The 115,343-nt window shown below is 70.4% G+C and carries 89 protein-coding genes, 2 tRNA genes and 1 pseudogene (2 of these 92 only partly in view); 39 read left to right on the top strand and 53 right to left on the bottom strand.

Translation table 11 applies throughout. The features are described 5' to 3' along the window. From dnaE to IT371_02175, 4 genes are all read right to left on the bottom strand, one after another. Positions 1-1,172, bottom strand: partial view of a DNA polymerase III subunit alpha gene (gene dnaE / locus IT371_02190; GenBank protein ID MCC6746436.1) — the start only. It extends 2,329 nt beyond the left edge of the window; 1,172 of the gene's 3,501 nt are visible here — the first part of the coding sequence; its start codon is at positions 1,170-1,172; its stop codon lies beyond the left edge, outside the window. Between the two features lie 91 nt (positions 1,173-1,263). Next, a complete protein-coding gene (locus IT371_02185; GenBank protein ID MCC6746435.1) occupies positions 1,264-2,763 on the bottom strand; it encodes a PEGA domain-containing protein in 1,500 nt (499 codons plus the stop codon). Positions 2,764-2,840: 77 nt separating this feature from the next. Further along, complete coding sequence (locus tag IT371_02180; protein ID MCC6746434.1) at positions 2,841-4,838, bottom strand: FecR domain-containing protein; 1,998 nt, start codon at positions 4,836-4,838, stop codon at positions 2,841-2,843. Positions 4,839-4,943: 105 nt separating this feature from the next. Then, entirely contained in the window at positions 4,944-6,605 is a 1,662-nt protein-coding gene (locus tag IT371_02175) for a 2,3-bisphosphoglycerate-independent phosphoglycerate mutase (protein ID MCC6746433.1), read from the bottom strand. 202 nt (positions 6,606-6,807) lie between these two features. On the opposite strand from IT371_02175, the gene IT371_02170 reads away from it, so the two are divergent. The 6 genes from IT371_02170 (at position 6,808) to IT371_02145 (ending at position 14,407) form a co-directional block, all read left to right on the top strand. Beyond that, positions 6,808-7,326: a DUF3347 domain-containing protein gene (locus IT371_02170; protein ID MCC6746432.1), complete on the top strand. Its 519-nt coding sequence runs from the start codon at positions 6,808-6,810 to the stop codon at positions 7,324-7,326. Between the two features lie 51 nt (positions 7,327-7,377). Continuing rightward, positions 7,378-7,722 (top strand): winged helix-turn-helix transcriptional regulator, encoded by a 345-nt coding sequence (locus IT371_02165; protein ID MCC6746431.1) that lies wholly within the window; start codon positions 7,378-7,380, stop codon positions 7,720-7,722. 106 nt (positions 7,723-7,828) lie between these two features. Then, positions 7,829-8,665, top strand: coding sequence for an arsenite methyltransferase (locus IT371_02160; GenBank protein MCC6746430.1), 837 nt, complete (start codon positions 7,829-7,831; stop codon positions 8,663-8,665). A 337-nt stretch (positions 8,666-9,002) separates the two neighbouring features. Further along, positions 9,003-11,771: a DNRLRE domain-containing protein gene (locus tag IT371_02155; GenBank protein MCC6746429.1), complete on the top strand. Its 2,769-nt coding sequence runs from the start codon at positions 9,003-9,005 to the stop codon at positions 11,769-11,771. 129 nt (positions 11,772-11,900) lie between these two features. Continuing rightward, a complete protein-coding gene (locus IT371_02150; GenBank protein ID MCC6746428.1) occupies positions 11,901-13,460 on the top strand; it encodes a hypothetical protein in 1,560 nt (519 codons plus the stop codon). Beyond that, positions 13,457-14,407, top strand: coding sequence for a hypothetical protein (locus tag IT371_02145; protein MCC6746427.1), 951 nt, complete (start codon positions 13,457-13,459; stop codon positions 14,405-14,407). Before IT371_02150 ends, IT371_02145 begins: the two co-directional genes overlap by 4 nt. Here IT371_02145 and IT371_02140 read toward each other — a convergent pair. Further along, on the bottom strand, positions 14,404-16,029 hold the full coding sequence (locus IT371_02140; protein MCC6746426.1) for an ABC-F family ATP-binding cassette domain-containing protein: 1,626 nt from the start codon (positions 16,027-16,029) through the stop codon (positions 14,404-14,406). The two genes, IT371_02145 and IT371_02140, sit on opposite strands and share 4 nt — an antisense overlap. Positions 16,030-16,633: 604 nt before the next feature. On the opposite strand from IT371_02140, the gene IT371_02135 reads away from it, so the two are divergent. Both IT371_02135 and IT371_02130 read left to right on the top strand, forming a co-directional pair. Then, on the top strand, positions 16,634-17,581 hold the full coding sequence (locus IT371_02135) for a class I SAM-dependent methyltransferase (protein ID MCC6746425.1): 948 nt from the start codon (positions 16,634-16,636) through the stop codon (positions 17,579-17,581). Between the two features lie 212 nt (positions 17,582-17,793). Beyond that, entirely contained in the window at positions 17,794-18,645 is an 852-nt protein-coding gene (locus IT371_02130; GenBank protein ID MCC6746424.1) for an IS3 family transposase, read from the top strand. A 315-nt stretch (positions 18,646-18,960) separates the two neighbouring features. Here the strand turns inward: IT371_02130 and IT371_02125 are convergent. Beyond that, positions 18,961-19,034: transfer RNA gene (locus IT371_02125), tRNA-Met, on the bottom strand. Positions 19,035-19,234: 200 nt separating this feature from the next. Between IT371_02125 and IT371_02120 the strand changes: the two genes are divergently transcribed. The 4 genes from IT371_02120 (at position 19,235) to IT371_02105 (ending at position 23,488) form a co-directional block, all read left to right on the top strand. Then, positions 19,235-20,092 (top strand): 3-keto-5-aminohexanoate cleavage protein, encoded by an 858-nt coding sequence (locus IT371_02120; GenBank protein MCC6746423.1) that lies wholly within the window; start codon positions 19,235-19,237, stop codon positions 20,090-20,092. 9 nt (positions 20,093-20,101) lie between these two features. Beyond that, positions 20,102-20,929, top strand: coding sequence for a 3'(2'),5'-bisphosphate nucleotidase CysQ (locus tag IT371_02115; protein ID MCC6746422.1), 828 nt, complete (start codon positions 20,102-20,104; stop codon positions 20,927-20,929). Between the two features lie 173 nt (positions 20,930-21,102). Continuing rightward, positions 21,103-22,578, top strand: a complete 1,476-nt coding sequence (locus IT371_02110) for a hypothetical protein (protein MCC6746421.1) — start codon at positions 21,103-21,105, stop codon at positions 22,576-22,578. An 85-nt stretch (positions 22,579-22,663) separates the two neighbouring features. After that, on the top strand, positions 22,664-23,488 hold the full coding sequence (locus tag IT371_02105) for an SDR family oxidoreductase (protein ID MCC6746420.1): 825 nt from the start codon (positions 22,664-22,666) through the stop codon (positions 23,486-23,488). 46 nt (positions 23,489-23,534) lie between these two features. Here IT371_02105 and IT371_02100 read toward each other — a convergent pair whose 3' ends face one another. The 5 genes from IT371_02100 to IT371_02080 all read right to left on the bottom strand — a co-directional run bounded on the left by IT371_02100 (position 23,535) and on the right by IT371_02080 (position 30,904). Further along, positions 23,535-26,237, bottom strand: a complete 2,703-nt coding sequence (locus tag IT371_02100) for a serine/threonine protein kinase (GenBank protein ID MCC6746419.1) — start codon at positions 26,235-26,237, stop codon at positions 23,535-23,537. Positions 26,238-26,317: 80 nt separating this feature from the next. Then, on the bottom strand, positions 26,318-27,706 hold the full coding sequence (locus IT371_02095; GenBank protein ID MCC6746418.1) for an FtsX-like permease family protein: 1,389 nt from the start codon (positions 27,704-27,706) through the stop codon (positions 26,318-26,320). Then, entirely contained in the window at positions 27,703-28,425 is a 723-nt protein-coding gene (locus IT371_02090) for an ABC transporter ATP-binding protein (protein ID MCC6746417.1), read from the bottom strand. The genes IT371_02095 and IT371_02090 overlap by 4 nt, the downstream gene beginning before the upstream one ends. Positions 28,426-28,433: 8 nt before the next feature. After that, positions 28,434-29,288 (bottom strand): EI24 domain-containing protein, encoded by an 855-nt coding sequence (locus IT371_02085; GenBank protein MCC6746416.1) that lies wholly within the window; start codon positions 29,286-29,288, stop codon positions 28,434-28,436. Continuing rightward, a complete protein-coding gene (locus tag IT371_02080) occupies positions 29,285-30,904 on the bottom strand; it encodes a hypothetical protein (protein ID MCC6746415.1) in 1,620 nt (539 codons plus the stop codon). The genes IT371_02085 and IT371_02080 overlap by 4 nt, the downstream gene beginning before the upstream one ends. A 191-nt stretch (positions 30,905-31,095) precedes the next feature. Here IT371_02080 and IT371_02075 point away from each other — a divergent pair, with 191 nt between their 5' ends. The 3 genes from IT371_02075 to IT371_02065 all read left to right on the top strand — a co-directional run bounded on the left by IT371_02075 (position 31,096) and on the right by IT371_02065 (position 33,173). Beyond that, a complete protein-coding gene (locus tag IT371_02075) occupies positions 31,096-31,503 on the top strand; it encodes a hypothetical protein (GenBank protein MCC6746414.1) in 408 nt (135 codons plus the stop codon). A gap of 66 nt (positions 31,504-31,569) precedes the next feature. Next, positions 31,570-31,920: a hypothetical protein gene (locus IT371_02070; GenBank protein MCC6746413.1), complete on the top strand. Its 351-nt coding sequence runs from the start codon at positions 31,570-31,572 to the stop codon at positions 31,918-31,920. 2 nt (positions 31,921-31,922) lie between these two features. After that, positions 31,923-33,173, top strand: a complete 1,251-nt coding sequence (locus IT371_02065) for a PEGA domain-containing protein (GenBank protein ID MCC6746412.1) — start codon at positions 31,923-31,925, stop codon at positions 33,171-33,173. Here IT371_02065 and IT371_02060 read toward each other — a convergent pair. The 11 genes from IT371_02060 to hrcA all read right to left on the bottom strand — a co-directional run bounded on the left by IT371_02060 (position 33,170) and on the right by hrcA (position 46,411). Then, positions 33,170-33,547, bottom strand: a complete 378-nt coding sequence (locus IT371_02060) for a hypothetical protein (GenBank protein ID MCC6746411.1) — start codon at positions 33,545-33,547, stop codon at positions 33,170-33,172. The genes IT371_02065 and IT371_02060 overlap by 4 nt on opposite strands. A 33-nt stretch (positions 33,548-33,580) precedes the next feature. Then, positions 33,581-35,515, bottom strand: a complete 1,935-nt coding sequence (locus IT371_02055) for a PAS domain S-box protein (GenBank protein MCC6746410.1) — start codon at positions 35,513-35,515, stop codon at positions 33,581-33,583. Beyond that, a complete protein-coding gene (gene larC / locus IT371_02050) occupies positions 35,512-36,870 on the bottom strand; it encodes a nickel pincer cofactor biosynthesis protein LarC (GenBank protein ID MCC6746409.1) in 1,359 nt (452 codons plus the stop codon). Before larC ends, IT371_02055 begins: the two co-directional genes overlap by 4 nt. A gap of 18 nt (positions 36,871-36,888) precedes the next feature. Next, the gene (locus tag IT371_02045) at positions 36,889-38,139 is read right to left on the bottom strand and encodes an HlyC/CorC family transporter (protein ID MCC6746408.1); all 1,251 of its coding nucleotides are present in this window, start codon (positions 38,137-38,139) and stop codon (positions 36,889-36,891) included. Next, a complete protein-coding gene (locus IT371_02040; protein ID MCC6746407.1) occupies positions 38,136-39,191 on the bottom strand; it encodes an HlyC/CorC family transporter in 1,056 nt (351 codons plus the stop codon). Before IT371_02040 ends, IT371_02045 begins: the two co-directional genes overlap by 4 nt. 37 nt (positions 39,192-39,228) lie before the next feature. Beyond that, positions 39,229-40,665, bottom strand: coding sequence for a PocR ligand-binding domain-containing protein (locus tag IT371_02035; protein MCC6746406.1), 1,437 nt, complete (start codon positions 40,663-40,665; stop codon positions 39,229-39,231). Between the two features lie 92 nt (positions 40,666-40,757). Then, the gene (locus IT371_02030; protein ID MCC6746405.1) at positions 40,758-41,723 is read right to left on the bottom strand and encodes a site-2 protease family protein; all 966 of its coding nucleotides are present in this window, start codon (positions 41,721-41,723) and stop codon (positions 40,758-40,760) included. After that, positions 41,713-42,762 carry a DnaJ domain-containing protein gene (locus IT371_02025; protein ID MCC6746404.1) on the bottom strand — a complete coding sequence of 350 codons (1,050 nt, stop codon included), beginning with the start codon at positions 42,760-42,762 and terminating at the stop codon, positions 41,713-41,715. Before IT371_02025 ends, IT371_02030 begins: the two co-directional genes overlap by 11 nt. Positions 42,763-42,772: 10 nt before the next feature. After that, positions 42,773-44,608, bottom strand: a complete 1,836-nt coding sequence (gene dnaK / locus IT371_02020) for a molecular chaperone DnaK (protein ID MCC6746403.1) — start codon at positions 44,606-44,608, stop codon at positions 42,773-42,775. Further along, on the bottom strand, positions 44,605-45,288 hold the full coding sequence (gene grpE, locus IT371_02015; protein ID MCC6746402.1) for a nucleotide exchange factor GrpE: 684 nt from the start codon (positions 45,286-45,288) through the stop codon (positions 44,605-44,607). Before grpE ends, dnaK begins: the two co-directional genes overlap by 4 nt. A gap of 97 nt (positions 45,289-45,385) precedes the next feature. After that, complete coding sequence (gene hrcA / locus IT371_02010) at positions 45,386-46,411, bottom strand: heat-inducible transcription repressor HrcA (GenBank protein ID MCC6746401.1); 1,026 nt, start codon at positions 46,409-46,411, stop codon at positions 45,386-45,388. Positions 46,412-46,580: 169 nt separating this feature from the next. Here hrcA and IT371_02005 point away from each other — a divergent pair, with 169 nt between their 5' ends. Beyond that, the gene (locus IT371_02005) at positions 46,581-47,315 is read left to right on the top strand and encodes a TVP38/TMEM64 family protein (protein ID MCC6746400.1); all 735 of its coding nucleotides are present in this window, start codon (positions 46,581-46,583) and stop codon (positions 47,313-47,315) included. On the opposite strand, the gene IT371_02000 is transcribed toward IT371_02005, so the two are convergent. Continuing rightward, entirely contained in the window at positions 47,211-48,428 is a 1,218-nt protein-coding gene (locus IT371_02000; protein MCC6746399.1) for a coproporphyrinogen III oxidase family protein, read from the bottom strand. The two genes, IT371_02005 and IT371_02000, sit on opposite strands and share 105 nt — an antisense overlap. A gap of 27 nt (positions 48,429-48,455) precedes the next feature. Between IT371_02000 and IT371_01995 the strand changes: the two genes are divergently transcribed. From IT371_01995 to IT371_01985, 3 genes are all read left to right on the top strand, one after another. Beyond that, positions 48,456-49,589 (top strand): cysteine desulfurase, encoded by a 1,134-nt coding sequence (locus IT371_01995; GenBank protein ID MCC6746398.1) that lies wholly within the window; start codon positions 48,456-48,458, stop codon positions 49,587-49,589. Then, positions 49,586-50,782, top strand: coding sequence for a tRNA 4-thiouridine(8) synthase ThiI (gene thiI / locus IT371_01990; GenBank protein MCC6746397.1), 1,197 nt, complete (start codon positions 49,586-49,588; stop codon positions 50,780-50,782). Before IT371_01995 ends, thiI begins: the two co-directional genes overlap by 4 nt. 200 nt (positions 50,783-50,982) lie before the next feature. After that, the gene (locus IT371_01985; protein ID MCC6746396.1) at positions 50,983-52,302 is read left to right on the top strand and encodes an alpha/beta hydrolase; all 1,320 of its coding nucleotides are present in this window, start codon (positions 50,983-50,985) and stop codon (positions 52,300-52,302) included. A 16-nt stretch (positions 52,303-52,318) separates the two neighbouring features. Here the strand turns inward: IT371_01985 and IT371_01980 are convergent, their stop codons facing one another. The 6 genes from IT371_01980 to IT371_01955 all read right to left on the bottom strand — a co-directional run bounded on the left by IT371_01980 (position 52,319) and on the right by IT371_01955 (position 59,712). Next, on the bottom strand, positions 52,319-53,029 hold the full coding sequence (locus IT371_01980; GenBank protein MCC6746395.1) for a hypothetical protein: 711 nt from the start codon (positions 53,027-53,029) through the stop codon (positions 52,319-52,321). A 163-nt stretch (positions 53,030-53,192) separates the two neighbouring features. Next, positions 53,193-54,851 carry a zinc-ribbon domain-containing protein gene (locus IT371_01975; GenBank protein MCC6746394.1) on the bottom strand — a complete coding sequence of 553 codons (1,659 nt, stop codon included), beginning with the start codon at positions 54,849-54,851 and terminating at the stop codon, positions 53,193-53,195. Positions 54,852-54,905: 54 nt separating this feature from the next. Further along, positions 54,906-56,459, bottom strand: a complete 1,554-nt coding sequence (locus tag IT371_01970) for a response regulator (GenBank protein ID MCC6746393.1) — start codon at positions 56,457-56,459, stop codon at positions 54,906-54,908. A 22-nt stretch (positions 56,460-56,481) separates the two neighbouring features. Next, positions 56,482-57,153: a hypothetical protein gene (locus IT371_01965; GenBank protein MCC6746392.1), complete on the bottom strand. Its 672-nt coding sequence runs from the start codon at positions 57,151-57,153 to the stop codon at positions 56,482-56,484. A gap of 103 nt (positions 57,154-57,256) precedes the next feature. Continuing rightward, positions 57,257-58,753, bottom strand: a complete 1,497-nt coding sequence (locus IT371_01960) for a serine/threonine protein kinase (protein MCC6746391.1) — start codon at positions 58,751-58,753, stop codon at positions 57,257-57,259. Beyond that, complete coding sequence (locus IT371_01955; GenBank protein ID MCC6746390.1) at positions 58,750-59,712, bottom strand: histone deacetylase; 963 nt, start codon at positions 59,710-59,712, stop codon at positions 58,750-58,752. Before IT371_01955 ends, IT371_01960 begins: the two co-directional genes overlap by 4 nt. Before the next feature lie 47 nt (positions 59,713-59,759). On the opposite strand from IT371_01955, the gene IT371_01950 reads away from it, so the two are divergent. Continuing rightward, positions 59,760-61,289: a glycosyltransferase family 39 protein gene (locus IT371_01950; protein ID MCC6746389.1), complete on the top strand. Its 1,530-nt coding sequence runs from the start codon at positions 59,760-59,762 to the stop codon at positions 61,287-61,289. Here the strand turns inward: IT371_01950 and IT371_01945 are convergent. From IT371_01945 to IT371_01925, 5 genes are read right to left on the bottom strand one after another with little or no spacing between them, the layout of a single operon-like run. Then, on the bottom strand, positions 61,225-62,031 hold the full coding sequence (locus IT371_01945) for a PEGA domain-containing protein (GenBank protein ID MCC6746388.1): 807 nt from the start codon (positions 62,029-62,031) through the stop codon (positions 61,225-61,227). The two genes, IT371_01950 and IT371_01945, sit on opposite strands and share 65 nt — an antisense overlap. 8 nt (positions 62,032-62,039) lie before the next feature. Further along, positions 62,040-63,062: an NAD(P)-dependent glycerol-3-phosphate dehydrogenase gene (locus IT371_01940; GenBank protein MCC6746387.1), complete on the bottom strand. Its 1,023-nt coding sequence runs from the start codon at positions 63,060-63,062 to the stop codon at positions 62,040-62,042. Continuing rightward, the gene (locus tag IT371_01935) at positions 63,062-64,135 is read right to left on the bottom strand and encodes a diguanylate cyclase (protein ID MCC6746386.1); all 1,074 of its coding nucleotides are present in this window, start codon (positions 64,133-64,135) and stop codon (positions 63,062-63,064) included. Before IT371_01935 ends, IT371_01940 begins: the two co-directional genes overlap by 1 nt. Before the next feature lie 10 nt (positions 64,136-64,145). Then, positions 64,146-66,845: a HAMP domain-containing protein gene (locus IT371_01930; GenBank protein MCC6746385.1), complete on the bottom strand. Its 2,700-nt coding sequence runs from the start codon at positions 66,843-66,845 to the stop codon at positions 64,146-64,148. Next, on the bottom strand, positions 66,845-68,422 hold the full coding sequence (locus IT371_01925; protein MCC6746384.1) for an ABC transporter substrate-binding protein: 1,578 nt from the start codon (positions 68,420-68,422) through the stop codon (positions 66,845-66,847). Before IT371_01925 ends, IT371_01930 begins: the two co-directional genes overlap by 1 nt. Positions 68,423-68,645: 223 nt before the next feature. Between IT371_01925 and dctP the strand changes: the two genes are divergently transcribed. Together dctP and IT371_01915 are read left to right on the top strand one after the other, a co-directional pair. After that, positions 68,646-69,542 carry a TRAP transporter substrate-binding protein DctP gene (gene dctP, locus IT371_01920; protein MCC6746383.1) on the top strand — a complete coding sequence of 299 codons (897 nt, stop codon included), beginning with the start codon at positions 68,646-68,648 and terminating at the stop codon, positions 69,540-69,542. 33 nt (positions 69,543-69,575) lie between these two features. Continuing rightward, positions 69,576-70,460 (top strand): decaprenyl-phosphate phosphoribosyltransferase, encoded by an 885-nt coding sequence (locus tag IT371_01915; GenBank protein MCC6746382.1) that lies wholly within the window; start codon positions 69,576-69,578, stop codon positions 70,458-70,460. 24 nt (positions 70,461-70,484) lie between these two features. On the opposite strand, the gene IT371_01910 is transcribed toward IT371_01915, so the two are convergent. Genes IT371_01910 through IT371_01900 form a run of 3 tightly spaced genes read right to left on the bottom strand, consistent with a single transcriptional unit; the run spans position 70,485 to position 74,368 of the window. After that, positions 70,485-71,816 carry a replication-associated recombination protein A gene (locus tag IT371_01910; protein ID MCC6746381.1) on the bottom strand — a complete coding sequence of 444 codons (1,332 nt, stop codon included), beginning with the start codon at positions 71,814-71,816 and terminating at the stop codon, positions 70,485-70,487. A 43-nt stretch (positions 71,817-71,859) separates the two neighbouring features. Further along, positions 71,860-73,305, bottom strand: a complete 1,446-nt coding sequence (gene dacB / locus IT371_01905; protein MCC6746380.1) for a D-alanyl-D-alanine carboxypeptidase/D-alanyl-D-alanine-endopeptidase — start codon at positions 73,303-73,305, stop codon at positions 71,860-71,862. Between the two features lie 40 nt (positions 73,306-73,345). Next, positions 73,346-74,368, bottom strand: coding sequence for a hypothetical protein (locus IT371_01900; protein MCC6746379.1), 1,023 nt, complete (start codon positions 74,366-74,368; stop codon positions 73,346-73,348). A 136-nt stretch (positions 74,369-74,504) separates the two neighbouring features. Between IT371_01900 and gcvT the strand changes: the two genes are divergently transcribed. From gcvT to gcvPB, 4 genes are read left to right on the top strand one after another with little or no spacing between them, the layout of a single operon-like run. Then, the gene (gene gcvT, locus IT371_01895) at positions 74,505-75,623 is read left to right on the top strand and encodes a glycine cleavage system aminomethyltransferase GcvT (protein ID MCC6746378.1); all 1,119 of its coding nucleotides are present in this window, start codon (positions 74,505-74,507) and stop codon (positions 75,621-75,623) included. 46 nt (positions 75,624-75,669) lie between these two features. Next, positions 75,670-76,056: a glycine cleavage system protein GcvH gene (gcvH, locus tag IT371_01890; protein ID MCC6746377.1), complete on the top strand. Its 387-nt coding sequence runs from the start codon at positions 75,670-75,672 to the stop codon at positions 76,054-76,056. 9 nt (positions 76,057-76,065) lie between these two features. Next, a complete protein-coding gene (gcvPA, locus tag IT371_01885; protein MCC6746376.1) occupies positions 76,066-77,439 on the top strand; it encodes an aminomethyl-transferring glycine dehydrogenase subunit GcvPA in 1,374 nt (457 codons plus the stop codon). 17 nt (positions 77,440-77,456) lie between these two features. Beyond that, entirely contained in the window at positions 77,457-78,917 is a 1,461-nt protein-coding gene (gene gcvPB / locus IT371_01880) for an aminomethyl-transferring glycine dehydrogenase subunit GcvPB (protein MCC6746375.1), read from the top strand. Positions 78,918-78,921: 4 nt separating this feature from the next. On the opposite strand, the gene IT371_01875 is transcribed toward gcvPB, so the two are convergent. Together IT371_01875 and IT371_01870 are read right to left on the bottom strand one after the other, a co-directional pair. Further along, positions 78,922-80,028: a TonB family protein gene (locus tag IT371_01875; protein ID MCC6746374.1), complete on the bottom strand. Its 1,107-nt coding sequence runs from the start codon at positions 80,026-80,028 to the stop codon at positions 78,922-78,924. An 84-nt stretch (positions 80,029-80,112) separates the two neighbouring features. Continuing rightward, on the bottom strand, positions 80,113-81,387 hold the full coding sequence (locus tag IT371_01870; protein MCC6746373.1) for a TonB family protein: 1,275 nt from the start codon (positions 81,385-81,387) through the stop codon (positions 80,113-80,115). 155 nt (positions 81,388-81,542) lie between these two features. On the opposite strand from IT371_01870, the gene IT371_01865 reads away from it, so the two are divergent. After that, positions 81,543-83,960: a HEAT repeat domain-containing protein gene (locus tag IT371_01865; GenBank protein MCC6746372.1), complete on the top strand. Its 2,418-nt coding sequence runs from the start codon at positions 81,543-81,545 to the stop codon at positions 83,958-83,960. Positions 83,961-84,013: 53 nt separating this feature from the next. After that, positions 84,014-84,544 (top strand): redoxin domain-containing protein, encoded by a 531-nt coding sequence (locus tag IT371_01860; protein MCC6746371.1) that lies wholly within the window; start codon positions 84,014-84,016, stop codon positions 84,542-84,544. A gap of 65 nt (positions 84,545-84,609) precedes the next feature. On the opposite strand, the gene grxC is transcribed toward IT371_01860, so the two are convergent. After that, a complete protein-coding gene (gene grxC, locus IT371_01855; GenBank protein ID MCC6746370.1) occupies positions 84,610-84,867 on the bottom strand; it encodes a glutaredoxin 3 in 258 nt (85 codons plus the stop codon). 33 nt (positions 84,868-84,900) lie between these two features. After that, on the bottom strand, positions 84,901-86,592 hold the full coding sequence (gene sppA / locus IT371_01850) for a signal peptide peptidase SppA (protein MCC6746369.1): 1,692 nt from the start codon (positions 86,590-86,592) through the stop codon (positions 84,901-84,903). Positions 86,593-86,735: 143 nt separating this feature from the next. On the opposite strand from sppA, the gene IT371_01845 reads away from it, so the two are divergent. Together IT371_01845 and IT371_01840 are read left to right on the top strand one after the other, a co-directional pair. Then, positions 86,736-87,935, top strand: coding sequence for a hypothetical protein (locus IT371_01845; GenBank protein ID MCC6746368.1), 1,200 nt, complete (start codon positions 86,736-86,738; stop codon positions 87,933-87,935). A 45-nt stretch (positions 87,936-87,980) separates the two neighbouring features. Further along, the gene (locus tag IT371_01840) at positions 87,981-88,205 is read left to right on the top strand and encodes a zinc ribbon domain-containing protein (GenBank protein ID MCC6746367.1); all 225 of its coding nucleotides are present in this window, start codon (positions 87,981-87,983) and stop codon (positions 88,203-88,205) included. Positions 88,206-88,669: 464 nt separating this feature from the next. Here IT371_01840 and IT371_01835 read toward each other — a convergent pair. Further along, a pseudogene (locus tag IT371_01835) lies at positions 88,670-88,768 on the bottom strand (Kazal domain-containing protein). Positions 88,769-89,529: 761 nt separating this feature from the next. On the opposite strand from IT371_01835, the gene IT371_01830 reads away from it, so the two are divergent. Continuing rightward, positions 89,530-89,907 carry a hypothetical protein gene (locus IT371_01830; GenBank protein ID MCC6746366.1) on the top strand — a complete coding sequence of 126 codons (378 nt, stop codon included), beginning with the start codon at positions 89,530-89,532 and terminating at the stop codon, positions 89,905-89,907. 33 nt (positions 89,908-89,940) lie between these two features. On the opposite strand, the gene IT371_01825 is transcribed toward IT371_01830, so the two are convergent. The 4 genes from IT371_01825 to IT371_01810 form a co-directional block, all read right to left on the bottom strand. Beyond that, positions 89,941-90,038 (bottom strand) — tRNA-Sec (locus IT371_01825). A gap of 131 nt (positions 90,039-90,169) precedes the next feature. After that, on the bottom strand, positions 90,170-92,419 hold the full coding sequence (locus tag IT371_01820) for a hypothetical protein (protein MCC6746365.1): 2,250 nt from the start codon (positions 92,417-92,419) through the stop codon (positions 90,170-90,172). Between the two features lie 67 nt (positions 92,420-92,486). Next, positions 92,487-93,227: a hypothetical protein gene (locus tag IT371_01815; GenBank protein ID MCC6746364.1), complete on the bottom strand. Its 741-nt coding sequence runs from the start codon at positions 93,225-93,227 to the stop codon at positions 92,487-92,489. Further along, positions 93,224-93,430 carry a hypothetical protein gene (locus IT371_01810; protein ID MCC6746363.1) on the bottom strand — a complete coding sequence of 69 codons (207 nt, stop codon included), beginning with the start codon at positions 93,428-93,430 and terminating at the stop codon, positions 93,224-93,226. Before IT371_01810 ends, IT371_01815 begins: the two co-directional genes overlap by 4 nt. Positions 93,431-93,658: 228 nt before the next feature. Here IT371_01810 and IT371_01805 point away from each other — a divergent pair, with 228 nt between their 5' ends. The 3 genes from IT371_01805 to IT371_01795 are packed head-to-tail and all read left to right on the top strand — an operon-like array spanning position 93,659 to position 100,923. Then, on the top strand, positions 93,659-95,773 hold the full coding sequence (locus IT371_01805; GenBank protein ID MCC6746362.1) for a protein kinase: 2,115 nt from the start codon (positions 93,659-93,661) through the stop codon (positions 95,771-95,773). A gap of 2 nt (positions 95,774-95,775) precedes the next feature. Further along, a complete protein-coding gene (locus IT371_01800) occupies positions 95,776-99,342 on the top strand; it encodes a HEAT repeat domain-containing protein (GenBank protein ID MCC6746361.1) in 3,567 nt (1,188 codons plus the stop codon). 24 nt (positions 99,343-99,366) lie between these two features. After that, positions 99,367-100,923 carry a PEGA domain-containing protein gene (locus IT371_01795; GenBank protein ID MCC6746360.1) on the top strand — a complete coding sequence of 519 codons (1,557 nt, stop codon included), beginning with the start codon at positions 99,367-99,369 and terminating at the stop codon, positions 100,921-100,923. Between the two features lie 26 nt (positions 100,924-100,949). On the opposite strand, the gene IT371_01790 is transcribed toward IT371_01795, so the two are convergent. Next, a complete protein-coding gene (locus tag IT371_01790) occupies positions 100,950-102,476 on the bottom strand; it encodes a protein kinase (GenBank protein ID MCC6746359.1) in 1,527 nt (508 codons plus the stop codon). A 120-nt stretch (positions 102,477-102,596) separates the two neighbouring features. Here IT371_01790 and IT371_01785 point away from each other — a divergent pair, with 120 nt between their 5' ends. The 5 genes from IT371_01785 (at position 102,597) to aceE (ending at position 108,938) form a co-directional block, all read left to right on the top strand. Beyond that, the gene (locus IT371_01785) at positions 102,597-103,700 is read left to right on the top strand and encodes an MlaE family lipid ABC transporter permease subunit (GenBank protein ID MCC6746358.1); all 1,104 of its coding nucleotides are present in this window, start codon (positions 102,597-102,599) and stop codon (positions 103,698-103,700) included. Further along, on the top strand, positions 103,700-104,533 hold the full coding sequence (locus tag IT371_01780; protein MCC6746357.1) for an ATP-binding cassette domain-containing protein: 834 nt from the start codon (positions 103,700-103,702) through the stop codon (positions 104,531-104,533). Before IT371_01785 ends, IT371_01780 begins: the two co-directional genes overlap by 1 nt. Continuing rightward, positions 104,530-105,549 (top strand): MCE family protein, encoded by a 1,020-nt coding sequence (locus IT371_01775; GenBank protein MCC6746356.1) that lies wholly within the window; start codon positions 104,530-104,532, stop codon positions 105,547-105,549. Before IT371_01780 ends, IT371_01775 begins: the two co-directional genes overlap by 4 nt. Beyond that, positions 105,546-106,139 carry a membrane integrity-associated transporter subunit PqiC gene (locus tag IT371_01770; protein MCC6746355.1) on the top strand — a complete coding sequence of 198 codons (594 nt, stop codon included), beginning with the start codon at positions 105,546-105,548 and terminating at the stop codon, positions 106,137-106,139. The genes IT371_01775 and IT371_01770 overlap by 4 nt, the downstream gene beginning before the upstream one ends. 126 nt (positions 106,140-106,265) lie before the next feature. Next, on the top strand, positions 106,266-108,938 hold the full coding sequence (gene aceE / locus IT371_01765) for a pyruvate dehydrogenase (acetyl-transferring), homodimeric type (GenBank protein ID MCC6746354.1): 2,673 nt from the start codon (positions 106,266-106,268) through the stop codon (positions 108,936-108,938). A gap of 53 nt (positions 108,939-108,991) precedes the next feature. Here aceE and IT371_01760 read toward each other — a convergent pair whose 3' ends face one another. The 6 genes from IT371_01760 to IT371_01735 all read right to left on the bottom strand — a co-directional run. Next, the gene (locus IT371_01760) at positions 108,992-109,282 is read right to left on the bottom strand and encodes a 4Fe-4S binding protein (protein ID MCC6746353.1); all 291 of its coding nucleotides are present in this window, start codon (positions 109,280-109,282) and stop codon (positions 108,992-108,994) included. Between the two features lie 89 nt (positions 109,283-109,371). Then, positions 109,372-110,406, bottom strand: a complete 1,035-nt coding sequence (locus IT371_01755) for a 2-oxoacid:ferredoxin oxidoreductase subunit beta (GenBank protein MCC6746352.1) — start codon at positions 110,404-110,406, stop codon at positions 109,372-109,374. Positions 110,407-110,416: 10 nt separating this feature from the next. Then, positions 110,417-112,276 carry a 2-oxoacid:acceptor oxidoreductase subunit alpha gene (locus IT371_01750; protein ID MCC6746351.1) on the bottom strand — a complete coding sequence of 620 codons (1,860 nt, stop codon included), beginning with the start codon at positions 112,274-112,276 and terminating at the stop codon, positions 110,417-110,419. Between the two features lie 54 nt (positions 112,277-112,330). Beyond that, on the bottom strand, positions 112,331-113,005 hold the full coding sequence (locus IT371_01745; protein MCC6746350.1) for a hypothetical protein: 675 nt from the start codon (positions 113,003-113,005) through the stop codon (positions 112,331-112,333). A 6-nt stretch (positions 113,006-113,011) separates the two neighbouring features. Further along, on the bottom strand, positions 113,012-114,427 hold the full coding sequence (lpdA, locus tag IT371_01740) for a dihydrolipoyl dehydrogenase (protein MCC6746349.1): 1,416 nt from the start codon (positions 114,425-114,427) through the stop codon (positions 113,012-113,014). A gap of 54 nt (positions 114,428-114,481) precedes the next feature. Continuing rightward, positions 114,482-115,343, bottom strand: the 3' portion of a protein-coding gene (locus IT371_01735) for a 2-oxo acid dehydrogenase subunit E2 (protein ID MCC6746348.1). It continues 560 nt past the right edge of the window; only the last 862 of its 1,422 coding nucleotides appear in the window; the start codon falls outside the window, past its right edge; its stop codon occupies positions 114,482-114,484.

Here is a 115,343-nt window from a genome sequence, read left to right as displayed (position 1 = left end):
CGCTCGAAGAGGAGGTTATAGGGGAGCGGGTCGAGGTCCGTGATGCGGAGCGAGTAGGCGGCGAGGGAGCCCGCGCCGCTGCCCCGGCCCGGCCCCACCGGGACCCCCTTCTCCTTGGCGAAGCGGATGAAGTCCCAGACGATGAGGAAGTAGCTGGAGAAGCCCATCCGCTGGATCACGTCCAGCTCGAGCTCGAGCCGTTCCCGGTAGGTCTGCTCGTCGGGGGTCTGCCCCCGGTCCCGCATCTCTGCGAATCGTCGGGCGAGCCCTTCGAAGGCCAGCGTTCGCAGATAGCCCTCGGGGTCGCCTCCTCCCGGCGGCTGAAAGCGCGGCAGATAGGTCTTGCCGAGCTCGAGCTTCACGTTGCACAGCTCCGCGATCGCCGCCGCGCACTCGAGGGCCTCGGGGATCCGGCTGAACGCGCGTTCCATCTCCTCGGGGGGCTTGAGGTAGTACTCGTCCACGTCGTGCTTCAGCCGGTTCTCGTCGGAGACCAGCTTGCCGGTCTGGATGCACATCAGGCAGTCGTGCGCCCGGGCGTCCTTGCGGTCCACGTAGTGGCAGTCGTTCGTGGCCACCAAGCGAACGTTCATCCGGTGCGCGAGCTTGATCAGGTCCTCGTTGACCTGCTCCTGCTCCGCGAGGCCGTTCGGCTGCACCTCGAGGAAGAAGCTCTCCGGCTCGAAGATCGACTGGTACTCGCGGATGGTCTCCGCCGCCGCGTCGCTCCCGCGGTTGAGCAGGGTCTGCGCCACCTCTCCCCCGAGGCAGGCCGAGAGCCCGACGAGCCCCGCCGCGTGCTTGCGCAAGAGCGCCTTGTCGATGCGCGGGTTGTAGTAGAAGCCCTCGAGGTACCCCATACTGACCAGGTGGGTCAGGTTCCGGTACCCCTCCTCGTTCTTCGCGAGGAGCACGAAGTGATAGCTCCGCCGGCTGGTCTTCTCCTTCATCTCCCCGTCGGCGATGTAGACCTCGCAGCCGAAGATCGGTTTGACCCCCTGCTTCTTCGCCTCCTTGTAGAAGTCCACGGCGCCGAACATGTTGCCGTGGTCGGTGAGCGCGACCGCGTTCATGCCGTACTCTTTCACCCGCGGAAAGAGGTCCTTCAGCCGGATCGCTCCGTCCAGCAGGCTGTACTGGCTGTGCAGATGCAGGTGGGCGAAGGAAGACATGTTGGCTCTCCAGCGGAACGAGGGTCGTGGATCATCCCCGAGGCCGCCCCGGTTGGCCAGCCCCGCCGTTTCTCTTCGCAGTGCCGCCGCGTTAGAGCTTGAAGGTCACGCCGAGGCGTAGATAGGTGCCCGGATCGCTCTCGGGCATCGGGCCGGCGAAGGCATCGGTGAAGGCGCGACGCCCCGGCTGGAAGGGCGGCCCCTCGAAGAGCAGGAAGAGGCTCAGCCAGCGGCTCACCGCCACCTCGACCGCAGCGGAGAGCATGAAACGCAGCCCGACGAAGCGGCGCCGCATCTCGGCGGCGGAGAGTCCGGTCGGCGGCGCCACACAGATGCCGAGCTCGCCGGTCGTGGCCGTTCCGGGGCAGTGCCGGTCGCTGTAGATGTCGAAGTAGGCGCGCGCGGTGAAGGCGAGAATGCGACGGAAGGCGAGCGTGGCCACCCCTCCCAGGTCGAGATAGAAGTTATTCCGACCGCTCGGGCCCCCGCCCCCGCCGACCTCGAAGAGCACTCCCAGCGCGAGGGGCTCGAGCGACAGGAGTCGGAGCTTGGAGTGCACGCCGAACTCCGTCACGGCGCCGTAGCTCCGAAGCCCGATGCCCCCGTCCATCCCGACGTGCTTCCGGCCGAAGAAACCGGTCGTCGCGCGCAGGCCGACGAAGTAGGGGAAACCCGCGAAGAGGTCCGTCGCGAGGTGGCGCGGCGGCACGAGCTGCGCCCCGAAGGACGAGAGCCCTCGGCGCACCTCGTCGCGCGAGAGCGCCGGGGCCGGCGGCGCGGGTCCCGGCCCCGGTCCCGGTCCGGGTCCGGGCCCGAGCGGCGTCGCGACGGGGGCCGCCTTGAGCGCGACCCGATGGTCGACCGTCAGACCACGTCGCACCTCGACCGTGTAGCTCTGCTCCGCGTACCCGGGCGCGGCCACGCGCACGATGTGGGGCCCCGGATCGAGCCCTTGGCGGAGGAGCGGGGTCTTGCCGCGGTACGTGCCGTCCACGAAGACGTAGGCGCCGAGGGGCTGGCTCGTCACCCGCAGGGCCCCATTCTGCGCGGAGGGGCGGCTCGCCTCCTTGCGGCGCAGCGTGACCTGGACCTTGACGGTCTGCCCCGCCACGACCGTCGCCTCGAGCCGCAGGGTCTCATGCCCCGCCGCGCGCACCTCCACCTGGTGCCGTCCGGCGGCGAGCTCGGCGACCAGCGCGGGAGAGGTATCGGCACGTCGGCCGTCGACCCACACCTCTGCCCCCGCCACGTTCGCCGCCACCAGCAGCGCCCCGGTGGCCGCCGGCGGCTGGGTGGGCTCGAGGATCACGGTCAGCTCGCGCACCTCGCCCGCGCGAAGATCCACCCAGGACTGCCAGGGGCCCTGGCCCGCACGACCGGCCTCCACCAGATAGCGTCCCGGGCGCAAGGAGACGGTCAGGGGAACCCGTCCCATCTCCTTGCCGTTGATCCGGACCTGGCCGATGGACGCCTTCGCCTCGGCCGAGGCGAGGACCTTCAGCGTCGCGAGAGACTCGCTCCGTGCGGCGGCAGGAGCGGCGCCGCCCACCGCGGCCGTCAGGAGGACCCACAGACCGATTGTGCGCGTCACGCGTCCCCTCCGCAGAACAGGGCCAGCACGCCACGGCCGCCGCGCGACCTCGGCCTGCCGACCGCGCGCGCTCAACGCTACCGACGGAGCACGCGCCTCTGGTAGTAGCTCGATCCTCGGCGGGAGTCCACCACGCGAAAGACGATCACGTTCACGCCGGGCTTGAGCGCCACCGGGTGGCGAAACCGCGAGCTCTCGTCGAGCTCGGCGGGCGCGCCGTTCACGAACAATCGGCTGCCGCGAAGCGCGACGCCGCGCACCTCGAGCGTCTCCTCGCTCACGCTGGCACCGTGCCCGGGGTAGATGATCTGGAGGTCCGGGGCCGCGTTGTCATAGGCGATGCCGATGCGGTGCGAGGTCGTGGTGCGAATCAGCTCGCCCCGCGCATCGCGCCCCGCGACGTACCAGAAGTAGGCCCCTTCACCGAGCTGTCCGGGCTTGAGCGCCAGACTCGCGGCCGAGGTCTGGGTCGAGATCGAGGGCTCCCGGAGGTTCTGCTCGCGGAAGATCTTCACCTGATAGCTGCGAGCCTCCGCCATCGGGTTCCAGCGAAACGTGAAGCGCGGGAGCGTGTTCTGGTAGTAGACCGTCGTGTTGCCGTCGCTCTCGTGAATCGTGTTGCTCGGCGAGCGTCGGCTCTTGAGCAGCTGGTGCGAGGTGTCGGGGACGATTACCAGCCGGCCGCGCACCGCGTCGCCCATCGTCTCGCCGGCGTGCCCCACGGGCTGCACCTGCCAGTGCAGCGTGCCGCGCCGGACCTCGGGGATGGTCAGCGCGTCGCGGCGGATCACGTCCTCGAAGAGCGGCGCCCCGAAGCTCGGCGAAGGGCCGACTTGCACCAGCGCGCCGCGCGCGGCCTGCGGGGTGTTCCACCGGAAGGTCACCCCGGTGGACGGTCCGCTCACGAAGACTCTGACCGTTCCCCCCTGACGCACCTGCAGCGGCGTGGCCTGCGGCGCGTGCGGGCCCTGAACGCGCCCCTTGCCGAGGACAGCCTGCTGCCCCGCCTCGAGCGCCACCGCGGGCGCTGGCCCGGCCTTCAAGACGGCCCGCCCGAAGAGGGACGAGAGCGTCGCGCGCCCTCGCTCGCGTCGCAGCCGGAGGTCCATGCGTCGGTGCGTGATCTCCGGCTGCACGGTCACCCCCTCCACGAGGAGCGGCGCGCCGAGAAGGCCGGGCTTGCCGGACCCCACGATTCGCAGGTCGCCCGCCGTCGGCTCGAGCGACGGGGCGGCCTCCGGATCCCCCTCCTTTGCCCCGCGGACCGTGACGAGCCCGGGCCCGCTCAACGTGACGCCCTCGCCGGGAGCCGAACCCACGAGCGCGCGTGCAGCCCGACGGAGGGTCAGCACCGTGCCCACCGGGACCTTGACCTGCTGGCCGGAGCGCACAGCGTGCGCCCGAGCGGCTCCCGGGGTCTTGACGAGAAGCCCAGGCCCTCCGGTCGAGCGCACGTAGAAGATCGCCTCGCGCGCCACCACGACCGGCCCCGCGCGCGCGTCGGTTCGCGGAACTCCCGCGTCGCGCCGCCTCACGGAGAGTTCGAGCGCGCGCCCCGCGATCACCCGCTCCTGCGCCCCGCTCGGTCCCTCCACCGTCGCCGTGCCGAACACGACCTCTACGTTGGGATCTCGGCCGTCGCCCCCCGCCTGCACGCGCGCACGCGCCGCGCCGGCCAGCCGGATGCTGCGTTGCCCCACGCCGATCACCAGATCCGCGGCCGCGATCGCCGAGGCGGTGCCCTCGACGGCCCCTCGCTCGAGAGCCAGCGCAGCCGCTACGCCCGGCCGGCGGTCGCGAAAGAGCACGCGAGAGTCCGGGTCCACCCGGAGCTGGCCCCCGCTCCGGAGCTCGAGGAGCGCGTGCGAGGCCTGCCCTGTCTCGAGCTCGCTCCCCAGCCGCAGGATCTCGCCCTTGCGTGCCCGCGCGAGCGAACCACCGGGCGGCGCTGCGCGAACCTCGCCAGAGAGCTCCGTCAGCCGGGCCAGCCAGTCGGGTGGCGGCTCCTTCTCGCGACACCCCGCTAACCCAGCGAGGGCGACGACGGCCGCGAGGAAAGGCAGACGGGAGGGCATGGAAGCGCTTGAGAGATCAACTTTCTCACAGCTTGGCCCACGCGGCAAACGGCAGTGGGCGCCACGCCACGCCCCCGCCCCGCGCCTGGCCCACGCGCAACCTCCTCAGCGAGCCAGGACCAGGGGGGAGTCGTACCCCTCGAGCGGCTCGTAGCCGAGGAGCCACAGCGCCGTCGCCGCAACGTGACTCAGCCCCGCCCGCGTGTCCGGGGCCTTCACCGCGTATTCGCCGGCGAAGAGCGGGTCGTACACGGTGAAGGGCACCGGGTTCAGCGTGTGACTCGTGCGCGGCACAGGATGCCCGTGCGCGTCCCGCTTCGGAGCGCCCGTCTTCCGGTCGAGCTGTAGCATCTCGTCGGCGTTGCCGTGATCCGCGGTCACGAGCGCGATCCCCCCGAGCTCCTTGATGCCGTGCAGGAGCCGCCCGAGACAGAGGTCCACGGCCTCCACGGCCATCGTCGCCGCGCGAAGACTCCCCGTGTGGCCGACCATGTCGCCATTCGGGTAGTTCAGCCGGGCGAACGCGTACCGGCCGGTGCGGAGCGCCTGGAGCGTGACGTCGGTGATCTCCGCCGCCTTCATCCACGGCCGCTCGTCGAACCCCACCCGGTCGGAGGGCACCTCGAGGTACTCCTCGGTCGCGTCGTCGAACTTCCCGCTCCGGTTTCCGTTCCAGAAGTAGGTCACGTGACCGAACTTTTGCGTCTCCGAACAGGCGAGCTGGGTGATGCCGTTCGTCGCGAGGCACTCACCGAGCGTCGCCTCCATGACCGGGGGCGAGACCAGGTACTTCGCGGGCACGTTCAGGTCGCCGTCGTACTGCATCATCCCGGCATAGAACACCTTGGGCACCCGCCCGCGGTCGAACGCCGAGAAGTGCTCCTCCTCGAACGCATTCGAGATCTGGATCGCCCGATCCCCACGGAAGTTGAAGAGGACGACGCCGTGCCCGTCCTCGATGGGGCCCACCGGCCGCCCCTCTCGCGTGACGACGAACTCCCCGAGGAACTGATCCGACGTCTCGGGCTCCTCGGCCCGAAAGGACGCCAGCGCCGCCCGCGCGTCCGGGAAGGCCCGTCCCTCCCCGAGCACGTGCGCACGCCAGCCGCGCTCGACGATGCGCCAATCGGCCCCGTAGCGGTCCATCGTCACGCGCATCCTGCCGCCGCCCGACGCGATGCAGTAGTCCGCCCCCGGCGTCTGGTTCAGCTCGGCGAGGACTCCCTCGAGCTGCTCGAGGTACTGCTCGGCCGACTGCGGCGGGACGTCACGGCCGTCGAGCAACGCGTGCACGCGGACCCGGCGGAGCCCCTCCGCGCGACACTGCCGGAGCAGCGCGATGAGCTGCGCGATATGGCTGTGGACGTTGCCGTCGCTGAGCAGCCCGATGAAATGGAGCGGCGTCTCGCGCGCGCGGCAGTGACCCACGAGCTCCTTCCACACATGCCCCTGGAACAGACGGCCACTGGCCAGCGCGGCGTCCACGAGCTTCGCGCCCTGGTCGAAAACCCGTCCGGCCCCGAGCGCGTTGTGCCCCACCTCCGAATTCCCCATGTCTTCGTCGGAGGGGAGGCCGACGGCGGTGCCGTGGGCTCGCAGGGGAATGGTCGGATGCTGGGACCAGAGCCACTCGAGAGTAGGCTTGCGCGCCACGTGCACGGCGTTCCCCTCCCCGGCGGGGCCCCAGCCGATGCCATCGAGCACCACCACCACCACCGGACCGGGCCGCTTCGGGAAGGGTCCTCTGCGTAACCTGAGGTCGTGCATCCTCCACCTCCGATTCGTTGCCTGCCGCGCGACGTTCTCGGGCGCCATCGTAGTGCGCCGGTCGGGCGCGCGTCCACCGCCCTCGAGGGCCACGCGCGAAGGGAGCGTGCTATAGATCTTCCTCGCCCGAGCAGGCCGCGCCACCGCGCCGGTGTCGATAGTGCCTGGGCGCATGAAACGCCGAGGGATGGGAGTCGACACCATGATGCGAGGAGCCATCGCCGCGATCCTGCTCTTGCCCGGAGTCGGCTGGGGCGCGACCCCGTCGGGCTTCGACGCGCGCCTCCACGAGGTGGTGGAGGAGTACCTGAAGATCCAGGAGGCCCTCGCCAACGACCGCGTCGACGGCGTCCCCGCGGCCGCGCGGCGCATCCAGAAGCTCGTGGCCGGTCTCGACAAGCTCAAGCCCACCGCGAGCACGGCGAAGCACGCCGGCCAGATTCGCGCCAAGCTGGTCCCCGCCGCAGAGCGCCTGGCGAAGGCCGCGGACCTGGCGCGGCTGCGCGAGGCCTTCAAGGATGTGAGCCGGCCCCTCGCACTCTGGGTCACGGTGGCCCGGCCCCCCGCGCTGAGCGTCGTCTACTGTTCGATGGCCAAGGCGAGCTGGCTTCAGCGAAACCTGCCGATCCGGAATCCATACTACGGGCCGAAGATGCTCACCTGCGGCGAGGTGGTCGGCGGAAAGAACAAAGGCCATGCGAACGGGCACATGGGGAAGTGAAGCCAACACCGGATTGACAATCTTCGATACAGCACTATCTTCTCTCCTACGATGGCTCTGAAGCTCTCCCGCCTCTTGACCAACGCCTGCTGCACGCCACCGGCCAAGCGTGCCGATGGCGGAGGCGCGCGGATCGCTGGGCTGTGCAAGGCCCTCGCCGACCCAACCCGCGTGGAGATCCTGGAGCTCCTGGCGCACAGCGGCGAGCCGCTCTGCGCCTGCCACCTCGAAAGCCACTTCTCCCTCTCGCAGCCCACCGTGTCGCACCACCTCCGGCTGCTCCGCGAGGCGGGGCTCATTCGGGGCGAGCGCGCGGGGACGTGGGTCTACTACCAGCTCGAGCGCGCAGCTCTGGCGCCGCTCCTCGGGTTCCTGCAGCGGCTAGCAGGGCCGTAGAGGGGTGGATGGCGCAGGACGACGCAGGTCTTTTGTATTGACGATTGTCTATTAACATTCGGGGCCACTGAAAGCCCCGGGCCAAAACACCCGAAGGAGGAGCTCAATGTCACACGACGAAATCCGCGAACAGGTGAAGGACCGCTACGCCGCGCTGGCTCGCAAGGTGGGTGTCGCCCCGCGGCAGGGATGCTGCGGCGGAGCGGGCGGCTGCGGAGGCGGCGCCGAGGACCCCATCACGCGCGACCTCTACTCCGCCTCCGAGGCGGGGCAGGTGCCGGGCCACGCGCTCGAGGCCTCACTCGGCTGCGGGAACCCCACGGCGCTCGCGGAGCTGGTCCCCGGCGAGACCGTGCTCGACCTGGGCTCCGGGGGAGGCATCGACGTCCTGCTCTCCGCCCGCCGCGTCGGTCCGACAGGAAAGGCCTACGGTCTGGACATGACCCCCGAGATGCTCGAGCTCGCCCGCAGGAACGCGGCGCAGGCGGGCGTCACGAACGTGGAGTTCCTGCAGGGCACTATCGAGCACATTCCGCTTCCCGACGCCTCGGTGGACGTGATCATCAGCAACTGCGTGATCAATCTCTCGGCCGACAAGGACCAGGTGCTGCGCGAGGCGTACCGCGTGCTCAAGCCCGGCGGACGCTTCGCCGTCTCCGACATCGTGCTCCGCCGCCCGCTGCCGCCCGCCCTCGCCGCCTCGGTGGCGGCCTGGACCGGCTGCGTGGCCGGCGCTCTCCTCGAAACGGAGTACACGAACAAGCTCGCCGCCACCGGGTTCGCCGAGATCGGCGTGGAGCCCACTCGCGTCTACACCGAGGAGGACGCAGGCCCGCTGCTCGCGGCCTATGCGCCAGACGTCCCCCTCGGCGCCGCGGAGATCGCAGCCCTCGACGGCGCCGTGATCAGCGCCTTCGTGCGCGCGAAGAAGCCCACGCGCTGATCCCCAGAGTTCGCGGCTCTGGCGAGCCGGATCCTCCGCGCCACAGGCCCACTTTCACCAGCAAGGCCCCGCACGGGCCGCGGGCGTAGCGTCGGAGCCACGCGGGGGGAAGCCCCCCACTCAAAACCACCATCCCCGCGAGCCTAGCCGCGGCGAAGTCGCGCGCTTTCCGGGAGTTATCCCTGCCTTGCCGGAACTGACCCTTGGCGCAGGCCTTGCTTCGCTAAGCCACCAAACAATCCCGCAAACCAGGGAGCCAATGCATCACGACAAACGTAGGCAGGCGCTTCGCAGGTCCCTTCTTCAGCGCATCGCGACGCTTCTGCCCGTAGCAGGGATGCTGGCAGCCGGCTGTACCCGCGGCGAGACCGCCACCGACGACGTGGATGCCCCCGACGACGGCGTGACATCGTACGAGCTCGCCGTGGGTCTCTCCCCGGAGGCCGATACCTACGTTCGCTCGGGTCGCCACGCGGATCGAAACTACGGTGCGACGCCGACCGTCCAGGCCGACCAGGATGATTCGGATACCGAGAAGCAGGGCTACCTCCGCTTTCGGATCGGCAACGTGGGAGCCATCACCAAGGCAACTCTCGTGATGTACGTGCGCAATCCGTCCGGCAACAGCGCGGACATCCGACGGATGTCGTCGGCCACGTGGAGCGAGGCCGACACGACGTGGAACAACAGGCCGGCTGTCGACGGCCCGGTGGTCGGAAGCCTGGGGAAGACGAGCGTCGGAACCGCGGTGAAGGTCGACGTCCTTTCCGCCGTGGCACCCAACACCGCCGTCTCCTTCGCCATCGTGCCGCGCTCGCGGGACGGGTTCTCCTTCAGCTCGGCCGAGGCGGCGCGCAACGGCGTCATGCTGCAGCTGGAAACCGCGAATGGGGCGGCAAACCAGGCGCCGACGGCGAGGGCGGGCGCGGACCAGTCGGTTAGCTCGGGGGCCACCGTCACCCTGGACGGCTCCGCGTCGAGCGACCCCGAAGGCGCTTCTTTGACCTATGCGTGGTCGCAGACCTCCGGGCCCGAGGTCGTGCCCGCCGGGTCGTCCACAGCGAAGGTCACCTGCGCCGTCCCGGCCGTCACGGCGGTCACGACGCTGGTCTTCAAGCTCACGGTCTCCGATGCCTCTTTCTCGGCCTCGGACTCAGTCTCGATAACGGTGGTTCCGCCCACGCTGAACCAGCCGCCCACGGTGAGCGCCGGCCCCGACCAGACGGTGAAGGCGGGCGACGTCGTCACCCTATCCGGCACCGCCGCGGATCCCGAAGGCGCCCCGCTCAGCACGAACTGGAGCCAGACCGCCGGCCCCAGCGCCGCACTCGCCAGCGCGAACGCGCTCAAAACGACCTTCTCCGCCCCCCCGGTCACGGCGGTCACCACGCTGGTCTTCAAGCTGCTCGTCTCGGATGGCTCGCTCTCGACCTCGGATACGATGTCGGTCACGGTGAATCCACCGGCGCTCGCCAACAACCCACCGCTGGCCTCGGCCACCGGTCCGGCTTCCGCTCAGCCCGGCTCGACCGTCACGCTCGACGCGTCGGCATCCTCTGACCCCGACGGTGACTCGCTCTCCTTCAGCTGGACGCAGACCGCTGGCCCGACGGTGACCCTGTCTGGCGCCACTGCCGCGAAGCCAGCGTTCGCCGCGCCGACGGTGACAGCAGATACGACCTTGAGCTTCAAGGTCACCGTCTCGGACGGCCGCGGCGGCACGGCGACAGCCTCGGTCTCGGTCCTCGCCAAGCCCGCCAGCGCGAACGGGGCGCCCACCGCCAACGCCGGCGCCGATCAGGCAGTGACGGCCGGCAGCGTCGTCACGCTCTCGGGCACGGCCTCGGACCCCGACGGTGACGCGCTGACGTACAAATGGACGCAGACCGGCGGCGCCGGCGTAGCGCTGTCGAGCGCCTCCGCGCTGAAGCCCACGTTCGCCGCGCCCTCGGTGACAGCGACCGCGTCCTTCACCTTCTCGCTCGTGGCCATCGACTCCAAGGGGCTCTCCTCCGCCGCCGACTCGGTGACCATCACCGTGAATCCCGCGGGTGGCGGCACCGTGAACTTCACCAAGGTCGTGTCTCTTCACGCCGTCACGCGTAACAGCATAGCGGTCTTCTTCATGACCGACGTAGCGACGAAAGCCACCGTTGCGTACGGCAAGGCGTCGACCGCGGAGGCCAGCGTCACCGAATCCGCGGCCGTCACGCGGCACGTCATCGCGCTCACCGGCCTCTCGGCCGACACCGCCTACCAGTACAAGGTGACGGTCGGTTCCGCGACGGCCACCGGGTCCTTCCAGACCGCCATCGACTATCAAGCCGCTCCCAAGGCCTACTCCTTCGCGGTGGTGGGAGACGCCCGGGGCTTCAGTACCTGGACGACCGTCTCCAGGGCGATTCTGGCCAAGGGTCCCCGCTTCATCGTGCAGACCGGCGACAACAACAACTCCTCCGGCTCCGCCACGGGCTGGCAGGACTACTACCGTGCGGGGAAAGAGCTCTTCGCCAACGTGCCCGTGTTTGCGGCCCAAGGGAATCACGACACCGGAAGCAACTACACCGCCTACAACCTAGCGCCTCAGTCCGGATCGGGCTCCGAGTACTACTATGCGTTTATTTACGGCAATGCGGCCTTCGTGGCCATGGACTCCAACTCCACCACGGGCGACACCTGGGTGAAGAGCTCCCTCCCCAAGCTCTCCGGCGGCCCCCTCTTCGTCTTCCAGCATCACCCCCTCTACTCCTGCGGCAGCCACGGGAGCTCCAGCTCGCTCCAGACCAAGTGGCGGACCGCCTTCGAGTCCTCCAAGGTCACCGTGAACTTCACGGGTCACGACCACGACCTCATCGTATGGAGCACCATCAACGGCGTTCGCTACGTCGTGTCGGGTGGGGGTGGCGCGGGGACCTATGCTCTCTCGGGATGCTCGGGTCCCTTCGCCCAGCAGACCTATGGCTTCGTCTGGGTTGACGTGAACGGTTCGTCCATCACCCAGACGGTCTACGACGCCACCGGCAAGCCGCTCTATTCGACCGGGGCCTTCGCCGCGAGCGGTCCCTCGGTCACCTTCGGCAACCTGGGCGGCCTGGTCGTCTACTAGCGGAGAGCTCCCAACTCGGAGGTGAAGGGATCGACGCCCTGTTCTGCATGGCCATCGCGAGCGACGGACGAGAGGCGCGCCGCCCGCACAGATGCGCGGCGTCGCGCGAAGGACGATGATGTTCCGCGAATGAACGAGCGCCTCGCGCACCTGAGGGACGGCGGACTGGTAGCCGCCGCCGCCATCGCCTCGCACCTCTTCGCGCTCCGGAACGGGTTCGTGTGGCTGGATCACGGCGACCTGGAGGCAGGCGCCGCGCTGGCCCCGCCGGCCGCGTGGCTCGACCTCTTCGCCCGGGGCTATGCCCGCACAGGCTTCTACCGGCCGCTCACGGCCCTGACGCTCTCGCTCGATTCGCTCTGGGGAAGCCCGGTTGCCTATCACGCTACCAGCCTGGCCCTGCACGCTCTCTGCGCGGTGGCCGTGGTCGCGGCCGCCCGTTCCCTTGGCGCCGCGCGGAGCGGCGCGCTCGCGGCGGGGCTGCTCTTCGCCGTCCACCCCGTCACCTCGCTCGTCGCAAACCAGATCGTCTATCGAGGCGACTCGCTCGCCACCGCCGCGCTCCTCGGGGTCGTCTGGGCCCACCGCACACGTCGCCCACTCCTCGCGGGGGTGGCGATGCTCGCGGGAGGGCTCTCCAAGGAAACGGCCCTCGTGCTCGGCCCCCTCGTGATCGCCGCTCTCGAGTGGACGCAGCGCACCGTCAAAGGGAGGTGGGCCCTGTGGCTGAGCGAAGGGGCGGCTCTGGCCGCAGCGCTCGCCCTTCGCTGGGTCTTCGCCCCCGCATGGCGCGCCTTCGCCCCGCCCCTCTCGCCAGGCGACGCCGTGGGGACGCGCCTGGCGGCGCTCTGGAAGAGTGCCCTGGCCCTCGCCGCCCCGGTGGACTTCCGGTTCTGCGATGCGTTCCCGGTCACGGGGCTGGCGTCTGCTCCCGCGCTCCTGGGCCTCGCCGTCGCCCTGGGCCTGCTCGGCGTCGGATGCTGGAAGCGGGGCCCGGCGCTGCTCTTCGCCCTGGCCTTGCTTCCATCGCTGCAGCTCGTGCCCGCCCCCCGCTTCTGGTCGCCGCACTACCTGTACCTGCCCCTCGCCTTCGGAGCGATGGTCCTGGGGCGCGTCGCGGAGCGCCATCGCCGCCCCGCCTCGGTGATACTTGCCGTCGCCCTGACGGTGCTGGGGGGCGCGTCGCTGGTGGAGTCCAGGCGCTACCGGAGCGACGAGACGCTCTTCGCCCCGGAGCTGGCCGGCCGCCCCGAGTGCCGCGAGGCCGCGCTCTACGTCGGAGATGCTCGAAGGTCAGCCGGCGACCTCGCGGGCGCGGCCAAGGCCTACGAGGCCGCCGCGGCCAAGACGCCGGGTATACTCTCGTACTCCGATGAGGCCGCCGCGCTGCAGAACCTCGGACTCGTGAGACTGGCGCAAAACCGCCCGGTGGAGGCCGAGCTCGCCTTCGTGGAGGCCCTGGAGCGACGCCCGCCCGAGGCGTCCCGCCGCGAGCTCGTGCACAACCTCGCCGCGGTCGCCGTCACCCGGGGCGACCCCGATGGGGCCATCCGTCTTCTGACCCCCGAGGTGGCCCGAGCGGACGTCGCGCACGAGACCGTCCTGTTGCTCGCGCGGGCCTTGCGGGCAACAGGCCGTAACGACGCCGCGAGCGCCCTCCTGGCCGCTCATCCCTTCAGGAAACCATGACGCAGAACCCACCACACAGAGCCGCCACGTCTGCCGCCCTCGGCCTCGCCCTCGGCCTCGCCCTCGCCGCCTCGGGCTGCCGGCGCACCCACCCCGTTTCGGACGCCCACCAGCCTGTGGCCGAGACGCCTCCCACGTGGCCAACGGACCTGACCAGGGACCTGGTAGAGATAGACATCCGCCGCACCGTCGCCGGCGAACCCGAGCACCGAGCGGTCGTTCGCCGCCGCGGCCAGGGCCTCTGGATCATGCAATCACCGCATCGCGGGGAAGCGGACCCCGACGCGGTGGACCGCCTGCTACAGGCTCTGGCCGCTCCGCAGCTCCTCTCGGCGCGACCAAGCGACGCGCCTCGTGCTGGCACCTTCGCCTTCGAGATCCACCTCACCACCGCCAAAGGGGTGCGGCGCCGTCTCTCGACCTGGCCCGCCCCCCTGGGACAACCGATCCCGGTGACCGTCGACGGAGTCGGCGAGTTCCTGGTCTCGCCGGTGGAGCTGTCGACCAAGATCCCCGACCCCGGCGAGTTCCGTCCGCCGGGGCTCTGGGTGAGCGGCCACGACCAGGAGGCGTCCGTGACCGTCAGAGGCACGGCGTCCTATCGACTGGTCCGTGCGGGCGCTGAATGGAAGAGCGCCGATGGGCGCGCCGCGGCGGACCTGGACGACATCCCGGGCGTCATCACGGCCCGAACCAGCTTCGGCTTTCCGGCCCCGACCAACCTGAAGGCTCTGGGCCTCGATCCGCCGGTCGCCTTCGCCACCCTCTGTCTCAAGGACGGGCGCTGCCGGGACTTCCGCTTCGGACGCACCAAGACGGCCGCGGGGGAGCGCTACTTCGCCGTGGGGAGCAACGCCGATCCGATCGAGATGCGGGACCTCGAGTGGCGCGCCCTCGTGGAGGGGCCCTTCGAAAAGGGCCGCTTGACGCGGGGACGTCCTCACTAGGCCGTCGCCACCCCGGGGGCCTCGTGACCCGACCGTGCCACGTACTCGAGGTAGCCGCCACCGTACTGGCGGACCTCGCCACCGTCGATCTCGAGCACACGGTTCGACAGCCCGGCCAGAAACGCCCGGTCGTGTGAAACGAACAGCATGGTGCCCTCGTAGCTCGAGAGCGAGGCGAGCAGCATCTCCTTGGACGCCATGTCCAGGTGGTTGGTGGGCTCGTCGAGGACCAGGAAGTTGGGCGGATCGTACAGGATCAACGCCAGCACCAGCCGGGCCTTCTCGCCGCCCGAGAGCACGCGGCAGGTCCGCTCCACCTCGTCGCCGGAGAAGCCGAACGCGCCGGCCAGCGAGAGCATGCTTCCGAGGCCGGCACTGGGGAAGGCCCTTCGCAGCGTCTCGACGACGGTCAACTCCGGGTCGAGCCGCTCCATGGCGTGCTGGGCGAAGTAGCCGAGCTTCACGCTGGGTCCCAGGGTGACCCGCCCGGCATCCGCCTGCGCGGCGCCGGCGACCAGCTTGAGCAGAGTGGACTTGCCGGCGCCGTTCACCCCCATCACACACCACCGCTCGCCTCTTCGTAGCAGCAGGTTGAGGCCGCGGTAGACCGGTCGGCCGCCATAGCCCTTGTCGACCGCCTCGAGGCTGACCACGTCCTCTCCGGAGCGGGGCGGGGGACGGAAGTCGAAGCGCGGCAGCTTGCGACGACGCCGTGGCTCTACGAGCTCGATCTTGTCGATCTTCTTCTGCCGCGATTGCACCTGCGCGGCGTGGCTGGCGCGCGCCTTGAACCGCTCGATGAAGGCGTGCTCCTTGGCCAGCATCGCCTGCTGGCGCGCGAACTGGGCCTCGGCCTGGGTCTCCAGCAGCTCCCGCTGGGCCTCGTAGAAGTCGTAGTTGCCGGAGAAGCTACGCAGCTCGCCGGCGTCGATCTCCACGATCCGCGTGACCACCCGGTTCAGGAAGGCCCGGTCGTGCGAGGTAATGAGGAGCGCGCCCCGGAAGTCGCGGAGGAACTGCTCGAGCCAGATGATGGACTCGATGTCCAGGTGGTTGGTCGGCTCGTCGAGGAGGAGCGCGTCTGGCCGCATGAGCAGGATGCGGGCCAGAGCCACGCGCATCTTCCAGCCACCGGAGAGCTCCGCCGTATCCGCCTCGACCGCCTCCGGCCGAAAGCCGAGCCCGGCCAGGATGGAGCGCGCGCGCGCCTCGAGCGAGTAGCCGCCCAGCGTCTCGAAGCGTCCCTGCGCCTCGCCGTAGCGCTCGATCAACGCCTCGAGATCGTCGGCCCGCTCCGGGTCGGCCATGGCGCGCTCCAGCTCGTGGAGCTGTTCCCCGACCCGGGCGACCTCCCCTGCCCCGGCCACCGTCTCGGCGAGGACGGTACGCCCCTGGAGCTCGCCCACGTCCTGGCCGAAGTAGCCGATGCTCACCTGGCGATCGTTGGAGACCTGCCCACCGTCGGGCTTCTCCTCGCCGACGATCATCCGGAAGATGGTGGACTTGCCGGAGCCGTTGGGGCCCACCAGGCCTACCCGTTCACCGGCGAAGACCGCGAGGGATGCGTCGAGGAGCAGGATCTGTCGCCCGTGGCGGGCGGAGACGTTGTCGAGACGGATCATCGTGCCGAGTCTAGCATCGCACCGCGGCGGAACTCGAGTGGTCGGCTCAGGACGAGGCCGCCCGCCGTCGGGTCTTCGGCGAATACGAGCGCCGAACGCTCCGCGCGTGTCCCGGAGGTCAGGAGAAAGGTGTCCTTCGGGACCCTGGTCCGCGTGAAGCCCCCCAGGGACGCCGCGGTACGCGCCAGGCAGGCGTGGAGATCGTGACTCCTGACGGCGAAGGCGATGAGGAATTGCACCGGATGTCGCTCCGGCTTAGCGAGCTCGCCGGCGGGAGCACAGGCTACGGTGAGCACCGATCGACCAAAGAAGGAGGTCGCGGCTCTCCGTCGGCCGGAACTCCTGGGCATGGTTCTGCCGTCTGGTGGGGAGCTCCTGGTGTGGACCAGGCGCCATGCTCGCGCGGCGCTGGGCAGTCCCTGGCTACCGCACTGGCCAGCGTCGCGTACCCCGTTGGGCAAGCCGGCGAGCGGACGTCGAGAAAAGGCCGTCTTTGGTCTGAGGGGCCTGGCACGCACTGTGCAATTCGGCCGGGCTCCATCAGAGGTGAGGAGAACATGCTTGGTGAGCAGATCCCGCTGAGCACCGGCGGGGTGGCCGCGAGATGAGAGCTCGATTCCCGGCCAGCCTGCTGGTGGCGTACGGGCTCCTGCTCGGCACGGCCGGGGCAGGCGGTTCGAGCCAGGCGGCGCGGGATCCCGGGGTCAGCTGCGCCCAGACCCGCCCCGCCAACGTCACGGCGCGCGCGCTGGTCCGCGTCTGGGCGGATCCCGTTCAGCGGTCGCAGGCCATCAAGGTCATCACCCCCATTGTCGGGGCCGAAGCCTGGGTCCCCCGCCTCGACGAGCTGATGAAGTCCCCTCTGCAGAGCCTCGAGCTTCTGCACATGCTCCAGCTGACGATCCCCCGCGGCGGCCAAGATCTCGCCGCGGCGCGACAGCGCTACCGCGACGAGCGGGCCGCCGCGCAAGCGGACCACGCGGCCAACCTGATCCCCGGCCGACCACGGCGCTTCCTGGACATCGGCAGTGGCGACGGCGCGATCGCCGAGGAGCTGGCGCGACGTTGGCGCCTCGATCCCCAGCATGCCTGGGCGCTCGACCTCAGCCCTCCGCCGGCCTCGCCCCACGTCACCTCGATCACGTACAACGGCCGAGGACAGATCCCGCTGCCGCCCGAGTCGATCGATGCGGCCACGCTGGTCATGGTGCTTCACCACACAAAGAATCCAGCATCGGTGCTCCGCAAGGCTTACCAGGTGCTCCGGCCCGGCGGGTGCTTGCTGATTCGCGATCACGACGCAGGCCGCGCAGCGGATGTTCGCTTCTTGCAGGCCCTGCACCAGCTGCTGATAGCAGCCTACGGCGATTCGCCGGACTATCCGCCACCGCGTCAACTGCGTTCCCGTGCCCAATGGGAATCGCTGGCCACTGCGGAGGGCTTCACCGTGGTCAAGGCCGTACCGCCGAACCCCGACAATCCGTTTGTGTCGTTCACCCTGGTCTTGCAGAAGTCGCCCCGCAGCGGCGCTGCCAGCAGCTCAGCAGAGTGACCCGAGCCGCTCGCGGCGCCGCGCTGGTGCCGCGGGCGCGTCAACGAGGCTGAGAGGCCGTCCTCTTTGATCAGCAGAAGCCCGTCGTCGTGCACGCGCGGCTCACACTGGGCTGGACCCGATCTCGTAGACGCCACGCGAAAGGTGGATACGAGGGCGAGGATGGATCAGGGGACGAAGGGACTTTCTGGGACGAGTTCAGGGCGGGGGCCGTGCGGCTGGTCCCAGACGAGGGCAAGAGCATCGCCCAGGTAGCCCGAGATCTGGACCTGCCGGCGAGCTCGTTGTCCCTCTGGGTCAGGCACGCACGAGCCGACCGCAGCAAGGGAAAGACGGGGCCTTGGCGTCTCGCGCTCGGGGTATCACGCCTGGAGGGCGTGCCCGCGGTCGGAGCGTGCGCGGCGCGACGATCAGCTCCGCGTCCAGGTTCGTGCCGCACACGCGGGGTTGGGCAACGGGACTACGGGAGCCCACGCATGCACCGCGAGCTGCGCGACAGCGGGACCCGCGTCAGCCGCGAGCGTGTCAGCCGTCCGATGCAGGAGGAGGGCCTCGTCGCCCGGATTCGCCGACGGTACGAGTGCACCACGGTGAGCGATCCTACCCAACCCATCGCGCCGAATCTGCTAAAGCAGGACTTCGAGGCGGCCGCGCCCAACCCGCGCTGGGTCGGTGACACGACCGAGCTGCTCATCGGGCCAAGTCGCTCAAAGCTCTTTCTCGCGACGATCGTGGACCTGTACTCGCGGTTCGTCGTGGGATGGGCGCTCAGCGCGAGAAACGACCGCCACCTCGTTATCCGAGCGCTCGACACGGCCCTGCGCCGTCGGCGCCCAGGTGGTGGTCTGGTCTACCACTCCGATCAAGGAGGCCCGTATGCCGGCGAGGATCAGCAGAAGATCCTCGCCGCGCACGGCATCAGCCGTGGCCTGAGCCCACGCGGCAACTGCTACGACAACGCCGCGATGGAGTGCTTCTACAACCCGACGCGCCGGCACTCGGCGCTCGACTACCTCAGCCCGGCTCAGTATGAGCGAGCTGCACGGTGCAGGTTGGCGGCGTAGGACAACTGTCCACGGGATCGGATCGAGCCCAAGGCGCTGACCCGGCGCTACCGGCGCGTCTGGTTCGGCCCCCTCGAGATCGCGGTATTCGCCGCCCAGACCTTCACGCGCATCGCCACCAAGCCGGTCTGCGAGGGCAAGCATCCGCGGGAGGAGACAGCGGAGCGGCCAGAACCTGTACCCGAGCCCGGTTCGCGGCGAGTGTTGCCCTCGCCCGGTTCGTTCCCATCGAAAACGCATCAGGTGTGCAACGACCTCCTGACGCAAGAAAGCCCGCCGGGGGGGTCCGCGACGGGCTTTCTCATTCTTCTTCAGTAGCGGGGCCTGGATTTGAACCAGGGACCTTCGGGTTATGAGCCCGACGAGCTACCAGGCTGCTCCACCCCGCACCAACGACGGGCCAGTACTTATGCCAGACGGATCGGGATGTCAAGTCGCCAGCGCAGAAAGCCTGGGCGCCCGTGGGGGGAAGGAGTGGGCGAGCGCCGGCTCGTTTCGCCTTGACCGGTACGCGCGCGCCATTGTGTGATGCCCCGACGACGCCGTCGTCGATCGATCCAGCAAGGAATCCTGCACGAGGCGAGCTGCTATGCGCGACAAGGTGATCCTCACCAACGCCATCTCCGGGGTGCTGGCGAACCGCCAGCAGTGCCCTGCCATCCCCTACACCCCGGCCGAGTACGCCGCCGAGGCGAAACGCTGCTACGAGGCCGGAGCCGCCGTCGTGCACATCCACGCGCGCGAGGACGACGGCTCTCCCTCGTTTCGCCCCGAGCGCTACGCAGAGATCGCGGACGCCATCCGGGCCGCTTGCCCCCTGCTGCTGAACTTCTCCACCGGGGCGATCGGCATTCCGATGGAACAGCGGGTGGGACACATCACCGGCTACCGCCCCGAGATCGGCGCGCTGAACGCCGGCTCGCTGACCTACGCGAAGTACAGCGCGCGGCGGAAGACCTTCGTCTTCGACATGGTCTTCGCCAACCCCTACAAGGACATCCTGTTCCTGCTCGAGAAGATGAACGCCTCGGGGGTGAAGCCCGAGCTCGAATGCTTCGACTCGGGCCACGTGGCCGGAAGCGAGGTACTGCTGGAGATGGGCGCCCTGAAGCCCCCGCTCGACTTCAGCTTCATCCTCGGCGTCGTGGGCGGGATGAAGGCCACCGCGCAGCATCTGGCGTTTCAGGCCCAAAACGTCCCCGCCGGCTCCACCTGGAAGGTCATCGGCCTGAGCCAGGAGCAGTGGCTCATGGTGGCCGCCGCGCTCTCCCTCGGCGGCGACGTGCGCGTGGGTCTCGAGGACAACTTCTACCTCCCGAACGGCGAGATGGCCCGCTCGAACGGAGACCTCGTCGCCAAGGCGGCGCAGATGGCGCGCGACGTGGGCCGCGAACCCGCCACGCCCGAGGAGGCGCGTCGCCTGCTCGGCCTCGAGAGCGCGGCGTAGAGACCGAGCGTGACGCTGGACCTGGACCGCGAGCTGCGTCTGGCAGTCGAGCTGGCAGAGCGAGCCGGCGCGGTGCTGCGCGGCTTCTTCGGTCAACCGCTCGCCGTGGAGCGGAAGGCCGGCAACGAGCCGGTGACCGAGGCCGACCGCGCCGCCGAGGAGGTCGTCCTCGCGGGCCTGCGGGCGCACTTCCCGGACGACGGGATCCTGGCCGAGGAGCACGCCGACAAGACCAGCTGGGCCACCTACCGGCGGGTGTGGCTCGTCGACCCGCTGGATGGGACGCGGGACTTCGTGGCCGGGCGCGAGGGGTACTCGGTGATGATCGGCCTTCTCATCGACGGTGAACCCGTGCTGGGCGTGGTCTACCAGCCGGCGACGGGGCTGAGCTACGAGGCCGCCGTGGGCCAGGGCAGCTTCCGTCGCCACGGCACGGAGCGGGCGCCCCTCGTGCCCACCGCCATCGCGGATCCGGCGCAGGCGCGCCTCGTCGCCAGCCGGTCGCATCGAAGCCCTCGCATCGACGCAGTGAAGGACAAGCTGCAGATCTCCGACGAGCTGAACGTCGGGAGCGTCGGGCTCAAGGTGGGCCTCGTCGCAGCGGGAGTTCGCGAGCTCTACATCAATCCCGACAGCCACTGTCGCCTCTGGGACATCTGCGCGCCGGAGGCCGTGCTCACCCTCGCCGGGGGGCGCATGACCGACCTCTTCGGGGATCCGCTCCGCTACGACGATCCGAATCAGCTCCGAGTCCTCCGCGGCATCCTGGCCACGAACGGCGCCTGTCACGCCGCCGTGCTGGAGCAGATCGCCCCGATTTTTCCCAGGCCCTCCTGAGCGGCCCCAGGCCGCGCCCCTGACCGGCCTGCCCACGTCGGTGCGCACGCGCTGGCGCCAGCGGCCACGTCTGGCAGTGCGAGGGGCCAGCCCGGCCACACCAAGACGCGAGGGATTCCGCGCAAGGACCCTGGCTCGAAGGTTGCTATCCGACGCCACGGAGGCTGCACGCCATGGGTACCCGTCTGACGCGACGCCTGCTCCCCGCCATCCTGGTGCTCTGGGCGGTCCTGCCCGCCTACGCGGCCCCGGCCCAACTCGCCGGCGCCTCCCCCTCTCCGCTCGACGGCCTCCGCGCCGGGGCCGTGGTTCGGCCGCAGCAGCTCTACCGGCATCGCGCGCAGAACGTCGTCGACGCGCACTACGACCCGCAGCACGCCATCCTCCGCCGCGGCGTTCAGGAAACGCCCTTCGATGGCCTCAAGCTCTTCCCGATCCGCGAGCTCTTCGCCGGCCCGAACGAAGTGTTCCTCGGCTTCGGCAAGCCGAACGTCTACCTCACCATCCCGTCGGAGGACCGGCAGGGCTACGTCAAGTTCGCGGCCTTCATGTTCCGGCGACAGGCGGCCTACGTCGCCGACACCAAGGGGCGCGTGCAGTCGGGGGTCCTGGTCCGTTTTCGCGGCCTGCCGGAGCACGCGGTCACCGCCCTGCGCACCGCGATGACCGAGCACGCCGGCGACCGGCACTGGAGCTGCGCGAACGCCAACGGCCGCGTCCTAGCCACGGCGGGCTTCACTTCCGGCGGGAAAGGGCTCGGCCGCTACTACCGACCGACGTCGCTCTTCCGGCGCATCCTGGATGCAGGGCTCGAGTTCGAAGGCCGCCCCGTCCAGCTCGATTTCATCCGCACCACCGCCGAGCCGCTCGAGGACTACATCGCATCGGTCGCCGGCAAGGAGCTGTCGAGCCCATTCCGCCTGGTGCAGAAGCTCGTCCAGGGCCTCACCTCGCGCGGCAAGAAGGAGCACGCCCCCGCGCCGATCCTGGCCCCCCGGGAGCTCGAGCCGGCGCCGGTGGACGCCGCCGCCACCATGAACTCCACCACGCGCCTCCGGCTCTCGCACCCGAGCCGCCTCGGAGCGGTATTGCGCCGCGTCTGGGGTCAGCACGTCCTCTGGGAGGCGGTCCCCGACCGCGCCCAGGTCGCCATCGACGCCTATCTGCCGGACCGGCTCGTCGCCTTCCCCAAGCGGGAAGCGAACCTCTTCACGCGGCTCAAGCGGGATGTGCTCTTCTCGCGCAGGACGGTCCGGGCGATCCGAGACCACCTGGCGCGTCGCTACGACGACGTCGGCACCTTCACGCCGCAGGCGCTCGCAGCCATGATGCTGCCGCACACGGAGGCGCGCCCGCGCAAGTACAACCTGGTCATCACCGGCGACCGCATCGTCGTCACGCTGCTCGACGTGAAGAAGAAGGCGGTGGACTGGGTACTCTCCAAGCACGTCCTCCTCTCCGGCTACAGCGACGACGTGCGCTTCGCGGGCGAGGCCTGGATCGAGCACCAGGAGAGCGGCTACGTCCTCCACCTGAACAATAACTCGGGTTCGTACCAGCCCACGCCCGAGCAGCTCGTGCGCACCGGCCAGATGCTCGAGGCGGCCTGCCCCGGGCTGAAGGTGCTCACCCATCCCGTCGGGGGCTGACACCACGCATGCCTCGCTGTACCGTCCTCCTCCGCACCGAGCCTCGGTCGCACCGCCCGGAAACGCGTCTCGCGGAGGAGTCAGGATGCAGGAGCTGAAGGGCCGCTGGGCCGTGGTGACGGGCGCGTCGAGCGGGATCGGTGAGGCCCTCGCTCGCGCCCTCGCCCGCCGAGGGATGCATCTGCTCGTCACCGCGCGCCGGGCCGACCGGCTAGAGCGCCTCGCCGCAGAGCTGACCGCGGCCCACGGCGTCCAGGTGGAGCCCTTGCCCCTCGATCTCTCCGAGGGCAGTGCGGCCACCGTCGTCACGGAGCGCGCGTTTTCCGAAGCGCGCGACGTGGCCGTGCTGGTCAACAACGCCGGCTTCGCCGACTACCAGGCTTTCCTTCACACCCCGTGGGAACGGCACAGGGGCATGCTCGAGCTCAACGTGCGCGCCCTCACGGAGCTCACCTATCGCTTCCTAGAGCGCCGGATCGCCGCCGCGCACGCGAGCTACGTGCTGAACGTCGCGTCGATCGGCGCCTTCATGCCCGTGCCCTATTTCGCGAACTACGCCGCGGGCAAGGCCTACGTGCTCTCCTTCAGCGAGGCCCTCGCGGCGGAGCTCGTCGGATCGAACGTCCACGTCACCTGCCTCTGTCCGGGGGGGACCGCCACGGAGTTCTCCGACGTGGCGCAGCAACGCCTGTCGCCGACCGTGCGCCGCACCCTCATGTCCTCCGCCCGCGTCGCCGAGGTCGGGCTGCGCGGGCTCTTCCGCGGACGCCGCGTAGTCATCCCCGGCTGGACGAACCGCGTCATCTGCTTTCTGACCCGACTCGTCCCACGTCGGCTGATCGGCTTCTTTTCGGTCCGAACGATCGGCCGGCCCGAGCCTCCGGCCTCGCTACCGCGCGACGGCGCGTAGGGCCCGGCACGGAATAGGCCGATCGTGTTGCCGTGAACGGGGCGTGCTACGGAGCGCTGCCGCTCTGGAAGGTCTTCACCAGCTTGGTCGGCTGGTCGGGCTTGATCACCACCGTGAAGCTCTCATCGATGTTGAACTTGGGGTTCTTGAGCTGAATCTTGTGCTTCCCCGCGGCGAGCGGGATCTTCCCCTGCGGCGTCGTGAGGCCCGTGTCCTTGCCGTCGATCACGATCTGCGTCCACGGATTCGAGTTGACCTTCAGCGTCCCCATGCCCGCCGGCTCGGGGTTCGTCGGCGGCGGCGTGGGCGTCGAAGCCACCTTGGTCGGGGTGGAAGGCTTGACGGTCCTCGAAGATCCAGGCTTCCGGCCCGGACTGCGGAGCTTGGTCGTTCCTTCGCGCGAGGGCTTCACCGCCACGTGCGGCTCCGGCTTCGGCTTGGGCGGTTGTTTCGGGGTGGAGGCCACCGGCCGCGGAGGTGGCTCCTCCTTCGCCGTCGCCGTCGCTCCTTCCTTCTCCAGCTTCGCGAGGAGCTTCACCGGCGCATCCCCGTCGAACTCCACCGCCCCGGCCCACTCCTTGTAGCCCTCCCGCTTGACCACCGCGCGATACGCATACTTCGGACTGAGGTTGATCTGCACCGGGGTGCGACCCAGCCGCTCCCGCTGCCCGTCTCGTTCGAGGAACGCCTCGCCCTTCGGCTCGCTGTCCAGCTTGACCGCCACCTTCGGGGGCAAGAGCTTCACGCTCAGCCGGAGCTGCTCCTCGGGCTTCACGTCGAACTCGTGGATCCACGGCAGGTACTCGCCCCCCTTCTTGACCTCCAGGCGGTGGCGGCCGGGTGTCACCTGGCTGATCCGCATCGGCGTCAAGCCCGTCAGGCGTCGTCCGTCGAGGAAGGCCTCGCCCCCGACGGGCCGCGTGCGGAGCTCGATCGAGGCCGTCGCGAGCGCCTCGAGCTGGGGCGTGACGCGCGTCTCCTCACCCGCCTTGACCTCGATCGTCTTCTCCCAGGATTCGTAGCCGGACTTCCGAACCGACACGATGTAGAAGCCTGGCTTCAGCTCCTTGATAGCCGTCGGAGTTCCCGTCCCGGCCTGGCGTTCGCCGTCGAGAAAGACCTGAACGTCGCTGGGAATGGCCGAGACCGAGATGCCCCCCGGCCGCTTGCCGTGCACGACGAAGTAATAGATGGCAGCCGCGCAGCAGAGCACCACCACCCCCGCGATGACCCCGTACACCGCCGTCCTCGCGCGCCGCTCCCGGCGTCGCACGGCCGCCGCCGTCGCGAGCGGTGCGAGAGGGCCGGTCATCATCACCGGACCCGTGCTCGCGCGGAGCAGCGGCGCCGTCGCGGTCGGCATAGGCCCCGTGATCGCCTGGACGGGTCCGGTGCGCACGATGGAGGACGCCGGAGCCAGAGTAGGTCCGTCCTCGTCGGGCTCGAGCGCGTCCTCGGAGAGCGCCACCGCCCCAGAGTCCTCGCTCCCGCCCTGTTTGTCGTAGATCTGGGTCTCGACCTCGTCGTCGTCCCACGTGAGCGGCGCCGGCGCCCCTTCCACGGGGCGCGTCTCCCCGGAGGAGAGCGCCTCCAGCGGGGCCGGCGGGGCACCACCCGGGCTCGGGAAGTCCACCGTCGCCACCGCGCGCGGCAGCTCCATCGGGGAAGCGCTCGCCAGCGGGTGACCGTTTCCTCCCCCGGGAACGGGGGGCGGCCGCGGCACGGAAGGAACGCTCACCGACGGCGGGGGAAGCGTGGGCGCCGGTTTCAGCTCGGGCGCCGGCATCTGCCGGTAGGCCTCGAGCTTCCGCGCCTCCTCCTCGATCTCGCGCGCGAAGGTGCGCTTCATCCACGCCGCTAGGTCCTTGCGGGCGTAGAACTCGCCCGAGGTGTAGACGTACGCTTGCAGGTCGTCGTGCAGGTCGATCGCGTTCTGGTAGCGATCCTCGACGTCCTTGGCCAGCGCCTTGAGGACGATCTGCTCGAGCTCCTCGCCAATCTTCCGGTTGTAGGTGCTGGGCGGCAGGATCTCGACGTTGCGCACCTTCTCCAGGGTGGAGAAGTCGCTCTCGCCGTAAAAGAGGCGCTCGCCTGTGAGCATCTCGTAGAGCACGACGCCGACGGAGAAGATGTCGGAGCGCCGATCGAGCGGCAGGCCCCGGACCTGCTCCGGAGACATATAGCCGAACTTGCCCTTCAGGATCCCAGCCTGCGTCTTGGACGCCTTCCCGGCGGCCTTCGCGATCCCGAAGTCTACGAGCTTCACCTCGCCCTCGTAGGACACGAGCACGTTCTGCGGGCTCACGTCCCGGTGCACGAGGTGCATCTCGCGGCCCTGGTCGTCGCGCTTGTTGTGCGCGTAATCCAGGCCCTCGCAGACCTTCATCACGATGAAACAGGCCTGGGAGACCGGCATCGTCTCCGAGAGCCCGCGGCAGCGGTCGTAGATCGCGCGCAGGTCCCTGCCGTGCACGTACTCGAGGGCAATGAAGTGGCTGTCGTCTACCTTCCCGAGGTCGAAGATCTGCGCGATGTTCGCGTGGTTGAGCTGCACCGCGATCTTCGCCTCATCGATGAACATATCGATGAATTCGGCGTCCTCGGCGATGTTCGGGAGAATGCGCTTGACGGCGAGGAGCCGTTCGAACCCCTCCACGCCGTAGGCCTTGGCGCGGAACACCTCCGCCATGCCTCCGACGTTGATCCGTTCGAGGAGGTAGTACTTGCCGAAGGGAATAGGCCGCTTCACGTCGTGGCCTCGAGGGGCTAGATAGTGGCCTTTTGTAGTATAGCAGCCGGGGCCTTACGTCAATACGGCCCTCTCGAGGGTCAGCGCGTGGCCAGGGCCTCCGCCGGCTGCAGGCGCGCGGCCTGCTGCGCCGGAACCAGCGCGCCGAGCACGCAGCATAGCACCGCGAAGCCAAGCGCCCCGAGGACCAGCGCCGGCGAGAAGACGAAGTAGGTGTCCGGCTTGAACGGAAAGTCGGGCACCCGATGCGCCGAGTACCAGTCGCAGGTCCAGGCGGCAGCGCGCGCGATCAGCAGCCCGAGGCCCCCGGCCAGAAACCCGATCACCGCGGCCTCCCCGAGGACCACGCTCCGGATGTGTCCCCGCGTGGCGCCCACGGCCCGCAGCACGCCGATCTCGCGCCGCCGGTCGGCGATGAGCATCATGAAGGTGTGGGCGATGTTGATCGCCGAAATCCCGACGATGATGACGCTAATCAGCGTGAAGAGGATCGTCGCCAGGGTGATGAAGAGCCCGACCCGCTCCCCCTGACTCTCGGCCAGGTCGAAGCCGAGGCTCTTCACGTGGGCCGCGAGCGCGGTGATGTCCCGCTTCGACTCGACGACCATCACGACGCTCGAATAGGTCGTGGCCTCGAGCTCCCCGGCGTAGCGCCGGTTCCAGGCTTTCACGTACCCGATCGGCACCGTGAGCCCGAGGGGGATCGCCTTGTCGCTCACCCCCACGAGCTGGAACTGGCGGTGGACCGGCTGGCCACCCTGGCGCGCCTGACTCCCGAGGTACGAGCGGCCGAGCTCGACGGTGAAGGACTTCCCGCGAAAGAGGCTGGCGGCGAAGTCGGGGATCTTGGGCAGACCCGGGTGGGTCGCGGCGATGGACCCGTTGTAGAGCTCGATCATGTGGCGCGAGATCACCGCCGGGATCAGCGGATGGCACTCGTAGACGTCCCACGCGCAGAAGAAGCCCTCCGGGCAGCTGTTCCCCGCGCCGCACCGGCTGGGCTTGCGCCGGCTGAGCGCGTCCTCGAAGACGAACGGGGGCTGGACCTCCCCCTCGAGAATCGCCTCGTCCACGCCGTCGCAGAAGCCGCTCACCTCGAAGTAGAAGTCGCGATCCCGCTTGAGGAAGCTGCGCCCTCCCCACCCGCGCGCGGGGAACGCGAGCTTCATCTTGGCGAAGACCGCCTTCGGCCGGGCCCCCACCTCCGGCGGAGGGTTGCGCAGGCGTGACACCAGCGCGTCGTCCAGCCGAACGCCGCTGCCGAAGAGCGTGGCCTTGGGAGGGATCACCTCCAGGCGGTCCACGGGGAAGATCTCCCCGAGGACGACCTTGCGCACGCCGGCGTCGAGCGAGAGGAAGAAGGCGAAGGCTGCGATGCCGACCACGATCCCGATCGACGAGAGGATATTGTGCTTGCGGTTGCGCCGCAGATTCTGCCGCACGAGCCGCAGGAGCTTCCGCGCACTCATGGCCCGTCTCCGTGGTTGGCTTCGACCCCCACGGCCCCCACCTCGGTCGCCAGCCGTCCGTCCTCGAGCCGCACCACCCGATGCGCGGTGCGCGACACGCGCGCCTCGTGCGTCACGATGACGAGCGTGATCCCGTCCTCCCCGTTCAGACGCTGAAACAGCTCGATGATCTGTTTGCCCGTCTCGCTGTCCAGGTTCCCCGTCGGCTCGTCGCAGAGCAGAATCGGAGGCCGCTGGAAGAGGGCCCGCGCGATGGCCACGCGCTGCTTCTGTCCGCCGCTCAGGTTGGCCGCCAGGTCCCCCGCGCGCGCCCCGAGCCCAACGCGGTCCAGCGCCTCCCGGGCCCGGCCGAGCGGATCCGCAACCTCGGTGCGGCTGAAGAGGGCCGGCATCGCCACGTTCTCCGCACACGACAGGTGTTCGAGCAGGTTGAACTGCTGAAAGATGAAGCCGATGGTCTGATTGCGAAAGGCGCTGAGCTGCCGATCGCTCAGCCGCGAGAGGTCCAGGCCGTCCACCAGGACGTGGCCCTGGTAGTCCGCATCCAGCCCACCCATCACGTTCAGCAGCGTCGACTTCCCGCTGCCGCTCGTCCCCACGATGGCCAGGTACTCCCCCTTGCTCACCTGCAGAGAGACCTCGTGAAGCACCGCCACCGGAGCCTTCGCGCCCCGGAAGCTCTTGCTCACCTGACGAACGTCGATCAGTACATCGGGCATGGTCAGCGTCAGCCGCGCAGCCCTGGCGACGCGGCCAGGGGATCGGCCCCGTGGGCCTGGTCGAAGGCTCCCACGCGTTCGAGGTCGCAGAAGAGCAGGGTCCCGCCGACGGCCGCCATCGGCACGCAGAGCAGCCCGACCACGGGGACGAGCAGCGCGACCGCCAGCGCCGACCCGAACCCGAGCGTCAACGCCCGATGCGCCTTCAGCGCCGCCCACTTCCGCCCGAACCGCCACGCCCGACGCCCCATGCAGTAGTCCATGAAGTCGTAGGCGAAGAAGAGCGCGGTGACGTAGAAGCCGACGCAGAGAAAGACGACCGGTCCGAGGACGGGCACGAACAGGTTGAGCAGGAAGAGGGGCAGCATGACCGAGACGTAGATGCCGAGCTTGCCGAGCTCGTGGAGGACGGTCCTTCCGAGACCGGCCAGCAGGCGGCCTACGGAGAAGGGGGGCGGCGGTCGATCGTAGGCGAGCTCCTCCACGCGCTCCGAGAGCAGGTCGTTGAAGGGGGCCGAGAGGACCGCCTGCACCACGAAGAAGCCCAGGTAGGCGAGCAGCATCACGGCGAGGAAGATGAAGACGTAGAGCAGGTACCAGAAGATGACCCGCCAGCTCGACGGCCTGGCCCAGATGAGGGCCACCAGGTCGTCATAGTAATAGTAGAGCCCCACGGCCGCGCCGCCGAAGGCGAGCAGATTGATGACCAGGGGCGCCAGGCAGTAGGCGACGAGGCCCGGATGCTTGCCGAAGACAAAGCCCCAGGCCTCGAAGAGATAGCCGAAGCCGCGAAAGAAGCGCACTGCCGCCCCGCCCTGTCGCGGATCCCGGCCCGCTCCGGCAGCGACCGCGGAGGGGCTCATCGGAGCTGGTAACCGAGCCGCAGCACGACGTCCTGGCCACGGACCTCGCCGTCGAGCTGGACGCGCGCGTAGCTCGAGGCCCAGTTCGCGAGCTGGTCGAGCGACCACCGCCCGCCCGAGCTGCTTCGCCCGCCCCACGGGGTGGGGGCCGAGCCCCCGCTCTCGAGGAGCCGCGCGGGGGCACGCAGGTCGGCGATGCGCCCCGGCTCGAGGCCGAGCGACAGGAAGCGATTCCCAGCGACGGGTGCGTCGGCCAGGAGTCTCTGCATCACGCCCTCGCCCGCGGCCAGTCGCAGCCGGTCGTCGGCGAGCGTGAGCCACACGGACTCGACCATGGTCACCGACGGCGAGACCGCGTGCAGCTTCCGCCCCCCGAGCTGGGTCTGCTTCTCGGCGTCTACCGTGAGCTCCTTGAGCAGGAACGCGCGGTCCTCTTCGCGCTTCGCCGCGGCCACCGCCGCGCCCTGCAGCGAGAGAGTCCCCTGCCCCTTCTCGTCGGCGCTGAGCAGGACGGCCTCGAAGGAGCCGCCGAGATGCTGGAGCACCGCCTCGTAGCTGCGAAGCGGCTGCAGGAGCGGCCCCGACAGCTCGCGAATGGCCCCGTGGACCGGGCCGCAGCGGGCCTCTCCGTAGCGCGCCGCGAGCTCGGTCACGTAGCGAGGGTCCAGATGCCACGCGAGCCGCGCGGGGGCCTTCTCCCAGAGGGAGGCCGGCAAGGCGGGGCCGCGCGCAACGTGGGCCGCGAGGCTCTTTTCCCCCTCCGCGGTCAGCGAGATGGTGGCCGTGGCCGCGAGCGAACGGGCGCCGAGGCGCACGGCGACCGCGACGCGGCGAACGCCATCGAGCTTACGGTCGGGAGCCGCGCAGGTCGCGGGCAACGGGCCGAGCCAGGGCGTGGCGCCGGCCTGCACCGCGGCCGGGTCGAGGTACGCCACGACATCGGCGGTCTCGCCCCCCGCCTTCATCACCCAGCGGTAGGCCTCGCCGTGCAGCACGGACTGTCCGGCGCGCGCGGCGAGGATCTCGTCGAGCCAGGTCAAGCTCGGCTTCCAGTCCGCCGGCGAGCCGGGCGGCACGTAGTCCACGTGCAGCACCAGATACCTTGCGACGCGCACCATCGCACCACGCACCGCCTCGCCCACCTTCCACGCGGTCACGGTGTGCCCCTTGTACGACCGCACGAAGGTGGTCGTGAGGCGCGTCCGCCCCTCGACGAACTTCCGCAGCCGTTCCTCATCGCCCACGGGCAGCACCCAGGTGGGGGCCGCCGTGGTGGAGAAGAGGACCGCGCTCCCCTTCAGATCGAGCCCGGCATCGTCCAGATCGTTCGCCGACAGCGGGCTCCCGCCCACGTCCTTCTGCCACTCCTTGTCGAGCGTGTCGGGGGTCAGGCCCGTGTCGAGGGCACGAAGCGGCTCGACGAAGGCTCGCAACCCCTCGGCCGCGCGGCTCAGGCGCCCGAGCACGACGAAGTAAGTGGGCTTCGCGGGCACCAGGCCGAGCACGGGGAACTTCTGATCTTCTACCGGCTTCTTGGGCGGCCCGACGACCGGGCGCGGGGTCGGACAGCCCGCCGCCAGAAGCACCGAGCTCAGAAGGAGCGGGATCGCACGCATGAGGTCCTCTGTAACGGTTGCCTCCGAGGGGCACAGTTCCCTCGAAGAGTTATGGGACGTTATCACGCCATCGGGTCAGCGAGAACCCAGCACCTGCGCGGCGCGCGGCGAACCGCGCAACCTTCTCAGACCGAGCCCCGATAACCACCGGCGAGCAACAAAACCGACGAGCTCAACGACAGGAGAACGCCATGAGCCTCCCCCGCATCGGTCGTAACGCCAGCCAGATCGACATCGAGACCATCCGTCCCCGCGAGACGCCGCCGCCCTCCACGGGGTTCAAGGACGTGCTGCGCCAAGGCGCCCAGGTGCTCCTGTCGGGAGCGCAGGTTGCCACCGGGATGATCGGCCTTCCGGCGCTCTCGGCCGCCATCTCCAACGCGCGTCCCGGGTCGGACGTCAGCGGCCCCGTGGCGTCGAGCTCGGACCCGGCTGACCCGCTCCGTGCCGCCTCGTCGCAGAAGTACGGCGAAGATCTGAAACTGCTCGAGCTCCAGGACCAAATCCAGCGCCAGAATCGCCAGATCTCCCTCGTGTCGAACGTCATGAAGGCCCGGCACGAGACCTCCAAGTCGGCCATCGGCAACATCCGCGCGTAGGAGGGCCCTTCCTGGCGGCCGGGAACGAAAGATGATAGAAGGAAAAACGGGAAGGAGCTGATTCCCATGAAGATCGGCGGCCCCAAAGGCCCTGGCCCCATCGAACCCCCACCCCTGGCCAAGACCGAGGGGCCGCAGGGGCAGGCCAAGGTCCAGTTCAGCGAGACGCTCAAACCGTCCGAGACGCGTCCAGCGGCCGCGCCCACGAACGACGCGCTGACCGAGATCGTGGCCCGGCTACGTAGCGGCGAGGTCAACGCGGCGCAGGCGGTGGAACTCCTCATCGGGCAGGTGGTGGAGAAGCGAGGCGGTGCCCTCACCCCAGCGGCCAACGAGAAGCTGCGAGCGGCGCTGCAGAGCCTCGTCGCGGAGGACCCGCTGCTCTCGGCCAGCCTGCGACGCATGGACGAGGGTTGAGGGTGCCTCGCACGGCCGCCTTCCTCGTCGCAGTCGTCGCTTTCGCCCAGCCTCAGTCGGCGCGCAGCGCATCCCGGACGCGCGTGACGGTCTTCATCATCCCCGCAAAGGGCGCGTCGCCCAAGACCGTCGCGCGGGCCTCGAACGCTCTGCTCACCGGGTTGCGGCGCAACCCTCGACTCGACGTGAAGGACTCGGACAAGCTGCTGGCGGAGTTCGCGGGAGAGGAGCCCACGGCCCAGATCCGGCAGGCCGAAGAGCTCAAGGAGCGAGGTCTCGAGCTGCTCCGCGGCGGAAAACCGGGGCCGGCGCTCGCCAAGCTGCAGGAAGCCGCGCAGGGCTTCGAGAAGGTCCTGGCCTCCACCAAGAAGCAGTCCCTGGCGGAGACGCAGGTCGCGATCGGCGTCGCCCTCGCGGAAGCTGGGCGCGCCTCGCAGGCGCAGGCCGCCTTTCTCCGGCTGCTCGCCTGGCGACCGACGCACCGCTTCGACGCCGACGCCTTCGGGCCGCAGCATCTGCCGCTCTTCGAGCGCGCGGTCGCGCTCTCCAAACGCCTACGCCGAGGATCCGTCGAACTCGTGACCACACCGCCCGGCGCAAAGGCGTACGTGGACGGGCGCTACGTGGGCGTGACCCCGGCGCTCGCTTTCGGGCTGACCGTCGGAGAGCACTATGCCACCTTCAAGATGCCGAGCTACGGCAAGGCCGCCGTGAAGGTCACCGTTCACCCGCAACGCCAGGAGAGCTACAGCGTCGAGCTCCGCCAGAGCGAGAAGTACCTCCTGCTGAAGCAGACCCTGGACCGCGCCACGGCGGGACTCGGTCAGCCGCGGGCGAGCGCCGCGATGGTGGACCTGCGGAGCGTGCTATTCGTGGATCAGGTGGTCTTCGCCACCATCAGCCCCGCGGCCACCGAGCAGATCGGGGTGCAGGCCTACCTCTACGACCTGCGCTCGCAGCTCCGCCTGAACGCGACGGGCCTCGTTCTCCCCGAACCGCGACTCAAAGAGCTCGAGCGTCTGGCGCAGCTCCTCTACGTGAACGTCCCGTACGACGGCGCCATCGCCACGCCTCCCGACCCACCGCCCCCTCCACCCCAGCGCCGACGCCGCTTCTACGCCACGTGGTGGTTCTGGACCGCCGTCGGGGCCGGGGCGGCAGCCGCGATCGTGACCCTGGCCGCGTGGCCGAGCGACAAGAGCTGTCAGGGGAACGCGGGAGACGGCAACCGCTGCGTGCGGATCCCGAACTAAGGGTCCCGATCCTCGGGGGCGACGGCGGGCGGCACGACCTCTTCCTCCCCGGCGACGGCAGGCGACGCGACCTCTTCCTCCGCGACGACGTCCGCCTCCGCCTCGACAGCGGCCCCGGCGAGGCTCCGGACGAGCTTTCGAACCTCGGGAGAGATCTCGTACGGCCCGAGGTCGAAGCGCCCCAGGCTGCGAGCCAGGAGCGAAACGCGTTCCCCGGCCGAGCTGCGCCGCTCCATGATCACCTTCCAGCGACCGCGCACCTTGCACATTCCACCCGCGCCAAATCCGTCCCCCGTGAAGTGGTCGTAGACCACGTCCACCTCCAGCTTCCCGGCGAGCGCCTCGAGCTCGGCCAGGATTGCGTTCTTGTCCATCTAGATACCCTCGAAGGGCTCTGAAAGAGCCCGTCAGCGCGATGACTTGTCCAGGTCGAGGATCTGCGTGCTGCCGACGTAGTCCTTGGTTTCGTATCTCGTGATCTTGCCGATCTTCCGCACGATCTCCGCCATCCGCTCCGCCTCCTTCAGGATGATGTCGATCGCTCGCCGATTCGAGTCGTCCTCGGCCACGCGCTTCTTGAGCAGCTCGGCGTAGCCCATGACGGAGGTGAGCGGCTGGTTCAGCTCGTGGGCCGTGGTTCCAGCGAGCTCAGCAATCAGCGCCTGCTTCTCGGACTCGAGCAGCTTCTCCTGCGCCTGAACGAGGCGCCTCTCGATGCGCAAGCGCTCGCGGAGGTCGCTGATGATTCCCACGACGCCAACCTCCTCGCCCCCTTCGTAGATCAGGCTGGCGCTCACGCTCACGGGGACGAGCTCCTTGTCCACGTTCAGGATCTCGCGGCGGCTCCCCTCCATGCGGCCTACCTCTCCCCCCTCGGCGCTCCGGAGCTCTTCGAGGACGTACTCCGCGGTCCCCTCCGGGAAGAGGTCCCGAAAGGCGAACTTGCCCACGACCTCCTCCGGCTGCAGTCCGAAGATGCGCTCCGCCCCCGCGTTGAAGAGCACGACGCGCCCATCCACGTCCGTGGCGATGATCGCGTCCACGGTGCTGTCGATCAGCCGCTCGAGGAACTCCTTGGTCGTGCGAAGCTCCTCCGACAGCGCCCGAGCCTCCGTGACGTCGCGAAAGCTCAGCACGAGCACTTCGTCCTCCGTCAGGAGCGCACTCAACGAAACGGACACCCGGATGGGATCGCCGCTCGTCGTCACGAGCCCCAGGTCGAAGGTCTGGCCCCCGCGGCTCTCGCGCGCCCCCGACAGCACGTCCGCCAGGACGATCCGATCGTCGGGGACGAGGACGTCGCAGAAGGAGCGCGACACCAGGCCGTCCCGCGCGTACCCGGTGATCTGCTCACCCGCCGGGTTCACGTAGAGCACCTTCATCTCGCCGTCCAGCACGACGATGCCATCGAAGGCGCGCTGGAAGAACTCCTCGTACTTGTGCAGCACGGTCGGACGGCTCGGCGGCTCCGACGAGACCACCGCCACGCGTCGCGTGCGCTCGTGCAGGGACCGATAGAGATCCGACGCGCGCAGCCGCGGTGCCAGGACGGCGCCCGTCCCGCGCAAGAGCTCCTGCACGGGCTCCCCGGGCGACATCCCGTCTACCCACTCGCAGCGCAGCGCGCCGAAGCAGGATCCATCGTCGACGAGCGGTACGGCCGCAACGACTGCGCCCGAGGCCGAGGGGGTCCCCACCCCCGCCTCTCGCGCATCGATGCCGCCGCGCAGGAGGGCGGCCGCCTCCGGCGCACGGGCGGCCGGCACCGGGAGCTTCGCCACGGTCGCATCGTCACTGCTGCCGAGCAGGAAGAGGACTCCGGGGTCCTCTCCGCCGACGAACACCTCCGCCAGGCTCGCACCCGTAACCTCGACCAGCCGCAGGAGCGCCTCGTGCAACACCTCCTCGAATTCCACGGTGGTGTCGAGCATCGAGGCCAGCGCGAGTAGCACCTGGGCGTGGACCCGTCGACGAGCCCCTTCCGCCTCGATCTCGCCGCGCTCCGCCAGCGCCGCGATGCGATCCGACACGAGGTCGCGACCGGCGGGCCAGGGGAGCGCGTCGTCCGCCCCCGCCCGCAGGGCTTGTAGCAGCTCCTCCGCGCCGCCACCCGGGCAAAGCGCGAGAACCGGCGGCGGCGGTTCCACCTGCGATCGGCCGGCGAGGCTGCGAGAGACCTCGCCCATCTGCCGACCGCTGACCACGCACACCGAGGGAAAGCCCCCCTGGAAGTCGGCGATCGCGTCCACGCGGACGACCCCCAGCCCCAGCTCGCAGAGGTGAGCGCGCACATCGTCGAGCTCCGGCTCGAGCCCGACGAGCAGCACCGAGACCTTTCTCACCGTCCGGCCCCCCGCGGTGGAGGGTAGACCCCGCGGTAGGCGGCCAGGGCGGCCGCGTAGACCTCCTTGAGCGGCACTCCGTGCGCCGCGGCGGCCTGGCGACACACCTCGAACTCCGGCGCAGCGTTGACGACGCGGTCCCCCTCCAGCGCCTCCTTCACCTCGATCACGCCGTAGGCCGTCGAGACGGTACGAGAGCGACGGGCCAGAGTCTGCCGCGAGACCGGATATCGACGGAGCCCGATGGTGGTGGACTCGGTGAGCAGCGTTTGCTCCACCGCGGCCAGCTGCCCCCCCGCGCAGAGGGCGGAAAGGGTGAGACCGGGCCGCCCCTTCTTCATCATGATGGACGTGTACCACACGTCCACGGCCCCCGCAGCAAAGAGCCGCTCCGCCACATAGGCCGACCACTCCGGGGTCATGTCGTCCAGGTTGGCCTCCACGACCAGCATCTCCGTCTCCGCCGCCTCCCTCACCTGGTCGTCTATCAGCAGCAGTCGGAGGTGATTCGGACGATCCGGGAGCGACGCATCCCCCGCGCCGTAGCCCACGCCCGCGAGCCGTCCGCTCGGAATGCCACCGAAGCTTTCGGCCAACGTCGCCACAATGGCCGCTCCCGTGGGCGTGCAGAGCTCGAGCTCCGCCCCTCCGTCCGCGATGGGAAGCCCTCGCAAGATCTCGAGGGCCGCGGGCGAGGGGACCGGGAGTCGCCCGTGCGCACAGCGCGTGAACCCCCTGCCCACCGGCACCGCGCGGGAGCTGACGCGCGAGGGCCGGAGGTAGTCCACGGCCAGCGCCGCGCCCACGATATCCACGATCGAATCGATGGCCCCGACCTCGTGAAAGGTCACCTCGTCGAGGGGAAGCTCGTGCATCTTCGCCTCGGCCCGCCCCACTCGCTCGAAGATCCTCTCGGCGAGGGCCTTCACCGGGGAGCTCAGGCTCGAGGCAGCCAGCAGCGTCCTGATCTCCCTATAGCTGCGATGCGCGTGCCCTCCCCCTCCGGGCTGGAGTTCGTGCGGATGTTCGTGCGGATGTTCGTGCGGATGTTCGTGCGGATGTTCGTGCGGATGTTCGTGCGGATGTTCGTGCGGATGTTCGTGCGGGTGTTCATCGTGACGCCGATGCTCGTGCCTCCCGCCCCCCACGCGCACTTGCACGTCGCACCCGGAGATCCCGAGATGCTGCCTCCGCCCGACGACGAGCTCGTAGCCGGAGAGAGGCAGACCCGCCAACCCTCCCCGGATCACCTCCTCGGGCACCCCGAGGTCGAGCGCCGCCCCGAGGAACATGTCCCCCGCAATCCCGGCAAAGCAGTCCAGATACAGATGCCGTCCTTGCTCGAGCGACCGCATGGCTTCGCCTCTCCGCCGCTACTTCGCCGGCTTCTTGCGCAGGGGTTGCACCCGGACCTCCTCCACCGCACGCTCGGTCACGCTGAGCACCGTGATCTGCGTCGTCCCCACGGTGAGCTGCTCTCCTGCGCTCGGAATGCGCTTCAACCGATCGAGCACGAGCCCGGCCACCGTCTCGTAGTCCTCGTCCGTCGGAAGCTGGAGCTTCGCCGCATCGTTCAGGCGCTGCACGGGCGCGCGGCCGAGCACGCGGAAAGCCCCGCCGGGCTCCTTGCGGATCAGCTGCGCGCCCTCGTCGTCGTACTCGTCCTGGATGTCGCCGACGATCTCCTCGATGATGTCCTCGATGGTCACCACCCCCGTCGCACCGCCGTACTCGTCCACCACGATGGCCATCCCCTGCCCCTCGCGCTGCAAGCGCACGAGCGTGTCCACCACGGGCTGGTTCTCCGGGATGAAGATCGCCGCCCGACAGAGCTCGGGCAGGGACGCCGTGGTCGCGGCGCGCAGGATGTCGAAACCGTGGACGATCCCCTCGATCTGGTCGACGCGCTCCCGATAGACCGGCAGCCGTGTGTGTCCCTTGTCGGCGATCTCCCGCGCCACGTCGGAGATCGACGCGCCGAGCGACACGGCCGTGACCTCGCTCAGCGGGAGCATCACGTCGCGCGCCCGGGTATCCGAGAACTCGAAGATGTTGGCGATGAGCTGGCGTTCCTCGGGCGTGATGGGATCCGCCCCCTGCCGGTTCGGCAGCTGGATCAAAAGGCGCAACTCCTCGCGGCTCATCAGCGAGCGCTGCGGGTCGAGCTTCATACGCCGCATCAGGAAGCGGCTGAAGGCGCTCCCCGCCACCACCGCCGGTAGGAAGAGCAGTCGGAAGCCAGAGAAGACGTAGATGAGTGGAGGCGCCAGCACGTCGGCGTAGTGGTGGCAGATGCTCTTCGGCACGATCTCGCCGAAGACCAGCACGAGGGGCATCATGACCCCGAGAGAGAGCAGCTCGGCCTGCCCGGGATAGCGCGGCAGGAGCTCCACCGTGGCCATCGCCGTGCTCAGGACGACGCAAATGTTGGTTCCGACGAGCGAGGTGGAGATGAGCTGCCCCGGGTCGTTCAGGAAGCGGAGGATCATGGCCCCGCGACGCCCGCGTCCCTCCGCGTGGTGGCGGAGCTTCACCCGGTCGGCGGAGATGAGCGCGAGCTCTCCACCCGAGAAGAAGGCCTCGAGGAGCAGGCAGACCGCCAGGACGACGATGGTGACCGTCATGGCGGGACGATCCGCACCTCCCCCGTCGGAGGGGGAAGATCCTTCTCGTCCTTGATCTCGCCGAAGAGCTCCTCGAGCAGGTCCTCCATCGTGACCAGCCCCGCGAATCGGCCGTACTCGTCCACCACGAGCGCCTGGTGGGTGCGGCGCTTGCGGAACTCGCGAAAGAGCTGCTCGCACTTCGTGGCCTTCGGGATGAAGTAGCCGGGGTGCAGCAGATCCTGGAGGCGCCGATGGCTCTCGCGCTCGATACCGTGCGCCACGGCGACGAGGTCCTTGGCGTAGAGGACCCCCACGATGCGGTCTCGGTTGCCCTGGTAGATGGGGATCCGGCTGTAGCGCCCGCGACGAACCTCCTCGAGCATCCGGTTAAGGGGCAGGTTGTAGCTGAGCATGAAGACGCGCGCGGCCGGCGTCATCACGTCCTTCACGCGGCGGTCCCCGAACTCGAAGACGTTGTGGATGAGCTTCCGCTCGCTCTCGCGGATCTCGCCCCCACGCACCACCTCGTCGACCATGGTGCGGAACTCCTCCTCGCCGACGCCCCGGGGCTCGGGCGGCCGGGCCTCTCCGACGAGGCGCACCACCGCATCGGCGATGCGCTCGATGATCCACCGCAGGGGCGCCATCACGAGCGCGAGGAGCCAGATCGGGCGCGCGGCCACCACCGCCCACCGCTGACCGAGGCGCGCGGCGACGTTCTTGGGGGTGATCTCTCCGAGCATGAGGATCAGCACCACCGCGACGCTGGTAGAGACCACGGTGACGACCACGTGACCCCGCGCGTGGAGGTACCTGTCGGTCACCGCGGCCATGAGCGCCGAGGCGGCGATATTCACGAACTCGTTACCGATGAAGATTGTTGCGATGAGCCGCCGCGGCTGACCCAGGAGCTGCGCGAGTAACGCGGCGCGGGGGTGCCCCTCCTCGCGCAGGCGCATGAGCTGGACCGGTCCCATCGAGAAGAGCGCCGTCTCGGAGCCCGAGAAGAAGGCGGAGAGCGTGATGAGCACGAAGAAGAGCAGCAGTCGGAGGATGATCTCGGCGTCCATGCGCTCAGCTATCCCGACGCTAGAAGGTCGGCCGGGGTCACCCGACGAGTTGCCCGCGCCGGAGGCCCTTCTCGGCCGGCGTGCCCTTTGGCGGCCTGAGCGGCAGCTGGACGACGAAGATCGACCCCTTCCCCTCTGGCTGCTCGACCCACACCTTCCCCCCGTGCGCCTCGACGAAGTGCTTCACGATGGAGAGACCGAGCCCGGTCCCGCCGAACTCGCGCGTGGAGGAGCTGTCGAGCTGATAGAAGGCCTCGAAGATGCGCTCCCGCGCCTCGGGCGGAACGCCGACGCCCGTGTCGCGAACGCGGATCTCGACGGCGGGCAGGCCTCCAGCCGCGATCTGGTCGAGCTTCAACTCCCCCGTCGCCGCCGAGACCCGGATCTCTCCCCCCTCGGTGGTGAACTTGACGGCGTTGCTCACCAGATTGAGGAGCACCTGACGCGTCTTGGCGCGGTCGGCCAGGATCATCGGGAGCGCCGGCGCGGCCTCGTACTGCAGGAGAAGCCCCTTGCGTCGGGCCTGGGGCATCATCGCGTCGCTGACCTGGCGCAGCAGGTCCGCGACGTCCACCCGCTCGCAGGCCAGCTGCACGTTGCCGGTCTCGATCTTGGAGATGTCGAGGATCTCGCTGATGATCTGAAGGAGCTGGTCCCCCTTCTCCATGATCGTCTGCACGTAGTCGCGTTGCTCGGGCGCGAGCGGCCCGGCGAGCCCCTCGAGGAGCATCTCGCTGTACCCGATAACCGATGTCAGGGGCGTGCGAAGCTCGTGGCTGACGGTGGCGAGGAAGTTGCTCTTGAGCTTGTCGAGCTCCTTCAGCTTCTCGACAGAATCGGCCAGGCGTCGGTTCTTTTCCGTGAGTTCGTTGTACGCGTCCTGGATCGCCGCGATGTGGATCTGCGACGTCAGGTGCCGCGCGTACCCGTTCTGCACGATTACCGAGAGGACCTCTCCGACCGCGCCCAGATTCCGCTCGACCTGCGACCGCGGGTGAGTCGGCAGACGCCCCAGCTCCGCGACCAGCGCCGGCCGGGACCCCTCGTCGGAGGCCGTGCCGTCGGGTCGGAGCAGCTCCTCGACCTCGCTCGGCAGCTCCGCCAGCCCCTCCGGGCGATACGGCCCGTAGATCAGCCGGCCGAGGAGCACGCCCTGGTGCGTGATCGGCAGGAGCGCGTAGTTCAGGCCGCAGATGCACCGTTCGTCGGGAGTCCCTCGCGGGCCGGAGGGGTCCGACGGGTGCGCCAGCCGGTCGAACGAGCAGCAGACCTTCGCACCGGCCGGAAGCGCCGCGATGCGGCGGCAGTAGCCGTACTCGGCGGGCACGTCCACCAGCACCTGCCCGCGACCATCGGCCACGGCGAGTCCGGTGCCGAAGAGGCGCGAAAAGGTCATGCAGACCCTTTGCAGGGAATCCTGGTCCAGGATCTCGGCGAGTGTGACCGGTTGTTCGAGGAGGGAGGGGCCTTCCATCGGGGCCTTGGGCGGTCGATGTAAGGCTATCCTGCCATCAGTGGCCGACGCGTGGCAAGCAGCGCAGCGGGAGCGTAGGCTCCGCCGCGCCGTCAGAGGGTCCGACGGAGGGGGATCGGCGTGAGGATGAGCAGGAAGACCAGCCCGATGAGCAGGCACACCCGGCGACGCCCCGGCGTGAGCGCGTCCTCCCCCACCGGGGGATGGTAGACCCCGCCCGAGAAGCGCCGCATGAGCGTGAGCAAGACCCACCACACGAACCACGGCAGCCCCGCCGCTACCCCGAGGAGCAGAGCGGTCCGCAGAATGGCCTTGCGGGAGAGTTCGTAGATGGCGAAGGCGCTGGCCCCCACGGCGAGCGGCAAGAGTCCGAGGTGCAGCCAGCGCGAGGCGCGGTCGTGACGCGCTCCGAAATAGGCGAAGGCCACGTGACCCCCATCGAGCTGGCCGATGGGGAGGAGATTGATCATCGTGACGAGCAGCCCCACCCAGCCGGCCCAGGCCACCGGGTGCAGCGCCACGTCGAGACCGCCGCCGGGGAGCACCTGCCCCTTGATGAGCAGCTTCAGCGCCAGATAGAGAATCGAGTTGCCCTCCAGAAAGCCCGGACCGACGGGCTTCACGGGCGAGAGGTGGATGCCATAGGCCAGGATCGGAAGGGCCACCACGAGGCCCGCGAGCGGACCCGCCGCGCCCACGTCGACGAGCGCGTTGCGGGAGGCGATCGCCCCGCGCATGCGGATCACGGCTCCCATGGTGCCGATCATGCCGAAGGGCAGCGGAATGAAGTAGGGCAGGCTCACGTCCACCCGGTGGTAGCGCGCGAGCACGTAGTGGCCCATCTCGTGGGTCATGAGGATGGCGAGCAGCGAGAGGGAGAACGGCCAGCCGTCCCAGAGGAGCGGCAACACCTGGCGCGCCGGGAGCGCGAGCGCCTCGGGGTGGACGTAGAGGGCGCCGGCCCAGGTAGTGGTGACGCAGGTGGCCGCGAAGAGGAGCAGGTGCAGCGCGTAGCGATGCCGGCGAGGATCGTCAGCGGGATGCGAGTCACCGTCCATCGGCACGCTCGCGAAGCTTCTGCACGTAGGCCTGCCGCCGAGGCGTCGCTTCGGCGCCGCTGAGCGCGTCGACGCGCAGGAGGAGCTCTCGCTGCTCGTCGGTCAGCTCGTGCGGAATCTCCACCACCACCTTCACGATCTGATCGCCCCGGCGCGCGCCGTCGAGCAGCCCCTTGCCGCGCAGTCGGAGCAGCCGCCCAGGCTGCGTTCCGGGGGGAACTCGCAGGCGCACGGGGCCATCGAGCGTCGGGACCTCTTCGGTTCCTCCGACGGCCGCGGTGCTCACACTCACGGGCAGCTCGAGCACCACGTCGGCCCCCTGGGCCTGCAAGAAGGGGTGCGGAGCGTGTCGCATCGTCACGAACAGGTCCCCGGCCCGCCCGCCGAAGGCGCCCGGCTCCCCCTCCCCCGGCACGCGCCGGATCTCTCCCGCGCGGGTACCAGGGGCAAGCTCCACCACGAAGTCCTTCTCCCGCTCGACGCGCCCCACGCCGTCGCACGACCTGCAGGCCCGCGTGACGCGGATCCCTTGCCCGCCGCAGCGGGGACAGGGTTTCGGCAGCGAGAGGAAGCCGGAGCGCAGGTCCCCTCGGCCCTGACAGCTCGGGCAGGCTTCCGCACCACCCGGCGCTGCCCCGCGGCCGACGCATGCGCCGCAAACCTCCGTCACGGGAAACGAGATGCGCTTGCGCGCCCCGTGCGCCACCTCCTCGAGAGTCAGCTCCAGCTCGTAGCGCAGGTCGCGTCCGTTTCGCCGCCTGCGGAGCGGCCCGAGGAGCTCGTTCAGCAGGTCCGAGACGCTCTCCGGAACGTGGTCGAACTGCGTCCGCGCGTCGTAGGCTGCCCGCTTGGTCGCATCCGCGAGCACCGAGTAGGCTTCGCTGCAGCGCTTGAAGCGCTCCTCCGCCTCGGGCGAGGCGTTCTTGTCGGGGTGGAGCCGCAGCGCCTTGCGGCGATACGCGGCCTTGATCTGTTCGAGCGTCGCCCCCCGCGGGACGCCCAGCACCTGGTAGTGGTCGGGAAGGGAGTCCGGGATCACCGCGCGCCGTTCAGGCCCCTTCCGAGGCACCGCCCCCCTTCTCGTCGTACATCACCGCCGCGAAGCGGTACGAGGAATCCTGGAGCTGTTCGATGGCTTTGCGGAGCTCCTCCGTCGAGCCGCGGGCGAGCATCTCCTTGCATCGGACGAGGTCCTGCTGGATGTCCGAGAGGTCGGTCGCGCTGAGCATGTCGCTGTACTCGCGCACCGCTCCCTCGGTGGTATAGATCAGCGTCTCGGCGGCGTTGCGGAGGTCGGCCACCTCCTTCTTGCGCACGTCCTCCTCCTTGTGGCTCTCGGCCTCGCCAATGATGCGCTGGATCTCCGCCTCGGTGAGGCCGCTCGTGGGGACCACCCGCACGCTCTGCTCCTTGCCCGACCCGAGGTCCTTCGCCCCCACGTTCACGATGCCGTTCGCGTCCAGATCGAAGGTGACCTGGATCTGCGGCACCCCGCGCGGCGCGGGCGGGATCCCGAGGAGCTGGAAGTGGGCCAGGCTCTTGTTGTCCGAGGCCATCTCCCGCTCCCCCTGCAGGACGTGCACGTTGACGAGCGGCTGGTTGTCTACGGCGGTCGAGAAGATTTCCGACTTGCGCGTCGGGATGGTGGTGTTCTTGGGAATGAGTCGCGTGAAGACTCCCCCGGCCGTCTCCACGCCGAGGCTCAGCGGGGTGACGTCGAGGAGCAGCACCTCCTGCACCTCGCCCCGGATGACGCCGCTCTGGATCGCCGCCCCGATCGCCACGACCTCGTCGGGGTCGACGCGCTTGTTGGGCTTGCGGCCGAAGAATTCTGCCGCCCGCTCCTGGACGCGGGGCATGCGCGTCTGCCCTCCGACCAGGATCACCTCCTGAACGTCCTTCACCGTCACGCCCGCGTCCTTGAGCGCGACGCGGCAGGGCTCGAGGGTCCGTTCCACCAGGTCGTCGGTGAGGGACTCGAGCTTCGCGCGGGTCAACGAGGTCGTGAGGTGCAACGGCGTCCCCGTACCGCTGGCGGCGATGAAGGGCAGGTTGACGTCCGTCTCCAGGGCCGCCGAGAGCTCGTGCTTGGCTTTCTCCGCCGCCTCTCGCAGCCGCTGCAGCGCCATCTTGTCGCGCCGCAGGTCGAGCCCCTCGTTCACCTTGGAGAAGACCTCCGCCAGGTGGTCGATGATGCGCGCGTCGAAGTCCTCGCCGCCGAGGAAGGTGTCGCCGCTCGTGGCCTTGACCTCGAAGACGCCGCTCTTGAGCTCCAGGATCGAGATATCGAAGGTTCCGCCCCCGAGGTCGTAGACGGCCACCCGCTCCGCCTTCCCCTCCTGGAAGCCGTAGGCCAGGGCCGCGGCGGTCGGCTCGTTGATGATCCGCAGCACGTTGAGGCCCGCGATGCGGCCAGCGTCCTTCGTGGCCTGTCGCTGCGCATCGTCGAAGTACGCAGGCACCGTGATCACCGCGTCGGTCACCGTCTCCCCGAGGTAGGCCTCCGCGATCTCCTTCATCTTGGTCAGCACGATGGCCGAGATCTCGGGAGGCGAGTAGTCGCGGCCGCGGACGCGCACCCTGGCGTCCCCGTTGTCGGCCCCGACGATGCTGTAGGCGGCGGATTCGCGCATCCGCTGCACCTCGGCGTCGGAGAACTTGCGCCCGATCAGCCGCTTGACCGCACTGATGGTGTTCTCCGGGTTCGTCACCGCCTGACGCTTGGCGATCTGCCCCACCAGCCGGTCACCTGCCTCCGTGAAGGCCACGATGGAAGGAGTGGTGCGGCTCCCCTCCGCGTTGGGGATCACCACCGGGTCGTCGCTGACGAGCACCGCCACGCACGAGTTCGTCGTTCCGAGATCGATGCCAACCGCGCGGCTCATGGATCGGTCGCCTCCCCCTTCGCGTCGTCAGATGGCCCCGGGTCCGCGCCCGCCTCGGTCGGCGGCGGCGAGACGGGCCCCTGGGAGACGACGACCATCGCCGGCCGCACGAGCTTGCCCTCGCGGCTGTAGCCTCGCTGCAGCTCGCGCAGCACCGTCCCCTTGGGCTCGTCCGAGGCCTGTTGCTGGATCGCCTCGTGCTTCTCCGGGTCGAAGGGCGTGGCCAGCGCTTCGACGGCCTGGATCCCGTAGCGTCCGAGGAGTCCGACAAACTGCTTGTGGACCATTCGCATCCCGTCCACGAGCGACTTCACCGCCGGGTCGGTCGCCTCGACCTCCACGTGCGCGAGGGCCCGCTCGATGTTGTCCAGGACGGGCAAGAAGTCGCAGACCACCTTGTCCTCGGCGCGGCGAACGGAGTCCGTGAGCTCCGTTCGGCTCCGCCGCTTGAAGTTCTCGAAGTCCGCCGCGGTGCGAAGCAGCCGGTCGTGGGTGCGCTTCTGTTCCTCCTCGAGCTCGGCGGCCCGCTTCGCCAGGGCGCTCTCGGTCGCCGGCGCGCCAGGTTGGGCTGGAGCTTCATCCTCCGGCCGGACCGCGCCCTGCTCGGCGGAGGCCGGCGCAGAGCCGTCGGGTCCGGCGGCCGGATCCACCTTGTGGCTGTTCGTTTCACTCGAGGTCATTGCGTTCACCTGAAGCCGTGCGCCCTCTGCGCGCCTGGGATTCTATCACGTTGTCGCGAGCATAGGAAGGGTCTGGAGTCGGTGCGAGGTGCCGGGGCTAGCTCTCGCGAAGGAAGTCGGTGAGGAGACCGGCAGCGAAGTCCACGATCGAGATGACGCGAGGATAGTCCATGTTCGAGGGACCGATGACGCCGAGCGTGCCGAGCGGGCGCTGCCCGCCGTAGGCCTTGAGGACCACCGAGCAGCTTCGCATCTCCGCCTCGCGCGTCTCGGCGCCGATGAAGACCTGCACCCCCTCGGCCCCCACCGTCTCGTCGAGGAGGCGCAGCACGAGGCGCTTCTCCTCCACGGCGCGCAGGAGCGCCTTCAGCTCCTCCGGGTCGGTGAGCTCGGGGTGGTCGAGGAGGTTCGACTGCCCCTCGATCATGACCTCCGCCTCCGAGGGGCCGCCGAGCGCCTCGGCCCCGAGAGCCAGCGCCCGCGTCACGAGGCTGTCGTACCGGTTCTGCTCCTTGTCGAGCTCTTCCTGGACCACCCGCCTCACGTCGTGCAGCTCGCGCCCCTCGCAGAGTTGATTCAGGTACCGGTGTACCGCCTCGAGTTCCTCGGGGGAAAGGGGGGCGGTGACCTCCACGAGGCGATTCTGCACCACCCCCGAGCCCATCACGAGCACCGCGATCATCCGTCCCTGGCTCAGCGGAACGAACTCGATCCGCATCAGGCGGGAGAGCTCGCGCCTCGGCGTGAGCACCAGGGCGCACTGCCGCGAGATGTCCGAGAGGAGCCGGCTCACCTCGCGCAGCAAGGTCTGCAGCTCGGGGTTCGAGAGCTGGTAGCGCGCGCGGATGTCCTGCTCCTCGGCGTCGCTCAGCTGTCGCGCCTGCATCAGCCGGTCCACGAAGAAGCGCAGTCCGATGTCGGTGGGCACGCGGCCCGCGGACATGTGCGGCTGGCGGAGCAGACCTTGCTCCTCGAGGTCCGCCATCACGTTGCGGACGGTAGCCGCGCTCTGCTGGATCCCGTGGCGCCGCACCAGCGTGCGCGAGCCCACAGCCTCCCCCGTCAGGATGTACTCCCTGACGAGTGCGGCGAGGATCTCCTGCGCGCGCGGACCGAGTTCCATGTTTGGGTATTCTTTGAAGCCCCGAGGCGCCTGTCAAGCGCCGCTCCTCGGCAAACGCACCTTATCCCTTGCCCCGGCGCGCGACCTCGCCCAACGTCAGGAGATGTCGGACGCGCCCTCGCCCCCGGTGACGCAGCCCGGAGCTCCAGCAGCGGCAAGGCGCCGCGCGTTGGTCCTCGGACTGCTCGTGCTCGCCACGCTGGTCCTGTGCGGCCTCGCGCTGGCCGGCGGGTGGGCCGCTCCAGACCGGCTGCGCCGCCTCGCCACCGACGGAGGCGCGCGCGCCGCCGCCACCTTCGCTGCCGGGATGCTGGTGGCCGAGCTGCTCTGGCTTCCGCGCGTATGGGGCCTGCTCGCCGCGGGGGCCCTCTTCGGCCCGTGGCGAGGGGCCCTCCTCGCCGCCACCGCGGACCTCCTCTGCGCCACGACCTGTTACTTCGCCGCGCGCACCGCCGGGCGCCCTTTCGCCGCCGCGATGCTGGCCCGCCGTCCGCGCCTCGCGCGCTGGGTCACCGTCCTCGCCGAGGAGCGCGGGCACTGGACGATGCTGGCCCTGCGCGTGGGACCCGTGCACTTCACGGCGCTGAGCTACGCGGCAGGCGTGAGCGGCGTGCGGCCCGCACCGTACTTCCTCGGCACCGCGCTCGGGATGCTCCCCGGTGGCGCGCTCTACCCCTGGCTCGGCCACGCGGCGCGGCAACCGAGCCGCTGGATGCTCCTCGGCCTGGCAGCCTTGGCGATCGCCCTCGGCGGGGTCGCGTTCTGGATCGCGCGCCGGCTCGTTGCCCGACGCCCCGATTCACAGCCGGAGCGCCACCTCGTCGGCCAGCCAGAGACCTCGCCGAGTAGGACGGACGCGGTCCGGCTCGACGCACAGGAGCCCGACCTCGGCCAGCTTGGCTAGCGCTTCCCCGTAGTGAGCCGTCACGTCGGCGCCAAAACGGGTCCTATAGAGCGGACGACTCAACCCATCGGTCGTCCGGAGCGCGACGAAGAGCATCTCGTAGCGGGCCGAGCCCGCCTCGACGACTTCGGTGCGACTTCCGGCGAGCGCCGGCAGCCGTCCGTCGCGCACGGGCACGTCCAGATAGCGCGAAAAGGGGGGATTGATGCTCCGGACGGTCTCGAGGCCCTCGGCCCCTTCGGCGTCGCTCGGCCCCGTCCACAGGGAGTGCGCCGACGCCCCGAGTCCGAGGTACGGCTGTCCGCTCCAGACCAGGCCGTGATGCCGCGACCGGAAAGGCGCCGGCGCGTAGTTCGACACCTCGTACTGCGGATACCCGAGCTCCTCGAGGCGCGCGCAGCCGGCCTCGAGCAGCTCTCCCATCGCGTCGGGCTCGAGCGGGGTGACTCCGGCGCGCCGGAGGGCCGCTCCCGACGAGAGCGTCAGCCCGTAGAGCGAGACGTGGTCTGGCCCGAGCGAGACCAGCCGATCGAGCTGGTCGAGGTGGTGCTCCACCGTTTGGCCCGCGTGGCCGAAGATCGCGTCGCAGGTCAGGTTGGCGAGCCCGAGGCGCCGCGCGCGCGTCACCGTCTCCTCCACCATCCGCGCGGTGTGGCTCCGCGTGAGCAGGCGCAGCACCGCGTCGTCGAGCGACTGCACGCCGAGGCTCAGTCGGTTCACGCCCGCTTCGAGCAGCGCGGCGAGCTGCGCCTCGGGCAGCTGCCCCGGGTTGGCCTCGAGGGTGACCTCCCAGCCCTCTGCCCCCGCAAAGGCCCCGCGCAGGGCCGCGAGCACCCGGGCGACCTCATGCCCCGGCCAGAGCGAGGGGGTCCCTCCGCCGAAGTAGACCGCGCGCACGCCTCGCCCGGCGTAGGCCGGCGCCCGCCCCTCAAGCTCGCGCAGCACCTGATCCGCATAGCGCGCGTGCGGGAAGTCCGCGAGCGCCACCGTCGGAAAGTCGCAATATCCGCACCGCACGTCGCACTGCGGATAGTGCACGTAGACCACCATCGGGGAGGCCGCGCAGCCTCCTTCGTCGACGTCTCCTCGGAGCGCTTCGCCTTGACGGGGCATGACCCTCTGCTATACGAGCATGGGCCGATGAGCGCTGACAAGCTACCGACGGCCTACCTGGACCATGCGGCGACGAGCCCCGTGGACGAGCGGGTCGCCGCGGCCATGCTCGAAGCGCTGCAGCGCACCTTCGGCAATCCCTCGTCGCGCCACCCGGTTGGACTCGCCGCCGAGCGACTCGTGCGCACGGCTCGCCAGCGCGTCGCTGCGAGGTGCGGCGTGGAATCGAGCCAGGTGATCTTCACCAGCGGCGGGACCGAGGCCCTCGCCCTCGGGCTCCTCGGCGGGCTGAGGCGCGGAGGCTCGCCGGCGCACCTCCTGATCAGCGCCGTCGAGCACGCTGCGGTCCGCGAGACGGCTAAGCTCGCCCAGGCGGCGGGGCACCTCGTGGAGACGGTCCCCGTGGGGCCCAGCGGGTGGGTCGCCCCCGAGGACCTCGGTCAGCGCGTGCGCCCCGACACGGCCCTCGTGGCGCTGATGCACGTGAACAACGAGACGGGGGTCGTGCAGCCCGTCGCGGAGTGCGCGCGCCAGGTCAAGGCGCGCCAACCCCGATGCCGCCTCCTCGTCGACGCGGTGCAGTCGTTTACCTGGCTGCCGACGCACCTGTCGCACCTCGGCGCGGATCTGCTGGCGCTCTCGGGCCACAAGATCCACGGACCGAAGGGGGTCGGGGCGCTCGTCCTCGCTCCCGGTGTGCACGTCGCGCCGCTCTGGGGCGGAGGAGATCAGGAAGGAGGCCGCCGCCCCGGCACCGAGAACGTCCCCGGCATCGTCGGGCTCGGGCTCGCCGCGGAGCTCGCCACGGGCCCCACCGAGGGCGTGAGCGAGCTCGCGGACCGCCTCGCGCGCGCCGTGCAAACCATCGCCCCGTCGGCCTACCTGCTCGGGGACCGCGCGCGGCTGGCCCCGCAGATCCGCAGCGTCGCCCTCCCGGGTCGCCGCGCGGAGGTGCTCGTCAACGCTCTCGCCGAGGCGGGGGTCTTCGTCTCGAGCGGCTCGGCGTGCCACGCACGCCAGGGGCTCCGCAGCCACGTCACCGAGGCCATGGGCGTGCCCGAGTCCCACGCAGTCCTGCGCTTCTCCCTCAGTCGGTCCACCACGCCGGCAGAGATCGAAACGGCCTGTCTCGTCCTCGAGCGGGTGCTGAGGTCGACATGAGCCACGTCGCCACTCCTCTCATCGCCCTGCGGTACGGGGAGCTCTTCCTCAAGGGCCAGAACCGCCACACCTTCGAGCGGCAGCTCGAACAGAACCTGCGCCGCGCACTCTCCGGACTCCCGTCGGTGAAACTCGAGCGGGGGCAAGGTCGGATCTTCCTCTCGGGCGACGCGCAGGAACTCCGGTCCGCCGAGGATCGCGCCCGACGCGTCTTCGGGTTCTCGTCGCTCAGTCGCGCGCTGGCGGTGCCGTCCGACCTGGACGCCCTGGCGGCCGGCGCGCTCTCGCTCGTCGAACGCGAGGGGCCGGCAAGCGCGCCGCGCTCCTTCAAGGTGGAGACGCAGCGCAGCGACAAGCGCTTCCCCTTCCCCTCCCCGGAGATCAGCCGCATCGTGGGAGCGGCCATCCACACCACGCTGGGCTGGCCCGTGGACCTGCACCACCCGGAGCTGGTGGTCGGCGTCGAGGTGGGCGCGGTCCAGAGCTTCGTCTTCGTCGGCAAGATCCCCGGCGCGGGAGGTCTGCCCGTCGGGACCGGCGGACGCGCCCTGCTCCTGCTCTCGGGCGGGATCGACTCGCCGGTGGCGGGGCACCTGATGCAGAAACGCGGGTGCACGCTGGAGGCGCTCTACTTCCACTCGCCGCCGCACACCAGCTCGCGCGCGCGGGACAAGGTCCTGCAGCTGGCCGAGCGCCTGGCCTGGGCGCAGGGGCAGCTCACACTGCACGTCGTCCCCTTCACCGCCGTGCAGGAGCAGATCCGCGACCGGGCGCCAGCGGAGCTGTCGGTCGTGCTCTACCGGCGGATGATGATGCGCATCGCATCCCGGCTCGCGCGAACTCGCCGCTGCCTCGCGCTCGCTACCGGAGAGAGCCTGGGTCAGGTGGCGAGCCAGACCCTGGGCAACCTCGCGTGCATCGAGGCGGCCGCCGAGCTCCCCGTCCTTCGCCCCTTGCTCAGCTTCGACAAGACGGAAACGATCGCGCTCGCGCGCCAGCTCGGCAGCTACGAGATCTCGATCCTGCCGTACGACGACTGCTGCTCGCTCTTCGTCCCCCGCCATCCGTCCACGCGGGTCGCCCCCGCCGACGCGGAGGCCGCGGAGGCCGCGCTCCCCGTCGAGGCGCTCCTGGCCTCGGCGGTCGAGGGGACGGAACGGCTCGTCCTGCCCCAGTCGGCCGGCGCGGGGTGACGCTGTCGCCGAGCCACCTGCCAACGGCGGACCGCACGCGAGCGACCCGACTGGCCAGGCAGTCTTTCGATTCTCGCACGGCGCGACAGCCGCCTCCACCGAGGCAACCTACGGAAAGACATGCACTTGGCAGGGTCTGCGGCCCTGGTATCCCTCCTGCTAAGGGGAGTCCGGCCCCTTAGCCCAGGAGAGGGCAGCGCATGCGTCGACGATCATCTCTGGCGGTCCTGCTCGGCGCGATCCTGCTCGCGTCCCTGACCGCGCCCGCCCCCGCCGCGCGGCGCCGAACGCGGCAACCGCCGCTCCCGACCAACGAGAACACCCCGGCCCGCCTCTACCCGGCCGGCGGGATCCCGCTCGGGCAGCCGGCGGGCGAGCCACGGCGCGAGCGCAGGATCGAGGAAAATCCAGAGCCCGTGCGGTGGACCGTCGGAGCGGGCGACCCTCGCGGCACGATCCTGATGTTCCACGGGCTGGGCAGCCGTCCGAACAACCGTCTGTTCGCGGACCTCGTGGCGCGGCTGGATGAGGAGTGTCGCGCCCGCGGCGTCTGCTTCCGGGTCGAATCGCACTGGATGCGCGCCGTGGAGCTCGACGACGACGGAAACGCGCAACGCGAGGGCTGGGGCCTCGGCGGCGACTCGCTGCGACGGGCGCGGCGCGCCGTGGAGCAGGCCCTGGGACCGGTGCTCGTGCTCGGGCACAGCATGGGCGCGCAGGCGGCGGTCGAGGTGGCGCAGGCGCTTCCCGATCGCGTGCGAGGTGTCATCGGACTGGCCCCCGCGGTGGGAAGCTTCGGGCACGAACCGGTGGACCGACTGCGCCGGGCCTGGCGGTCGCTCTTTCACCAGAACGAGCTCGCGCCCATCGATCACATGGCGGCGCGGCTGAACGAGCGGCGCGATCGTCTCGAGGAAACCCTCGCTCCGTACGAGGCACGGGTGGAGCGCGCCCGAGAGGAGCGCCGCCGCGCTCGCGTCGAACAGGCGCCCGCGGGGAACGCAACCGGCCGCCGCCTTCGAGGTGGGTTCTTCGGCGCCGAGGGCGCGCTGGACGGAGTCGAGGACGAGGGCGGAGCCTACGACGTCGGCGGCGCCCACGCGGCGGAGACCAGGCCGCGCCTCCCCTTCGACGGCGCGGAGCTAGAGCGTTATCGGGACCTCAAGGCCGAGCTCTCCGATGTGAAACGGGCGCAGGACGACCTCAGGGCCTACGAACGGCTGGGAGGCCGCATCCCTCCGGTCAAGCCCACGCTGGTCTTCCACGGCACGGAGGACGAGGTCATCCCCTACCGCCGCGTACGAGACCTGTCGGCCGAGCACCCCGAGGCGGTCCGCTTCCGGACGGTTCAAGGGGGCGACCACCGACTCCTCAAGCTGCGAGAGCAGCCGCAGCGCGGGGAGCTCGGCTTCATTGGGCGCCGAGACCGCTACAACGCGCTGATCGACGACGCGGCCACCGCCGCGGCGCGCATCGACATGGCGCGCGAGGTGATCCAGTTCCTCGGGGACGTGATGTAGGGGAGCTCGCGGGGCCTCAGATGAGGCCGTCCCAGCCGAGGCTTCCGGGGAGCCAGAGCGTCATCTCCACACTCCCCGGCCCGACGCCGCCAGCCCCCAGGTCTCCCTCCAGCACCACCTCGTCGCAGGCCTCGCTCGGACGACTCAGGTCGAGCAACACCTTGGCGAAGAGGACGCTGCCGAAGTCGGAGCCTGCACAGCGGACCGTGTCGCGCCGCCGCCAATCCTCCTCCTCGGGACCCACGGCGTTCTCGCTGTTCGTGAGCGAGAAGCGCGGCAAGGTCCACTGCGTATCCCGCTCTCCGCCGAGCGGATGTCGCTGCGCCTCCTCCGGTCGATAGCAGTATTGGTACGGGCGCTGCTCGTAGCCCCTCACGAGGGCCCACGCCTCGTCTCCCTGCCGGTAGTCCAGCACGAGCTGCTTGACCTCCGAGTCCGGGTGCGCGAGGTGGAGGCGCACCGTCTCCGGGCGTGGGTGGAAGACCTTCGCCAGCACCAGCTGCGCGAGCTGCGCGTAGGTCCGCTTGTGCCCTTGCAGGTGGAGCATATCCAGGCGACTGACCGTGTAGCACTGGTAGTCGTGGAGCCCCTTCTTGATGAGCAGGCGGTCCGTGCGGAGCTCCGCGGGGGGCTCGGCCAGCGTTCCGGCCGAGAAGACGATATCGGTCTCGAGCTCGTCGATCTTGTCGGTGAGGGCTCCGTAGAGCCTCTCCAGGTCACAGGACATGCTCCCGCTCCTCGCGTAGTGCGTTGCACGCCGGGCCTGCGCACGCGCCGGTACCCGCCCACCGCCTCGCCGCACCAGTCGGCAGCGGCGGCGACCGTCCCTATGCTACGGGGGGAACGGCCTCCGGCGTCCACCTTTTTTTCGCGAGGAAGGCTTGGAGCCGTCAGCTCCCGCGGAAGTTGATCGAGAAGACGAACTCCTGCCGACCGACCGAGGGGAAGGCCCACCGCCGGATGCTCCGCGAGAGGCAGGTGTCGAGCTCCGGGCTGTTGACGCCCGTGATCTTGACCGAGCGGACGGTCCCCGTGTCGCCAATGCTCACCTCCACGTCGGCCTTCACCTCGGCGAGGGTGTTGTCGCGCTTGAGCGCCCGCTCGTAGCACGCCTTGAGCGACGAGCGGTTGTTCTTCTGGACGTTCGCCACTTCCGTCGGGGTGATGCGGCGAGCGGGCACGTGTCCCCGCGCCACACCTCCCGCGCTCCCCGCCGACGGGACGCCCGGGTCGTCGCCGCCGGTACCGTAGAGCGCGGCCAAACGCTTCTGCTCGTCGGTCATCTTCGGCCCACCGGGCGTCGCCCCCTTGGCGGGTCGCCGAGCGGGAGTGGGTGCGGCCTTGCCTCGCACGGAGCGCTCGCCGCTCGACCGCTCCACCTCGACGGGTGGAAAGTCGATCGCCACGTCGCCTGAATCTCCCTCGCCCGCCCCTCCCCCCGCGGGGGTCGTGGACCGAACCGCTGCGACCGTCCCCGCGCCGAGAGGCTTGCCCACGGGTTGCTTCGGCGGCCGGTCGAAGACGAGGAAGTAGACGAGAATAGCCACGCCGGTCAGCGCGCTGATGATCCCGCCCACCGCCGCGATCTTGATGCTCGCCGGCGTGCGGGACGGCGCAGCCGCGGGCATGAGCGCGGGGGGCGGCACGACCATCGGCCCCTCGGCGAAGGACTGGGGCAGAGCGCGCAGTCCCGACTCCATCGCCGGGGGAAGCTCGAGGAACGACGCCTCCGCCGCCCGAGAGGCCGCGGCCGTTCCGACAGAGCCCATCGACGGCGGCGCGGAAGCGAGGGCCGGAGCCGCCGGGGCGAGCGGCCCGGCCCGCGGCGGCATCGGCGTCCGCGCGGGCACGCCGAGAGCGCCCGAACCGTCCGTTCGCGACCCGGCCGCGGCCGGTACGGCAGGCGGCGGGATCGCCCCCACCGAGCTCATCGAGGAACCGAGCCGGAAGAGCCCCGAGCGCGTCCGCGGAGGCGGAGGCGGCACGTAGGGACGCAGCTCGGGAAGGCGAGAGATCTCGACCCAGTCGTCGAAACCGTCGCGCCAGACGTGCGCCTCGTCGCCGGTGGCGCCGCGCGCCTCGCCGCGCTTCACGCGCGAGCAGAGCTCCGCGAAGTTCATCGGGCCGAACTGGCTCCCGTCGACGGCCAAATACCAGTCCTCGTCTGCCACCGCCGCTTCGCGGAAGCCGGGCGGCGACAGGTTCGTCTTCTCGGGCTCGAACTCCTCCTCTAGCTGCTCCACGAGGACCGGAGCAGGAGGTGAGACCTTCAAGGCCGCAACGGCCGGTTTGGCGGCCCGCGGCGCGGCGGCACGTCCGGAGAAGGCGCCTTCGAACGCGCGGTCCAGCGCGCCTCCCCCACCCGCCGGCGGTCTCGAGGGTCCGGTGGCGTCGGGGCGCACGGACGGACTCGACTCGTCGACCCGGCTCGGGTCCTGCACGACGATGATGTTCGCGCAGTTCTTGCAGCGGATCTTGAGGACCTTTCGCCGCACCTTGTCGTCGGCGATCGAGTACTTGGTCCTGCATTTTTCGCAGACGAACTTCATGTCCCTCGGAGCCTACGCGATGGGGCGAAGGAACACCCTAGCCATCCCGACGGGCTAGAGCAACGTTAGCAGATGACGCCTGATCTGCTCGCCGGTTTCTTCGTCCGGACTATGATGCAGGGCTCGTTCCCACATGTCGATGGCGTTGTTCTTGAACCCTCGCCGCTGATAGAGCACGGCCAGACTGCGCAGGGCCGAGAACATCGTCGGGTCCAGAGTCACGGCCTCCTCGAAGGCGTGCATGGCCTGATACACCATGCGCTTCTTCAAATAGAGGACACCGAGTTGAAGGTGCAGCTTGGGAGAAAACGGGTCGATGCGGATCCCCTCCCGCAGGCTAGCGATGGCGCCATCCAGGTCCCCGTCGCGGTGGCGGGCGAGCCCCTCTCGATAGGCCCGCTCCGCGCTCTGCGTCATCCCCGCGTCGGCCACCGGCCGCCGGCTGCGGCTGCTGAGCACGCGCTCCACGGCCGTCCAGAGCGCGTTGATCTTGAACGGCTTCTCTAGAAAGACCTCCACCCCGTAGCTGTCCTTGAGGTCCTGCGCGATGCGCCACCCTCGGTAGACGGACGACACCATGATGATGGGGATCTGGCCGTACCGCTCGCTGGATTTCAGCTTCCGGCAGATGTCGAACCCGTGCAGCTCCGGAAGCATGGCGTCGAGCACGATCAGGTCGGGCGGGTTGGCCTTCACCGCCGCGAGCGCCTCGAGCCCGCGTCGCGTCTCCTCCACCTGGAGGCCGCGGCCGCGTAGCAGCCGGGCCATGAGCCGCAGGAGCTCCTCGTCGTCGTCGACGAGCAACACTCGCAGTGCGCGCCGAGGGGGCGTTTCCCCTTCGGGGAGTTCGCTCTCGTCGGGCACCACCTCCGGCGTCCTGGCCGCCGGCTCGTCGGGCTGAGTCGGCCGCAGCGACAGCGCGGGCCCGGTGGGTGGCAGCTCGAACATACCGCTCTGCACCTCGATGTCGCCGCTCTCATCCATCCCGTCCAGGTCGACGAGGATCGCCTCGTGGTCCTCGTCCAGGTCACCGGCGAGGTCGAAGAAGGGCGGCGAGATGAGTGCCGGCGGGATGTGCGACGCGCCGTCGGGGTAGACGAACGGGAGCGGCGCCGAAGCCGAGTCCGCGTCGGTAGCCAGAGGCCCACGGTACTCGAGCTCTCCCCGCCGCTTGGCCCCGTAGGCCACGTCGATGGTCTGCCGGAGCGGGCCACGCAGCGCCACGGCCGGCATGACCTGCCGCCCGTTGAGAAACGCGATCTCCGCGAGGACTCCTTCATCCTCCGGATCGGCCACCGCCACGAAGACCCGATCCGCATCCATGCGCAGCGGCAAGATGCAGCGCTCGGTAGCCAGCGCCGGCGCCACGGCATCGAGTGCCGCGAGCGGGATGACCACTCGCGCGAGCGCCACACCCGGCACCCCCTTCTGTTCCGAGAGCGGACCGAGCAGCGCGTCCTCCGAGGCCAGACCGCGCGCCAGGCAGAGGCTGGCCAGCCGCTGGTCGCTACGCCCCTGGACCTCGAGCACCTGGCCGAGTTGCTGGGGCGTGAGGACTCCACGCTGCACGAGGAGCTGGCCCATCACGCGGCGCCGAGTCGTCTGCATCGCCTTGACCCCCCCGACGCACCTATTCGAGATACTGCTGCAGGTAGGGCGCGTACTCCGCGTCGCTCGGAAGGTTGGCTTCCACGGCCACGCGACTCCCGTTGTCGGTCAGGCGGACCGCAGCGCCCGAACGCTGCCATGGGGGCACGTGCGTATACTCGATGTCGTTCTGGCGCAGGACCTCCTCTTTCTCGCGTGGTCCCAGGCCCTCGAGGAGCTTCGCCACCTTCTCGGGTGGCGTGTGGTCGCGCGACAGCACGAAGCTGCAGTAGCTGTCGAGCGCGCGCAGATTCGCCTCCTGCTGTCGCCAGAGGAAGTACGCCACGACGAGGTCGGGGGTGGGGAAGGCGTAGAGGCGGCAACCGAAGATCGCCTCTCCTTCCACCTGGAGGCTCATCTTGGTCGAGGCGAGCGCCACGAGAAAACACTGGAGCTCGGAGGCCTCGCGCCAACGCGCAGCCACCACGCGGCGTTCGAGCAGCACCGAGATCTCCGAGTGCTCCGTGAAGGCGTACTTCCCGCAGGCGTCCCCACCGAGCAGGTGAGACGCCGTGCGCACCATCATCTTCGCGAAGCGCGCGTCGAACGGCCGGTGGAAGTCGAAGTCCGGCGAGCGAAAGAGCCCTTCGAAGTCGACGCCCTCGAGCCGCGCCACGAGGAAGTGCCCGGGCGCGACGGGCGTCTCGCTCGGCACCCTATATCCACGTAAGCGGTCTAAGAGGGCAGAATTCACAGGGAAATGATGCTACCAATCCCGGCCGCGCGCGTCAACGCCGCAGGCGCGTCCAGCGGGGGTCTCAACTGGAGCCCCGCCGACCGGGCTGCGGGGGCGGACCAGGGGGGCGCGAGGCCGCCGTCGCCTCCTCGCTCCGCGCCCGGCGAGCGGCCTCACCGTCGGCCTCCGAGCCCGCTGCGTCCGACCGGGCGTCGTGCCGCAGCGCCGCCAGGTCCGCCAGGGCCGCGCGCAGCTCGGCGCCCTCCTCGGCCTCCTCGAGCTCGTCCACCTCCTCGAGTTCCTCCAGGCTCTGGTGCCCGAGCGGCTCTCCGAGCGCCTCCGCGAGACCTCCCCCGAGGAAGTCCCCGCCGTCCAGCTCGAGCTCCTCCTCGACCTGTTCCTCGCTGACGAGCTGCGTCTGGTCGACGCGCAAGGGCCCCGGCGGTTCGTCCGCCTCCAGCGCGTCGCGGGCCTGAAGCTCGACCGTCTCGGCCTCTTCCTCTTCTCGAACGACGGGCGCGCGACGCGCCCCGGTAGGCTCCTCGCCGGGAGAGGCCGCCTCGTCGCCGGTACCGTCCCAGTCGAAGACCAGCTCGTCGCTCCCGCGGCCCGCGCGTTCCTCTTGCTCCTCGGTGTCCACGACCTGAAGGATCTCGCCTTCGGCCACCCCCATGAGCTGCCGGAGGAAGCGTCCGAGCCGCAGCGGCGACCGACGGAGTCCCGCTTCGTCGGCGAAGCGCTCGAGGGCCTCCTCCATCGCCTCGGCGTGGTGGTAGCGCTCCTCCGGCAGGCGCTCGAGGGCCCGCATCAGGATCTGCTCGAGGTCGGCCGGGAACCCCGCGCGAGCGTAGGTCGGCGGCGGCGCGGAGCGACGAACGGCGCGACGAAGCTCCTCGAGACTCGCGGCGCGAAAGGCCGGCTGTCCCACGGCCAGCTCGTAAAGGATGGCGCCGACGCTGAAGAGGTCAGACGACGGCTCGAGGAGACGCCCCTCGGCCAGCTCCGGAGAAAGGTAGGGGGCGCGCCGGTCCGGCACGGTCGCCGCGTCGTCGAGGAGCACCTGGGCCTGCGCCAGGCCGAAGTCGGTCACCTTCACCGCCCCCTCGTAGCTGACGAGCACGTTGGTCGGTGCCAGGCCGCCGTGCACCATCCCCGAGTCGGCCCCCTCCTCCGCCGGCAGATGATGGGCGTGCCTGAGCGCCTCGAGCAGGGCTAGCCCCACCGTCACGCAATGCTCGAAAGGGAGCGTTCGCCCCGCTCCGTGAAGCGCCTGACCGACGAGGCCCAGGTCCACGCCGCGCACGTGCTCGGAGACGATCACGTAGCCCTCGGGCTCCTCGAGCAGGTCGTAGATCGCAGCCACGTTGGGATGCGTGAGTCGCACGGCCAGCGCCATCTGTTCGAGGAACGCCGGCCCACCTCGGGGATCGCCGCTCAGGGCGGAGCTGACGCGCTTGAGCGTGACCTCCCGACCAAGGCCCGAAGCGCCGACCTGGCGGGCGAGTTGCACCTCGCCGTAGGGGCCGGTCGCGACGAGTCGGAGGGGCTGGTAGCGCTGGTGCAGCAGGCTGACGTTCACGGGGAGGTTCCTTCCAGCGACGACGCCTCGGAGAGCATCGTCTCGACGAGCCGCGAAACGCCCGTGGCGAGCGCTTCCAGGTGGTAGCCCCCCTCGAGAACAGCGACCCAGCGCCGGCCACAGAGCGCATTCGCCAGCCGATCGAGCCGCTGGCAGACGGCGGCCAGACCATCGTCGTCCAGGCACAGGCCACCGAGGGGATCCCGCACGTGTCCGTCGAAGCCTGCGGAGACGAGGAGGAGATCGGGCCGAAAGGCTTCGACCGCGGGAACCACCTGGCCGTCCACGAGGGCGAGGTAGTCGGCCGCCTCGATCCCCGCGGGGAGCGGGACGTTGAGCGTGGCGCCGAGGCCCGCCCCCTCGCCGCGCTCCGCAGCGCCGCCGCTCCCGGGGTAGAAGCCGGGGCCGTACTCGTGCAGCGAGACGAAGAGCACTCGCCCGTCGCGATAGAACGCCGACTGGGTGCCGTTGCCGTGGTGCACGTCGAAGTCCACCACCGCCACCCGATCTCCGGCCTCGCGCGCGGCTGCCGCGGCGATGGCCACGTTGCCAAGCACGCAGAATCCGCCCGCCCGGGCGCGTTCCGCGTGGTGGCCGGGGGGACGCACCAGCGCCACCCCACGCCCCAGTCGCCCAGCGCGTACGGCTTGCACGAGCTCGACCACCGATCCCGCCGCGTGCCACGCCGCCTCGACCGTGCCAGCGCTGAAGTACGTGTCGGCGTCCAGATACCCTCGCTGCCCGCGCAACGCCTCCAGCTCGTCGAGGTACGCCGCATCGTGTACCCGGAGCGCCTCCTCGCGCGTCGCGGACCGGCTCGGCACGTGGACCACGCGGTCCCACAGCCCACGCTCCTTGAGCGCGCGAACGCAGACCTCCAGACGTGCAGGCCGCTCCGGGTGCCCCGGCGGCGCCACGTGCCCGAGGAAGCGTTCGTCGTAGACCAGGCCCACCGACATGGCGGGGGATTCTACGGTCGGCCGTGGGAGTCGTCCACCGTAGTAGAATGCGCACCGGGCTCACCGTGACGACCCCCACAGCTCGCCGCGCGCGCGCCGCGCTTCCCGCCCTCGCCCTCCTCGCCCTCCTCGGGCTCTGGTACCGGCTGCTCGCGCCGGCGACGGTCAACGGGGACGGCATCGGCTACCTGAAGCAGGTCACCTCCTCGGGACTCTCCCCGGGCCACCCGCTCTACGTGCCATTGCTCCGGCTCGCCGCGAAGCCGTGGGCGGGCCGTCCCCCCCTCGGGCTCGCGGGCCCGCTCCAAGGGTTGTCGGTGGTGGCCGCCCTCCTCGCCCTCGGCCTCTTCTTCGACCTGGCGCGACGCCGCGTCGGCTCCGGGCGCGCCCTCTTCGCCACGTTCCTGCTCGGAGGCACGCACGCCTTCTCCCGGGCCGCGCAGGAACTCGAGGTCTACGCCCCCGCCACGCTCTGCTGCGTCGCCACGCTCTGGGCTCTCGCGCGCGCGAGCGACGACCGTCGTCCGCGGCTCTTCGCCGCCCTCGCAGCCCTCTTCGCTGCGCTGGCCGCGCTCCTCCACCTGACGCTCGTGCTCCTCGCACCAGCGGTCCTGCTGACCCTCGTCCGCGCGGCCCCCCCCGGTCGCCGCCTCGCCCGCGCGCTCTTCGTCGTCGGCATCGGAACCCTCGCCTTCCTCGCCCCGCTCGCCTGGCTGCTCCACCGCCACGGCGTCGCCGACCTCCCGGGGGCGGCAGCCTGGCTCCGCGGAGCCGACCACGGCATCCCGTACCCGTTGACCCTCGCTGCGCCGCTCATCGCCGGCTGGGGGCTCGCGAAGTCCCTTCTCTTCGTCCCCTATGTGTACGAGGCGTCCCTGCTCCGCGTCGGCCTGCTGACCGCCGCGGCGGTCGCGGCCTGGGGGGTGTTGCTCTGGCGCGCGAGCCGCTCACCGCGGCCCGAGGCCCCACCCCTGGATCGCGTGCTCTCCCTCGCCTGGGTCGTCCCGCTCGCCGCGTTTGGCACGCTCTTCTACCCGTCGGACACGGAGCGCTGGCTCTTCCTCTTGCCCGTGCTGATCCTCTGGCTCGCGCGCGCCGCGTCGCCGGTGGCCTGGGGCGTGGCGGTCGCCGTGACGGTCGCGAACCTCGTCCTCGGCTGGCCCGCGGCCTTCGACCGGCGGGACCTGGACCGCGCCGCGCGCGTCGATGCGGCCGTGCGCACCGGCGATCTCGTGGTCTCTCCGGGGCACGGCTGGGACGAGCTCATCGGGCTCAGTCGGCGCGCGCCCCCGACCCGCGTCGCCCTCATCCATCTGGTCGGAGACGCTCGCCGCCTCGCCCCCGCGCTGGTCACGCTCCGCGCGCGCATCACGGACGTCGCGCGATCCGGGGGCGCGATCTACGTCGCGCGCCTGGACGACCGATCCGACCCGCGCGGGTTCAAGGAGCTCTCCTGGGCCGGTCTCCCCCCCGACGGCTTCGCGCGCTTCTTCGCGGCCTGGCGCCCTCGTCCTACGGGGATCCCGGGGCTATCCCAGCTGGACCCGACCCGTCTCCCTTCCCCCCACGCGCCTTGAAGTCCACCACCACCTCCTCGTGCTCCGACGCCCGGATCACGAGCGCGCGCTCGTCCCGCCCACCACCGTCGTCCTCCTGGCTCACCACCGTCAGCCGGTAGGACCGCGGCGTGAGCCGCAGCCGCTCGACGGGCGTGGCGCCCACGCGCCTTCCATCCAGGCGAACCTCCGCGCGTCCGTCGCTCCGCACGCTCAGCCACCCCGGAGGCGGAACGCGCGGACGCACGGGAACCAGATCGGCCTCCACGGTCGGGCTGGACCCCGCCCGCACGGCCAGCCGCTGCCGAAAGGGGTGGTAGCCGTCCTTGCGCACCTCGAGGCGACGATCTCCGATCGGGACGCTAAGACGGTCGGGGGTCGTGCCCCGCGCCTCCCCGTCGACAAGAATTCGCGCCCCGCGAAAGACCCCCGAGGTGACGATCACCGGGATCTCCTCGATGCGCAGCCCCACGTGCACCTCGCGTCGCGTCCCCGCCTCCACGAGCTCCGAGCGCCGCACCACCTGGTAGCCGTCCTTGACGAAGGTGAGCGCCAGGCGGGTCCCGTCGGGTCGGGTCAAGGTCAACGGCGTGGTGCCGAGGCGCGTGCGTCCGTCGGCCAGCACTGCCGCCCCCGAAGGCGCCGAGCTGAGCACGAGCGCCCCCTCGCGCGCGCCGCGATCGGGAGCCACCGGAGCCTTCGTGCCGCAGCCGGCGAGCCACCAGAGCAGCGCCGCACCCACGAAAGAACCGCGGCAGCGCATCGATCCGCTCACGCCGCGCCGTCGCGACGGGGGCCATCCAGCTCGGAGCGCAGCTGCCTCCCCATCAGGCGTTCCGCCGCCGCCACCGCCGACAAGCCCTCGTAGAGGACCGCGTACACCGTCTCCGTCACGGGCATCTCCACTCCGAGACGCGTCGCCAGGGCCCGCGTCGAGCGCGCGCTCCGCACGCCTTCTGCGACGCCCACCATCGTGCGCTCGATCTGAGCGATCGTCTCGCCCTTGCCGAGCCGCAACCCCACCGTCCGATTCCTCGAGAGGTCGCCGGTGCAGGTCAGCACGAGGTCGCCGAGCCCCGCCAGGCCGGCGAGCGTGAGCGGGTTGCCGCCGCGGGCCATCGCGAGCCGCGCGATCTCCGCCAGACCGCGCGTGATGAGGGCGGCACGCGTGTTGTGTCCGAAGCCCAGCCCGTCGGCGATCCCCGCCGCGATGGCCACCACGTTCTTCACCGCCCCGCCGATCTCGACGCCGACCTCGTCCCCGCTCGTATAGATGCGGAAGCGGTCGGTGGAGAGCGCGGCTTGCACCGCCTCGGCCACCGCCAGCTCCCGCGCCGCCACGACCACCGCCGTCGGGAACCGACGAGCCACCTCCCCTGCGAAGCTCGGGCCCGAGAGACACGCCATCCGACCGTGCAGCGACGGAGGCGCGAGCTCGCGAAGGACCTCGAGCATCGTCAGGAGGCTTCCGTCCTCGATCCCCTTCGTCGCGCTCACGACGCACGGGTCCCCCGTCACGGCCGGCATGACGCGCGCCCAGACGCCGCGCACGAGGTGGGAAGGGACCGCGGAGATCAACAGCTCGCGGCCCACCACCACTTCTGCGGGGTCGGACGACGCGAGGAGCGGCGGCAGCGCGACTCCCGGCAGATAGGTGGAGTTGAGGTGCCGCTCGGTAACCTCGGCCACCACCTCGGGCTCGTGGGCCCAGATCGCCACCTCGTGCCCCGACTCCGCCGCCAGCTTGGCCAGAGCGGTGCCCCAGGCCCCCGCGCCCACGACTCCCACGCGCATCAGTGCTGCGCTCCGGCGGGGCTGTCGCTCGCGTTTCCTCCGGCCGCCTCGACGCGGTTTCGGCCCGCCCGTTTGGCCGCGTAGAGCGCGGCATCCGCGGCGAGAAGCAGCTCGCCGGGGTCCGTCGCGTCGTCGGGGCAGGCCGCCACGCCCACGCTGATGGTGATCTTCCCGGGCCCGAGGCTCAGGTCGCCGAAGCGACGCTTGCCGACGCGCTCGCGCAGTTGCTCCGCCACCGCCATCGCCGAGCGTCGCGGCGTGTCGATGAGCAGGATCGCAAACTCCTCCCCGCCGTAGCGCGCCACGACGTCGTTCACGCGCCGCCCCTCGGCGATCATGTCCGCCACCTGCCGCAGCACCTGATCTCCCGCCGGGTGCCCGTGGAGGTCGTTGTACTGCTTGAAGTGGTCCACATCGACCATCAGCAACGAAAGGGGCAGCCCGGTGCGCCCGCTGCGCTCGACCTCCATGCCGAGCCGCTCGTGGAAATAGCGGTGGTTGTAGCGCCCCGTGAGGCCATCCGTGATCGCCAGCTGCGAGAGCCGCTGATTGGCCTCCGCGAGCTCGGAGGTGCGCTCCTCGACGCGCCGCTCGAGCAGTCGGTTGAGCTCGGTCAGCTCGGCGTTCTTTTCCTGCAGGTCCGCCACCAGCCGGTGGTTCTCCTGCACCAGGGCGTACTTCGTCAGCAGGCTCCCCACCGTGAGGCGCAGGTCCGGCTCGTCCCACGGCTTCGTGATGTAGCGGTCGAGCCCCGCCAGGTTGATGGCCTGGACCACCGCGTCGAGCCCTGCCTGCCCGGTCAGGAGGATCTTGATCGTGTCCGGGTTCCGGCGATGCACCTCCTTCAGGAGCTCGACGCCCATCATCTCCGGCATGATCTGGTCGGCGATGACCATCGCCACCGCCTCGCGGTCGCGGTCCAGCTCGTCGATCAGCTCGAGGGCCTGCGACCCGCTCGCCGCGAGGTCGATCTCGTAGCGGCCGGCGAACGGGGCGAGCTGCTGGCGCAGGGCGTTGAGGATTCCCTCCTCATCGTCGACGCACACGATGTGGTCGCGCGGCGCAGCTCCCATGGTCCCTCGCCTAGGCCGACCCGCGCGCGGCGTCTCGCTGGAGTACCGCGAGCGCCGTCGGTCCCCGAATCGGCAGGAGCACCGTGAACGTGGTCAGGCCGGGACGCGATTGCACCGCGATCTGCCCGCCGTGCTTCTCGATGATCTTCCGCGCGATGCCGAGGCCGAGGCCCGTGCCCTCACCACGCGGCTTCGTCGAGAAGAAGGGCTCGAAGATCCGCGGCAGGATCTCGGCCGGAATGCCGGGACCCGAATCACTGATGCGAACCCCGACCTCATCGCCGTCTCGGAAGGTCTCGATGGTGATGCGCCCGTGCCCCTGCATGGCCTGCACCGCGTTGTGAATCAGGTTCGTCCAGACCTGATTCAGTTCGTCTGCGAACACCGCAACCTTCGGCAGCGGTGCGAATTTTCGCTCGACGCTTATACCATAGCGAAGCTCGTTGTGGAGGATCGTGAGGGTCGTCTCGAGCCCCTCGGTCAGGTCCGCTTCCTGGATCGCCCCCTGATCCGTATGCGCGTACGAGCGGAGCGCTCGCACGATACGCACCACCGCCCGGTTGGCGGTCTGGATCGAGGCCGCGCTGCGCTCGAGAAAAGTCAGGTCCTCCAGAAACCCGACCACCACGTCCGGGTCGACGCGTCGAGCGATGGTCGCCACGAACGGTACCATGCCGCCTGCATCCGCTTCGACGAGTCGCCGCGACAGTCGCGCCGCATCGGGGACGCCGTGTCCCTCGAGCGTGCCCGTCAGCTCCCGCGCGCGTCTGCGGACCTCCGCAGGGGGAAGGAGCCCGATGCTCCCCGACGAACCGTGGTGCGAGGACCGGTCGTGAACGAGGCGCTGGAGCTCGTCGGCGGGCAGGTCGGAGGCGAGCAGGGTCCCAAGCCGCCGCAACGCGCGCGTCAGGGTCTCCGAGAGCACCTGGGCCGAACCGTGAATCGCCCCCGCCGGGGTGTTGATCTCGTGCGCCAGGCCCGCCACGAGCGTCCCGAGTCCTGCCATCCGCTCGGAATGGATGAGCTGCGACTGGGTGTCCTTCAGCTCGGTCACCGTCCGCGCCAGCTCTTCGTTCGCGGCCTGCAGCTCGGCCGTGCGGCGCGCGACCAGCCACTCGAGCTGCTCCGAGAACGCCGTCAGCTCGGCGTAGAGCCGAGCGTTCTCGATGGCCGTCGCCGCCTGCCCGCCGAAGGTCACGACCAGGCTCACGTCGGCCTCGGCGAAGGCCGGCGCGCCGACCGCCCGGCTCAGGATCAAGACCCCCGCCACGCGCTCCTTCGCCTCGAGCGGGATGGCCAGCCGGCGCGGCTCCACCTCCGGTCGGCGCGTCCTCGACACCTCGCGCACCAGCTCGATCCAGCCCTCGGGGGGCACCGCGGTGCCGCTCACGCGTGCCTCACCGGGGGCGGGAGGGCCTTCGGCGTCCGGATCGTCGAGGCCTACCGCCGCCCGAAGCTCCAGGGCCGCCGCCTCCCCCACCAGCCACAGCCCTCCGCGGTCGGCCTGCAGCACCACCGCTGCCTCGCGCACCACCTGCCGCAGGACGTGGTCCAGACTCAGCTCGGAGGTGACGGCGCGGCTGATCTGGTGCAGCGTGGAGAGCTCGCGGATGCGCGCGGCCAGACGCTCCTGGTTCTCGCGCAACGCATCCGTCATGCTCTGGAACGCGCGGGCCAGCTGACCGATCTCGTCGTCGGTCTCGACCGCCAGGTCGCGCGTCAAATCGCCCGCCGCGACCGCACGCGTCCTACGCTGCAGGCGGGAGAGCGGCGTGGTGATGCGCCGCCCGAGCACGAAGGCCAGCACGAGCGCGAAGGCGAGCGAGAACGCGCCGCCAAAGGCCAGGGAGCGCACCGCCGAGCTCTGAGCCCGCTCGAGCTCCGTCCGGTCGAGTCCCACCACGAGGAGCCCCACCCGGTCGCCGTGCACCGTCTGCAGCGCCGCGACGCCGAGCGAGTACTCGCGCCCACCGAGCTCGTGCACCAGCGCGGCCGACTGGGCCTCTCCCGCCGGCCCGACGCTGCCCGGGAGAGGCGCGAGGCCAGCCAGCCGCCGCCCGAGAGGGTCGAAGAAGGTCGACGCGACGGGGCGCCCTCCATCCACGAAACCGACGTCCGCCCGAACCACGCCCTTCAGGTAGTCGGCCAGCTTCTCGTCGAGCGGAGCCGTGATGACCACCACGCCGCGCAGAATGAACTCCTCGTCCACGATCGGCGCGGCGGTCTGGATGACGAGGTGCCCACCCACCCGGTCGAGCGTCGCGTAGCGTTCGTACTCGAGGGCATGCGCCACCGCGGGGCTCCGCGCGTGCGAGTGCAGGGTCCGGTCGGCGCCGGCCGAAGGATCGATGCGTCCGAGAACCTCGCCGCGCGCCCCAACCACCTCGACGAGCTGGGAGGGCAGGGACGCCGCGTGCCGCTCGAGATAGCTCGGCACGAGGGCGGGCTGCAGAGCCAGGAGCTCGTGCAGCTCCGGGTACGCAGCGAGCGAAGCGGCATCCGTGCTCATGCGCTGCACCTGGCGCAGGAGCAGGTTCAGCGCGATGCCCGCGGTCTGGCGAGCCTGGCCCGACAGCTCTCGCTCGAGACGTCCCATGGCCACGCCTCGGGCAAGCAGCCCGACGAACACGAGGGGCAGCACCGACGCTCCGGCCATGACCAGCGCGAGCTTGCTCCGCAGCGACCACCGGCGGCTCACCCGGCCGATCATCAGAAGCGCACCTTGCCGTAGAGCACCGCGTATGTTGGGTGGACGAGGAGGTTCTGCACCGCCCGGCGCGCCGCGACCACTACGTCGGAGTGCGCGAGCGGCACCCACGGGGCGTCCTCGGCCACCAGCTCCTGGACCTTCTCGTAGTAGCGTTGCCGGACTCCGCGACGGCGCTCGCTCTGCGCCTTGACCAGCAGGTCGTGCACGGTGTCGTTGGCGTAGAAGGCCAGGTTCTGCGCGGTCCCGCGCCGGGCGTTGTCTCGATCGAGGAGGACGTAGAGGAAATTGTCGGGGTCGCCGTTGTCTCCGAGCCACCCCATCAAGCAGAGGTCGTGCTCTCCGTTGCGCAGGGCGCGCACGTGGTCGGAATAGGGCTGCACCACCAGATCCACCTTCAGCCCCACGTCGACCAGGTTGCGGGAGATGATGCGTGCCGCCAGGAGCGGTGACGGCATGTAGGGACGCGGCGTGTCCATCGTGTAGAGCTTGAGGCGGCGGCTCGGCTCCCACCCCACCGCGCGCAACAGCAGCCGCGCGCGCTCCGGGTCGTACGGATAGGCCCGCGCCCCCGCGTTGTGGCCCCAGAGGCCGGGCGGCAGCGGGCCGCGAGCGGGAACGGCCAGCCCCTGGTAGACGAGCTTCACGATGGCGCGCTTGTTCACCGCGTAGTTCACCGCCTGACGCACGCGCGGATCGTCGAAGGGCGCCCGCTGGGTGTTCATCGCCAGGTAGGCCACGTTGTTCCCCGTAGAGCGGTAGAGCCGCAGGTCTGAGTGCAGCAGGACGATCTGGCGGTCCTCGGGCGCGAGAGAATGCGCCACGTCGAGCGTCCCGCTCTGCAGCCCCGCCAAGGCCTGCCTCGCATCGGGCACCACCCGATAGACCAGTTTCTCGACCGCCGGAGGACTGCCCCAGTACCGCGGATTGCGCGCGAGCTCGATGCGGTCGCCGCGTTGCCAGCGCCCGAAGCGATAGGGTCCCGTTCCGACGGGGGCCCTGGCGAAGGCCGCGCCAGCTCGTCGCATCGCCGTCGGACTCACCACGCTCACCGGGAACATGGCCAGGTTGGCCAGGAAGGGGGCGTACGACTGACGGATGCGCAGCTCCACGGTGTAGCGGCCCAGGCGGCGCGTGCCGAGGATGTTGCGGAAGGTGTTCTCCCAGTAGGGGAAGCTCTGGAAGTGCTGCGGGTGGAGCGGATCCCGCTGTCTCTCGAACGAGAAGACGACCGCGTCGGCATCGAACGGCGTACCGTCGTGGAAGGTGACGTCGCGCCGCAGGAAGAAGCGCCAGGTCGTGCCGCCGTCGCGCTCCTCCCAGTGGGTCGCGAGACCGGGCTCGACCTCCGTCGACCGCTCGCGATACCGCACGAGCGTCTCGAAGATCTGCGTCGCCACCTGCATCGATTCGAGGTCGGTGATCGCCGCCGGGTCGAGCGTGAGCGCATCCCCCGGGCGCGCGATGAGGAGCGTGGTGCGCGCGGGGTGGTCGCCGTCGGCGCAGCCGCCGGTACCGGGGCACAAGAGGCACAGGAGCAGGCCGCACCCGAGGAGGCGTCGGCGGGCCGCGTTCACCATGGCCCAAGCCTACACTACCCCCTCGGAGGAAGCACCCGCCGCGCCGACGAGGTATAATGCGAACCGACCGATGCCCGCACGCCCGCGCTCCTCTCGCGCTCCGCGCGTCACGCTCTCGCTGTTAGCGTGCCTGGCTGCGACCACGCTGGCGGAGAGCCGCCCGCTCGCACACGGGCGGCAGGTCCTCCGCCTCGCTACGCTCCTGCCCCGTGGAACCTCCTGGATGATCGAGCTCGCACGTGTGGCCCGGAACGTGGAACGCCTGAGCAAGGGAGAGCTCAAGCTCCAGTTCTACCCGGGGGCCGTGATGGGCGACGAGAGGGACGCCATCCACCGCACACGCGCCGGCCAGCTCAGTGGAGGCGTCTTCACCGGCAGCGGAGTGGGCCAGGTCCTGCCCGCCGTGCGCGTCCTCGAGCTCCCGGGTCTGTTCCGCACGGTGCAGGAGCTGGATCGCGTGCGCGAGGCGCTGACCCCCGACTTCGCCGCCGACCTCGAGCGTCGCGGGTGGATCCTCATCGCCTGGGGGGACGTGGGATGGGTCAGGTTCTTCTCGCGCCAGCCCATCTCCTCCCCGGCCGAGCTCCGTCGGGCGAGGGTCTGGGTCTGGACCGACGACCCGCTCGCCCGCGCGCTGGTCGGCTCCTTCGGTCTGCGGGCCGTCGCGCTCTCCCCGCAGGACGTCCTCCCCGCCCTGCAGACCGGCCTCCTCGACATGGTCTACAGCTCCGCGTACACCGCCCTCGCGCTCCAGTGGCACACCCACGTGCGCTACATCTCCACGGTCCAGCTGAGCTACGCCATTGGCGCCCTCATCGTCTCGCGGGCGGCGTTCGCGGCCTTGAGCCCGCGAGCCCAACTCCTCCTCAGGGAACAGGGGCGCTGGCTGCAGGCCCGATTGATCCAGCGCTCGCGCAGCGACAACGACCAGGCGCTCCGGCAGCTCCGAACCCTCGGAGTGAAGGAGATCGGAGTCAACGCTGCGCTCGATGCGGAGGTCCAGAAGAACTCGAAAGCGGTCTGGGAGCGCCTCGCAGGCTCTCTCTACCCGCGACAGCTCCTCGACCGCGTCCTCAAATTGCGGGCCGAGCTCCGCGCGGGCGGCCCTCGCGGGAATTGACATCCCCCCGTCGAAGCGGTCTAAAAGTCTCCGATGCTCCGCGCCCTATTCTGGTCCCTGCGCCCCCACCAGTGGTTCAAGAACCTCTTCGTCGGGGCACCGCTCCTCTTCGCCAAGCAGCTCATGCACGGGCCTTCCCTCCTGCTCGCGGCAGTGGCGGTGGCGCTCTTCAGCCTGCTCTCGGGCGCCGTCTACCTGATCAATGACCTCTTCGACATCGAGAAGGACCGCGCCCACCCCAAGAAGTGCTTCCGCCCCATCCCCGCCGGCCGACTGCCGCTCGGCCTCGCGCGCAGCGCCGCGGCCCTGCTGATCCTCGTCTCTCTCGGGCTCTCGCTCCGGCTAGGGCTCCCCTTCTTCGCCTGCGCCGCGAGCTACCTCGTGCTGAACCTCGCCTACTCGCTCGCGCTCAAGCACATCCCCTTCGTAGACGTTCTGAGCATCGCGAGCGGGTTCCTGCTGCGCGTCGTGGCCGGCGCCGCGGCGATCGGCGTCGTCGCCTCACCCTGGCTACTGCTTTGCACCTTCTTGCTGGCCTGCTACCTGGGCTTTGGCAAGCGAGCCCACGAGCTGGCCACCGCCCCCGAGACCCGCGCCGCCGAGCAGCGCCCCGTCCTCTCGCGCTACCGGCAGGAGCACCTGCGCCCGATTCTCTGGATCCTCGCGCTCGCCACCTGCGCGGCCTACGGGCTCTACACCCTCTCGCCGCACACCCGCGCGTTCTTCGGCACCACGCGCCTGGTCTACACCACCCCGTTCGCCGCACTGGGCCTGGTCCGCTTTCTTCAGCTGATCAGTCGACGAGGCGTCGCGGACAGCCCGACCGACGCCATGCTGCGAGATCCCCTGTTCATGGCGAACCTCGGGCTATGGGCCGCCGTGGTGGCGACGATCATCTACTGGCGCAATTCGTTCTAGATTGCTGCTTCTAGAATACTGAGACTAGCCGCTACGCTCCGGCCCATTCCGCCCCGCGGTCTCCCGCCATCGCTCCAGGCGCCGGCCGAGCTCCGACTCCAGTCCTTCCGCCGAGGGCTCGTAGTACCGCCGACCGGCAAGGGGGGCCGGGAGGTGCTCCTGCGCGACGAAGTGCCCCGGGTGGTCATGCGCGTAGCGATAGCCCGCCCCGTACCCCTGTTCTTCCATCAGTCGGGTGGGCGCGTTGCGAAGGTGCATCGGCACGGGCAGCGCCCCGTGCTGGCGCACGTCGGCTCGCGCCCGGTCGTAGGCCACGAGCGCGCTGTTCGACTTCGGGGCGCAGGCCAGGTAGGTCGCGGCCTGCGTCAGCGGCAGCACCCCCTCGGGCAGCCCCACGAGCTGCACCGCGCTCAGGGCCGCGGTGGCCAGCACCAGCGCCTGCGGGTCGGCGTTGCCGATGTCCTCCGCGGCGAAGATGACCATGCGCCGCACGACGAAGATCGGGTCCTCTCCCGCTTCGAGCATGCGGGCCATCCAGTACACCGCGGCGTCCGGGTCCGAGCCCCGCAGGCTCTTGATGAAGGCCGAGGCCACGTTGAAGTGCTCCTCCGCGGCCTGGTCGTAGAGCAAGGTCTGGCTACCGAGGGCTTGCTGGACGAGCTCGGGGGTCAGCGTCTCGCCCGGTCCCACGAGGGAGAGCGCCACCTCCAGCACGGTCAGGGCCCGTCGAGCGTCCCCTCCGGCGGCCTGCGCGATCCCCCGCAAGAGCTCGTCCGGGACCACCGCCTGCTGGCGCCGCAGCTCGGCGTCCTCGGCCACGGCACGGCCCAGGATCCCGACGAGGTCGTCCTCGGCGAGCGGCTCGAGCCGCAAGACGCGCGACCGCGACAGGAGCGCCGGGATCACCTCGAAGGAGGGGTTCTCCGTCGTGGCCCCGACGAGGATCACGGTCCCCTGCTCGACGTGCGGCAGGAGCGCGTCCTGCTGGGCCTTGTTGAAGCGGTGGATCTCGTCGATGAACAGGACCGTGCGACGCCCCATCTGGTCGCGCTGTCGGGCGGCCTCCTCCACCGCGGCCCGCAGCTCCCGGACCCCGGACCCCACCGCGGGGAGGTCGACGAAGATCGCCCCCGTACTGCGAGCGATGATCTGCGCCAGCGTCGTCTTCCCGCTGCCCGGGGGTCCCCAGAGGATCATCGACGGGATCCGGTCGTCGGCGATCACGCGCGCCAGCAGGCGGCCGGGGCCCACCAGGTGCTGCTGACCGAAGAGCTCCTCGAGGCGGTTCGGACGTACCCGCTGAGCCAGGGGCTGACCGCGCCGCTCCCTCTGCGCCTGTCGCTGGAAAAGGTCCATCGCGTCTCCTCGACCTGCGGGTTCGCTATAGCACGCCCCCGGGTCAACGCTCGAGGTAGGCGACCATGGCCCGCGCCATCTCGTCCGCGCGGTGTCGGGCCGCGAGGAGGCGACTCGAGGGGAGCTCGCTGGCCAGGATGGCGAAGGCCAGGAGCCCCTTGCCGCTCGCGGTGCCGGCATAGCCCGCCAGGCTGATCACGTTCGCCAGGGTGCCGGTCTTGGCGCGGATGAGGCGCTTGGCCCCCGTGCGGGCCAGCCGGTGACCGAGCGTGCCGTCCACGCCCGCCACGGCCAGCGATGAGGCGAGCTCTTGTCCGTAGCGGAAATCGAGGTGCGCAGCCCGCAGTAGCCGCACGAGCTGCGCCGCGGTGAAGCGGTTGCTCTTGTAGAGACCGGACCCGTTCAGCATCAGGTAGCTGCCCGGCGGAACTCCCGCCCCCGCGAGGTGCTGCGCCACCGCCTTCAGCCCCTTCGCAGCGCTCCCCGGAGGACCGCTCACCTCCGCGCCGATGACCTTCAGAAGCTGCTCGGCGACGAAGTTGCTGCTCACCTTGTTCATGTGGCGCACGAGGACCGCGAGCGGCGGCGAGTACCGCGTGGCCACCGGGCGCACGCCAGCCGGCGTCGCCCCCCGGCGCACCCGCTCCTGCGCCACCTTGATCCCCCGCTCGGCCAGGAGGTCGAGGAGCGTGTAGCCCGCGAGCAGGCTCGGGTGCTCGATGCGGCGCCGCACCCACTTGCTCGCGTAGCCGGTCCGCACGCGCCCCGAGACGATCACCAGGGTCGCGTCTCCCGCGCCCTTGGTCTTCACGTCGATGAAGCTGCGCCGCCGTGGGCCGACGGTGCGCACGCGGTTCACGAGCTTCAGATAGCGGCTCCGGGGCTGGAGGATCACCGACGCGGGCTGCCCGGGGGCAGGACCGGGCACCACCCGTACCGACACGCCGTTTTCGTTGATCGACACGGCGCCGATCGGCGCGCGGTAGTGTCGGTCGGTACGGTTGCTGCGAAAGAGCGGCGCCAGGAGGTGACGGTCGAAGTGCGTGTCGTCCACCACCACGCCGCCGCGCACCTCGCGAACCCCGAGGTCGTAGAGGTCCTGAACCATGCGCCAGAGGTGCCCCTCGCGAAGGGTCGGATCGCCGAAACCCTTGAGGTGCAGGTCCCCCTCGACGACGCCCCCGTCGCGGCGCGCCGCGTAGAGCACGGTCTTGATGCGGAACTCCGGCCCGAGCAGCGCGAGCGCCGTGCTCGAGGTGACGAGCTTCACGCAGGAGGCGACGGGGGCCGGACGGTCCTCGGCGTGCGCTGCCAGGAGCGCTCCCGTCTTCAGATCCATCACGGCGTAGCTGAGCCGGCCACCGAGGCGCTGCCCCGCGAGCTGGGCGAGCCGTTGCTTGAGCCGTAGCGTCGCCTCGTCGGGACCCTCGGCGGCGGCGGTGGCGCTCACGAGGAGGAGCGCCGCGAGGGTCACGGCCCGATGGGGCATCCGCCCATCTTACGCGACGGGGCTCCGCGACCGAAAAAAGTCAGCGAATGGTCTGGTGCTGCCGCTCGACGCGTCCGTCGGGGGTCCGGGCCACGTATTCGAAGTGACCCGTGCCGCGCGCGGTGAGGCGGCAGAGCTGCCGGAAGCGCGAGAAGACCGACCGCCGCGTCCAGAGCGTGACCTGCGCGTCAGCCACCTCCGTGTTGTGGCAGAAGGCCTCCTGCCCGTCGGGGTCCACGTACGTGGCGCGGACCAGATCCTCCGGGCGCGAGCGGAACTCGCCCTCGACCTTGGCCAGCGGCCCGAGGGCCGAGAAGCGATAGAGGCCCGTCTCCCAGCTGGCCCGCGCGAGGGGGACCGACCAGAGCTCCCGGAACGCGTAGACCTCGCTCCCCAGGTAGAGGCTCATCCAGGTCAAGGTCGGGGAGACGAAGCCGCCGCGCCGGATCTTCGCCGAGAGCACCTCGAGCCCGGCAGTGGCGTCCTCGCGAAAGGCGTTGCAGTGGGCCCAGGCGTGGGCGTGGGCGTGCTTGCGCCCCCAGAGGTGGCTCTGGCCTCCGGGCTCGTCCACCAGCGTGTAGGTGCGGTCGTCGACCACGATCTGGCCGGAGAGGGCGACCATCAGGTTGGGCGACACGGCCTTCGTGTCGGCGAAGGATCGATCGTAGATCAGGTCGGGGAAGAAGCGGTGGGTGAACGAGGCCGGGCTGAAGGAGAGGTCCCAGGAGATCTCGTGGGACCCGCTCTGGAGCCGCCCCGTGAGCGCTCCGTGCCGCAGCACCGCGTCGCCCAGCCGGAGCTCGAAGGGCGAAGCCTGCGCGCCGAACTCCGCGATGGGCAGCTTGCGGTTCAGGGCCAGGTTGCGACGGGGATGCTGCGCGTCGAAGCGCGCGAACCAGAGCTGGGCGTAGGGCTCCCCATGCCCCGGAAGCGGCGACTCGAGGGTGTAGCGGATCCAGAAGCCCGTGCCGCTCGCGCGATGGTTGAAGGTCAGGTACCAGACCTCGTAGTGACCGGGCGATCGCCCGTCCCAGACCATCTGATTGTCGCGTTCGGTGCTCATCGTCGTTGCACCCTTTCTGCGGATGGCCTACGGATAGCACAGTCCGGCCTGCCGAGGGCACCGCGCGACGCGCTTGACCCTGCAGGCGCATGTTCTATGCTTCCGGCCGCTCGCGCCGCCGCGTCCGAGGAGAAAGATGACCGGCCAACCCCAGAACACCCCGCTTCTCGCCGCCCACCAGTCCGCCTCGGCCCGTATCGTGGACTTCGCCGGCTTCCGCATGCCCCTGCAGTACACGGGGATCATCGACGAGCACCAGGCCGTCCGCACCGCCTGCGGGCTCTTCGACGTGAGCCACATGGGCGAGGTGGAATTCACCGGGCCGGGCGCCCTCGCGGCGGTAGACCGGCTGATGACGAACGCCGTCTGCAAGCTCTCTGACGGCCAGATCCTCTACACGCCGATCTGCTACCCCGACGGCGGGATCGTCGACGACTGCCTGGTCTACCGTCACTCGGCAGACAAGGTGCTCGTGGTGGTGAACGCCTCAAACGTGGACAAGGACTACGCCTGGTTCGCCGAGCAGACGGGGAAGGCCTGCACGGTCACCAACCGCAGCGCCGAGTGGGCGCTCGTCGCGCTCCAGGGGCCGAGGGCCGCGGCACTCTGGAGCCGTCTCGCCGGCCAACAGGTGGCGGAGCTCCCCTCCTTTCACTTCGCGGCGAGCACCGCGGCGGGCATCGCTTGCGTCAGCTCGCGCACCGGCTACACCGGCGAGGACGGCTACGAGATCTTCTGCCGCCCGGACGACGCCCCCGCTCTCTGGGGCGCGATCGTCGAGGCCGGCGGCGCCTTCGGCCTCAAGCTCTGCGGCCTCGGCGCCCGCGACACGCTGCGCCTCGAAGCCCGGCTGATGCTCTACGGCAACGACATCGACCAGACCACGAGCCCGCTCGAGGCGGGACTCGGCTGGACGGTGAAGCTCAAGGGGCGCACCTTCATCGGCTCAGACGTCCTCTCGCGGCAGAAGGCGGAGGGGCTCTCGCGGCGCCTGGTCTGCCTGGAGATGCGCGGGCGGGGGATCGCCCGGCACGGGCACCCGGTCTGCCGGGCGCAGTCCGACGGCCTTCCGCAGGACCCCGTGGGCCACGTCACGAGCGGCACCATGTCCCCGACTCTCGGCCGCGCCATCGCGCTGGCCTACGTCCCGACGGCGCTCGCCGAGCTCGGCACCCGCCTCCACGTGGATGTGCGCGGCAAGGCCGTCGAGGCCGAGGTCGTGCGGGGACCCTTCTACCAGCGCCCGAATCCCTGACAACCGGCCGCGCGCCGAACCCTTCCCGCCAGCAAGGAGCACGAGCATGGATTTCCCGAAGGACCTGCGTTACACGAAGGATCACGAGTGGGCCCGCTCGAGCGGCGGAAAGGTCACCGTCGGGGTGACCGCCTTCGCCGTGGAGCAGCTCGGCGACATCACGATGGTGGAGCTTCCCAAGGTGGGCGCGAAGTGCCAGGCCGGCCAGCCCTTCGGCACCATCGAATCCGTCAAGTCGGTCTCCGACCTCTACGCGCCGGTGAGCGGCACGGTCACGAAGATCAACGACCGCCTGGAGGCGCAGCCGGAGCTCGTCAACGACGCCTGCTACGGCGACGGCTGGCTGGTCGAACTCGAGGTCTCCGCGCCGGCCGAGCTCGACAAGCTGATGGACGCCCCCGCCTACCAGGCCCTCGTGGCCGCCGCGGAGTAGCAAAACCCCATGAGGTACTTGCCGCAGACCCCCGCCGACGTAGAGCGGATGCTGAAGGTCATTGGCGTCCGCTCGGTAGACGAGCTCTTCACCTGCATTCCGGAAGGCCTGAGGCACGGCCGGCCCCTCGAGCTCCCCGAGCCCCTGTGCGAGGCCGAGCTCCTCGAGGAGCTGCGCGCCATCGGCCAGAGGAACCGCTTCCAGAGCCGCGATTCCGGCTTCCTGGCCTTCGTCGGCGCCGGACTCTACCGCCACCACATTCCGTCGGCGGTGGACGCCCTGAGCCTGCGCGGGGAGTTCGCGACGGCCTATACGCCCTACCAGGCCGAGCTGGCGCAGGGGACCCTGCTCTCGATCTTCGAGTTTCAGACCATGGTGGCCGAGCTTCTCGGCATGGAGATCGCCAACGCCTCCATGTACGACGGCGCCTCGGCCGCGGCCGAGGGGGCGCTCATGGCGCGGCGCCTCACGGGACGCAGCCGGGTGCTGGTCACCGACGGAGTGCACCCGGAGTACCGCGAAACCTGCAGCACCTATCTCGCCGGGCTCGAGGCCGAGGGCCACTGTCTGGGGCGCGTCCCGCTCGACGCCGAGGGAAAGACCGACCCGCGCGCCCTCGCGCAGGGGCTCGACGACACCGTGGCCTGCGTGGTCGCGCAGACGCCGAACTTCCTCGGCGTAGTGGAGGACCTCACCCCGGTAGCCGAGGCAGCGCACCGCGCGGGCGCCCTCCTCGTGGTCGTCTGCACCGAACCCCTGGCCCTGGCGCTGCTCAAGTCCCCGGCCGAGATGGGCGCCGACATCGCCGCCGCCGAAGGGATCAGCCTCGCCAGCCCGCCGAACCTGGGCGGCCCCGGGGTGGGCCTCTTCGCGGCTTCGGGCAAGCAAGCGGCGCGCGCCATGCCCGGCCGCCTGGTGGGCCAGACGGTCGATCGCGACGGTCGCGTGGGCTACGTCATGACGCTCACCACGCGCGAGCAGCACATCCGGCGGGAGAAGGCCACCTCCAACATCTGCACGAACACCGCGCTCCTCGCGCTGCGCTTCGCCATCCACCTCTCGCTCCTCGGTCGCACGGGCTTCCGGCAGCTCGCGAAGCTGAACCTGGCCAAGGCCAGCTACGCGCGCGAGGCGATCGGCGCGCTCCCAGGCTACGCCCTTCGCTCCCGGGCCCCCTCGTTCAACGAGTTCGCCGTGCGGGTGCCGGGAGGAGACGCCCAGGCCGTCGTGACGCGCGTGCGCGAGCGCGCCGACCTGGTCCCCGGCGTGGCGCTCGGCCGTTTCGACCGGGCGCTGGCCGACACGCTCCTCGTGAGCGTCACCGAAACCCATCGACGAGCCGACCTCGACCGCCTGATCCAGGCGCTGAAGGAGCACGCGTGAACGAGCCCACCCGCGGACTGCTTCACCATCAAGAGCCCATCTTCGCCGAGAGCGAGCCCGGCCGGACCGGCGCCTCGCTCCCGGCGCTCGACGTCCCCGAGGTGACGCTCGAGGGAGCGTGGCCCATCGAGCTGCGACGCCTCCGCGAGCCCCTGCTGCCGGAGGTGAGCGAGCCGCAGGTCGTGCGCCACTACACGCGCGCGTCGCAGTGGAACTTCAGCATCGACACGGGGATGTATCCGCTCGGCTCTTGCACCATGAAGCACAACCCGAAGTGCGCCGACGCAGCCTCGGGCTTTCCGTGCTTCAACCGGTTGCACCCGTACCAGCCCGAGGAAGACCTGCAGGGGGCGCTCGAGCTGATGTACGACCTCGAGCGCATGCTGGCCGAGGTGGGGGGCTTCTCTCGCGTGACCCTCCAGCCGTCGGCAGGCGCCCAGGGCGAGCTCACCGGCCTGATGATGATCCGCGCCTACCACCAGGACCTCGGGCAGCGCCGCACGCGCGTGCTCATCCCCGACTCGGCGCACGGCACGAACCCCGCGTCGTGCACTCTGAACGGCTTCTACACGGTGCAGGTCCCCTCCGGGCCCGACGGGCTCGTGCACCCCGACGCCGTCAAGGCCGCCCTCTCCGACGACGTCGCGGCGATCATGATCACCAACCCGAACACCCTCGGGCTCTTCGAGCGACACCTGGCCGAGATCGCCGAGGTGGTCCACCGCGCGGGCGGCCTCGTCTACATGGACGGCGCGAACCTGAACGCGCTCATGGGACGCTTCCGCCCCGGAGACATGGGGGTGGACGTCATGCACTACAACCTGCACAAGACCTTCGGCACCCCGCACGGAGGCGGTGGGCCGGGGGCGGGCCCCGTCGGGATCGCCGAGAAGCTCGTCCCCTTCCTCCCCACGCCGACGGTGGAGCGCGCGGGTTCCCGCTACGTCGCCGACTACGCCCGCCCGAAGTCGATCGGCCGCGTGCGCGCCTTCTTCGGCAACTTCGGCACGCTCCTCCGCGCCTGGGTCTACCTGCGCGAAAACGGCGGCGAGGGACTCCGGCGCGTGACGGACATGGCGGTGCTGAACGCCAACTACCTGCGTGCCCGCCTGAAGGAGTCCCTGCACGTGCCTTTCCCCGAGGCGTGCATGCACGAGGTGGTCGCCACGGACAAGCACCTGAAGGCGAGCGGCGTGACGACCCTGGACCTGGCTAAGCGCCTGATGGACTACGGCTACCATCCGCCGACGGTGTACTTCCCGCTCGTGGTGCACGGCGCGTTCATGGTCGAGCCCACCGAAACGGAGACCCTGGCCGAGCTGGACCGCTTCGTGGCCGCGGTGGAGGCCATCGTCCGCGAAGCGGCCGAGGACCCCGAGCGCGTGAAGAACGCCCCACACACCACGGGCCTCCGCCGCCTCGACGAGACGCTGGCCGCGCGCCAGCCCAAGCTGCGCTGGACCCCGCCCGCCGCGTGACGCGTCAGTTGTGAAAGCGAAAGATCCGGAAGCTCGGGCGACGCGAGATCTCGAAGAGGAAGCCGAACCGGAAGTTGATGAGCCCCGTCTTCGGGTCGACGAGGCCGTTCGGCGGATTGGGGAAGGGCTCCGCCGCCTTGAAGGCCGCGATGGCCTCGTCGTCGAGAAAGTCCACCCCGCAGGCCTTCTCGATGTGGAGGTACTTGAGCTTCCCCTGCGGGGAGAGCTTGACCCGCAGAATCGTTAGGCGGTCCTTGAAGCCGTAGACGTTGCCCGAGGGGTCGCGGCGCTGATACGCGCGGTCGGGATGCCAGTTCTCGGCGACCTGACGCTTCACGCGGTTGAAAAAGGACGCGAAGCGCCACCGCTTCGAATTGAGGAGGGTCGTCTCCCCCTCGTCCACGTCCGAGAGGGCGTCGTTCACGCGCGAGCCGAGGACTCTCGCCAGCTCCCCGTCGCTGAGCTTCAACTCCTTCAGCGACACGTTTCCTGCCGGGCGCGGCGGCGCGGCTCCGGGCGGTGCGCGGGGGCCCGGAGTGCTCGGGCGCTCCTCTCGCGACGGCTCGTCCCCCTTCGAGGCCCGCGGAAGCGGGGAGCGCGGAAGCTCGGGGCGGCTCGGGGTGCGCATGGCCAGACTCAGGACCTTGCGCTCCGTCTGGGCGCGCTCGGCGGCCGAGGGGCTCGGTCCCGGGGGCTGCACCCGAGGCTGCGGCCGGTTGGCGATCACGCGCCCGGGCCGAAAGGGTATGGGCGGCCCCTTCGTCTCCTTCTGCACCCGCGAATCATGCTCGGAGAGAAAACGGGACTTCTCCGGTCGCTTCTCCTCGGCGGGCGGAGGAAGGTCCACCACCTGCCCCTCCTCGTCCTTCTCCTTCTTCTGCTCGGCCTCTTCCTGCTTCTTGAAGGCCTCGCGCGCGCGCTCCGCCGCCTTGAGGTCCTCGGGAGCCACGAGCGAGACCTCGACCGGCGAGCTCACAGCCTGCGACGTCCCCTGGCACCCTTCCGGACGCGCCGAAACCACCGCCCCCACGAGCAGCAGGAGGTTCAGGTGGGCCAGCAGGGACAGGCCCACGAACCCCACGATCCGGCGTGGTTTTCTCGTGCCTCGCATCGGCTTCGTATCTCGTCCCGACTTCCTATTGTAGTGCGTCCCGGAAGGGGCGGCTACGACGTGGCGAGCGCGCCCCGCAGCCGGTCAACGCACGAGCGGGTTCGAGAATTCGAACGGAGCCAAGATCGTCAGACGCTGACCGAGGCCGCGCGGGATCGGTCGGAACGGCGCGGCCCTCTGGATGGCGGCGAGTACCACGCGATCGAAGGCGGGAAAGCCCGACGACCGCCGGAGCTCGAGGCCCTGCACGCGGCCGTCGGCCTGCAACGTGAACTGCACGAGGACGTCCCCCTGCTCGAGGGCGATCTCGAGCTCCCGGGGGAAGTGCCAGAGCGGGTGGACCTTGCGGTAGATGCTCTGGAAATAGTCCAGATACCGGCGGTCCGCGGTGTTCAGCCACAACGCGACGCCCCGGCGCGCCCCTTGCGGATCTCCGGCGCGGCCTGCCGGAGTGCCGAGCCCCTGGCCCGACGCGCGTCCCGTCCCGTGAGCCCGAGCCAGGTCGGCCCGGTCCGGGATCCGCTGCGTGGAGGAGAGCGAGCGATTGCGCTGGTCCGCCACGTTGCGCATGCGAAAGCGGGTCTGGACCCCGGGCACCGCCTTCGGCAGGTCCGGGCGCCGGAACGCGGCCGGCGGCTGTCCGTCCTCGGCGAGCCGCGTGAGGCCCGACGGACCGCGCTCCGAGCCCCCCCCCCGCTGCGACACTCCCGCCGAAGGGCGCCCCGCGCGAACCTCGCCCCCGGCCGCCGCGAGGCGCTCCCCGGCAGGCCGCGCCGGCGAGGCCCCATCCCCCCGCGCCCCCGACGAGGCCCCCATTGTCGCGGCCGCTCGCGGCTGCGCGAGCTTGCGGCGGCGCGCCCTCTCCGGCCGCTCGAGCGCCCGCCCGGTGCCCGACAGGACGTGCAGCGCCTCGGCCGGGTTCGGTGTGGTCCGGCGATTGTCGTGGCTCACCGCGGCTCGCGCGGTACGGATCCGCTGCGGCGTGTCCCGATCCCAGTGGTTCGCCGGCCGGAAGCGCAGGTCGTCGAGGTCATCACCCACGAGCGGGGTCGGCGCAGGTCGAGGCGTTCCCCTTCCGCCCACGGCTCCGGCCCGCGAGGCCTCGGCCAGCGAATCCGCGGGCCCGGAGCGAAGGCGCTCACCCGGGTCGCCGAGCTGCGGCACGAGCGGCGGACGCTTTGGCGGCGCCAGCGGACGACTCCCTGCTGGCGCTTCCCGCTCGACGAGATCCACCTCCAGGTCCCGGAGCTCCACGCGCCGCTCGTCGGGGAATCGGCCGCGCCAGAGGGCCACGCCGAGCACCCCCGCGCCCACATGCAGCGTCGCGGACACGAGCAGGGCCGGAGTCAGAGAGCGCATCGCCATCCGTAGTGAAAGGCTCGTCGGTTCTTCCTACGAGTTTAGACCCCCGCGCGTCCTCCTTCCACGGTTGCGTTTCACCGGAGATGGGCGTATCCCGCCCCTACGATGGATGGGAAGGTGGGTTGATGAGCACCGTATGTATGGCGAAAACCATGCGCAAACGAATCCTCATCGCGTTTCTTCTGGCAACGCCCGGCCCGGCCTTCGCGCAGGTGCCGCGCTTCGAACCTGGACCAGAGGCGGAGGTGGCGGCGCTCTCCGCCCTGGATCCCGCCACGCGGCTCGCCGCCGTGGGACGCCTCGCGCGCTTCAAGACGCACGACGGCGCGCGACAGGCGCTGACCCAGGCGCTGATCGAGGATCCGGACGTCCGCCTGCGGCAGGCCGCTGCGACCCTGCTCTCGCGCGCCGCGGGCAAGGGCGTGCGGCAGGCCCTCACCGTGGCCTCGACCTGCGATCCGGATCCGGCCACCCGCAAGGGCCTGGCCGCCTTCTCTCGCGGGGCGCGGGTCCGGTGCCACGAACAGGCCGGCGCCTTGCCTGCCGGAGCTGCGCTGCCGCGGTCGGAGGCTCGCCTGCTGACCTACTTGTCACACCCCCATGGCCACGTGCGGCTGAAGGCCCTTCGGCAGCTGGCGCGGCTCCGCAGCGCCGCCCTTCGACGGCGGGCGTGGGATATGGCCAGCCGGGACCCCTTCTGGAGCGTGCGCGCCGACGCCCTCAGGATCCTGGCCACGTCCTACGGCCGCAAGACGCTCGAGGTGGCGCAGTACGCGCTGAGCCAGGATCCGGACGAGCGGGTTCGCGGGGCGGCTCTCGAGGTGCTGGCCTACTTCAAGGATCCCGCGACCACCCCCTGGATCCTGCGGTCCATGCGTACGGAACCCGAGGTGCGGATGCAGCTCGCCGGGCTGCGTACGCTCACGCAGCTTCCAGCCGCCACGAGCGAGGCCTCGCTCGTCGAGCTCGCGCAGGCGCACAAGAACGAGGCGCTCCGGATCGCCGCACTCGCCACGCTGGGCGCACCCGCGGGGCGACCGGCCGTGCAGGCCCTCTACGAGCGCCTGCTCACCGCAGACCGCTCGGGGAGGGTGCGCGCCGCGGTGCTGAAGGCCCTCTCCACCTCGCGTACGCGGGCGGCGTGCGTCGCTCGGGCCCAGCGCGTCACGGACGAGGACCCGGAGGTCCGCCGCGTAGTGGTAGAGCAGCTCGGTGGATGCGACGCCGCCACTGCCGTACCGGCGCTCGTGACCGTCCTCGCCACGGAGCGGGCCACGGCGGTGCGTCTCGCCGCCGCCCGCGTCCTCGGCGCGTACGGCGAGCCGCGCGTCTTCGAGGCGCTTCGCAGGGCCGCCACCACGGACTCCGACGAGGGTGTGCGCCGGCAAGCAGCAGTCGGCGCGGCGCGCAGCCCCTCGCAGGAGGCGTGGATCTCGGCCCAGCTAGCGGCCACGGTGGACGCCTCGCCGGCCGTGCGACTGAAAGCCGGCGTCGCGCTCTGCGCGCTTCAGGTCCCGAACGCCTACCGCGCCCTGGTCCGGCTGCTCTGGGTGGACAAGCACACGCCGATCCGTGCGGCCATGGCCCGCTGTTTCGGAGACGTGGACCATCCGCTGGTGGACATCGGCCTGTCGGTGGCCCACGCCACCGACGGGGACGCGAGCGTTCTCCGAGCCGTCGAAGGGGCGCAGCGACAGCGGCTCGCGCGGCTCGAGGCCAACCTCGCCCGGGCCAAAAGCGGGACGCCGTCGCAGCGGGTCGAGACCGTCCAGCGCCTGCACCCCTCGCCGAACCCGAAGGTCCGTCAGGTGCTCGAACATCTGCTCTTCAAGGATGCCGACGCGCGCGTGCGCGCGGCAGCGGCGGCGGTGCTGGCCCGCTTCGCCGACCAGCGCGCCCTGCAGCAGCTCGCGCTGGCCGGTCAGGCGGAGCAGGACGCGACCACGCGCCAGGCGATCCTCGGGCGCCACGCCGAGCTGACCCAGCGCTGGAGCAGCGCGCGGTCGGCGCTCGAGCTGAACGCGCTGTTGTTGCAGCTCCGCTCCACGGACGCGGCCGCGCGACTCCAGGCGGCCGTGTCGCTCGGGACTCTGAAGGACCGCCGCGCGTGGGGGCCCCTGCAGCAGGCCACCAAGGCGGCGGAGCGCGAGCTTCGCTACGCTGCCGTCGTCGCGCTCGCCACCTTCGGCGACCTGGCGGTGGTGGCGCGGGCCGCCAAGGGCGAGGCCGACGCGACCACGCGCAGCCAGCTCATCCAGCTCAACTACCTGAGGGGGGCCAGCCCCGAGAAGCTCGTGGCGGCTCTCGGCTCCGACAAGGTCGAGGAGGTACGTCGGGCCGTCGAGGCCGCCGCCATTCGGCCGACCGAACGCGCGGTGCCCTGGCTCGCCCGCCTGGCGCTTTCCCACCTCGACAAGGAGATCCGCGAGGCCGCCGCACGCGCGCTGGTGCACTACGAGGCGGCACTGGCCCACTGGGCCGTTCGCACGGCGTCGGATCACGACGCCAGCAAGGGGCTCAGGCAAAGCCTATGGAGCCTCTCCGTGCTGGCCGAGGGGGGCAACAGCTAGCCAGCGTGATCCCGGTACTTGGCCCTCGGGCGGGTTGCCAGTACATTTTTCGCATGCCTCGCCTCACCGCCCCGCTCGCCACGCTCCTGCTCCTCAGCCCCTGGACCGCCGCCAGCGCCTCACGCGCTCAGGTGGGCATGCCGGCCCCCTGGTTTCGGCTGAACACCCTGGACGGGGGCGCGGTCACCAGCACGCAGCTCCGCGGGAAGGTCACGGTCTTCGTCATCGGCCGCACGCGCCCCTCGGCACCTCCCTGCCGCGAGTGGTCCCACGCCCTCTTCAAGCAGTTCGAGCGGACGCGGGTGGAGGTCTTTCAGGTCGTGGTGGCCGACAAGCCCTGGTACCTCCCCCGCCGGGCCGTTATCTCCCAGATCCGGAAGTTCGCCCCCGCCGGAACCCACCACCGGGTCCTGCTCGAGTGGTACACGTTCTTCGCTGACCAGTTCGACGTCGTCCGCGACGATCTGCCGACGATCATCGTGATCGACAAGCAGGGAGTCATCCGCTACCGCACCAAGGGTCACCTGAAACCGCCGGCGCTGGCCCAGGTCGAATCCGTCATCCGAGCCCAGGAGAGGCGCTAGCCTCGGCGAAGGGCGACCGCGCGCGAGAACACGGGGCGACGAAGGGCTCGTCCTCGGGGATGTTCCTAGCCGTCCTTGACCAGCGCGTCGAGGCGACCGCTCGCGTGCAACGCCGCCAGGTCGTCGTAGCCGCCGATGGACGCGTCACCGACGAAGATCTGCGGCATGGTGCGCCGGCCGGTGCGGTCCACTAGCTCCTGACGCAGGTCATCGCGCCCCGTGGCGTCCACCTCGGTGAAGGCGAGCCCGAGCCGTTGCAGCAGATCCTTGGCCCGACGGCAGTAACTGCAGTGGGTGGTCGTGTAGATGGTGATCGGTTTCACGCTCTATCCATAGCACGGGAGCCCTGACGGGCCTCAGTCCACGGTCGGGTCCCAGAGGGCCCACAAGGGCTCCTCTGCGAGCCACGCCAGGGTCGCGGGTCCGCCGAGAAGGCTCTCCCAGCGCCCCTGCCCCCCCAGGCGAGCGTCGAGAGCGCTGCCGAGGAGCCGGGACCAGAGGCCTCCGCGCCCCGGCAAACGCACGGTCAACGCCTCGAGCGGCTCCCCCGGGGCTCGACGGGCCGCCTGGCGGGCGACCTCGATGGCACGGGCCAGGCCACCGAGTTCGTCCACGAGCCCTCGATCCACCGCGTCCCGACCAGCCCACACGCGCCCTTCGGCCACCAGAGCCACCTCCTCGGCCGGCCGCTTGCGCCCGTCGGCCACGCGCTGCAGGAAGCGCCGATAGGTCCGTTCGAGCTGTTCGCGCAACGCCTCGCGCTCCGCCTCCTCGAGCGGCGCACCCACGCCGTGCAGCGCTGCGCGCGCTCCGTGGCGGATCCGGTGCCACCCGATTCCCAGGCGACGCAGTAGCGGTCCGACGCTCACCTTCCCGGTGAGGACTCCGATCGAGCCCGTGATCGTCTCCGCCTGGGCCACGATGTGCGAGCACGCCACCGCCACGTAGTAGCCCCCGGATGCCGCCACGTCCCCAAGCGAGGCCACGACGGGCTTCTTCTCTCTCAGGCTCGAGGCGGCGCGCCACATCAGCTCCGAGGGCGTCACCCCGCCCCCGGGCGAATCGATGTGCAACACCACGCCCGCCACGCGACGGGTCCGGCCGAGCCTCTCGAGCGCCGCGGCGATGGTCTGGTCTCCTACCGCTCGCCGCGGGAAACGAACGGATTCGCCACCCACGATCATCCCTTGCAAGGGGAGCACGGCGATGACCCGCGGCCGCAGCAGCGGTCGCCAGCGGAGGCGAAGGCGACGCGCGTAGGCCGCCGCCGGAACGATCTGGGCGCGACCACCTCGAGCGGGCGCCAATCGCGCGGGCAACTCGTCGGCGAAGGCCGTGGCGTCGAGCAGGCCTGCGGCGACCCCCGACGGTCCGTCGTAGGGGCCGAGGTCCACGAGCTCCCGCGCGCGCTCCACGGTCACGCGCCGCGCCTCGGCGATCGTGACCACCGCCTCCTCGAAGAGCACCTCCAGCAGGCGCTCCATCGCCTCGCGGCTGGCAGGGCTCATCTCCGCGCGTGCGAGGCGCTCCGCGGCGCTCTTGTAGCGTCCCGCCTGACCGATCTCCACCTCCACGCCGAGGCGTCGCAGCAGACCGCCGAAGTAGAAGAACTCGGCCGACATGCCCCGTAGGTCGAGGAGCGCCCCCTCGGGCATCAGCAGCTCGTCCCCCACCGTGGCCAGCACGTACTCGCGCGTTCCCGCCTCCTCGAGCAGGAAGACGAGCCGCTTCCCCGAAGAGCGAAGCCGGAGCAGGGTCTCCCGCAGCTCGCGCAGCGTAGCGAGCCCTGCCTTCAGCCCACGCACGCGCACGACGAGCCCCGCCGCTTTGCGGTCGGCGCAGAGACGCGTCACGAGGCGCTCGACCCGCTCGACGGACCAGCCACGTGAACGCCGCCAGAAGCCACCGCCGTCGTCGCGGGCCTCGACCGTCCCTTGCAGCGTCAGTTCGACGAAATACGGCCGACCCAGACGGCGCAGCAGCACCACCGGAGCGACCAGCAGATTCACGAGGAGGTTGGCCAGCAGGATCAGCGGGAGTCGCAGCATGGGGCGTGAGTATGCGCCGTTCGGCCACGGGAGGCGACGCCCTCCGCGGCGGCGGCGCACCCCGCGATGGCTCGGCTCCTGCGGCTCCGCCGATTGAAGGCCCGCGACCGCTGACATAGAATGCCTCGTAGTGAGGAGTCCACATGGCTGCCGTTCCCACCGTGATTCTCGTCGGCGCCCCCCCTGAATACGAGGGACGGCTGCGCGAGTCGCTCGGGGACCTCGCGCCGCTGCGGACCGTGGGGCCGGACCTGAGGATGGCGCTCGAGCTCGTGCGCCAGTCGCTGCCGTGCGTGGCCGTCCTCGCCCTCGGCCCCAGCCCCGACGTGGCGCTCTCCCTCTGCCGGCAGCTCGCGCGCGTGAAGGGGTGCTCGGCGATGGTCGTCGGCGAGCAGCGCGACGTGGACACGGTGCTCCGCGCGATGCGGGCCGGAGCGAAGGAGTTTGCGCTGCTCGAGCCCGGCGGCAACGAGGTGCGTCGCGCTGTGCAAGGACTGTGCGACCAGTGGCTGGCTCGGAAGCCCACGGCCGAGATGAGACTGGCGCTCGGTCTGGGTGCGGTGGTGGCGCTCCTGGGCGCCAAGGGGGGCGCCGGCTCCACCACCCTCGCGATCAACCTGGCGGGCGCCTTGAGGGCCTCGAGCGAGAACGCGGCGGCCTCGGTGATCGTGCTCGACCTCGACCTGCAAATGGGCGACGTGCTCGCCTTTCTCGACCTGCCGAGCCCATCGCCCCTCGGGGACCTCCTCGACGAGTCGCAGCGGCCGAATCGCCCGTCCCTGCTGCGCGCCATCCCGGCCCACCGCAGCGGCATCTTCGCCCTCGGTCGCGCCGACGAGGGCGCGCCATTGCGCTCCCCCGAGCCCGCGGAGCTCGGCGAGCTGCTGCGGCTGCTCCAGCAGCACTTCGACTACGTGGTCGTGGACGGGCTCCGCGACCTCGGGGAACACGCGCTGGCCGCGCTGGATAGCGCCACGGCCATCCTGCCCGTGCTCACTCCGGACGTGCCCGCGCTGAAGAGCGCCGCCCGCTGTCTCGGCGCGCTCCGGCAGCTCGGCTACCCGGACGACCGGATCAAGGTGGTGGTGAACCGCTTCCAGGCGGGTGGCGCGGTGGACGAGCAGGGGGTGGGTCAAGCGCTGGGCCACCCCGTGGACGCCACCGTGAGTAACGACTTCACCACCGTCATCCACGCCATCAATGGCGGGCAGCTCCTCATCTCCGAGGCCCCCGAGGCCGCCGTGACGCGGGACGTGCAGCGGCTGGCGGACCTCGTCGCGCGCTCACGCCTCGCTGGAGCCGCCCCGCCCCGGACGCGCACCCGGCCCCCCGCCGAGGCATGACACGCGGTCGGCCCCAGGCCATACTGCAGCGAAAGGAGTTCCGCCGTGCCCATCTATGAATACCGCTGTGGCAAATGCGGCCACGCTTTTGAAGAGCTGGTCTACCCGTCCACCGAGGTCCGCTGTCCGTCGTGTAGCGCCCCCGAGAAGGAGCTCGAGAAGCAGTTCTCGGTATTCGCCGTGAGCGCCAAGGGTGAAGGGGCGGCCATCCCCGAGGGATGCCGGGGGTGCGGCCATCCAGGGGGCCCCGGCTCCTGCGGCATGAGCTAAGCGTCCGCCGCCGTCGGTGCTGCCCGGCGACGCCCGTGGTGGGATGGATCGCGGCCGGCGAATCAGTAGACCGGCAGGCAGGTGCTCGTCTTCGCGTCGCAGGCGCCGCCCGTCGGCTCCTGGCAGGCGTACATCGGACACATCCACGGGTGCTTGGCGCAGCCGCCGTCCTTCCACTGCTTCGCGAGGGTGTCGAGCGGCGCGCTCGGATTCACGTAGAGTGTGCAATTCATGCAGTTCAAGCTATCTGTCCTGGCCACGTGGCACTGCAGGGCCTCGACGAAGGGGTTGCACTTGCGCGCCGCCTGAAGCTCCGCCACGTACTTCGTGTTGAGGGCCTGGCATTCGGCCTGGGTCAACCCGCTCTTGCACTCGTAGCGCAGGATGCAGCCGTTTGCGTCCTTGACCTCCACGAGCTTGCTCCCCGGAGGACACGACGGAGCCGGAGGGGGCGCCGGACAGACTGGCGCGCACTCGCCCGGGCTGCGCACGCTCGTGCCAGCCGCGGCGGCCCCGCAGGCGTTGCCATAGGTCTTCCCGTCACAGCCGCAGACGGGCGCGTAGTGCATGGGACAGACCTGGGGCTTCACCTTGCAAGTCCCCTTGGTCGACGGCTGAGGCGGCGGCGGATAGATCGCCGGCACGGGTCCCGTCTCGTCCCCGCACCCCTTCTCGAAGAAGCAGTAGGTGCTGGCGGGGCACTCCTTGTTGGTCGTGCAGGTCTTGGGCGTCGAAGCGCCGCACAGCGCGGCCTTGTCCCGGCAGCAGTCCCCGTAGATCACACACAGCTCGTCGCACCAACAGTTGCCGGTGCCTTTTCGACCGCAACCGTTGCGGCAGGACCCGCGGAGCTGATCGGCCTTCAGCGCCCCGCGGTCCGTGCCCGTATTCTCCTCGGTCGGTGGAGGCTCGCCCGTCCCGCCGCACGCGGTGACCAGCAGTGCCAGAGACGCCCCAGCGCACAGAGCGCCTATCCAGTGACGACATCGATGCATGATGCTTCCTCCTCGCGGGTCCGCTCATCCGTTCGGCGAGCGCGCCCCCACCTCCCGCCAGCGGGGCCGCGCACGAGCAGGCCTTGGGGGCGTCGGCGACTCCGACGTCCTTCGGTCCGCTGCGGCATAGAGCAACCTGCGGGCCACCTGGGGGACGGAGGTCGAAGCGCGCGGAATTCGACGCGTTGGCCGGCCGACGGCGGGCGCGGTGTAAAGCTCGCCTGACAGACCTCGAGGCGGCCTGTCAAGCCGGCGCGACACCTCCGCTTGCGCGGGGAGTGGGATGGGATCAATCTGTCCGGCCAGGCACTCACGCCCCCGGAGGAAACATGCATCGTACGAGCTTGTTCTTGACCGTCACCGCGCTGCTCGTCGGCGGAAGCGCTCAGGCCGAGGAAGCGGCCGGACCCCGGACCTACGCGGTCGAGGTCGTCATGAACGCCAAGGAGAAGTCGACCGACAAGCTCGTGTTCGACGGGACCAGCGTGCAGCTCGACGCCCTGAAGAAGCTGGGCTTCGCGAAGGTGGGCGTCACCGCGTCGCGGATGCGGGACTTTTTGCGGTTGAAGCTCCCGTCGGCCGGCAAGGACCTGAAGACCTTCCACGCCGTGCTGAAGGACGCAGGAACCGTCGAAGGGCTCTTCGTCGTCCTGGACGCCAAGCGCAACAAGCAGACGTACCAGTTCAAGGGCAAACTGGCCCCGTAGTCGCGCGACCGGCTCCGCCACGGAAGGGCGAGACGGAAGCGCAGGGGAATCGAACCCCCCGATCCCACCCTCTCGGGTAGGACCCATCGGGTTTGAAGCCCGAGGCAGTCACCAGTACCACACGCGCTTCCGAGAGGCAGCATCCCACGGGCCCGACGACCGAGCAATGGGGGCCGCTGCGCGCGGGGCCCGCTGCGCACCCGCGCTACCCCGCGTGGGCTCCGCCTCGATCCCGCACCGGGCCGAGACGAGACGAGCCGAGCTACGGGCGACGGCCGCGGCGCCGCCGACCGAGGAGAAGCACGAAGAGCAACAGAGCGATCGGACGGAGAGCGGCGGCGGTCAGATCGCGCGGGAGAACAGCACATCCACCCTCCTCGCCCGGACCGCCGGCGGGTTTCGTCGCGTCCGCGAGGCCAGCGTCCGAGCTACGAGGCACTCCGTCCACCGGGAAGCCGTCGGCCCTGACGCTCAGGTCGCTCTGCCGGTAGTCCGCGACGGGTCCGGCGTCTCGCGCGCCGCCGTCCGTGCGAGGACCGCTGTCGCGCGGCCCCGCATCCCCGATCGATCCAGCGTCCCCTGCGTGGGCATCCCGGACCACCGCCGCGTCGGCCACCACCGCCGCATCCCGGACCACCGCCGCGTCGGCCACCACCGCCGCATCCCGGACCACCGCCGCGTCCGGCACCACCGCCGCATCCCGCACCACCGCCGCATCCCGGACCACCGCCGCATCCCGGACCGCCGCAGCGTCGAAGCTGCCCCCCGCATCGCGCGCCACGGCAGCGTCTCGCGCCGCCGCGGCGTCACCGACCACGCCCCCGTCGGGTCGCGGCGCGGGAGTGGCGTTAACCCGGAACAAGCTCCGGCCGATGGCGACGTGGAGCTGTCCCGAGAACCAGTGCGTGCCGCCATAGCTGATCCCGAGCTGCCCCGTTGCCCCCTCCAAGCGCCAGCTCTCCCCCGCCAGGTCGGAGCCCACGTCCAGCGGTGGCCCACTCGCCACGGGCATGTAGCGTCGTCCGCCGGCGGCGAAGGTGACGTACCCCTCAGGGCTCAGCGAATCCACGACCGTCGAGACGCCGAGGAAGCTGATCTGGGTGATCACGCCCGTCGGCGCGCGCAGGAAGACCTGCGCGGTGCCCCCGGTGACGGGTTGGGTGAAGGCGGTCCAGCCCCCGGCGACCTGGTACTCGTAGGGGGCACCGACGTACTTGCGGTCGCTGGAGGGAGAAATCGTCGTGGGAACACCGCCGGCGGGAATGAAGCCTGTGGAAATATAGCGATAGCCGTGACCCTCGGCGTAGATGACGTTCACCCCGTCGGTGAGCGGGCGATAGGCGATGCCGCTCGAAATATGCGTCGTCGTCCCGCCCCGATATCGGCAAAGCTCGTCGGTCCAACTGTAGTATGTACAGCGGTAGACCAGGTCGCCGTTCGCGGCGGGCGCGATCGCCCCGCAGGTATTCGAAGGGCCGGTGATGGTGACGTTCTGCCCGGTGGCGGTGTTCCGCAGCATCACGCTGGCGGTGCCGACTCCCAAAGGGGTGGCGCTGCACCAGGCCGCGTAGTCCCCCGCAGCGGCGAGGTTCGGCCAGGAATAGACGGGACCAACCCCGCTGACCGTCCCGCCCTTCCACTCCATCATCGTCGCCCCGTCGGGATAGATCACCGCGGTACGGGTGAGCCGGCCCCATCGAACCGGCGGATCCCCGCCGTACGTGAGGGGTTGCGTGAGGTCAGAACCACCCGCACGGGGCCGCACCCCCACCGTCGAGGCGGTGAAATAGAGAATCCGGTCCGCGGTCACGTCCCGAATCGCGCCCGGCACCGTCTCCAGCAGCACGAGATAGGGGCTGGTCTCGACGAACACGAAGCGCGAGGGATAGTCCCCTCCGTACGCCGTCAGGTCCATTTGCCCGGCAGAGTCCTTGGCTTCGTACCAGAGCTGCACCCGCTGCCCGTTGTAGCTCGCCAGTGAGATCACCTGGTTCACCGAGGCTTTTCCCGAGGAGAGGGTGTCGCCTCGCAAGGTCACCTTCAACGAGGCGCACCCCGCGGGGTTGTCGTCGGCGCAGGTGGCGGTCACGGTGAGCGTCGGCTGCGCCACGGTCTCCGCGAGCGGCGCGCCGATGGTCACCCGGGGGGGCAGGTCGAAGACCATCGTGCGCACCACGGTGGCCGAACCGCCGTAGACGTCGGTAGCCACGAAGGTCAGCGGCACCGAGGTCCCCCAGGCCATGGTCGGCAAGGTAAGGGTGCCCGAGTAGGTCCCCCCGCTCGGGGAGCTGAGCGGCGTGGTGGTCCCCGCGGCCGTCACGGTCACGGACAGGACCTGATAGGTAGACGTCACGATCGCGGAGACCTTCACGCTGTTTCCTACCGGGCCGCCGTTTGCCGCCGGCAGGGTCACAGTGAGCGTGACGTTCGACTGAGCGTGGGCGGTCAGCCCGAAGAAGGCCGTGGCAAGGACGGCCACGCAAAGGGCAACGCGACGTGAACGGCAGACCATGTGGCGCCTCCTCCTCCACACCTCAGACGCACGACACACCGCAATCCTGACACGCTGTCGTCGAGGATCAGGCCGCCCGCAGATACCGATAGGCCGGCCCGGCGAAGGGGATCACCGCGAAGGCGAGCGCCACGAACGCCAGCTCGCGTAGCCCGAGGACGGGCACCAGCGCCCCGCTGAAGGGGAGCGAGAGGAGCGAGACCGGCGCCGCCGAGACGAAGAGCAGGCCGAGCGCCGTCGTGGCGAGGAGCGCCAGGCCCCAGACGCGCAGGCGCACGAGGCCGAAGAGCCCGACCGCCGCGCCAGCGAGAAGGAGTGCGGCCAGCGCCTGGTCCTGCCGCGGCGCCAGCGTGTAGAAGATCATCGTCGGCAGCGCCGTGGCCGCGCCGTTGACCGCGCGCTTGATGCGCGCCACGCCGTGATCGTCGAGCCCGTAGCGCGCCCGCCAGGCCGACTGGTTCTCGTAACGGTCGGCCATGCCGCGTCCGAGAAGCGGTGCGTAGATCAGGAGATGCATCCCGCCCCAGATGGCGAGGCCCACGTTCCAGCCGACGGTCACGAACCCGAGCAGCGCAGTGGTCACACCGCTCATGGCCAGGCCCATGGCGAACCACCGAGCCCAGAACCACTCGGCCGCCAGGCCGAAGAAGGCCAGGCCGTAGGTCGCGGCCAGCGCCAGGAAGCAGCGGAGCCACGGGCCACCCTGGGCGAGGGCCAGCACGACGAAGACGGAGGTATAGAACCCGAGGAGCAGCAGCGAGACGGCACGCCGCTCCCCGAGGAGCCGGAGGCCCGCGACCCCCGTCATCGTCCGCCGCTCCGGCGGTTCCCTTCCCCGGCGCGCTCGACGACCGGCACGGGCTGCGGCTCCTCCTCGCCCTTGCGTGCGTCGCCCTCTTCACCCTCGCGCTCCGAGATCCGCTTCTTGATCGCCTCGTAGGCGTCCGCCCCCAGCTTCCACCCCAGGCCCGCGATCACCGCGCCACCGAGCGTTCGAATGAGCCAGTTCATGGGCCGTTCCTCCTTGCGGATGGTCGTGCTCGACCGTGATACGGAGCGCCAAGGCCAGAAGCGCCCTATCAGCATAGCACGGCAGGCAAGGAGCCGCCGGGCACCGGGGCCCCCGTCGCGCCCAGAACCACCGATGATCAAAGCATTGTTTGACACTCCGTGCGGCGCTGCCTACCATTTGTGCATAGGGAGCGCGCGACCAGCGACGCCCCGCTTCGAGCTCCCACCATGCGCGTTTGCCCGGCCTGCTTCGCCCTCTACGGCCCCGACCAGCAGGCCTGCCCGAAGGATCGACACGCCACGGTGGATCACACCGAGGTGCTGATCGGGCTTCAGCTCGGCCCCTACGTCGTTCGGTCGATGGTCTCGGAAGGCGGCATGGGCGTCGTCTACGCCGGGGAGCACCCGGCCCTCGGCCGGCGCGTGGCGCTCAAGGTGCTGCGACCCGAGCTGAGCCTGCGCGACGACATCGTCGAGCGCTTCATCCAGGAAGCGCGCGCCGTCAATACCATCGGACACTCCAATATCGTCAGCATCTACGACTTCGGACGCACGCCGTTCGGCAGCTTCTACATCGTCATGGAGTACCTCGACGGCCGCACCGCGGCTCGCGTCGTCGAGGAGGGAGGACCGCAGTCGCTCGACCGGGTGCGCTTCGTCGTGCATCAGGTGGGGCAGGCCCTCGCCGCGGCCCACGCGAAGGGGATCGTCCACCGCGACGTGAAGCCCGAGAACATCATGATCGGGACGCGCGGCACGCAGGAGTACGTCAAGCTCCTCGATTTCGGCATCGCGAAGCTCATGACGGAGCAGCCGCGCGAGCGTGGACACACGGCGGGAGCGATGGGCACGCCGCAGTACATGTCCCCCGAGCAGCTCGAAGACGCCGAAGTAGACGAGCGCACGGACGTCTACGCCCTGGGCGTCGTGGCCTACGAGCTCCTCACCGGCCGGGTCCCCTACCCGGGCGCCACCCACGCGGCCGTGCGGCAGCTCCAGCTCACGCAGGCCCCGCCGCCCCCGAGCCTCGTGCGGCGCGACCTCCGCGTCCCGCGCGGCATCGACGCCGCGATCCTGACGGCCATGCACCCGGACCCCGAGAGCCGCTTCCCGCACCTACTCGACTTCCTGGCTGCCTTCGAGCATGCGTACAGCGAGGGGTTGCAGAGCCCCCCGCCAGACGCGATGCGGCCGAGCGCACCGACGGCCTCGCGCTTCGTTCGGTGGGTGCTGCCGGCCTTCCTGCTCACCGGGAGCGTAGGCGCCATCGTGGCGATCAAGCTCCGTGGACGAAAGGAACCCCAGTACTCGGCGTCGCATGGCACCGACGGCGCGGTCCGGCGCCCGGAGCGAGGCGACGCACAGGTCGCGGCAGCACCGACCGTGGTTCTGCCGAGGGCGCTCGTGGACGGGGCGTTCGCCTCCGACCGAGCGGAGACGCGGGCCAAGATCGCCGCTCTGCTCGCCGAGCGGCGGCTCCCCATCATGGTGCCGGAGCTTCGCCGCGCCGTGGCGGATCGGCACCCCGACGTCCGGCGGCAGGCCGCGCTCGCGCTGGCCGCGGTGGGAGCTCGCGACGCCGAAACCCTGCGGGAGCTTCGACGCGTCCTCGACGAGCCGCTCAACACGTTCGTGGCGGTGGACGTGGCGCAGGCCCTCGCGCAGCTCGGGGACCGGCGGGGACGCGACTATCTCCGCCACGCGCTCAAGGCCTCCCAGCGGCCACAAGATCGGGCGTACCGGAAGGCGCTGCTCGAGGCGCTCGGACGCCTCCGCGACCCTGCCGCCGTGGCGTGGAAGGGGTATCTCGACGGCACCAACCCGAGCCTCGAACGCCGCGCACTGGGGTACCTCTCCGGCCTCGGCGCCGCCCCGGCCGCCGCGGACGCGCGCGCGCGCCTGCTGCGCCACCTGAACCAGGGAGATTGGGAGTCTCGCCTGGGGGCGGCCGAGGCGCTGGCTCCGCACGCACCCCGGCCGGCCCAGGCCGTTTTCGAGGCGGCGTTGCGGCAGGGGGGCGCCGTGGGGCAACGGGCGGCCGTCGCGCTCGCGCACCTCGGAGATTCGCGGGGGGCCCCCCTTCTGTTAGAATCACTGAGTTCCTCGGATGCTGAGCTGGCTGCGGCCAGCGCCTTGGCGTTGAGTCACCTTCTGGACGCTCCCCGTGGCATGCGTGATGCGGGGGTCGGACAAGGGACCCAGCCCCGGCGAGCGGGTGACGCCAGTCCGGCGCCGCACGACGCCGCTCTGAGGGCGAAGGCTGCGCAGCACTTGACCGCGGCGCTCGAGGCACGCGAGGAGGTGGTCCGCCTCGCGGCCGCAGTGGCGCTCCTGAAACGGTGAGTATGGGCCCCGATCCCCACGCCACGCCGAGCGACGACCCCCTCATCGGCACGCGGCTGGGGAACTTCCTCATCGAGCAACGCCTCGCCGAAGGAGGCATGGGCCTCATCTATCGCGCGGTGCACTCGGTGATCGGCCGGCAAGCGGCCATCAAGGTCCTCTCCGAGAAGTATTCCAGCGACAAGAACATGATCAAGCGCCTGCATCGCGAGGCGCGCGCCGTCAACCGCATCGGGCACCCGAACATCGTCGACATCTTCGACTTCGGCCAGACCCCCGACCGTCGCGAGTACTTCGTCATGGAGTACCTTCCGGGGCGCAGCCTCGGGGAGGTGCTGGAGACTCGGCCGCAGCTGCCGTGGTCCTTCGTGAGCCAGCTCTTCGCCCAGGTGCTGGATGCCCTGGCTGCAGCCCACGAACTCGGGATCGTCCACCGGGACATCAAGCCGGAAAACATCCTGGTGATGGAGACGCCTCCCGGTCGAGTGCTGGCCAAGATCCTGGACTTCGGCATCGCGAAGTCGGTGGGCGTGGGCCCCGAGGGAGAGCGGCTCACCCGCGCGGGCTCCGTGATGGGGACACCCGAATACATCGCACCGGAACAGATCCGCGGCCAGTCCGCGGACGGGCGCGCCGACCTCTATGGGATGGGCGTGATCCTGTTCGAGGTCATCATGGGGCGGCGGCCGTACGACTCGGACACGGTGCTCGGGCTGCTCATGTCCCACCTGCGCGATCCGATCCCGCAGATGACGGAGATCCCGCCGGAGCTCGGAGTTCCGAGCTTCGTCCCTTCCGTCGTGGCCCGCGCGATGGCCAAGGACCCCGCCGAGCGGTTCCCCGACGCCCGCGCCTTCGCCGCGGCCCTGCAGCTCGCCGCCCATCCCATCGCGGCCGCCGACGGGACCCGCCCGCTCCCCGAACAGTTCTGGGACGTCGACGCGCTCACCGGTCCTCCGTCGCCCAGGGACCGACGCGCGAGGCAGCCCCTCCCCTCCGCCGCCCGCCCCGGTCCCTCCCTCCAGCGCACCGGCCTCGGCGGCGCCGAGCTGCGGGGACCGGCCGCAACCATTGCCGGCCCCGCACCCCTCGCCGACGAGGATGGACGCAGCGCACGCTCCGGCTCGACCTGGCGCTGGGTGGCGCCGCTCGTCATCCTCGGCCTCTCGGGTGCGGCGATCGGCGCGTTCTACCTGCTCGACGTGCGGGGCACGCGAGCTCGAAGCGCGAAGACCGTCGAAGCCGCTGCTCCCCGATCCGCGGACCTGGGCGTGCCCCGAGCGGCGACCAACACCCCTCCGCGACTCGACGTGCTGCTCGACCAGGTGCGACGCATTCTCCGACGCGGGATCCAATCTCCCGCGGTGCCGCTGCGGCGCACCGCGATCCGCGGCATCGTCGAGCTCAAGGACCCCGAGGCGCAGACGCTCCTGCTCGCGGTCCTGCGCGACGATCCGGACGTCGCGAGCCGCTCCGCCGCCGCCGTCGGACTCGCGACGCTCGGCGACCCGTCGACGACCGGCCCCCTGCAGCAGGCCCGTAGCCTCTCGAGCGAGCTCGGCCGCGTGTGGATCGACGAGGCGCTGCTCAGGCTCGGCCAGTCCGACGGACGCGCGAACCTGATCCAGGCCCTGCGCTCGACGAGCCCACCCGTCCGCATCTCCGCGGCCCTGGTCCTCGGCGAGCACGGCGATCGCCTGGCGATTCCCGTACTGGAGGAGCTGGTACGCCGCGCCGACGTGACCGACCAGCAGACGCTCACCGCCGCGCTCGGCACGCTCGCCCGCCTCGGACACCGTCCGGCCCTGAGCTCGCTCGAGCAAGGCGTGGGCAAGGGGACGGAGCCCTTGCGGCTCGGTTTCGCCGAAGCGCTGGCCAAGGTCGGGAGCGAGTCGGCCCTCCCCGCCCTCAAGTCGCTGCTCAAGGAGGGCAACCCGCTCACGCGGCTCGTGGCGGCAAAGCTCCTCGCAGGCCTCGGTGACTACTCCGGCCTCGAGATTCTGGTCGAAGGCACGCGCGCGAAAGACGAGGCCGCCCAGCTCCTCGCCACCACCGGCCTCGGGGCGGTGAGCGATCGGGCCGCCCTGCCCCCGCTCGCCTCGGCGCTCGAGTCCGCTCGACCCGCCGTGCAGGTCGCCGCCGCGGAGTCGCTGGCGCGTCTCTTCGCCCAGATGCCGCACCAGCTCGTTCAGCAGAGCCAGAACTGGGTCTTCACCGCGCTCGAGCACCGGGATTGGTCGATGCGTCACGCGGCAGTGGGCGTGACCGGCGAGATGGATCCGCAGCTCGCCGTGGAGCTCCTCGGCTGGGCCTTCCGCGACCGCGACCCTCGCGTGCGCGCCGCCGCGGTGACCCGATTGGCCACCCTGCGCTCGCCCAAGGCGCTGCGTATCCTGAGCGCGGCCCTCACCGACAGCTCGCCGGAGGTGCGCGCGAAGGCGGCTCAGGCGCTCGGCGACACCGGAGGCGAGGCCGCCCGCGCGGCGCTCGTCGTCGCGGTTCGCGATCGTTCACCCGCCGTCGGAATCGCGGCGGCCGGCCAACTCCTGGCGATGGGAGACACCACCTACCTCCCCGACCTCAAGCGAGCGGCGAAGACAGGGAGTCCGGTCCTGAAGGCGGCGGCTCTGCACGCTATCGGACGCTGGAAGAGCGCCGCTGCGGTCCCGCTCCTGCTCGCGGGCCTCAAGGATCGCGTCGCGGCAACCCGTCGCGCGGCGGCGCTCGCCCTGGCTCAGCACGGCCACACCGCAGGGGTAGCCGAGCTGAAGAGGTCGGCCGCCGAGGGGGGGCCGGATCAGGAAGCGGCCCTGCGAGCCCTCGCCAAGCTGGGCGTGCCCCAGGCGGAGCGCCTGCAGGCCATGGCCCGCGCGACCTCCTCCGCCACCCGCCACAACGCGATGGAGCTCGCCCCCGAGCTGCTCCCGCCTGCGTCGGCCCTCGGGATCCTGCGCGCCGGTCTCGGCGACGCCGACGTCAGGGTGCGTCGCGCCATGGCGCGGGGGCTCTCTCGCCTGGTCGAACGGCAGCCAGCCGCGGTCCCGCTCCTGCGCCAGGCCTCCAGCGATCCAGACCCCGCCGTGCGCGTCCTCGTGGCCCTCGCGCTCGCCAGAGCCTATGCGAGCCGGCCGGAGCTCGCTCCTCCGCGTCCGGTCCGCCCCGTGAAGGCCGCCCCCCTGCCCGAACCTGCGCCGCTCCCCACCCGGCCCGAGCCGCAGAGCACGGCGAAGCCCCTCTTCGTCGAGGACAGCAGCCGCCAGAACGAGTACAAGTTCCACCTGTCGCGGGCCACGGTCGCCGCCGCGAGCGGGCGCTACCAGGCCGCGCTCGGCCACCTGCGCCAGGCGCAGAAGAGCGGCGACCAGCCTCCGGTGCATTACGAGTTCGGCCTCGTCCATCTGAAGCTGGCGATCAAGTCTCGCAACGCGCGCGCCGTCGCGCTCAAGCATCTGCGGCAGGCCAAGCAGTACTTCCAGCAGTACCTGAGACGAGCGCCGCAGGGAACGCTCGCCCCGAACGCTCAGCGTGGTCTTCGAGACGTCGCACGGTTGACCACGCTCGTCGACTAACGCGCAGGAGATGCCGGTAAGGCCATGAACGCACGCACCCTCGTCCGAACCTCGAAGATGGCGCTCCTCGTCGGCCTGCTGCTCGTGCCGCGTTTCGCCTCCGCCGCGCCAGCCGCCAAGTCCGTCCTGAACCGCGGCAACCAGCTCTTCGCCGCCGGAAACTACGCCGGCGCCTACGAGGCCTTCAAGGAAGGGCACCAGCTCAGTCCGAGCCCGGTCTTCCTCCGCAGCATGGCCTTCTCGCTGCTGAAGCTGCTGCGGCACGAGGAGGCCCGCGCGCTCCTGCAGCAATACCTGAAGAAGTATCCGACCGCGAAGGACCGCGAAAAGCTCGCCTCGACGGTGGCCGGGCTCGAGGTCGTGGTTCAAACAAAGGTGCAGGTGGACTCGACCCCTCCCGGCGCCGAGCTCTTTTTCGACACCGAGGCCGCAGGGCGGGTGGGAACGACCCCCTACCGCGGAACCATCGAACCCGGGAAGCACCTCGTCATCCTCCGCGCGCGCGGCTACCGCACCACCGTCCGCCCCTTCTCGATCCAGCCCCGGCAGGCCGTGAGCCTCAAGCTCGGCCTGGAGGTTCCGCTCGCCGTGCGCTCGACGCCGTCGGGGGCCACGGTCCACCTCGGCTCTCCCGACGCCCCGCCCCTCGGGAAGACGCCGCTCGACGCGGGTCTACCACTCGGGGCGCACACGCTGCACGTCAAGCATCCCGGCTACCGCACCCTCACCCGCTCGGTGACTGCGTCGACCGCTGGCCCCGTCCGCCTGGACGCCGCCCTGACGCTCGGCCTGCGAGTCGAGAGCCTCCCCTCGGGGGCCACGGTGGAGCTCGACGGACGCGCGACGTCGCAGGTGACCCCCACCGAGCTCGACGCGACGCCCGGCTCCCACCGCGTCATCTTGAGGCTCGAGGGCTACCGCGACTTCACCGCCGAGGTGCAGGTCGCCCCCGGACGCGACGCGGCCGTCCGGGCGCAGCTGCAGGGCGGGCTGCTCACCATGCGGACCGATCGAGAGGGCGCGGAGGTGCTGGTCGGTGACCGAAGCATCGGACGCACGCCGCTCGTGCAGGCCAGCGTCCCCCTCGGACGTCAACCGGTGCGCGTCCGGCACCCGGACCGCCGCGCCTTCCGCACGGCGCTCGACTTCACCGACGCGGAACACCTGTCTGCCGACGTGAGGCTAGGTCGAGGGAGCTGGCCGGTCTGGACCGCCGCGGGGCTCGCCGTCGCCAGTCTCATCGTGGGCACCGTCACGGGGGTGGTCGCCATGAACAGGCGCAACACCGCCAACGAGAGCACCCTCTACGGCCTCGATGGAGCGAGCGCCGGCACCGGCTGGTGTAACGAGAACGGCACCCCGCGAACGGGCCTGAAGTCCCCAGGCGGCGCGACAGTGACCGCGGGAGACTGCGGCTACGGCTTTCACCACCTCTCCACGGCCACCTTCATCGGCGCGGGAGTGGCCGCCGCCTTCGGCCTGACCTACTACCTCATCTTCGTGCGGCCGAGAGAGCGGGTCACGCGCCTGCCGCGCGGCACCGCGGCAGCCCAGGCGTCGACGCCCTCCCTCGCGCGGTAGTGGGCGGTCGTGGATCGGGCGGACGCTCAGGAACGCGGGACCGCCAGCGCGCTGCGGCAGCGCTCGAGGCGGCGGTACAGCTTGCGCGCGGCGGTGGTCGTCACGGCCCCCTGCACGTCGTCGAGCTCGGCGTACAGCCGTCGGTAGTGGACGGCCAGTTGCTGCTCCTTGGCCTTGAGGCGGTCCCGGTAGCCCTGTAGCTCGAGATTCAGTGCGGCGAAGCGCTCCCGACGCTGGCGCTCGAGCGCCGCGAGGCTGCGCTCCAGCTCGGCCAGCTGGAAGTCGAGGTCGCGAACGTCCGCCTCACCGAGGCCTCGCTCGAGCTGGTCGTTGCGCAGGAGGTTCAGGTCGATGATCGCGTAGCGCAGGGCGGATTCGCGCTCTCTGAGCTCGCGCCGGATGTCCTCGAAGCGATTCTCCGTGAGCTCCCCTTGCGCCGCCAACGCGGTCGCATCCTCCCGGTCGCGCTTGATCGCCTCCACCGCCGAGGCGATCTCGTCGCTGACGGCCCCCTGCGACACCACGAGCTCCGCCAGCTCGACGATCGTGTCGTAGAAGAGCCGTCGCAGACGCGCCGCCGACTCGGGCAACGGCTCCTCCATCTGCGCTAGCTCGGGAGGCACCTCCCACCGTCCGGTGACCTCGTCGTCGAAGGGGAGGCTCTCCTCGCGCGGGAGGAGCGCCTGCAGGTCGCGCTTCGCCTCCTCGACGGTCTTGTAGCGATCGCCGGGATCCTTCTCGAGACAGCGCAGGATGATCGCGTCGATCGCCCCGGGGAGATCCTCCCCGCCGCTCCGCCGCGACGGCGGCACCGGGTCGCGCGAACGGTGCGCCAGCATCACCTCTTCCGGGTCCCCCACGAAGGGCGGCTCTCCGACGAGCACGCGGTACGCCACCGCCCCGAAGGCGTAGATGTCGGCCCGGCCGTCCACCATCCCCCCGGAGAGCTGCTCGGGCGACAGGTAGTCGAAGGAGCCGTAGAAGGTGAGCTGAGCGAGCGGGTCGTCGGCGTGGGTCGGTCCGGCGAGCGCCGGGACGAGCAGGAAGTCGTGTACCCGCACGAGCTCCACCCCTCGCGCCTGCTCGACCAGGAGGATGTTGTTCGGCTTGAGGTCGCCGTGCAGGACGCGGAGTCGATGCGCCGCCTCGAGCGCGTCGGCGAGCTGCACCAGGATCGGAATGGCGCGCGGCAGGGGGAAGCGCCCGTCGCGCTCGAGCGCCTTGGTGAGCTGGATCCCGCGCACGAAGTCCATCGTCAGGTAGGCCCGCCCGTCGGGGAGCTGGCCGTAGTCCACCAGCGAGACGACGCTCGGGTGCTCGACCATGCTGGCATCCCGCACCATGTGGCGGAGCCGTCGCTGGGCCGCGTCGTCCTTCGTCAGAGCCGGCCGCAGGACCTTCACCGCGAACCGGCGCGCCAGCACGCTGTGCACCGCCGCGTACACCACCCCCAGCCGGCCGCTCCCCAGCCGCTTCGTGAGCGTCAAACGCTGTTCGAGCTGGACCGTCGGTCCGGCGGGAGCCTTGGGCGCTGGTACGACGTCTTCGGACATGGACACGGTGACGACCGACGAGGTTCGACCTACCGATGCTACCGTAGCTCTCGCCCCCAGGGCAATCTCCGGCCAGGGACGATTTGACAAGCCGCGCCGCCCGACGCTAGCTTTCGAGGCGTGCCCGTCGACATTCAACACCTCGCCGAGGAGGGCCAGCACCGCCTTCTGCTCAGCGGCGCGTTGGACGAGGCCGCCGTAGCCCCGCTCATGCAGGCCCTGAAGCCTCTGTTTCGGCACCGCACCACGCTCGTTCTCGACCTCTCGCGCGTCGACAGGGCGGATGCGCTCGGCCTCGCAGCACTCGCCGAGTGCCTCGTGATGGCCGGCAAGCACGGCTGCCTGCTCCGCGGCGAAGGTGCGCAGGGGACCCTCCGCGAGCAGCTCGCCGAAGCCCCCGCCCCGGGTCTGGCGGCCGCGGACGTGCAGCCCAAGCCGCCGCTCGTCGAGCGCCTGGGCGCGTCGACGCAGACGGCTCTCGAGGCCATGACGGCACTCACCCAGCTCCTCGCGGACACGGCCTACTGGGGGATCGTGGCCCCCCTGCGCGGCCGCTTCCCTCCGCGAGGCGCCACCGCGCTCCAGGCCATCCGTATCGGCGTCGACGCCCTGCCGATCGTGAGCCTCATCGCCTTTCTCCTCGGTCTCATCATGGCTTTCCAGGCCGCGCACCAGCTACGGCAGTTCGGCGCCAACATCTTCGTGGCGAACCTCGTGGGCATCGCGATCGTGCGCGAGCTCGGTCCGATCATGACCGCCATCATCATCGCCGGTCGCAGCGGCTCCTCTATAGCCGCCGAGCTCGGCACGATGACCGTCGGCGAGGAGATCGACGCTCTGCGCATCATGGGGATCGAGCCGATCCGCTTCCTCGTCGTCCCCCGCATCTACGCCATCACCTTCACCCAGCCGGCCCTCACCCTCTTCGCCAACGCGGTGGGCGTCTTCGGCGGCTTTCTCATCGCCGTGCTCTACCTGGACCTGAGCGCGCACGCCTACATCAACCAGACCATCGAGGCCCTCACCCTCTCCGACCTCTTCACCGGGCTCGCGAAGAGCTTCTGCTTCGCCTGGGTCACGGCGCTCATCGGCTGCCACTGCGGGCTGCGCATCACCGGCGGGGCGGAGGGGGTCGGTCGCGCCACCACGGCCTCGGTCGTGGCGAGCATCTTCGCCATCATCGTGGTGGACAGCATCTTCACCACGCTCTCCACGGTGCTCTAGTGGCCGCACGCATCGCCACGCCGCTGGATCCGGCGCCCCCGAGCGACCCCGTGGTCGAGGTCACGAACCTCACCGCCGGCTACGGTGGGCCGCCGATCCTGACCGACGTCTCCTTCGTCGTCCCCCGCGGCAAGATCCTCGCCCTCATAGGCGGCAGCGGGTGCGGCAAGTCCACCGTCATTCGGTGTCTGGTGGGCCTGCTGCGCCCCATGACCGGGAGCGTGCGCCTCTTTGGCCACGACCCGCACGACGTGGACGAGGAGACCCGGATCCAGCTCCTCCGGCGCCTCGGCATGCTCTTTCAGGGAGGCGCTCTCCTCGGCTCCATCACCGTCGGGGACAACGTGGCGCTCCCGTTCCGCGAGCACACCACCCTGCCGGCGCCCCTCGTCTCGCGCATCGTGGAGGCCAAGCTCGCCCTGGTGGGCCTCCCCGGCGCCGCTTCCCTGATGCCGGCCCAGCTCTCCGGCGGCATGCGCAAGCGCGCCTCGCTCAGCCGGGCCATGGCCCTCGACCCGGAGCTCCTCCTCTGCGACGAGCCCTCGGCCGGCCTCGACCCCGTGGTGGCGGCCGGCATCGACGCCACCCTGCGGCGGCTCCAGCGGCAGCTCGGGATGACGATGATCGTCGTGACCCACGATCTGGCGAGCGTCATCCTGATCGCCGACTATGTAGTGATGCTGGACCGCGGACGGGTGTTGGCCCAGGGGAGCGTGGCCGAGCTGCAGGCGAGCAGCCTCCCTGCGGTGCAGAACTTCTTCAATCGCGAGGCTCCCTCCGGCGACACGGCCAAGGGACCTAGCCTGCTCGAGGCGCTGGAGCGCACCCCATGACCACCCGCGCCCAGAAGGTCCGCCTCGGCATCTTCATGATCCTGGCCCTCTTCCTGCTGCTAGGCACGGTGGGGACCCTGGCCGGCCTCAAGCTCTGGAACCGCAAGGACCGCTACTTCGTCCACTTCCAGGAGTCCGTCAGCGGCCTCGACAACGGCTCCACGGTCAAGATGAAGGGCGTGCCCGTCGGCCAGGTGGAGAAGATCAGCATCGGCGCCGACGCCGACTCGGTGATCGTGACGCTGTCTCTGGCCCCGAACACCCCCATCACCGCCGGAACGCGCGCCACGATCACCTCCATCGGCATCACGGGCCTCAAGTTCGTCGAGCTCACAGGCGGCTCCACGGGCGAGCAGCCCATCCAGCCCAACACGCCGCGCTCGTACATCCGCTCCGAGGTCTCCACGCTCCAGAGCCTGACCGGCAAGGCCACCGACCTCGCGACCAAGATGGAGGAGACGCTCCTCAACCTCACCCGCCTCACCGACGCCCCTACGCGCCAGAAGGTGGGCCAGGCGCTGGTGAGCGCCGACCGCCTGGCCAGCGCGTGGGCCAAGCTCGCCGAGGAGAACGACGAGCGGGTGAAGCGCGTCCTGGTCCACGTCGAGCGCACGATGGCCGCGGTCTCCAAGATCACCACGCAAAACGTGGACTCGGTGCGCTCCGCGATCCAGGCCACCGACACCGCCGCGCGCGCGCTCAGCCGCGCCGCGCAGAACTTCAAGCCCGACGTCACGCTCGACGAGTTCACCAAGGCCGCGAAGGCGGTGCGCAAGCGGGTCGAGGACCCGGCGATCACGAAGACGCTCGCGTCCCTCAGCGACGCGGCGACCCGCATCTCGGCCGTCACGGCGGACCTCGGCAAGATCGTGCGTCGCCGCGACCGCCAGATCGGCACGATCATCGAAAACCTGGATCGCGCGTCGGCGAACCTGAAGTCCTTCACCCGCGCCATCGCCGACCGCCCCTCGCTGCTGCTGCGGGGTGAAACGGTCAAGGAGCGGACCATCCCGTGACCCCCCTTCGGCCTGCGTCCGTCGTCACCCTCGGCCTGCTCTGTCTCGGCGGCTGCTTCGGCTCTCCCGCCAAGGAGGAGTTCTTCTACTTCCTCTCGGGACCCACCGGCCTGATCGACAAGGGGACGGGCCCCCGCCTCGCGGTGGCCGACTTCGTGGTGGCTCCCGGCTACGATACGGCGAAGCTCGCCTACCGCACGAACGCGAACGAGCTGCGCTACTACCAGTCGCGCCAGTGGATCTCCGAGCCGGGGCGCATGATCACCGACCTCGTGATCCGCCACCTGCGGGCCACGCGGCGCTTCGCCGAGGTCGGCCCGGCCGAGAAGGTCCGCGACCCGCAGGCGCTCCTCGACGGCACGGTCGAAGCCCTCGAAGAGGTGGACCACGAGACGAGCTGGTACGGCCGCCTGGCCATGACTCTGCGTCTGCGCGGCGAGGAGAAGGAACAGGTCCTGCTTCGCCACGCCTTCGACCAGCAGCGCCGTTGCGTTCGACGACATCCCGTCGAAGTGGCCCGCACCGCGAGCGAAATCCTGGAAGAGGAGCTTCGACGCCTCGCTCCACGCCTGGCCCACGCAGTGCATTAGCTCCCCCGGCGTTCTGCGCCACCCCGTTCCCCCGGCCCCCCGACACGTGCTGTGCTATATCCGCGCTGCGGTCGCGATTGCGCCGCCCCCTCGCCGTCGATGCCATCGTTCGCGGAGGAACGCGCCATGCGAATGGACCTCAGCACCACCCAGCACGACACCGATCCCACCGAGACGCAGGAGTGGATGGACTCCTTCGACGCGCTCGTCGAGCAGCACGGCATGGAGCGCGCCCACTTCATCCTCACGGGCCTCCTGCGGCGCGCGCAGGTGAGCCGCATGCGTCTGCCGGCCCTCGTGCAGACCCCGTACGTGAACACCATCCCCCCCGAGGCCGAGCCCGCCTACCCCGGCGACGAGGCGATCGAGCTGCGCATCCGGCGCTACATCCGGTGGAACGCCGTGGCGATGGTCATGCGCGCCAACGAGCGGTTCCCCGGAATCGGCGGGCACCTCTCCACCTACGCCTCGGCCGCCACCCTGTACGAGGTGGGCTTCAACCACTTCTTTCGCGGAAGCGAGGGCGGACTCGGCGACCAGGTCTACTTCCAGGGGCACTCCTCCCCCGGCATCTACGCCCGAGCGTTTCTCGAGGGGCGACTGACCGAAGCGCAGATGGAGCACTTCCGACGCGAGGTGGTCCCCGGCACAGGGCTGTCGAGCTACCCGCACCCGCGCCTGATGCGCGACTTCTGGCAGTTCCCGACGGTGTCCATGGGGCTCGGCCCCCTCTCGGCCATCTACCAGGCGCGCTTCAACCGCTACCTCACCCACCGCGGCCTGCTCGACGCCTCGGCGGCACGCGTCTGGGCTTTCCTCGGGGACGGCGAGTGCGACGAGCCCGAAGCCCTCGGGGCTCTGCACGTGGCGGCCAACGAGAAGCTCTCGAACCTCATCTTCGTGGTCAACTGCAACCTCCAGCGCCTCGACGGGCCCGTGCGCGGCAACGGGAAGATCATCCAGGACCTCGAGGCCACCTTCAACGGCGCCGGCTGGCGCGTGATCAAGGTGGTCTGGGGACGCCAATGGGATCCGCTCCTCGCGGCGGACCACGACGGCCTGCTCGTACGCCGCATGGGCGAGGTGGTGGACGGCCAGTTCCAGAAGTACTCGGTCATGGACGGCGGCTACGTCCGCAAGCACTTCTTCGGCGCGGACCCGAAGCTCCTCGCCCTCGTGGAGCACCTCACCGACGATGACCTCGCCAAGCTCCGGCGCGGCGGTCACGACTTCCGCAAGGTCTACGCCGCGTATCACGACGCCTGCCAGGCGGTCGAACGTCCGACGGTGATTCTGGCCAAGACCGTGAAGGGCTGGACGCTCGGAGAGAGCACGGAGGCGCGCAACGTCACCCATCAGTCGAAGAAGCTTCCGCTCAAGGAGCTCGCGATCTTTCGCGACCGCCTGAACCTGGACATCCCCGACAAGCAGCTCCTCGACCCGCCGTTCGTGCGCTTCAAGGAGAAGAGCCCCGAGTACGAATACCTGGTCGAGCGGCGACGCGCCCTCGGGGGCTTCCTCCCGCAGCGTCGCGCCGTCTCCAAGCCGCTCGCCGTCCCGCCTCTCGACACCTTCGCGCGCTACCTCGAGGGGAGCGGCGACCAGGAGGTCTCCACCACGGCGGCCTTCACGCGCCTGCTCGCGCAGCTCCTCGTGCACCCCGAGCTCGGCCGGCGCATCGTGCCGATCACGCCCGACGAGGCCCGGACCTTCGGCCTCGACGCGCTCTTCCGCAAACACGGCATCTACTCGTCGAAGGGCCAGCTCTACGAGCCGGTGGACGCGCACCTTCTGCTCAGCTACCGCGAGGCGAAGGACGGCCAGGTGCTCGAAGAGGGGATCAGCGAGGCGGGGTCGATGGCGAGCTTCATCGCCGCGGGGACCTCGTATTCCAACCTCGGCGAGCCGCTCATTCCGTTTTACATCTTTTACAGCATGTTCGGCTTTCAGCGGACGGGCGACCAGATCTGGGCCGCCGGCGACCAGCTCTGTCGCGGCTTTCTGCTCGGCGCCACCGCCGGTCGCACGACCCTGAACGGCGAGGGGCTGCAGCACGCGGACGGCCACAGCCAGCTGCTCGCCTCGGTCTACCCGCACGTGCACGCCTACGACCCGGCCTTCGCCTACGAGATCGCGGTCATCGTCCAGCACGGCCTCGAGCGCCTCTGCCGCCACGAGGAGAACCGGATCTACTACCTGACCCTGCAGAACGAGGGCTACCTCATGCCGCCGATGCCCGAGGGGGCGACGCAGGGGATCCTGGACGGCATGTACCTCTACCGGCCCTCGCCCGAGCCCGCTCCTTTGCGCGCCCAGCTCCTTGGCAGCGGGAGCATCCTGCGCGAGGCGCTCCGGGCGCAGAAGCTCCTGCTCGAACGCTATCAGGTCGCGGCGGACGTCTGGAGCGTGACGAGCTACGGCGAGCTACGGCGCGAGGCGCTGGCGGTCGAGCGGTGGAACCTGACCAACCCGACCGCCCCCGCGCGCGTGCCGCTCGTGACGCGCGCGCTCGGCGAGCGGACAGGGCCCACGATCGCGGCCAGCGACTACGTGCGGAGTGTCCCGGACCAGGTGGCGCGCTGGGTCCCCGGCGGGCTCACCTCCCTCGGGACGGACGGGTTCGGTCGCTCCGACACGCGGGCCGCGCTGCGGCGCTTCTTCGAGATTGACGCGGAGTGGATCACCCTCGTGACCCTGAAGCGCCTCGCGGAGGCGGGGCAGCTCGACCGCGCTATCGTAGCGCGAGCCTTCGGTGAGCTGAACGTCGATCCGACTGGCGCCGACCCGTTCCTCGCCTGAGCTGGGGAGATACTGCGCGGGGGCGCCGGAGGAGAGAGAGGCCGACGCCGGGGTCAGGCCTTCGGCTTGCGCTTGTCCACGGCCGCGCGAGCGGCGGGCTTGTCCTTGTACCAGAGCCCTTCGATCCCCTTATACTCCTTCTGGTCCTCGGGCGTGTCCTCCTCGGCCCAGATCGCCGAGACGGGGCACGCGGGCTCGCAGGCGCCGCAGTCGATGCACTCGTCGGGATCGATGAAGAGCTTGCGGTCGACGCCTTCCTCGTAGTGGATGCAATCCACGGGGCAGACCTCGACGCACGCGGTATCCATCACATCGACGCAGGGATCGCCAATGATGTACGTCATTTCTTCTCGCCTCCTCAGGTGTGTGTGGGAGAGCCTCGTTGGACGGGGCGACTCGGGTTCATATCACAAAAGTACTGCGCGTTCGAAGTCTACGGCACGCGATTGGCGTCCTTCGCCTTGACCTCCCACACGTCCCCTTCCCGAAACAACTGCCCCAGCTCGCCCGCCCCGCGTCGCTCGACGGCGCGCTGGATCTGGTCGGTCATCATATCCTCGTAGGTCGGCCGCTCGACGGCGCGGAAGACGCCCACCGGCACGGGGAAATCGGGGTGCGTCATGCGGTCGAGCAGCATGCCGAGGGTCGGATCGTGCAGCGCCTCGTTGTGCACCAGGAGATCGCTCTCCGTGATGCCGTTGCCGAGGGTCACCACCTCGGGGGTGAAGCCGTTCAGCCGGATCCCCTTGTCCCGCTTCGCCCCGAAGACCAGCGGCTTGCCGTGGACGAGCTGCACGGTGTGCTCGGGGCGCTGCTCCTTCGTGGCGAAGCCGTCGAAGGCTCCGTCGTTGAAGATGACGCAGTTCTGGTAGACCTCCACGAAGGAGGTTCCCTTGTGGCGCGCGGCCCGCTCGAGCACCTGCTGCATGTGCTTCACGTCCGCGTCGACCGAACGCGCGACGAAGCTGGCCTCCGCCGCCAACGCCACCGAGAGCGGGCGGATCGGGAAGTCGATGTTCCCGAGCGGGGAGGTCTTGGTCTTCTTGCCAAACTCCGAGGTCGGCGAGTACTGCCCCTTCGTCAGCCCGTAGATCTGGTTGTTGAAGAGGACGATCGTGAGGTCGATGTTCCGCCGCATCACGTGGAGCAGGTGATTTCCGCCGATCGAGAGCCCGTCGCCGTCTCCGGTGATGACCCAGATCGAGAGCTCGGGGCGCGAGGCCTTGAGCCCGCTCGCCAGCGTCGGGGCTCGCCCGTGGATGCTGTGAAAGCCGTAGGTCTCCATGTAGTACGGGAAGCGGCTCGAACAGCCGATCCCCGAGATGAAGACGATGTTCTCCTTCGGGATGCCGAGGTCCGGCAGGACCTTCTGGACCTGAGCGAGAATGGAGTAGTCCCCGCAGCCAGGGCACCAACGTACCTCTTGCGCGGAAGCGAAGTCTTTTCTGGTCAGCGCAGGTGCAGCCATGACGCGCTCCTTAGTTGTTGGGTCGGCAGAGCTCGGCGATCTTCTCGTAGACCTCGAGGCTGCGGAAAGGCTGCCCCGCGACCTTGTTCAGGCCGATCGCGTCCACCAGGTACCGGGCTCGCAGAAGGAAGAGAAGCTGGCCGAGGTTCAGCTCGGGGACCAGCACGCGACGGTAGCGCTTGACCACCTCGCCCAGGTTGGCAGGCATCGGATGGATGTATCGCACATGGGCGTGCGCCACGCGGAAGCCATCCCGCTGCGCGCTCTGCACGGCCGTCCGCACGGCTCCGTAGGTTCCGCCCCAGGAAATGACGAGGACGTCCCCCTCCGACGGACCGAAGACCGGCTGCTCGGGGATGTCGGCGGCGATCCGCGCGACCTTCTCGGCGCGCAGTTTCACCATCAGGTCGTGGTTCGCCGCGTCGTAGCAGACCATGCCCGTGACGTTGGCCTTCTCGAGTCCGCCGAGCCGGTGCTCGAGGCCCGGCGTCCCCGGAATGCCCCACGGGCGCGCGAGCGTCTTCTCGTCCCGCGCGTACGGCTTGAACGTGGCCGGGTCCGTCGGGAACTCCACCGGGAAGCGCGGCAGCGACTCGAGGTCCGGAATCCTCCAGGGCTCGGAGCCGTTCCCGAGGTACCCGTCGGAGAGGTAGATCACCGGTGTCATGTGGCGGATCGCGATGCGCGCCGCCTCGATCGCCATGTGGAAGCAGTCGCCCGGCGAACAGGGGGCCACCACCGCCACGGGCGACTCGCCGTTGCGCCCGAACATGGCCTGCAGCAGGTCGGACTGCTCGGTCTTCGTCGGCAAGCCCGTGCTCGGGCCCGCCCGCTGCACGTTCACGATCACCAGCGGAAGCTCGGTCATGACCGCGAGGCCGATCGCCTCGCCCTTGAGCGCCAGCCCCGGCCCGCTCGTGCCCGTCAGGCCGAGCGCACCGCCGTAGGCCGCGCCGATGGCGGTGCCGATCCCGGCGATCTCGTCCTCGGCCTGGAAGGTGCGCACGCCGAAGTTCTTGTAGCGGGCGAGGTCCTGCAGGATCTCGCTCGCCGGCGTGATCGGGTAGCTGCCGTAGAAGAGCGGACGCCCGCAGAGCTGCGACGCCGCGACGAAGCCGAGGGCCGTCGCCGCGTTGCCCGTGATGTTCCGATACATCCCCGGCTCGAGGCGCGCCGGCGGCACGCGGAAGCTGGCCGGGAACATCTCGGCCGTCTCGGCGAAGGCATGACCCGCCTTGAGCGTGGTCTTGTTGGCCTCGCGGACCTGCGGCTTCCCCTCGAACTTTTCCTCGATGGTGCGGAGCGTCGCCTCGAGGGGCCGGTCGTAGAGCCAGAACATCAGGCCGAGCGCGAAGAAGTTCTTGCAGCGATCGATCTCGTTCGCGGTGAGGCCCGAATCGGCCAGGGCCCGCGCGTTGGCCGAGGTGATCGGCACGCGATGGACGCGATAGCCGGAGAGGCCGTCGTCGTCGAGCGGGTTCTTGTCGTAGCCCGCCTTCCTCAGGTTCGTCGCGTTGAACTCGTCGTCGTTGACGATGATCGTCGCGCCGTGGGGCAGGTCTGGAAGGTTGACCTTCAACGCCGCGGGGTTCATCGCCACCAGCACGTCTGGCTGATCACCCGGCGTGAAGATGTCCTCGCTCGCGAAGCTGAGCTGAAAGGCGCTCACGCCCGGCAGCGAGCCCTGCGGCGCGCGGATCTCCGCGGGGTAGTCCGGCAACGTGCTCACGTCGTTGCCGAGCACGGCGGACGCGTTCGTGAACTGTGTGCCGACGAGCTGCATGCCGTCGCCGGAGTCTCCGGCGAAGCGAATGGTGACGCGATCGACTTCCTTACGCTCGACCGGCCGGCCGGCGGGTGCAGATGACATGGTGTGCTTCACTCCCTTGGCTGCGCAGGAAGCATACCAGCACTATCAGCCGGCTCAAGCAAGCCCCGGGCCTCGCGCGCACGCCTTTTTTTCGCCCTCGCCCGCAAGCTCCGACACCGAGGGGACGGCGAGGGTCCCGCGGAGCGCGTGCACCAGGGCCGGCGCGCTCTCCAGACCCGGCAGCGCGATGCGCCCTACGAACTCGGCGTGGCCGCGGCCGGCCCGATAGCCCGGCTCCCGCGGCGGGTGGCGCAGGTACCGTCCGAGCAGGCTCGGCTCGGGGTTCACGAGCAGCGTGGCCGAGTAGTAGAGCAGCCCGCGCGCCCGGTAGATACAGGCGCCCGAGATCTTCCGGTCCCCGAGGACGAGGTCCGAGACGCCGGCGCACCCGACTTCACCTAGCCCGAGCCGCCGGAGCCCGTCCATGAGCCACGCGGAGAGAGAGCGCATGTAGGTGGCGCTGCTCCCGTAGCCCTCGAGCGGCAGCACGGTGGAGACGATCGCGTTGCCCGGGTCCACGACCACCGAACAGCCGCCGCCGCGTCGGCGGAGCACCGGGATCCCGTCGGCGCGACAGGCCGCGAGGTCCAGCTCCAGCTCGGGTCGGCTGCCGCGCCCGAGCACCACCACGGTCTGGTCCAGCGTGTAGATCTTGAGCTGCGCGGGCGCCCCGCCCTGCACCGCCGCGAGGAGCTCGTCGTCGAAGGCGTACTCGCCGATGCCGTCCACGCGGCGCTACTTCTTGTCGGGCAGGACGTGCACGGGCATCCCCTCGGCCACCTCGGCCGCCTCCATGATCAGCTCGGAGAGCGTCGGGTGGGGGTGGATCGTGGCCGTGAGGTCCTCGAGGGTCGCCCCCATCTCGAGCGCCAGCGTCCCCTCGGCGATCAGCTCCGAGGCGTGCGGCCCGACGAGCCCGACCCCGAGGACCAGCCCCGAGTCGGGGTCCGAGATCACCTTCGCCAGACCGTCGGTGCGCCCCATGGTGCGGGCCCGGCCGAGGGCCGTGAGCGGGAAGCGCCCCACCTTGATCGGAATGCCGCGCGCCACCGCCTCGCGTTCCGTGAGCCCCGTCCAGGCCACCTCCGGATCGGTGAAGACCACCGCCGGGATGGAGACGTTGTCGAAGGCGGCCGGCCGCCCGGCGATGACCTCGGCGGCCACCTTCCCCTCGCGGCTGGCCTTGTGAGCGAGCCCGGGGCCCGCCACGATGTCGCCGATGGCGAAGATGTGCGGCACCGCGGTGCGGAGCTCCTCGGTGACCTCGATGAGGCCCCCCGGCCCCGCCTTCAGCCCCGCCTTCTCCAGGCCCAGGTCGTCGGTATTGGGCTTGCGCCCCACGGCCACCAGCACCTGATCGAACTCCTCCTGGCGGGTCTGCCCCTCGTGCTCGAAGCCCACCACGAAGCCCCCCGCGCCCCGCTCCATCCCCACGACCTTGGTCTGCAGGAGCACGGCCTGGAACTTGCGGCGCGCGCTGCGAGCCACCACGTTCACCAGATCGTGGTCGGCACCGCTCAGGAGGTCGGGCAAGAGCTCCACCACGGTCACCTTCGCACCGAGACCCGCGTAGACGAAGCCGAGCTCGAGGCCGATGTAGCCGCCCCCCACGACGAGGAGCCGCTCGGGCACCTCGGGCAGGGTCAGGGCGGTGGTGGAGGTCCAGACCGGCAGGTCGCGCGCGGGGGGAAAGGGAGCCACGCGCGAGCCCGTGGCCAGGATGCAGTGGCGGAAGTCGATCCCCGCCACCTCCGAGCCCTCGATGGAGAGCGCGTTCGGGCCCTCCAGGCGCGCGTGCCCGTGTACCACCTCGATGCCGCGCTTCTTGAGCAGCCCGTCGATCCCCTTCGTGAGCCCGTCCACGACCGACTCGGTGAAGGAGCGGAGACCCGCGAGGTCGATGCGCACCCCCTCGACGTGGATCCCCATCTTCTTCCCCTCGCGCGCCGCCGCCGCCAGCTCCACCGCGGTGATCAGCGCCTTGGATGGGATGCACCCCTCGATCAGGCAGACGCCCCCGAGACGCGGGCGCTGCTCGACGAGCAGCACCTCCCGCCCGAGGTCCGCGGCCCGGATCGCAGCGACGTAGCCGCCGGGTCCCCCTCCCACCACCACCACGTCCGTCTGCTGGCGCAAGCTGCCCATGACCATCTCTTTGTCCTCCGCTGAGCTCGCCGACCTAAAGGATGCTGGCCAGAACCGCGCCTACCCCTCGACCAGGAGCGCGCTGGGATCCGAAAGCTGCCTGACCACCGCGGTCACGAAGCGCGCGGCGTCCGCCCCGTCGATGATGCGATGGTCGAAGGCCAGGGTCAGCGGCAGCATCTTCCGGATCACCACCTGTCCGTCGCGCGCCACCGGCTTGTCCTGCGCCATCCCCATGCCGAGAATCGCCACCTCGGGGTAGTTGATCGTCGGGATCATGCCCGTCCCGCCCAGACTCCCGACGTTCGTGACGGTGAACGTGCCACCGCGGAGCTCGCCCACCTCCAGCTTGCCGGCGCGCGCGCGCTCCGACAGGTCGGCGAGCTCGGCCGAGATCCTGAGGATGCTCTTCTGATCGGCGCGATGGAGCACGGGGACCACGAGCCCCTTCTCGGTGTCCGCGGCGAAGCCCAGGTTGTAGTAGCGCTTGTAGACGATCTCCTGCGTGAAGGGATCCACGCTCGCGTTGAACTTCGGGAAGGCCCGAAGCTGCGAGATGACCGCCTTGAAGACGAAGGGCAAGAAGGTGAGACGCGCGCCGGGCTGTCCCTCGCGCCGGGTGCGTTCGCGCCGACGGAAGGCGTCGAGCTCGGTCACGTCGGCCTCGTCCATGTGCGCCACGTGCGGCACGAGGATCATCGAGGTGACCATCTTGTGGGCCACCTTGCGGCGGATCGAGCGCATCGGCTCGCGCTCCACTTCGCCCCACTGCGTGAAGTCCGGCAGCGGCTCCACCTCGAGGAACGGGATCCCCCCCGCGCCGCCGCCCGTCACCATCGGAGCCTCGGCCGCGGGTGCCGCGGCTGCGGTGGGGCGCGTCTCGCCCGCCGCGGGGAGGGTCCCCGACAGCTCGGCGAAGCGC

It is taken from the genome of Deltaproteobacteria bacterium, from assembly GCA_020848905.1.
GTDB lineage: Bacteria > Myxococcota_A > Polyangia.
Note: the sequence above shows the minus strand (reverse complement) of the source record. Positions and strands in the feature narration are given on the sequence as shown.

Bases quoted from the DNA above. Each gene is read 5' to 3' on its own strand.
- IT371_01910 (MCC6746381.1), bottom strand. From the start codon at position 71,816: ATGGACCTTTTCCAGCGACAGGCGCAGAGGGAGCGGCGCGGTCAGCCC.
- IT371_02135 (MCC6746425.1), top strand. From the start codon at position 16,634: ATGAGAGCTCGATTCCCGGCCAGCCTGCTGGTGGCGTACGGGCTCCTG.
- IT371_02070 (MCC6746413.1), top strand. From the start codon at position 31,570: ATGAAGATCGGCGGCCCCAAAGGCCCTGGCCCCATCGAACCCCCACCC.
- IT371_01790 (MCC6746359.1), bottom strand. From the start codon at position 102,476: ATGTCCGAAGACGTCGTACCAGCGCCCAAGGCTCCCGCCGGACCGACG.
- grpE (MCC6746402.1), bottom strand. From the start codon at position 45,288: ATGACCTCGAGTGAAACGAACAGCCACAAGGTGGATCCGGCCGCCGGA.
- dctP (MCC6746383.1), top strand. From the start codon at position 68,646: ATGATCGAGCTCGCACGTGTGGCCCGGAACGTGGAACGCCTGAGCAAG.
- IT371_01950 (MCC6746389.1), top strand. From the start codon at position 59,760: ATGCGCACCGGGCTCACCGTGACGACCCCCACAGCTCGCCGCGCGCGC.
- IT371_01865 (MCC6746372.1), top strand. From the start codon at position 81,543: ATGCGCAAACGAATCCTCATCGCGTTTCTTCTGGCAACGCCCGGCCCG.
- IT371_01805 (MCC6746362.1), top strand. From the start codon at position 93,659: ATGCGCGTTTGCCCGGCCTGCTTCGCCCTCTACGGCCCCGACCAGCAG.
- IT371_01775 (MCC6746356.1), top strand. From the start codon at position 104,530: ATGACCACCCGCGCCCAGAAGGTCCGCCTCGGCATCTTCATGATCCTG.
- IT371_01935 (MCC6746386.1), bottom strand. From the start codon at position 64,135: ATGGGAGCTGCGCCGCGCGACCACATCGTGTGCGTCGACGATGAGGAG.
- IT371_02155 (MCC6746429.1), top strand. From the start codon at position 9,003: ATGCTGGCAGCCGGCTGTACCCGCGGCGAGACCGCCACCGACGACGTG.
- thiI (MCC6746397.1), top strand. From the start codon at position 49,586: ATGAGCCACGTCGCCACTCCTCTCATCGCCCTGCGGTACGGGGAGCTC.
- hrcA (MCC6746401.1), bottom strand. From the start codon at position 46,411: ATGGAACTCGGTCCGCGCGCGCAGGAGATCCTCGCCGCACTCGTCAGG.
- IT371_01900 (MCC6746379.1), bottom strand. From the start codon at position 74,368: ATGAGCACCGAACGCGACAATCAGATGGTCTGGGACGGGCGATCGCCC.
- IT371_01975 (MCC6746394.1), bottom strand. From the start codon at position 54,851: ATGAAGTTCGTCTGCGAAAAATGCAGGACCAAGTACTCGATCGCCGAC.
- IT371_02000 (MCC6746399.1), bottom strand. From the start codon at position 48,428: ATGCCCCGTCAAGGCGAAGCGCTCCGAGGAGACGTCGACGAAGGAGGC.
- IT371_02090 (MCC6746417.1), bottom strand. From the start codon at position 28,425: ATGCCCGATGTACTGATCGACGTTCGTCAGGTGAGCAAGAGCTTCCGG.
- IT371_01995 (MCC6746398.1), top strand. From the start codon at position 48,456: ATGAGCGCTGACAAGCTACCGACGGCCTACCTGGACCATGCGGCGACG.
- IT371_02075 (MCC6746414.1), top strand. From the start codon at position 31,096: ATGAGCCTCCCCCGCATCGGTCGTAACGCCAGCCAGATCGACATCGAG.
- IT371_02140 (MCC6746426.1), bottom strand. From the start codon at position 16,029: ATGATCCGTCTCGACAACGTCTCCGCCCGCCACGGGCGACAGATCCTG.
- IT371_01970 (MCC6746393.1), bottom strand. From the start codon at position 56,459: ATGCAGACGACTCGGCGCCGCGTGATGGGCCAGCTCCTCGTGCAGCGT.
- IT371_01870 (MCC6746373.1), bottom strand. From the start codon at position 81,387: ATGCGCTCTCTGACTCCGGCCCTGCTCGTGTCCGCGACGCTGCATGTG.
- IT371_01940 (MCC6746387.1), bottom strand. From the start codon at position 63,062: ATGCGCGTGGGAGTCGTGGGCGCGGGGGCCTGGGGCACCGCTCTGGCC.
- IT371_02095 (MCC6746418.1), bottom strand. From the start codon at position 27,706: ATGAGTGCGCGGAAGCTCCTGCGGCTCGTGCGGCAGAATCTGCGGCGC.
- IT371_01925 (MCC6746384.1), bottom strand. From the start codon at position 68,422: ATGGTGAACGCGGCCCGCCGACGCCTCCTCGGGTGCGGCCTGCTCCTG.
- gcvH (MCC6746377.1), top strand. From the start codon at position 75,670: ATGGATTTCCCGAAGGACCTGCGTTACACGAAGGATCACGAGTGGGCC.
- IT371_02180 (MCC6746434.1), bottom strand. From the start codon at position 4,838: ATGCCCTCCCGTCTGCCTTTCCTCGCGGCCGTCGTCGCCCTCGCTGGG.
- lpdA (MCC6746349.1), bottom strand. From the start codon at position 114,427: ATGGTCATGGGCAGCTTGCGCCAGCAGACGGACGTGGTGGTGGTGGGA.
- IT371_01795 (MCC6746360.1), top strand. From the start codon at position 99,367: ATGAACGCACGCACCCTCGTCCGAACCTCGAAGATGGCGCTCCTCGTC.
- IT371_02165 (MCC6746431.1), top strand. From the start codon at position 7,378: ATGGCTCTGAAGCTCTCCCGCCTCTTGACCAACGCCTGCTGCACGCCA.
- IT371_01750 (MCC6746351.1), bottom strand. From the start codon at position 112,276: ATGTCATCTGCACCCGCCGGCCGGCCGGTCGAGCGTAAGGAAGTCGAT.
- IT371_02085 (MCC6746416.1), bottom strand. From the start codon at position 29,288: ATGAGCCCCTCCGCGGTCGCTGCCGGAGCGGGCCGGGATCCGCGACAG.
- IT371_01800 (MCC6746361.1), top strand. From the start codon at position 95,776: ATGGGCCCCGATCCCCACGCCACGCCGAGCGACGACCCCCTCATCGGC.
- IT371_02170 (MCC6746432.1), top strand. From the start codon at position 6,808: ATGATGCGAGGAGCCATCGCCGCGATCCTGCTCTTGCCCGGAGTCGGC.
- IT371_02040 (MCC6746407.1), bottom strand. From the start codon at position 39,191: ATGGACGCCGAGATCATCCTCCGACTGCTGCTCTTCTTCGTGCTCATC.
- larC (MCC6746409.1), bottom strand. From the start codon at position 36,870: ATGCGGTCGCTCGAGCAAGGACGGCATCTGTATCTGGACTGCTTTGCC.
- IT371_02030 (MCC6746405.1), bottom strand. From the start codon at position 41,723: ATGGACGGTGACTCGCATCCCGCTGACGATCCTCGCCGGCATCGCTAC.
- IT371_02060 (MCC6746411.1), bottom strand. From the start codon at position 33,547: ATGGACAAGAACGCAATCCTGGCCGAGCTCGAGGCGCTCGCCGGGAAG.
- IT371_02120 (MCC6746423.1), top strand. From the start codon at position 19,235: ATGCGCGACAAGGTGATCCTCACCAACGCCATCTCCGGGGTGCTGGCG.
- IT371_01915 (MCC6746382.1), top strand. From the start codon at position 69,576: ATGCTCCGCGCCCTATTCTGGTCCCTGCGCCCCCACCAGTGGTTCAAG.
- gcvPA (MCC6746376.1), top strand. From the start codon at position 76,066: ATGAGGTACTTGCCGCAGACCCCCGCCGACGTAGAGCGGATGCTGAAG.
- IT371_01755 (MCC6746352.1), bottom strand. From the start codon at position 110,406: ATGGCTGCACCTGCGCTGACCAGAAAAGACTTCGCTTCCGCGCAAGAG.
- IT371_02045 (MCC6746408.1), bottom strand. From the start codon at position 38,139: ATGACGGTCACCATCGTCGTCCTGGCGGTCTGCCTGCTCCTCGAGGCC.
- IT371_01820 (MCC6746365.1), bottom strand. From the start codon at position 92,419: ATGGTCTGCCGTTCACGTCGCGTTGCCCTTTGCGTGGCCGTCCTTGCC.
- IT371_01875 (MCC6746374.1), bottom strand. From the start codon at position 80,028: ATGCGAGGCACGAGAAAACCACGCCGGATCGTGGGGTTCGTGGGCCTG.
- sppA (MCC6746369.1), bottom strand. From the start codon at position 86,592: ATGCTGCGACTCCCGCTGATCCTGCTGGCCAACCTCCTCGTGAATCTG.
- dnaK (MCC6746403.1), bottom strand. From the start codon at position 44,608: ATGAGCCGCGCGGTTGGCATCGATCTCGGAACGACGAACTCGTGCGTG.
- IT371_01845 (MCC6746368.1), top strand. From the start codon at position 86,736: ATGGCTGCCGTTCCCACCGTGATTCTCGTCGGCGCCCCCCCTGAATAC.
- IT371_01945 (MCC6746388.1), bottom strand. From the start codon at position 62,031: ATGCGCTGCCGCGGTTCTTTCGTGGGTGCGGCGCTGCTCTGGTGGCTC.
- gcvT (MCC6746378.1), top strand. From the start codon at position 74,505: ATGACCGGCCAACCCCAGAACACCCCGCTTCTCGCCGCCCACCAGTCC.
- IT371_02110 (MCC6746421.1), top strand. From the start codon at position 21,103: ATGGGTACCCGTCTGACGCGACGCCTGCTCCCCGCCATCCTGGTGCTC.
- IT371_02080 (MCC6746415.1), bottom strand. From the start codon at position 30,904: ATGCGTGCGATCCCGCTCCTTCTGAGCTCGGTGCTTCTGGCGGCGGGC.
- IT371_02145 (MCC6746427.1), top strand. From the start codon at position 13,457: ATGACGCAGAACCCACCACACAGAGCCGCCACGTCTGCCGCCCTCGGC.
- aceE (MCC6746354.1), top strand. From the start codon at position 106,266: ATGCGAATGGACCTCAGCACCACCCAGCACGACACCGATCCCACCGAG.
- IT371_01815 (MCC6746364.1), bottom strand. From the start codon at position 93,227: ATGACGGGGGTCGCGGGCCTCCGGCTCCTCGGGGAGCGGCGTGCCGTC.
- dacB (MCC6746380.1), bottom strand. From the start codon at position 73,305: ATGCCCCATCGGGCCGTGACCCTCGCGGCGCTCCTCCTCGTGAGCGCC.
- IT371_01830 (MCC6746366.1), top strand. From the start codon at position 89,530: ATGCATCGTACGAGCTTGTTCTTGACCGTCACCGCGCTGCTCGTCGGC.
- IT371_02160 (MCC6746430.1), top strand. From the start codon at position 7,829: ATGTCACACGACGAAATCCGCGAACAGGTGAAGGACCGCTACGCCGCG.
- IT371_01985 (MCC6746396.1), top strand. From the start codon at position 50,983: ATGCGTCGACGATCATCTCTGGCGGTCCTGCTCGGCGCGATCCTGCTC.
- IT371_02035 (MCC6746406.1), bottom strand. From the start codon at position 40,665: ATGGAAGGCCCCTCCCTCCTCGAACAACCGGTCACACTCGCCGAGATC.
- IT371_01810 (MCC6746363.1), bottom strand. From the start codon at position 93,430: ATGAACTGGCTCATTCGAACGCTCGGTGGCGCGGTGATCGCGGGCCTG.
- IT371_01930 (MCC6746385.1), bottom strand. From the start codon at position 66,845: ATGATCGGCCGGGTGAGCCGCCGGTGGTCGCTGCGGAGCAAGCTCGCG.
- IT371_01980 (MCC6746395.1), bottom strand. From the start codon at position 53,029: ATGTCCTGTGACCTGGAGAGGCTCTACGGAGCCCTCACCGACAAGATC.
- IT371_02150 (MCC6746428.1), top strand. From the start codon at position 11,901: ATGAACGAGCGCCTCGCGCACCTGAGGGACGGCGGACTGGTAGCCGCC.
- IT371_02105 (MCC6746420.1), top strand. From the start codon at position 22,664: ATGCAGGAGCTGAAGGGCCGCTGGGCCGTGGTGACGGGCGCGTCGAGC.
- IT371_02175 (MCC6746433.1), bottom strand. From the start codon at position 6,605: ATGCACGACCTCAGGTTACGCAGAGGACCCTTCCCGAAGCGGCCCGGT.
- IT371_01955 (MCC6746390.1), bottom strand. From the start codon at position 59,712: ATGTCGGTGGGCCTGGTCTACGACGAACGCTTCCTCGGGCACGTGGCG.
- IT371_01760 (MCC6746353.1), bottom strand. From the start codon at position 109,282: ATGACGTACATCATTGGCGATCCCTGCGTCGATGTGATGGATACCGCG.
- IT371_01860 (MCC6746371.1), top strand. From the start codon at position 84,014: ATGCCTCGCCTCACCGCCCCGCTCGCCACGCTCCTGCTCCTCAGCCCC.